Raw genomic sequence first — 115,343 nt, forward strand, 5'->3', positions numbered from 1 at the left:
GCCCGGGCCGTCGTCACCGACACGGCCCGCCGGGTGTCGTCAGGCACATCCGCGACGGTCATCCGCACCACCACATCACCGCCGTCGGGCGGCGGCAGTTCGTCACCGACGGCCTCGGCCCGCGCACGGCCGTCCGGTGCCTGGCCGTTCTCCGACGGCCCGGCGGCGAGCGGCTTCCACACGACGGTGAACAGCCCGTCCCGTACGGAATCGGCGGCGGCGCGAACCGTGTCCCGGCTCACCGGACGCAGCTCCAGCGAATCCACCGACGCGACGAGCGCACCCGTCATGTCCGCCAGCGACACGGCGACACGCTGCGGACCGGTGGCCGTCAGACGCACCCGCAGTGCCGCCGGGCCCGCCGCGTCCACCTCGACACCGCTCCAGACGAACGGCAGCCTCGGCGGGGCCTGCGGGTCGACGACCCCCGGCAGCAAGGGGTGCAGCGCCGCGTCCAGCAGCGCGGGATGAACGACGAACCGGTCGGCGTCGGCCCGGAACCGCTCCTCCAGGGCCACCTCGGCGTAGACCGTGTCCCCGGCCCGCCAGACCCGGCGCAGCCCGGTGAACTCGCCCCCGTACCCGAATCCCGCCTCGGCCAGCCGCTCGTACACGCCGTCGAGATCCGCCTCGACCGCGCCTTCGGGCGGCCAGGGCTCCTGGCTGTCGGCGGTGGACGCCGTCTGCCCGGCGGTTGTCAGCCGTCCGCTCGCGTGAGCCGTCCACGCGCGTCCGGGGACCTCGTCGTCGGGCCGGGCATGGACGTCGATCGCCCGGCCACCGTCCTCGCCGGGTTCACCGACCACCAGCTGGACGCGTACGCCGCCGCTCTCCGGGAGCACCAGCGGGGCGGTGAGCGTCAGTTCCGAGACCCGGCGCAGCCCGACCTCGGCACCGGCGCGCAGAGCCAGCTCCAGCAGACCCGATCCGGGGAACAGCACGGCTCCATGGACCGAGTGACCGGCCAGCCAGGGGTGCGTCTCCAGCGAGATCCGGCCGGTGAAGATCCGGACGTCCCGGCCGGCGACGGTCAGCGCGGCCCCGAGGAGAGGGTGCTCCGCCGGCTCAAGGCCGAGCTCCCTGGCGTCAGCCGGTTCGGCGGCCGGGGCGGTGAGCCAGTAGCGATCGCGGCGGAACGCGTAGGTGGGCAGCGCGACCCGGCTCCCGCCGGGGAACACCGTGTCCGGGTCGAGGGCCGCGCCGCGCAGCCGGAGCAGCGCCAGCGCCGCAGTCACGCCGACGGGCTCGGGCCGTCCGGGCCGCAGCAGGGGCACCATCGCACCGGCCTCACGGGTCAGACACCCTGCGGCCATCGCGGTGAGGACACCGGACCCCAGCTCCAGATGGTCGGTGACGCCCGCCGACTCCGCGTACCGCATCCCGTCGTGGAAGCGCACGGGGCGGCGGATGTGCTCGGTCCAGTAGGCGGGTGAGGTGTGTTCCCCGGCGGCGGGTTCGCCGGTGATGTTGGAGACGACAGGGATACGCGGTTCATGGAAGGTGAGGCGCTCGGCCACGGACCGGAACTCCGCCAGGGTCCCGTCCATGTGCGCGGAGTGGAAGGCATGGCTGACCGTCAGCCGCTTGGCCCGGCGACCCCGGGAACGCCATATCCGTACGACCTCCCCGACGGTCTCCGCGTCGCCGGAGACGACCGTGGCCCGTGGCCCGTTGACGGCGGCGATCGAGACCGGGGCCGGTTCGCCGTAGCCCGCCAGGGTCTGTCGCAGCTCGTCCTCCGAGACCTGGAGGGCGGCCATCGCCCCGTCGTCACGGGCGGCCCGCATGAGGCGGCCCCGCGCGGCGACGAGAGCGCACGCGTCCTGGAGGGAGAACACCCCGGCGGCATGGGCGGCGGCGATCTCCCCGAGGGAGTGGCCGAGCAGTAGATCGGGGGCCGGACCGTGGTGCTCGACCAGTCGGAACAACGCCACTTCGAGGGCGAACAGCGCGGCTTGGGTGAAGTCGGTCCGGTCCAGGAGGAGTGCGGCGGCGGAGTCGGCGGGCGCGAACATCACGTCCCGCAGGGGGTGTTCGAGTTCGTCGTCGAAGGCGGCGCAGACGGTGTCGAGGTGCTTGGCGAACAGTGGTACCCGCTGGTACAGCTCATGGCCCATCCCGGGCCGCTGACTGCCCTGCCCGGGAAAGAGGAACACCGTTCTGCCCCGGGCCGTCGCGCTGTCGTCGCGTACCACCCGCTCGTCGTCCTCACCCCGGGCGAGCGCGTCCAGCCCGGCCAGCAGCCCGTCCCGGTCCGCGCCGACGACAGCGGCCCGTTCCTTGAGCGTGGCGCGGGTGGTCGCCAGCGACCATCCGATGTCCACCAGCGAGGGTTCCGGCTCCTTGACGAGATGGGCGTGCAGCCGGGCGGCCTGGGCGCGGACTCCGGTCCCGTCGTCGGCGGAGAGGAAGAAGGGGAGGGCGGCGACGGGCGCCGGTGCGGTGATCACGGGTCCGGGTGGGGGTTCTTCGATGATGAGGTGGGCGTTGGTGCCGCTGATGCCGAAGGAGGAGACGGCGGCGCGTCGGGGTCGGCCGGTGTCGGGCCATGCTCGCTGCTCGGCGAGCAGTTCCGCTGTGCCGGTGGTCCAGTCGACGTGGGGGGTGGGGGTGGTGATGTGGAGGGTGCGGGGGAGTTGTCCGGCGTGGAGGGCTTGGACCATTTTGATGACGCCGCCGACGCCTGCGGCGGCTTGGGTGTGGCCGATGTTGGATTTGAGGGAGCCGATGTAGAGGGGTTGGCGGTCGGCGCGGTCTTGTCCGTAGGTGGCGAGGAGGGCTTGGGCTTCGATGGGGTCGCCGAGTCGGGTGCCGGTGCCGTGGGCTTCGACGGCGTCGATGTCGGCGGGGGTGAGGTTGGCGTTGTGGAGTGCTTGGCGGATGACGCGTTCCTGGGCGGGGCCGTTGGGGGCGGTGAGGCCGTTGGAGGCGCCGTCCTGGTTGACGGCGCTGCCGCGGATCACGGCGAGCACCCGGTGTCCGTCGCGGCGTGCGTCGGAGAGGCGTGCGAGGAGGACGAGCCCGATGCCCTCCGACCAGCCGGTGCCGTCGGCGTCGGCGGCGAAGGAGCGGCATCGGCCGTCCACCGACAACCCGCGCTGACGTGAGAACTCCACAAAGGTGTCGGGACTGCTCATCACGGTGACGCCGCCCGCGAGGGCGAGGTCGCATTCGCCCTGGCGCAGGGCGTTGGCGGCGAGGTGCATCGCCACCAGCGAAGAGGAGCACGCGGTGTCGAGCGTCACCGCCGGACCCTCCAGCCCGTACGCGTAGGCCAGCCGCCCGGACGCCACGCTGGAGAGGTTCCCCGCCAGCAGAAAGCCCTCGAACTCGGCCGGACGCCTCGGCAGACGAGTCGCGTAGTCGTGGTACATGAGGCCGGTGTAGACGCCGGTGCGGGTGTGTTGGAGGTGGGTGGGGTTGATTCCGGCGTTTTCGAGGGTTTCCCAGGTGGTTTGGAGGAGGAGTCGTTGTTGGGGGTCGGTGGCGGTGGCTTCGCGGGGTGACATGGCGAAGTGGTGGGGGTCGAAGAGGTCGGCGTCGTGGAGGAATCCGCCGTGTCGGGTGTAGGTGGTGGTGGGGTGGTCGGGGTCGGGGTGGTGGAGGGTGTCGAGGTTCCAGTCTCGGTTGGTGGGGAAGGTGGTGATGCCTTCGTTTCCTTGGGTGACGAGGTTCCAGAGGTCGTCGGGTGAGGTGATGCCGCCGGGGTAGTGGCAGCCCATTCCGATGATGACGATCGGGTCGTCGTCGGCCACCACGACAGGGCTCGTGACGTCACGCTTCGCCACCTCACCCGACACCCGCTCCAGCACATGCCGTGCCAGCGCGACCGGCGAGGGATGGTCGAAGACGGTGGTGGGGGAGAGCCTCAGCCCGGTGAGGGCGCTCACCCGGTTGCGGAGTTCGACGCCCGCGAGGGAGTCCACCCCGATCTCGTGGAAGGCCCGGGAGGCATCGATGCCGCCGGCGTCGGGATGCCCGAGCACCGAGGCCGCCAGGGCCCGGATCTCGTCCGCCGCCGCGGCGAGCCGTTCGTGCTCCGGCAGTTGGGCCACCCGCCGCGCCCAGCCGGAGTCCGTCCCGTCCGGCTCCCCGGCCGACCGGGACGCGGTCCGGCGCTCGACCCGGCTCCGGGCCGGTCCGCGGAGCATCGGACCGGCCGTGCCGTCGATGGCCGCCGGATCGAGCAGCGCGGGCACGGTGAGTGCGTGGTCTCCCGCGAGCGAGGCGTCGAACAGCTTTAGGGCGAGTTCGCCGGGCAACGGCTGGAAGCCCGCACGCGTCCACCGGGCGAGGCCCGCGGCGTCGAGCGAACCGCCCATCCCCCGCTCGTCGTCCCAAAGACCCCAGGCGAGCGAGAGCGCGGGCAGCCCGCGCGCCCGGCGGTGTGCGGCGAGGGCGTCGAGAAAGGTGTTGGCGGCGGCGTAGTTGGCCTGCCCGGCTGTGCCGACGAGGCCGGAGACGGAGGAGAAGAGGACGAAGGCGGCGAGGTCCAGGCCTGCCGTCAGTTCGTGCAGATGCCAGGCCGCGTCCGCCTTGGGGCTCATGACCCGGGCCAGTCGTCCGGGGTTCATGGTGGCGATGGTGTGGTCGTCGAGGATGCCAGCGGTGTGGATGACGGCGGTGAGGGGGTGTTGTGCGGGCACGTGTGCGAGTGCGGTGGTGAGTGCGTCGCGGTCGGTGATGTCGCAGGCGGTGAAGGTGACTTCGGCTCCGGCTGCTTCGAGTGCGGTGCGCAGTTCGGTGGCGCCGGGGGCGGTGGCGCCCCGTCGGCTCAGCAAAAGGAGTCGGCGTACGCCGTGAGCGGTGACGAGGTGCTGTGCCAGGGCGCTGGCGAGTGCTCCGGTGCCGCCGGTGATGAGTACGGTGCCCGCCGGGTCGAACGTGGGGGGCGTGGGTTCGCCCAAGGTGGCCCGCGCCAGTTGTGGGGCAAGCAACTCGCCCTCCCGCACTGCCAGTTGCGGCGCGCCCGACGCGATGGCCGTGCCCAGCGGACCGCCGTTCCCCGGTCCGGGCAACTCAGTGATGCCCACGTCCAGGTCCACGAGGGCGAACCGGTCCGGGTGTTCCGTCTGTGCGGCGCGGACCAGTCCCCAGACCGCCGATTCCGCGAGCCCCGGTACGTCCTCGCCGGGCCGGACGGCGACGGCCCCTGTGGTCACGAACACCAGCCGGGACCCCTCGAACCGCTCATCCGCCAAGAACCCCTGGAGCAAGGCCAGCGCCCGGGAGGGCGCGGCCGAGGCCTCGGCGGCCGTCCCCCCGCCGAACCGGACCACCACATCGCCGTGCCCCGGATCGGGCAGCTCGCCGGTGTCCGCGATCCCGGTCCAGCGCGCCGTGTCCGTGCCGGGGCCGTCGATCCGCCGCCACTCCACGCCGAACAGCGCGTCGGCCGCCGTACTGGCCGGGCCGCGCAGGGCGTCCTTGGCCAGCGGCCGCAGGACCAGCGATTCGACCGTGGCCACCGGCAGGCCGCCGCCGTCCAGGAGCGTGAGCCGGTACGCGCCGGGTGCGGCCGGTGAGATCCGGGCGCGCAGTTCGGTGGCACCCGTGGCGTGGACGGTGACGCCGCTCCAGGCGAAGGGCAGCGCGACGGTACCGGTCGCGCCCGGACCTGCGGCGGCCAGTACGAGGGGGTGGAGCACGGCGTCCAACAGCGCGGGGTGGACGGCGTACCCGCCGGAGGCCGCGTCCGGCTCCCCGGGCAGCCGCACTTCCGCGCAGAGATCGTCGCCGCACCGCCACAGGGCGCGCAGGCCCTGGAAAGCGGGGCCGTAGGAATGGCCCAGGGCGTCGAGGCGCGGATAGACGTCGTCGAGTGAGACGGCGACCGCGCCCGGTGGCGGCCATTCCGCGGTCCCGGGCGGCTCGGGGACGGCCGCCGGTGCGCCGCCGAGCAGACCGGAGGCGTGCCGGGTCCAGGTCCGCCGGTCCTCCTCGCCGGTGTCGGGGGCGGCGTGCACGGTGAAGGGCCGGTCGCCCCGGCCGTCCCGCGCGGCCACCACGATCTGGACCCGTACCGCCTGGGAACCGGTCAGCGGGAGCGGGGTCTCCAGGGTGAGTTCCGTGACCTGTCCGGCACCGCTGCGGTCACCCGCGGCCACGGCCAGTTCGAGGAAGGCCGTGGCGGGTACGAGGATCGAACCGGCGATCGTGTGATCGGCCAGCCAGGGGTGACTGTCGAGGGAGAGACGGCTGGTCAGCACGGTCTCGTCGCGGTCCGCGAGTTCCATGGCCGTGGAGATCAGCGGATGCCGCGACGTATCGAGACCGAGACTCCGGGCGTCGCCGCGCGGTTCGGGGAGCAGCCAGTACCGCTGGCGCTGGAAGGCATAGGTCGGCAGGTCGACCCGGCGAGCGCCGGGGAAGAAGGGGGCCATGTCCGTGACGGCGCCCGCCACATGGCAGCGCCCGAGTGCGGTGACGAAGGCCTCGGCCTCCGGGCGGCCCTCCCGCTGGAGCGGGATGACCGTCACTCCGCCGGCCTCGCCCAGCGACCGCTCCGCCAGGGCGGCGAGCGCGGTGTCGGGCCCGACCTCCAGCAGGATGCCGGCACCCCGGGCCTCCAGGGTCCGTACGGCGTCCAGGAAGCGGACGGGCTCGCGGACCTGGCGTACCCAGTAGTCGGGGGACGCCAGGGAGTCGGCGTCGGCCTGCTCGCCGGTGAGGGTGGAGACGAACGCGGTCCGGGGCGGCCGGGGGCTGAGGCTCCCGACCACCGAACGGAACTCGTCCAGCGCCCCGTCCATGTGCGGTGAGTGGAAGGCGTGACTCACGCGCAGCACCCGGGTACGGCGTCCGCGTGCCGCGAGGACCGCTGCGACGGCCGTGGTGTCCTCGGCGTCGCCGGAGATCACCACGGCGTCGGGGGCGTTGACGGCGGCGACCGTGACCGTCCGTTCGAGGCCCGCCAGCGCCGCACGTGTCTCCGCCTCCGTCGCCTCGACGGCGATCATGACGCCACCGGGAGGGGACGCCTGCATCAGCCTGCCCCGGGCGGCGACCAAACGCGCCGCGTCGGCCAGCGACCACACGTCCGCGATATGAGCGGCGGCCAGTTCGCCGACGGAGTGACCGGCGACGAAGTCCGGTGCGAGCTCGTGGTGTTCCAGGAGCCGCGCGAGCGCGACCTCGAAGGCGAAGAGCGCGGGCTGCGCGTACTCGGTCGTATGGATCGCGGCGTCGGCCCCGGCCGTGTCCAGCACCGTGCGCAGCGGACGGTCGAGATGGGGGCCGAGCGCGGCGCACACGGCGTCGAAGGCGGCCGCGTAGACGGGGTACGTCCCGTACAGCTCCTTGCCCATGCCCGGTCGCTGGGAGCCCTGCCCGGTGAAGAGGAACGCGGTGGCGGTGCGGTCGGCGGCGGTGCCGTGGACGAGACGGGGGGAGTCCTCGCCGCGGATCAGGGCGTCCAGCCCGGAGAGCAGGTCGACGGCCTCGACCCCGGTGACGACGGCGCGTTCCTCGAAGGCGGTACGGGTGGTGGCCAGGGAGTGCCCGATGTCGGCCGGGCTCGGTCCCGGGTCACGCAGCAGCCGCTCGCGCAGCCGGACGGCCTGGGCGCGCAGCGCCGCGTCCGTGCGGCCGGAGACCACCCAGGGCACGAGGGCGGGCGCGGTGCTCGCCGCGACGGGGACCGGGGTCTCGGGTGGGGGTTCTTCGATGATGAGGTGGGCGTTGGTGCCGCTGATGCCGAAGGAGGAGACGGCGGCGCGTCGGGGTCGGCCGGTGTGGGGCCATGCTCGCTGCTCGGCGAGTAGTTCCGCTGTGCCGGTGGTCCAGTCGACGTGGGGGGTGGGGGTGGTGATGTGGAGGGTGCGGGGGAGTACTCCGGTGCGCAGGGCTTGGACCATTTTGATGACGCCGCCGACACCTGCGGCTGCCTGCGCGTGGCCGATGTTCGACTTGAGGGAGCCGATGTAGACGGGTTCGCGGTCTGCCCTGTCACTCCCGTAGGTGGCGAGCAGAGCATCTGCTTCGATGGGGTCGCCGAGTCGGGTGCCGGTGCCGTGGGCCTCGACGGCGTCGATGTCGGCGGGTGCGAGACGGGCGTCGGCCAGCGCCTGGCGGATGACCCGTTCCTGGGCGGGGCCGTTGGGGGCGGTGAGTCCGTTGGACGCGCCGTCCTGGTTCACCGCGCTGCCCCGGATCACGGCGAGCACCCGGTGGCCGTCGCGTCGCGCGTCGGAGAGCCGTTGGACGAGGAGGAGGCCCGCCCCTTCCGCCCACGAGGTGCCGTCGGCGTCCGCGGAGAACGACTTGCTGCGGCCGTCGGCGGCGAGCCCGCCCTGCCGGGAGAACTCCAGGAACATACCGGGCGTCGACATGACGGCCGCGCCGCCCGCGAGCGCCATCGTGGACTCCCCGGAACGCAGTGAGCGCACCGCCAGATGCAGCGCCACCAGCGACGACGAACAGGCCGTGTCGACGGTGACGGCGGGGCCGAGCAGACCGAGCTGGTAGGCGAGACGGCCGGACGCGACGCTCGACGTGGTGCCGGTGAGCACATGTCCCTCGGCCCCGCCGTCCGTCTCGTGCATCCGGGGGCCGTAGTCGAGCGCGGTGGCCCCGACGAAGACCGACGTGCGGGTGCCGCTCAGGGCGCGGGGGTCGATGCCCGCCCGTTCCACCGCCTCCCAGGCGGTTTCGAGGAGCAGCCGCTGCTGCGGGTCCATGGCGAGGGCCTCGCGGGGCGAGATACCGAAGAACGCCGCGTCGAACGCCCCCGCGTCGTGCAGGAATCCGCCGCTGCCCACGACGCTGCGTCCGGGCCGGCCGTCACCGGGGACGTGCAGGTCCTCCGCCCAGCCCCGGTCGGCGGGGAAGTCCGAGACGGCGTCCACACCGTCGGCGACCAGTCGCCACAGCTCTTCGGGGGAGACGGCCCCGCCCGGGTAGCGGCAGGCCATGCCGATGACGGCGACCGCGTCGTCGTCACCGGCCGATGTGGCGGTCCTCCGCGCCGAGCCGTCCCCCGCCGGGTACGCCGAGCCGTCCCCCACCGGGTACGGCGCTCCGACCGGCGGCGGGTCGGTGCGCTCCCCGGCGGTCTGTCCGGCGAGCCGCTCGGCGAGATGGGCGATCAACTCGGCGGGCGTGGGACGGTCGTAGAGCAGTCCGGTCGGCAGCCGCAGTCCCGTGGCGTCCGACAGCGCCGAACGCAGCTCCACCGCGGTCAGCGAGTCGAACCCCAGCTCCCCGAAGGTGCGGTGGTGCTCGACGCGCCGCTGGTCGGCGTGGCCGAGGACCGCCGCGATATGGGCGCTCACCAGATCGGTGACCGCCCGAGCGCCCCGGCCGGGAACCGGGTCCGCCTCAAACGGCTCAAGCCCCTGAGATACCTCAGGTACGGCGGCTACCTCCGGCGCGGCGGGTACCTCAAGGGCGCCAGATACCTCAAGCGCCTGAGACACCTCAGGCGTCGCACCCGGCGCTGGAGTCACCCGGCGCGCGGAGTCGAACCAGTGCCGTTCGCGCTGGAAGGCGTAGGTGGGAAGAGGCGTGCGGCGGGCGTCCGTACCGGCGTACGCGGCGGCCCAGTCCACCGCCGCGCCGCGTGTGAACACCGTGGCGAGGGCGGTCGTCAGGGTGAGGGCCTCGGGGCGGTCCGCGCGCAGGGCCGTGACCGGGAGGAGCGCCCCGGGGTCGCGTACCGAGGTGGCGACCATCGGCGAGCACACTCCGTCGGGGCCCAGTTCGAGACAGGTGGTGACACCCGCCTCCTCCAGCGCCCGTACGGCGTCCAGGAAACGCACGGGTCGCCGCACCTGTTCGACCCAGTAGCCGGGGGAGGACATCTCGCCGTCGCGCACCGGCCGGCCGGTGACCGTGGAGACGAGGTCCATGGCCGCCGGGTGGAAGCGCAGGGTTTCCACGGCGGCCCGGAAACCGTCGAGCATCGGCTCCATCAGCGGGGAGTGGAAGGCATGGGAGACCCGCAGCCGCCGCGTCCGTACGCCCGCCGAGGCGAGCCCGGCGGCGACGGTCTCCGTGGCCGCCCGCTCACCGGACAGGACGACGGCCTCGGGGCCGTTGACGGCGGCGACCGCGACCCGGTCCGCGTACTCGACCAGCAGGGGCAGCACCTGTTCCTCGGCCGCCGCCACCGCGATCATGACGCCGCCCGTGGGCAGCGCGCCCATCAACCGGGCCCGCGCCGCGACGAGCGCCGCGGCGTCCGGGAGGGTGAGCACCCCCGCGACATGGGCGGCGGTGATCTCGCCGACGGAGTGTCCGGTGAGCAGTGCGGGCCGGACGCCCCAGGACTCCACCAGGCGGTACAGCGCGACCTCCACCGCGAACAGCGCGGGCTGGGCGAAACGCGTGTCGTCGAGCCCGGCGCCGGAGTCGACGACCTCACCGAGGGAGCGCCCCAGCAGCGGATCGAGGTGCGCGACGACCTGGTCGAAGGTCTCCGCGTACACCGGATACGCCGCGTACAGCTCCCGCCCCATGGCCGTGCGCTGGCTGCCCTGGCCACTGAACACGACAGCGAGCCGCCCGGGCCGGGCGACCCCGCGGACCACCTCGGGCGACGGCGTACCGGAGGCCAGCGCGCCGACTCCGCGCAGCAGCCGGTCCCGGACGGCCGCGCTGTCCTCCCCCGTCTCGGTGAGGACGACCGCGCGATGCTCGAAGGTCTCCCGGCCGGTGGCCAGCGACCAGCCGATGTCCACCGGGTCCGGGCCGTCCGGACCCGTACGCACGGCGTGGCCCAGCCGCTCCGCCTGGGCCCGCAGAGCACCGTCGCCGTGCCCGGACAGCACCCAGGGCAGTACGGGCGGCGGTACGGCGTCCCCGGCACGGGCCGCGGGCGGTGTACCCGCGCCCAGCGCCACATGGCAGTTGGTGCCCCCCATACCGAAGGAGCTGACCCCGGCCGTGAGGAGCCGGTCCGGGCGCGGCCACGGCGTCCTGGCGCGCTGTACGGCCAGGCCGAGTTCACCGAACGGGATGGCGGGGTGGGGCGTCTCGAAGTTGCGGCTGGGCGGCAGCTCCCGGTGGTGGAGGCTGAGCAGTGCCTTCAGCAGCCCGACGAGACCCGAAGCGCCCCCCAGATGACCGACGTTGGTCTTGGCCGAGCCGATCCGCAGCGGCTCGCCGTCCGGCCGTCCGGCGCCGAGTACCGCGCCGAGCGCCGCCGCCTCGACGGGGTCACCGACCGGGGTACCCGTACCGTGCGCCTCGACGTACTGCACATCGCGCGGATCGAGCCCGGCGCGCCGGTACGCCTCGCTGATCACGCTCTCCTGGGCGGTCCGGCTGGGCACGGTCAGCCCCGGGGTGGTGCCGTCGCTGTTGACCGCGCTGCCGTGGACGACACCGTAGACGCGGTCCCCGTCGGCCAGTGCCCGCTCCAGCGGCTTGAGGAGCACGGCGACGCCGCCCTCGCCGGGCACGAAGCCGTTGGCGCGGGCGTCGAACGCGTAGCACTCGCCGTCCGGTGAGAGCCCGCCGAATCGTTCCTCGGTGACGGAGTGCTCGGCCAGGACGCTCACGCTCACCCCGGCGGCGATCGCGGTGTCCGTCTCACCGGACCGCAGGCTCTCGCAGGCGAGATGGAACGCGACGAGGGAGGAGGACTGCGCGGTGTCGACGGTGAGGCTCGGGCCGCGCAGATCGAAGTGGTAGGAGACCCGGTTGGCGATGACACCGCGGTTGAGGCCGGTCATGGTGTGGTGGGTGATGGCGTCGGTGCCGTGCTGGTAGAGCAGACTCGCGTAGTCGTCGCGCGAGGCGCCGACGAACACCGCGGTACCGCTGCCGCGCAGCGTGGCGGGGGCGGTACCGGCGTCCTCGCAGGCCTCCCAGGCGAGTTCGAGGACGAGCCGCTGCTGCGGGTCCATGGCCGCCGCCTCGCGCGGCGATATGCCGAAGAAGCCGGGATCGAACTCGTCGGTGGCGGCGAGCGATCCGCGCCGTCGGCCGTCCGGCCCGTCCGAGACGCCGCTTCCACCGGTGCTCAGCATGTCCCAGAAGGCCCCGGGGTCGCCGGCCCCGGGAAGTCGGCAGGACAGCCCAATGACGGCGATCTTCTTCATGGCCGAGCGATTCCCCTCATGACCACCGGCGGCGGCCGCTAGATATCCGGGAGTGCGGAACCATTTGTACTCCGGCCGACTCGAATACCGGTAAGGGGGCGGTAATCGGAACAGTTCGGAAGTCCATTGATCTTTTCGTTGACGGGAGATGAGCCGTTACGGACGGCGGTCGGATACCTTCGAGCGTGCCCGGCCGTCCGGAGCCCCGTGCCGATGAGAGTGGGAGAATTCTCGCCATGTCCGACCAGCGGCCCTTCCTTCACGCCGAAAGTCCACAGGAGCACGCGAGGCTGTTCCTCGACGCCTTCAACGCGGGCGACCTCGACGCACTCGACCGTATCTACACCAGCGACGCGATCGCCGTGTGGGAGCCCGGCAACCCGCTTTCCGGGCAGGCCCGTGCCGACGCGCTACGGGAATTCCTCGCGTGGAAACCCCGGATGACCGCCGAACTGCGCGAGTCGTTCGTCGCCGGTGACACGGCGCTGCTGATCGTCGACTGGTCCATCGACATCCCCGCCCCCGACGGCGTGGAGCGTATGAACGGCACCGGCGTCGACGTGCTCCGCCGGGGAGCGGACGGCGCATGGCGCTTCGCCGTCGACAACCCCTTCGGCGGGGCGCCGCCGGCCGCCTGAGGAGATCCGCGATCGGCCGCCGCCGGGAGCTGTCGGCCGTTCACGGGGAATCCATCCGGTGCCCACGGCGGGGGAGCGGCGGAGGTTACCGGGCCATGACCGCGGGCTGAACCGTGGCGGGGATTCCGCGGCTATGGTCGGGCCATGGCCTCACACCGGACCTCAGCATTCCCCGAATCCGAACCGGAGACCGAACTCGCCGACCCGATGATGCTCCAATGGCTGGGTTCCCTCGGTTTCGGTGTCGAATATGTGCGCGGCGGGGGAAATACCCTCCACTTCCTCGACGGGGCGGGCGAAGAGATTCCCGTCATCGACTTCGCGGGCGGCTATGGATCACTCATCCTCGGCCACAATCATCCCGATATCGTGCGGGCCGCCCGGGACTTCCTGGACTCCGGCAGCCCCGTCCTGGCGCAGGGCTCGCTCCAGCCTGCCGCGAGCGAGGTCGCGAAGACGCTGAGCGCCATCGCGCAGCGTGAGTTCGGGGCGAGCGAGCCCTACTTCTCCGTGTTCTCCAACAGCGGCGCCGAATCGATCGAGGTGGCGCTCAAGCACGCCGAGTTCGACCGGGTCCTCGCCCTGCGGGCGGTGACCGAGGAGATCGCGCGGCATCTGGACGAGGCCCGTACCGCGGTCCGGGACGGCCTCGCCGAGGTGACGGCCCCGGCGTTCGACGCCCTGGGCGTCGTCGCGCAGGACCGTGCGGCGGGTGCCGCGGGATTCGAGCGGCTGGCCGCCGCCGTCCGCGCGGAGAACGCCCGGCGTACCGCGAGGCCGCCGCTCGTCCTGGCCCTGAAGGGGTCCTTCCACGGCAAACTGGTCGGCAGCGTCCAGCTGACGTACAACGCGGCGTACCGGGAGCCGTTCGCGGCGCTTGCCCCACCAGCCCGGTTCATCGACGTCGACCGGCCCGAGGCCCTGCGCGAGCTCTTCGAACGGGAGCGGGGCACCGTCCTCGACGTCGTGGTCGACGGCGGCGGGATCGCGGTGGTCGAGCGGTCCTTCCCGGTCTTCGGCGCGTTCTTCTGCGAGGTGATCCAGGGCGAGGGCGGTATCCGGGAGATGACGCCCGAGGCCGCCCGGGAGATCGAGCGCGCGTGCTCCGCCGCGGGGTGTCCCGTCGTCGTCGACGAGATCCAGAGCGGTATGGGCCGTACCGGCGCCTTCTTCGCCAGCTCCCGTATCGGTCTGCGGGCGGACTACTACACCCTGGCGAAGAGCCTCGGCGGAGGGATCGCCAAGACGGCGGTGACCCTGATCCGCGGCAGGCGCTACCGCCCGGAGTTCGAGCTGGTGCACACCTCGACCTTCGCGAAGGACACCTTCTCCTCCACCATCGCGCTGCGGGTCCTCGAACTGCTGGAGGCCGACGAAGGGCGGGCTTACCGGCTGGCGCGGGAGTGGGGCGAGCGGCTGACCGCGATGTTCACCGCGCTGCGGGAGGAGTTCCCGGGGGTGGTGAAGGACGTCCGGGGCGCCGGCTTGATGCTCGGACTGGAGTTCCACGACCAGTCCGGGGCGCAAGCGCCGCAGATCCGTGCGGCGGCCCGCGCGGGCGTCTTCGGGTACGCCGTCTCCGGGTATCTGCTCACCGCGCACCGCGTCCGGACCTTCCCCACCGCCAGCGCCGTGCACACCCTGCGCTTCGAACCGTCGGTGCTTCTGACCGAGGCCGAGGTCAGCAGGCTCGGTGAAGCGCTGCGGACGCTCTGCGGGATCCTCCGTGACCAGGACGGGCGGGCGTTCACCGGCGGATGAGGACCCGCCGGGCGCCCGGCGGGTCACATCGCGCCCCACAGCTGCCTCTCGCCGGGGAGGGCGACGGCCAGGTCGCGCCGAAGGGCCGCCGCTACCTCCCGCTGGACGGCGACAGCAGGGGCTCGGGCGCGGCCCGGTCGGCGCTCCGGACGATACGCCGCGGCGCTCCCATGCTCAGCAGGGCGCGGACATAGCGGCGCCGCTCGTCCGGCTTCTCCACAGGGCCACCGCTCACCCGGTCGGGGAACCACCGGGCGGGCCCCTTGCGTTCGCTCAGCGCGGGCAGCAGCAGGAAGTCGGCCAGTTCGTCCACCGCGGCGTCCGAGAGCGCCTCCAGTGTGATCGTCGTGGCATGCCGCTTGCCGCCGCCCCAGCCGGGCCGCCGGTGCAGCAGCTGCGGACGGGCCGACGCGACGACGATGAGCGGCACCCACCACAGATCGGTCAGCCCGTCGATGAACTCCAGCAACTCGTCGTCGGCGCGGTGCAGGTCGTCGATGACGAGGACGAGAGGGTTCCCCAGCTCCGGTTGCTCCAGGAACCTGCGCCATTCGTCGATCTCCACCGCAGTGTCCTTCGGCGGGACCGGGCCCGCGCCGGGATCGACGAACGGGATCAGACACTCCTTGAGCCAGCCCACCTGCCCCTCGGTGTCATGGTCGACCAGCCGGCGGAAGGAACTGAGGAGTTTGTCCGTCGCGAGCTGCCGGGAGTCGCCCGGCAGAATGCCGCAGAGGGCGTTGACCATCGCGCACTCCAAGGCGTGGATCTCGCTCGGGACCGGCTCCGAGGCGGTCGCCGCGGCCGGGTCCGAGGCGGCTTGCGGCACCTGGAAGCGGGCCAGGCACGACCGGTCGGCCACCTCCCGGCCGACCTCCGTGAGGAAGCGCGACTTGCCGGTTCCCGCGTCGCCGAGCACGGTGACGAGATGCGAGGTGGAGCGGTGCCGGGCGAGCTCCACGAGCTGCCGGACGAGCCCCAGCTCGAACTCCCGCTCCACGGTGGGCAGGGACTCCTCCCCGAGCGCGCCGTCGACGATCCACTCACCGGTGGTGTCGTCGAGCCGGTGGCCGACGAGCGCCGTGGTGGCCCGGCGGGTCTCGTCACAGACCCGGATCTCGTCGTCGCCCGCGTGGAAGAGCAGGGCGTGCGCCCGGCCGAGCAGGACCCCGGAGAACGTCAGCGGAGCGCCGTCGGAGAGTCTGCTGCGTACCAGTACCTCGCCGGTGCCCACCGAGGCGCGGACCGACACCCCCGGGGGCAGCGCCCCCGCGCCGGACCGCAGTTCGTCGGCGATGGCCAGCCCGGCCAGCACCGCTCGCTCGGCGGAGCCCTGACGCTCCGCCTTGTTGCCGAACAGCAGCACCGTGACGGAGCCCAGGGTGGCGCTGACCGCGCCGCCGAAGCGCTCGGCGGTGTCCCTGACCCGTGCGGCGATGTCGTCGAGCAGATCGTCCGCCTCGGCCCCGCGGCCGCCGACGGCACCCTCGGTGAACCGGGACTGCACCAGCAAGGTGCTCACCCACTCGCGTGCGCCGGACTCGGCCCCGGGTGCGGGAACGCCGTAGACGGTCCACCGGTCGCTGTCGGCCGGCTGCCGCTGGGACGGCACCGTTTCCTCGCGTGGCGCGGCGGATGCCCGGGGAGCGGCGGCGAGTTCGGCTCCCGTCCGGCCCGGCCGGCAGGCGTCCGCGCCGGGCAGCATCAGTGCGGGGTCGTGGGCCAGGATCGCCTGCTGGAGCGACTGGAGGTCGCGGCCCGGCTCCAGTCCCAGCCTCTCCACCAGTGCCGTGCGCACTCTGCTGTAGACATGGAGCGCGTCCGACTGGCGGCCACCCCGGTAGAGGGCCAGCATCAGCTGCCCGCAGGAGCGCTCCCGAAGTGCCATGCCCTCCACCATGGCCTCCAGTTCGCCGAGCACCGCCAGATGACGCCCGCACGCGAGCTCGGCCTCGAAGTAGTCCTCCATCGCGTCCCATCGCGCGTTCTGCGCGGTGGTCAGCTCGGGCCAGGAGATGCCCGCTTCGACGACATCCGCCAGCAAGGGGCCGCGCCACAGCGACAGCGCGCCGCGCAGTGTCAGCGCGGCCCGCTCGGGCTCACCGGCCGCGAGCCGCGTCCGGCCCGCCTCCACCCGGCTCCGGAATCGGAAGAAGTCGATGTCGTCGGGGTCGACCCGCAGCTTGTACCCGGGGGGCTGGGTGACCAGCGCGGGTGTCCCGTCCGGCGGCCCCGACGTGGTGAGTGCCCGCCGCAGACCCCATACGGCGTTCTGGAGCACCTTCCGGGCGGAGACCGGGGCTTCCCCTACCGGCCACAGGGCATGCAGCAGTTGACTGGTCGCGACGGCCCGATCGGCCTGCAACAGCAGATAGCCGAGGGTCGCCTTCTGTTTGGTCCCTCCGAGTGCCAGCGGGCGACCGTCGTCGAAGGCTTCCATGGGCCCCAAGATCTGAAACTCCACCGTCGCTCCCTAGCGCGTCACGAAATGTGGTGTATTCACTTGATACGAACTGGCCGGATCCAGGAAGTGTGGGTGCGGCGAAAGTGAGAGAAATGTGGAAGGCCGTACGCGTGGGGCGGCGCGGGTCCGAAAGAAGGACGTCCGCGGGCCAGCTTTCCGGCCGTGTATCCATCGAACGAATATTCGGTAATCCTGGAATGGTACGCACCTCAGAGTATGTGCGATCCATACGGAAATCAATTGCCTTTGGATGGCGGATGCCACCGCACGCGCATCGCGTCCGCGCGGCGGGCGAGTGGATTCACAGGAATCACTTCCGTTTCGGTGGATGCCAGGCTCATCACCGCTCGCCATGCGGTCCGTCGCCGTGCCGAACGATTCGGGTTACCACTCGATGAATCCAGCGTGAGCGGGTGCCCAAAGGTGTCTTCCCAGCCCTCGGGAGAATTATCCGCGACGCCCCGGACCTGACCGTATGAATCCCTATTCGATCCCTTCGGATATCCGACGACCGCACCGGGACAGGCGAATCAAGTATTTCCGGCCAGGACTGCCGGAACCGATCCCATTGGCTCGATGAATGGTTACCGCCTCATGACTGCGCTCTGACGCGGAGGGCGCCGGTACTCGGGTAGGGTCCCCGGTAAATCGCCGATGCCAGGCGCTTCTTCCGATCACCGCCACGCCAATACTCTGCAAAAGAGGCATGCCCGTGGAAAAAATAGCCGAGGCTGTGGCAGCGAACACGGCCCCCGCAGGCCATTCCCCACTCTCCGCGATGCCCAGCACCAGAGAAATCATCCTGGCCGTCCTCTCCCTGAGCCGCACGGCCACCGCCACGCCCCCGGAGCGTCCCCGGTCCGTCGGGGCGGCCTCATGACACCGCCGCCCCCCGACCACGCGCGGACCATTCCCGGCGCCTTGCGGACACGCAGCGAGAAACAGCCCGACGGGACCGCCTACGTCTTCCTCCGCGACGGCGAGGAACCCGGCGAACGGCTCACCTGGCGGCAGCTCGACGACGCGGCGCGCTCCCGGGCCACCGTCTTCGAGGAAGCCGGACTGGCCGGCCGCACCGCGATCCTGCTCCATCCGTCCGGACCGGAGTTCATCCGCGCCCTGCTGGGCTGCATGTACGCGGATGTCGCCGGTGCCCCCGTCCAGGTCCCCCGGCGCCGCCAGGACGTCGAGACGCTGCGCCGTATCGCCCATGACGCGGGCACGACCACGGTGCTGACCACCGCCGAGGTCGCCCGGGACCTGCGGGAGCGGTTCGGCGGTCTGCCGGAGCTCGCCGGACTCACCCTGCTCGCCACCGACACCATCGCCTCGGCACCGCGCGACGTGACGGCCCCGAGGGACGACCGCGACCTTCGTCCCGAAGGCATCGCCCTGCTCCAGTACACCTCCGGCTCCACCGGCGACCCAAAAGGCGTGATGGTCACCCACGCCAACTTCCGCTGCAACGCCATGGAGACGGAAGCCCTCTGGCCCCTCGGACAGGACGGCGTCTTCGTCTCCTGGCTGCCGCTCTTCCACGACATGGGCATGCTGTTCGGCGTACTGCTCCCGCTGTGGACCGGAGCACCGTCCTATCTGATGGCGCCCGGCGCTTTCATCCGCCGCCCGGCCCGCTGGCTGGAGGCCGTCTCACGCTTCCGGGCGACCCACTCGGCGGCACCGAGCTTCGCGTACGAGATGTGTGTGCGCGCCGCCCGCGAGGGCCGGACCGCACGGGTGGGCGACCTCTCCAGCTGGCGGGTGGCCGGCAACGGCGCGGAACCCATCCGCTGGAGGACACTCCGCTCCTTCTCCGAGACCTTCGCCCCGTACGGCTTCGCCGCCCGCGCCATGGCCCCCGGGTACGGACTCGCCGAGAACACCCTCAAAGCCACCGGCACACCCCAGGACCGCGAACCCGCCGTGCTGTTCCTGTCCGCCGACGCCCTCGGCCAGAACCGGGTCCGGCCGGTGAGCGGGACCGACGACGACGCGACACCGGTGGTGAGCAGCGGAGTTCCGGTCCTGGACACACAAGTGCGCGCCGTCGACCCGGTCACCCTGGAACCGTGCCCGCCGGACGTGATCGGTGAGATCTGGATCAGCGGACCGTGCGTCGCCGCCGGATACCTCGGCAGGCCGGAACTGAGCGAGGCGACGTTCCGCGCCCGGCTGAGCGGTACCGCCGCCGACGCCCCGTCGTCCGCCGGGGCGCCCGGGACCCATCTGCGTACCGGCGACCTCGGATTCGTACGGGACGGCGAACTGTATGTCACCGGCAGACTCAAGGACATCATCATCCGCCAGGGCCGCAACCACTACCCGCAGGACCTCGAACTCACCGCGGAGTCCGCGGTGTCCGGCCTGCACCCCAACTGCGCCGCCGCCTTCTCCACCGACGACGGCACGGCCGAGCGGCTGGTGGTCGTCGTCGAAGCGGACGGCAAGGTACTCAGGGAGCCGGGGGAGCGGCTGCTGCGCGCGCACGTCCACGACGCGATCCGCGAACACCACCGCCTGGCGGCGGACGACATCCTGATCGTCCGCCGCGGCACGCTGCCCCGCACATCGAGCGGCAAGGTACGGCGACGCGAGTGCGCACAGCGGTACACGGACGGCACCCTGCGCTCCGCCGCCGTCCCCCCGCCCCCCGCGCCCGTACGCTCCGCGGAGGTCTCCCGATGACCGGCCCCGGCCCCGCGAAGCCCCCGCCCCCCGAATCCGGCGACAGCGACGGCGGGACCACCCGGGAGCGGCTCGCCGAACTGGCCCGACGCCGGGCCCTGCTGAGCCGACCGGAGGATTCCCGGGCCGTCGAGCGTCAGCACGCCAAGGGCAAACTGACGGCGCGCGAACGTATCGAGGCCCTGCTCGACCGGGGCTCCTTCGTCGAACTCGACGCCCTCGCCCGGCACCGCAGCCACAACTTCGGCCTCGAACGGGACCGGCCCCTCGGCGACGGGGTGATCACCGGATACGGCACCGTCGACGGCCGCCGGGTCTGTCTCTTCGCCCAGGACTTCACCGTCTTCGGCGGCTCCCTGGGCGAGGTCTTCGGCGAGAAGGTCGTGAAGGTGATGGACTTCGCCCTGCGCACCGGCGCCCCCATCATCGGCATCAACGACTCCGGCGGCGCGCGCATCCAGGAAGGCGTCGTCGCACTCGCTCTCTACTCCGAACTGGGCAAGCGGCATGTGGACGCCTCGGGCGTGGTGCCGCAGATCTCCCTCATGACCGGCCCCTGCGCGGGCGGAGCCGTCTACGCCCCCGCGATGACCGACTTCGTCGTCATGGTCGACGGCATCTCCCATATGTTCGTCACCGGACCGGAGGTGCTGCGCACTGTCACCGGCCAGAGCGTCGACCGCGAGACCCTGGGCGGCGCCCGCGTCCACAACACCGTCTCCGGCGACGCCCACTACCTGGCCGCCGACGAGAAGGATGCCTTCGCCTACGTACGCCAGCTCCTGGGCTATCTGCCGTCGAACAACATGGAGGACCCGCCCGTCCACCACGACCCCGGCTGGACGGACGCGACCAGTGCGGCGGACCTCGCCCTGGACCGGCTGATCCCCGACGACCGCAACCAGCCCTACGACATGCTCAGCCTGGTGCAGACCGTGCTCGACGACGGTGAACTCCTTGAGGTGCAGCCGCTGTTCGCCCGCAACATGATCTGCGGATTCGGTCGGGTCGAGGGCCGCAGCGTGGGAGTCGTGGCCAATCAGCCGGCCGTCATGGCGGGTGCGCTCGACATCGACGCCAGCGAGAAGGCGGCACGGTTCATCAGGACCTGCGACGCGTTCCACGTCCCGCTGCTGACCTTCGTCGATGTACCGGGCTTCATCCCCGCCCTCGAACAGGAGCGGAGCGGGATCATCCGCAGAGGCGCGAAGCTCTTCTACGCCTATGCCGAGGCGACCGTGCCCATGGTCACCGTGGTCACCCGCAAGGCATACGGCGGCGGATACGGGGTGATGGGCTCCAAGCACCAGGGCGTCGATGTGAATCTCGCCTGGCCGACGGCCGAGATCGCGGTCATGGGAGGCGAGAGCGCCGTGGGAGTGCTCCACCGGCGGGCACTGGAGGCCTCCGACGACCCGGACGCCGAGCGCGAGCGGCTGCGCGCCGCGTACGACAAGGCGCTCTGCAATCCGTACATGGCCGCCGAACGCGGCTATGTCGACATGGTCATCATGCCTCATGAGACCCGTCGGCAGACCGCCGCGGCCCTGCGGGCACTGCGGGACAAGCGCGTCACCCGGTCCCCGCGCAAGCACGGGAACATCCCGCTGTGAACCCCGCCCGCCCGCGGCCCGTCCGGATCCTGCGCGGCACGCCCACCGACGAGGAGATCGCCGCCGTACTGGTGGTGCTACGGGTCCTCACCGCCGTGCGGACCCGGCGCGCCGCGGATCTCGGCGGGAGCGAGCCGCACCACGGGTACCGGCGTACGCCCTGGGTACGTCGGCAGCCAGGCTGGCGCGGTCCGGGTGTCTGGCGGCGGAGCGGCTGGCACTGAGCGGCTCCGGGAAGGGCCCCGGCGGGGGAGAGGGGACCGGCGGGCTCGGCCCCGTCACGACCCCTCCGGCACGATCGCGGAGGCCGTGCCGCCCGTCCGGCCCGTGCCCGTCTGTCCTGCCCGTACCGCCTGTCCGGCCCGTGTCGCTTGCCCTTCCGCCCGGACCTTCCCGGGCGGTCGGCCCCGGAGGGGCTGTCAGTCGGCCGGGCGCTCCGCCACGATCAGGACATAGCCCACCTCGGACAGGGTGGCGGCCTGGGAGAAGGAGTCGGCCGAGGCCAGGAACTCGATGTCGGCGCCTTCCTCGACCGCGGCTCCGGCCCGTCCCAGGAACTCAGGGATCTCGATGAAGGAACGGCGGACGTTCTCGCCGATGTCGGTGAACTCGACCACCTCGAAACCGGCCCCCCGCACCGCGGACCAGTGCTCGTCCGGCCCGGCGACCGACGGAGCCTGGAACACCTCGCACATATGGTCGACGATCTCCTTGGCCGCCCCGGTGGGCGGACGGCGCAGCAGGAAGTCGGAGATGACGACCCGTCCGCCCGGACGCAGCGTCCGGCGGATCTCACGGAGCGCTTCCGTCCGGTCCGACATATGAGTGAGCGATTCGATGGCCCAGGCGGCGTCGAAGGACGCGTCGTCGAACGGCAGAGTCATGGCGTCCGCGAACGCGAAGCGGACCCGGTCGCCCAGTCCGGACCTCGCCGCCCGTGCCTGGGCCAGCTCGATCTCCTGATGGCTGATCGACACCCCGACGACATGCGCCCCGGAGGCCGCGGCCAGCCGCAGCGCGGGTCTGCCGGTGCCGCAGCCCACATCGAGCAGCCGCCGCCCCGACCCGGCCGGTACCCGCTCCGCCACCAGATCCGTGAGCCGGTCCGTGGCCTCCAGGAACGAGCTGCTGTCGGAGTCGCCCTCCCAGTAGCCGAAGTGGATGTTCCCGTCGGCCGCCCCGTCCACGAGCTCGGTGTTCCGGTCGTACAGCCCGCCGACGCCCGCCGCCGGGTGCGCGGCCTCCTCGTCTGCGTGTTCGTCGGTGTTCACGTTCATGGGGGCTCCCTGCTGGAGTTGACGAACGGTCGGGGAAGACCTATCAGGCGATACGTAACCGCCCCGCCTTGTTCCCCGCACGACCGGTAACCGCGCGGGAACCCACCGGCACCCCGGGGGTGTCGCGGAGCCCCCGGCGGCGCTCCGGTCCGGCGGCGGTGTGCTTCCGCCGCTTCGGGGGAACCGGGTCCCCGGCGGACTCGGAAGGGCCCGGGGGCCTCGGGCGTCCCGGTCGGCGGAGGTCAGGCGTCGGTGACGGCGAGAGTGAGGACGACGCCGCTCGCGGGCTGCGTTCTCCGCAGCGCCTTGCGCTGGAGGTCGACCAGGTGGAACTGCCATGTGTACTTGCGGGCGAGCAGCTCGCGGACCCCGGACGGGTCGTCGAGGAGTTCGGCGGTCCCCTCGGCGCTGTGGGCGCCCTCGCGGACCCTGCCGCGTGCGTCGCACACCGTGATCACCACCCGGGGGTCACGGCGCAGCCGTTTGACCTTCCAGGAGTCGCTGGGCGTCCAGACGTAGAGCTTCCCGTCCTTCTGCGCGAACCAGACGGGCGTGGCGACCCCCGTCCCGTCCGCCCGGAACGTGGTCAGGCTGATGTGCCGCGCGGTGGTGAACGGATCGGCGCTCATGCTGTCGGGCGCCGATCCGTCGGAGCTTCAGTTCCGTGCACCGGTTCAACTCCTTGGCGTCGGTGGTCGGGGGGCCGTACCCGGTTCCCGATGGGCTTGTGGTCGGTGGGACAGGTACGTGGGCGACCGGAGCGGCCCTTCGGCCGGTGTCATGCCGTTCGGCCCGGCCTTCTGAGCAGTTCGACCAGTACCGAGATGCTCTGGTCCCGATGGCCGTCGGCGATGGCCCGCCGGAGCAGGTCCTGGACGGGAGCGAGCCAGGCGACATCGATGCTCGCCCCCTCCTCCGACGCGCTGTCACGGACGAGCGACTCGATCCCGTCGTGGAAGATGCCCACCGAGGAGGCGGGATCGCCGTACTCGCCGGTGTCGACCTCTTCCGCGAGGGCGGGAAGGATGGCTCCGATCTTCTCCAGCCACGCGGCGGCGTACGGCGCCAGGCTGCCGGCCGGGCGGCCCCGCGCGGTGATGAGGGCGACGCCCTGGAGGAATCCGAGGAGGGTCGGCAACAGGATGCCGCCCAGCGCCGAGTCGTACAGCGCCGCGCTGTCCGGCTCGGCGCCGAGATGAACGGTGTCGCCGCCCAGCGCGCGCAGTGCCGCCGCGTGGTCGCCGAAGATGGCGTCGTCACCGCCGTACAACAAGAGCGTGTCCGGCGCGCCGACGGCCTCCGGCACACTCATGACCGCACCGTCGAGGAACGCCGCCCCGTGCTCCGCCGCCCAGCCGGCCATCTCGCGCGCGCCCTGGGGGGTGCCGCTGTTCAGCGTGACCAGCGTACGGCCGGCCAGCGCCTCGACCGCCGGTCCCAGACACCGACGTGTGACGTCGTACGTGGTCAGACAGGTGACGATCAGTGGACTCGCGCGGACGGCCGCTTCGACGGCCGCCTCGTGCACCGCGCCCTTCTCCATGAGTCGCGCGGCCTTCGCGGGGCTGCGATTCCACACCGTGGTCGGATGTCCGGTCCTGATGAACGCCTCCGCGAGCGCGGCACCCATCGCACCCAGCCCGATGACCGTCACGGGTGCGTGCTTCTCCCCAGCCATGTGCGACTCCAGTCCACCGTCATGCTCTCGGATTGTTTCGGAATCCTCGAATCACGGATATCGGTCAGGTCTGTTACCGGCCCTCGTCGCCCATGGTGCGCCTTCGCCGGGTTTCCAACAAGGGCGCGTATTCGGCTGTGGCCACCTCTCACCCCGGGGAGCGAAAAGCGACCCGTCGACGGAACTCGATTGCCCAAGTACGAGAAATTACCGGCGAATGAGAGCGGGATGAACACCCCTCGCTCCGTTTGCTGTCAGCCCGTCCCCACGTAGACATGTCGTTGTGCGGGTGACTTCCCGGCGCGGGCAGGTACCCGCGGCGTCGGTCGTACGGCCGCGACGCCGAGGTCAACCCTTCCGCGGTCCGATCACCCGACGCATGATCGCGGGCCGGGCCAACGCCAGCGGACTGTCCAGCGCTCCCGCGACGCGAACGAATGCGGCCGCTACCGTCGCGTCATGCTGCGCGGCCGCCACCATACGGCGCAGATACCATGAAGCGACTCCCGAACCGGGTGCCCGGAAGCCCTTCACACCAGGAAGGAAGGAGTCGGAGAGGCTTGAGAACAACCACGGTTCGAGCACCACTCGCGCCGCGTCCCGGAAGAATCCTCGATGGATACCGTCGAGCCCTTCACGCAACCGCTCTTGAAGAACCAGCGCATACGCTGCCGAAGACATGATTCCCGTACCGTAAAGGGGATTCAGGACCGCCAGAGCGTCCCCTGTCACCAACAGCCCCTCGGGGAAACGTGACAGTCGGTCGTAGCGGCGCCGAAAGGTCCTGGGCACCTGGAAGGAATGCACCTCGGGCGACACCCGCGCCGACCGGATGACCTCCCACACATCGGGAGGGGCCAGGGCCTCCGCCTGGGCCATCAACCGGTCGGGGTCCACGCTCGGACGGTGATCGCCGTAGCCGAAGACCGTCATCGTCCACTGCCCCGCCTCCTGGACGGTGAAGTAGAAGCCCCGTGGGCGATCCAGCCTCGGTCCCACCACGATCGCCCGATCGTGGCCCAGTACGTCCGGCGCGCACTCCACCAACCGGCTCGCGTAACCCAGGTTCACCTGGACCCGGTCCTCCCGGGGTGCCTCATATCCCATCTCGCCCAACCAGCCCCGGGCGCGGCCTCCGCGGCCTGTCGCGTCGACCACCAGCTCCGCCGTGAGATCCTCGGCCTCGCCGTCGTCGATACGAGCGATTCTGACCCCCGTCACCCGACCGGGCGGGCCGGAGATCGGGGCCACCGCCTCCCATCCGAACCGCGTCGTCACATTCGTATGAGCGCGTACCCTTGAGCGAATCCCTTCCTCAAGAAACGGCCTGCTCGCCCACACGGTTTCCAGTTCGCTCTTCGACTGGCGGAACTGATGGCCGTAGTAATTGATCCGATGCTGGTCCAGCATCCCCACGCGGAGCCCGCCGCTCGCGATGAACTCCTCGCCGAGCCCCTGAAACAAACGCTCCAGCAGCGGTGCCGCTTTCAACGCGAGAACATGCGGATGCCATCCCTGTGGAACGCCGCGCCGTGGATCCGCGCTCCCGCCGCCATCACGCTCCACCAGCGTCACTCGCTCAAAATGACCCGCCAGCACATGCGCGGCCATCAACCCGCTCATCCCGCCGCCCAGCACCACCGCATTCATCCCCAACACCAACCCCACCCCTTTCAGTTGGTCGGCATGCAAGCCGGTGCCCGCTCGCCTCTTTCCCTCCCCGATATCGGCCATGTCACCCCACCGCTACACCGCTACCACCCGAACGGGCGACCGTGGAACCGATGAAAACCCGTCAAAATATCCGCCCGCTCAAATCCGGTCCTATGTGGGCCGACTTGTGAAGGTCGCGAATCATGAGCAGCCCGAAGGTGAAGGAATCCGGAGTTCGCGCGAAATCCTGCCGGTCGGTGATCGTTATCGGCGTGCCGGGCAGGAGCGATGCGGGGAGCGGGGGTCAGCACCGGCTGGATGCGGGGCGGAGGCCGACACCGGCCGCGGGGCGGGGAGGGTATGTCGGGCCGCCGTCCGGCCCTGCGAGGCCGGGAGGGTGTGGCGGGGTGCTGTCGAACCCTGGGGGCGGGGTGCGCGCGTCGGCCGTCGTCGGAGCGAGGCCGAAGCCGTCACGCGGCCGTGGGTCCGCCCGGCGGCGACGGCCCGGGGGTCACTCGCCTCGCTGGGCGGCCATGACGTGATCGCGGGCGCCTTCGACATGCGCCGTGATCACGTGGCGCAGCGCCGCCGCGTCACGGTCGCGCAGCGCGTCGACCATCCGCTGGTGTTCGTCGTCGATGCGGTCGAGGTCGTGGCCCGAGCGCGCCCAGCGCCGGCTGTACGGCTCGACGAGGTGCAGCAGCTGGTCGACGAAGCGCAGGGTGAGCCGTCGCTCGGAGAGGGCGTAGATACGCCGGTGGAACTCGTAGTTGAGGGAGGCCCGGCCCGCGGCGTCGCCGCCCTGGCGGCGCATCTCGTCGGCGAGGTCCTGGAGTTCGTCGATGTCCCGGTCGCGGCAGCCGCGCACGATCTCGTCGGCCAGGTGCGGCTCCATCTGGAGGCGCAGTTCGAAGAGTTCGGCGATCTCGCCGTGGCTGAGCTCGGCGACGACCATGCCGCGCTGCGGCCGCACTTCGATCAGGCCCTCGGCGGCCAGCGTGTGCATGGCCTCGCGCAGGGGGATGCGGCTCACCTTCAGCTCGGTCGCGAGCTTCTCCTGCACCAGACGGGTGCCCGGGAGCAGTCCGCCGTCGCGGATGGAGGTGCGTAGCCGTTCGGCGATGACGCCGGCGCTGTTGCTCGTGCGGGGGGTCCGTGCTGCTCGGGTCACCTCGACACTCTATCCCGGTCTCTTGTGCACCCACGTAGCGGCTGTATACATTCACCTCTCCAGTCGCAGCGACTGTATACAGCCGCTGCGGATCGTCTGTTCCACGCCACCAGAAAGGGCCACCGGATGTCACGTGACGTCGACGTCGCCGTCATCGGAGGGGGGCTGCTCGGGCTCGCCACAGCCCGGGCGCTGCTGCGGGCCCGCCCGGATCTGTCCGTCACGGTCCTGGAGAAGGAGGCGCACTGGGGCGCCCACCAGTCCGGGCACAACAGCAACGTCATCCACAGCGGCCTGTACTACGCGCCCGGCTCCCTCAAGGCCCGGCTGGCCCGGGCCGGCGGGGAGGAGATGATCCGGTACTGCGAGCAGCACGAGGTGCCCGTCAAGCGCACCGGGAAGCTCGTGGTGGCCACGTCCACGTCCCAGCTCCCGGGACTGGACGCGCTCGCGGAGCGCGGCCGGGCGAACGGTGTCACGGTCCAGCGGCTGAGCCGCGCCGAGTTCGCCGAACGGGAACCGCATGTCGCGGGGGTCGCCGCGCTGTCGGTCGCCGACACCGCCATGACCGACTTCGCCCAGGTGTGCCGGGCGCTGGCGGCCGAGCTGAACGCACTCGGCGCCCAGCTGCGCACCCGGTCGCCGGCCCTCTCCTTCACCGCCACCGCGGACCGGACCGTGATCCACACCCCTGGTGAGGAACTGCGGGCCCGGACCCTCGTGAACTGCGCGGGCCTGCACAGCGACAAGATCGCGACGGCGGCCGGTGACCGCCCGACGGTACGGATCATGCCCTTCCGCGGCGAGTACGCCGAGATCAGGCCCGGCCGCCGAGGGCTGGTCAACAACCCCGTCTACCCCGTGCCCGACCCCGAGCTCCCCTTCCTCGGCGTGCACATCACCCCGATGCTCGACGGCTCCGTCCACGTGGGACCCAACGCCGTCCCCGCGCTGGCCCGTCAGGGCTACCGCTGGCGCGACGTCGACCCCCGTATGGTGGCCGAGCTGCTGCGGGACCCGGCGCTGCGCGGCCTCACCCGGCGCTTCTGGCGGCACGGGGTCACCGAGATCAGCCGCTCGCTGATCTGGCCGCTGTTCGTCCGCGATGTCCGCCGTCTGGTCCCGGAGATCGAGAGCAAGGACATGCGGCGGCACGGAAGCGGCGTCCGCGCGCAAGCCGTCACGGCGGACGGGCGACTGGTCGACGACTTCGTCATCAGCCGCACCCCGCGCGCCGTCCATGTGCTCAACGCGCCGTCACCCGCGGCCACATCGAGCCTGCGTATCGGAAGCCGGATCGCCGCCGACGTCTTCGAACAGCTCGGCCACGAGGATTCCGCCCGCACCGTACGCGAAGAGTCCGCCGCGGCCTGACCGCTCCCCGCAGTCGCAGGCCCCGCCGCCTCTTCCCCTTCCCCTCTCTTCCCCTCTTCTTTCAACGGAGATCGAGGACAGCTCATGGCGAACGCCCCGCACAACCCCGGACCGCCTCCCGCCGTCGCGCGCCGCCGCGTCGCCACCGCCACCATCGTGGGCTCGGCGCTGGAGTGGTACGACTTCTATCTCTACGCCTCCATGGCCGCGCTGGTCTTCGGCAAGATCTTCTTCCCGCAGAGCGATGACGCGGCCGGCACCATGGCCGCTTTCGCGACCTTCGCGGCCGGATTCCTGGCCCGCCCGCTGGGCGGCATCATGTTCGGTCACCTCGCCGACCGCATCGGCCGACGGAACGTACTGATCATCACCTTCGTCCTGATGGGCATCTCCACAGGGCTGATCGGACTGCTGCCGACCTACGAGTCCGTCGGCGTCGCGGCGCCGATCGCCCTGGTGGTCCTGCGTATCTTCCAGGGTCTCGGAGCCGGGGCCGAGTACAGCAGCGCGGCGGTGGTCGCCTATGAGCACGCCGACGAGAACCGGCGCGGCCGGCAGGGCGCCTGGCCGGCCCTGGGACTCAACCTCGGACTGCTGCTGTCGTCGCTGACCGTCACGGTGCTCACCAGCCTGGACGAGGAGATACTCCTGACCTGGGGCTGGCGCGTCCCGTTCGTCGCGAGCTTCGCCCTCGCGGGCGTGGGCCTGTGGGTGCGCAGCCGCGTCCCCGAGTCACCCGACTTCCACCAGAACAAGAAGGAGCAGGAGGGCTCCGCCCAGCAGCTGCCGTTCGTCACCCTGCTGCGCAAGCAGCGACGCGGCCTCCTCGTGGTCCTGGCCGTCTCCTTGGGCTACAACGCCCTCAGCTACATCTTCAAGACCTTCTCCCTGGCCTATCTCTCGGACTTCCAGGACGTCTCGGCGAGCGTCGGGGCGTTCGGAGTCACCCTGGCCAGTGCCACCGCCATCGTCACCGTGCCGCTCTTCGGGTGGGCGAGCGACCGCTTCGGCAGCCGCAAGGTCCTCGCGTGCGGCGGCGTCGCCTCGGCGCTCTTCGCCTTCCCGTTCTTCGTGCTGCTCGACACCCAGAACTCGGTCGTGATCTGGGTGTGCCTGATCATCGCGACGGGCGTGCTGGCACCGGCCATGTTCGCCCCGCAAGGCGCCTTCCTCTCCCGGCAGTTCCCGGCGGACGTCCGGGTCAGCGGGGTCGGCACCGGACGGGAGCTCGGCGCGGCCCTCTCGGGCGGCCTGGCCCCGCTGGCGGCCCTGGCCATCGTCGGCGCCAGCGCGACCAACGCCACCTGGGGCGTCTCCCTCATCCTGATCGTCGGAGCCGTCGTGGTGGTCATCGGCGCCTTCTTCGACCAGGGCACCCGCCCGGCCGCCTCACCCGCCGTGCGACAGGACCCCGACCCGGAGGACCGGACCCCGGACCGGGACGACGTCCCCGTGCGCCAGGCCCACTGACACCCGGGCCCAGGCCGGGGAGCCGTTGAGCGGGCCGACCGCACCAGGCGGGACGGGGCAAGTGCCCCGTCCCGCCTTCCGGTTGAGCCGCCGCTGAACGCGCGGGGTGGCATGGTCGGCCCACCGTTCGAGGTCCGCCGTGCAGGGATTCACCCCGGACAGCCCACTCCACCGCCAAAGCCGTCCGCTGCGCGAGACCCGGAGGCGCGGCAGGAACCGACCGGCGCAGGAACCGACCTGTCTGGTCAGGTCCTGAGAGATTCCTCCGGCTCGTCGAGCTCGGCGAAGAAGTCGTCCGCGATGGTACGGGCGTTCGGCAGGTCGTCGACTGATTCACCGACGATGCGGCCCGCGAGTTCAAGGGCCAGGGCGAACGTGGCTTCCCGCAGTTCGGCTTCCGCGATGATCCGATCGGCTTCCAGCTGTGTCCTCGCCGATGCCACGACCTTTTCGCGCTCCTTCTGTCCTTCCTCGCGCAGGACGGCCAGGAGGGAGGCGCCTTCTTCGGCTGCGGTCTGGCGGAGCCGGGCGGCTTCCTGGCGGGCGGCGGTGAGATCGGCGCGGTACTGGTCGCGGACGCGGCGTGCTTCCTCCTCGATGTCGGCGGCTCGGGCGGTCGTGCCGTCGATCGCCTCGTCACGTTCTTTCAGGACCTTCTCGATACGGGGGAGAAGGACCCGCGTGAAGATCGCGAAGACGGTGAGGAAGCTGATCAGGGCGATGACGAGGTCGGCTAGCTCTGGCGTCAGAGGTCCCATGGCGCCGATGGTATCAACGTAAGATCCATCCACGTCGGCCGCCTCTGTCCCGCTCTCCCTCAACTGCCGTTCCTAAGGCGTTGGTTGGTCTCCGCGAGGCAGACGACAGCTGGTAGCCGACAGGCGAGCGAACAGGTGCTGCTCGCGGCCGGTCGGCCTGTACCGCACGGTTCCGGGCAGCGGCGTCCCGCCCGGGCCGTCCCCCCCCGCTGCCCCGTCGACGCGGTGCTCAGACCATGGCGGCTCGCGCCGTGACCGCGTCGGCCGGGTCCCAGCCGGCTCGCGGCACCGACGCCAGCAGCAGCCGCGTGTAGGGGTGCCGGGGTCCGGCGAGGACATCCGCTGTCGGTCCTTGTTCCACCACCGTGCCGTGCCGCATCACCACGACCTCGTCGGTGATGTGGTGGACGACCGCGAGGTCGTGACTGACGAAGACGAGGGCCACCCCGGTGTCGTCGCGGATCTCGCCCAGAAGCTGGAGGATCTGTGCCTGGATGGAGACGTCCAGGGCGGCCACCGCTTCGTCGAGGACGAGCACCCGCGGTTCGACGGCCAGTGCCCGTGCGATGGCCAGTCGTTGACGCTGGCCGCCCGAGAGGCGGTGCGGTCCGGCGTCCGCTTCCCGGGCGCCGAGCCCCACTTGGTCGAGCAGTCCGTCGGCCGCCTTCGCGTCCCGGCCGTGAAGGCGCAGGGCAGTGGTGACGCACTGCCGTGCGGTGAGCCGGGGGTCCAGCGAGACATAGGGGTCCTGGAAGACCATCTGGATCTGCCGGGCCCGTGCCAGCCGCGCCTTCCGGCCGCGCGGGGTGCGTGGGGCGCGGAGCTGTCCGGAGACGGCGACGGTGCCCGCGTCCGGGCTCACCAGCCCTACCAGCATGCGGGCCACGGTGGTCTTCCCGGACCCGGACTCGCCGACGATCCCGAGTGAGCCGCCCGCCGGGACGCTGAAGGTGATGTCGTCCGCCGCCGTGAGACGGCCTCCGCCGGGCAGTCGGTAGGTCTTGCGCAGTCCGTTCACGCTCAGCAGCGGTGCGGCCGTCGGCGCTTGGGGCGTCATCGGTGACTCCTCTTCTCGGCGCCCTGGCCCACCGGCGCGGACAGGCGGCGGCAGGCCGCCGTGCCCGTGTCGGCCAGCGGCACGGGTTCGGGCCGCCAGGTCGAGCACTCCGGTTCGGCGTCCGGGCAGCGGTCGGCGAACTCGCAGCCGCTGAAGGCGTCCGCCAGCGACGGCGGACGGCCCGGGATCGGACGGATCTCCCTCCCGCTCGCCCCCAGCGTCGGGGAGCAGGCCAGCAGACCCTTCGTGTAGGGGTGGCGGGGCCGGTCGAAGAGGTCCCCGGCGGGCCGCTCCTCGACGATCCGTCCCGCGTACATCACATACACCCGGTCGCAGTACGCGGCGGCCAGCTGGAGATCGTGCGTGATGAACAGGAGCCCCAGGCCACGTTCGGCGCGCAGGGTACGCAGGAGGGCGAGGATCTCGGCCTGGGTGGTGACGTCGAGGGCGCTGGTCGCCTCGTCCGCGAGGAGCAGCTTCGGTCCGGCGGCCAGGGCTCCGGCGATCACGACGCGCTGGAGCATGCCCCCGGACAGTTCGTGCGGGCGTTGACGGGCGCGCCGTCGCGGATCGGGGATGCCGACCGTGCCGAGGAGTTCGACGGCCCGGGTGCGGGCCGCCTTCCCGCCGAGCCCGGTCCCCGAGAGCCGTTCGGCGAGGAAGTCCCCGACGCGGCGGACCGGGTTCAGCGCGGAGCGCGGGTCCTGGTGGACCATGGCGACCGTGCGGGCCCGGTGCAGGCGCAGGGCCTCCCCGGTCAGGGCGAGGACATCCGTGCCGTCGACGCGCACCGCGCCGGAGACCGCCGCCGCGCCGGGGTGGGTGCGCAACGCGGCTTTGGCGGTGGTCGACTTGCCGGAGCCGGATTCCCCGACGAGGCCGACTACCTCGCCGCTCGCCACCTGGAGGGAGACGCGGTTGAGTACGGGGCGGGCGGTGCCGGGGTATTCGAGGGTGAGGTTCTCGATGTCGAGGAGCATGCGGCTACCTCCTGGTGCCGAGTCGGTCGGCGGCCCAGACCCCGACGACGTTGAAGGAGACCACGACCAGGGCGATGGCGACGCCGGGTACCAGGGCGGGCAGGAGCGCGCCCTGGACGACGGCGGCCTGTCCCTCCTGCACCATCAGACCCCAGTCGGAGCTCGGTGGCTGGGCGCCGAAGCCCAGATAGGAGAGCGTGGCCAGGGACATCAGGGCCTCGCCGAACAGCACCACCAGATATCCGGTGATCGACCGGCCGAGGTTGGGGACGAGATAGCGGGCGCAGATCCGGGCGCCGCCCATGCCCTGGACGCGGTAGGCGTCGATGTAGGGCTTGTGGCGTTCGGAGAGTGCCACCGAGCGCGTGTACTTGGCGACGGTCGGCGTGTAGGCGAGGCCCAGCGCGATGACCGAGGTCGTCGTCCCGGTGCCGAAGACCGCGATGATCAGCACGGTGAACAGCAGCCCGGGGAAGGCGTACATCACGTCGGTGAGGCGGGAGACGACGGTGTCCACCCAGCCGCCGCGCCATGCGGCGAGCGTGCCGAGGGTGACGCCGAGGACGGCCGCGATGGCCAGCAGCAGCGCGGGGGCGATCAGGCTGGTGCGGGCTCCGTACAGCACCCTGGAGAGGAGGTCCTGTCCGGAGGAGTCGGTGCCGAGCGGATGTTGCGGGCCGGTTCCCACCAGTGACGCGGAGAGGTCGATGGCATCGGGTGCGTACGGTGCGAGCAGGGGTGCGAGGAGTGCCGCGAGGACGACGAGGACGAGTGTCGTGCCCGCGATCACGACGCCTGTCGGGGGCCGGTTCCTTCCGCTCCTTCGCCCGGCGGGGGCAAGGGTGAGCGCGCTCATGCGGCGGTTCCTTTCACCCGGGGGTCGAGCAGCGGATGGGCCAGGTCGACGAGGGTGGTCACGACCATGTATCCGGTCACCATGACGAGGAGCACGGCCTGCGCGACGGGGAAGTCATGGGTGTTGATCGCGCCGACGAGGAGCGAGCCGATGCCGCTGATCCCGAAGGCGGTCTCCACGACGACCGTGCCGGCCAGCATGCCCGCCATGACCAGACCGCACATGGTGACGATCGGGCCGAGCGCGTTGCGCAGGATGTGCCGGACCACGATGTCCCGTTCGCGGACACCGCTGGCGCGGGCGACCTCGACGTGGTCGGCGGTGCCCGCGTCGACCATCGACTGCCGGGTCACCCGGCTGATCAGGGCGAGCGCGCCGAGCGCCAGGGACAGCGCGGGGAGTGTCAGGTGGTGCACCGTACCGGCGAGTCCCGTGCCGCTGCCGGACACCGGGAACCAGCCGAGCTGGACGCCGAGGACCGCGACCAGGGCGATCGCGGAGACGAACGAGGGGACGGAGGCGGCCAGGGTCGTCCCGCCGACGATCGCCGAGTCGATCCAGGTGCCGCGGCGCACGGCGGCGAGGACACCCGCGCCGACCCCGAGGACGACGAAGAGCACGGTCGCGTACGCGACGAGGGCGAGTGTCGTGGGGAAGCGGGCGGCCAGCAGATCGGCGACCTGGTCGCTGTACTTGAAGGAGCGGCCGAGGTCGAGCTGGAGGCAGTCCCCGAGCCAGCGCCCGTACTGCACGACGAGAGGTTCGTCGAGGTGGTACTGGGCCCGGACCAGCTCCAGCTTCTCCGGGGAGAGTTTGTCGCGGCCCCCGGCCAGGAACACGGCGGGGTCGCCGGGTGCCGCGTACACGGCGGCGAAGATGACGAACGAGGCGGCGACGAGTGTGGCCAGCAGTCCGGCCAGTCGCCGGGAGATCCGGGCGAGCATGCGCGGTCAGCCCTTCTTCGCGCCGAGCTCGGCGGCCCACGGGTAGTAGAGGTAGGCCATGGAGGCGGGCGGCCCGGTCATGTCCTTGTTGAGGACGAGTACGGACGGCACCTGGGCCACCGAGATCCAGACGGCCGCGTCCGTGAACGTCTTCTGGATGTCGACCGTGAGCTTCGCGCGCTCGGCGTCGTCGAGTGTGGCGAGCGCTTTCCTCACCTTGGCGTCGTAGGCGTCGTCCTTGAAGCCGACCCAGTTGTTGGAGGAGTCGGACAGGGCGTTGTCGTAGAAGCCCATGGGGTCGGCCTTGGAGATGTACCAGTCTCCGACGAGTACATCGATGTCGGCGCGTTCCTGGGGGGCGCTGTAGAACTGCTCGAACTGTGCGGCGGGAACCGTCTTGATCTGCCCCTTGAGGCCGATCCGCTGGAGCGCGGCGCGGACGGCGTTGGCGACGACGGAACGGCCCTGGCTGGAGTCCGTGCCGATCACGATCGGTTCGGCGGGGTCGGCTCCCGACTTCTTCACCAGCTCCCTGGCGGTGCTGAGATCCTCGGTGCTCGGGCTGGCGGGGGCGTGGGCGACGGCTTTCTGGGCGGCTTCGAAGACGGGCTTCGCGTAGCCCCAGGCGCCGGAGCCGACCGGGGTGCCCCAGGGCTGGACCATGCCGCCGTAGCCGGACGCGGCGATGCCCTCACGGTCCAGCGCGAGGGAGAGCGCCCGGCGGACTTTGGGGTCCTTGAGCCCGCCGCGCTCGGTCGGGATGAGGACGAGGGAGGCGGTGGAGGGCCCGTAGTGCTGCTCGACGCCCTTCTTGTTCTTCAGCGCGGCCGCGGTGTTGGGCGACTCGGCGTACGCGCCGTCGGCGGCCCCGGTCGTCAGGGCGTTGACGAGGGCGCTGTCGGCGGCCCAACGGAAGGTGACCTGCTTGGTGAGCGGTTTCCTGCCCCAGTAGTCGTCGTAGCGCTCGATGGTGATCGAGTTGCCGGACTTCCAGTCGCTCAGCCGGTACGGGCCGGTGCAGGCGTCGGGCTGTCCCGGTGTCCCGAAGTCCTCGCCCGCCTTCTCGACCTGCTCCTTGTTCCAGACGATGCCCGCGTCACCGGCGAGGGCCTTGAAGAACATGGCGTCCGGCGTCTTGAAGGTGATCGTGATCCGGCGGTCGCCGGTCTTGCGCATCGCGGCGATGTTGGCGAACTCGTCGCCCTGTTCCATGTCGGGGTCGGCGTGCCGCTGAAGGCTCCACAGCACGTCGTCGGCGGTCATCGGGGTGCCGTCGTGGAAGGTGACACCGGCGCGCAGTGTCAGTACGAGGGTCTTGTCGTCGGGGGTCTCGGCCTTCTGTGCGAGGAAGGGTTTCGTCGACATGTCCGGTTGCAGCTGGTAGAGCCGCTCGCAGACATTGGTGAGGACGACGCGGCCCGCGCTGGTGCCCTGGGTGTCCAGATCGAGGGAGTCCGGCTCGTCCTCCAGGAGCCAGTCGGCGCTTGCGAGCGCGCCCTTGGCCGGGGTGGTGACCGGGGTGAGTGCGAGCGTTGCGGCGTCGGCGGTGCCGGAGCCGTCCGTGGTGTCCCGGGTGGCTCCGCTGCATCCGGCGGCGGCGAGGGTCACGGCCGTGACGAGGCCCGCGGCCAGGGCCTTGGTTCTTGAAGAGGCGTGGGTCATCACACTGATGTCCTGTCAGTTCCGGCCGTGCGGGCCGTCGTAGAGGTTCCAGGGGAGGTGCTGGTACTCGCGGTCGCAGGGGGTTCCGGCGGTCACGTGGTAGTCACCGGTGGTCAGATCGGTCAGGGAGGAGACGAGCGTCGTCCAGTGCTCGACGGCGGGCTGCCGGGGGTCGGCGTGGGTGCACAGGGACTCGGGGTGGCCGAGGTGGTCCGACATCGCCTCGCGGATGATCGCGCGTGACTCGTCGGGCCCGGCGGAGTCGCGCAGGGCCTTGAGCCCTTGTTCGGCGCGTGGGACACGGACCAGGGAGTCGGACGACAGGGGGCGGTACCCGGTGGCGGCGAGCGGAGCGGGGATGCCCGCCTGGTAGTGGTTGCCGTGGACGAGCAGGCCGTCCGTCGGGTACATCCAGCCGTGTCCGGCCGGGGTGGTCTCCAGGTCGATGGCGAAGCCCTCGCGGCAGGTGAGGAGCGCGTTGCTGGCGATATGGGCCCGGGTGCGGCAGAGCACGTCGAGTGCGTCGGTGATGTTGCCCTGGTCCAGGACACTGCGGCGTACGACGGTCTGGGGCAGCCCGACCTTGTCGTCGAACCGGCCGCCGAGACCATTGGCGTTGAAGGCGATCCCGGCGGAGTTGGCGCCCTGGCGGCCGATCTGTCCGGCCTCCACCTGCATGATCAGGGTCGGTCTGGGGGGCTGCACGATCCGGATCATGACCACGGTGTCGGCCACACCGGCCCGCCAGTCCCAGTTCTGCCCGGCGTAGACATGGCCGTCGCCGCTGGCCTCGCCGTAGGCGGCGAAGGAGGTGCAGCCCTCGGCGGGTTCCTCCTCGCCCGGCTGCCCGTCGGCCTCCATCCGTGCGAAGGACTTGTCGTAGATGACCTCGCCCCGGGCGTTCAGGGCGAGGACGTCCAGCAGGCCGACGCCCGCGCCGTCCGCGATGCCCTGCATCTCCTCGACGAGGTGGGGCGCGTAGTCACGCACGGGCTCCAGCCAGCGGGCGGCCAGGGTGGTGACCCGGTCCCAGGTCAGCCCGGAGGAGCGGCCGAACGCCTCCTCGTAGTAGCCGAGTGCGGCGTGCAGTTGGGGGCGCACGGCCTCGCCGTACTGGACACCGCGCCGGCGGGGTCCGCCGGAGATCTCGATGACCGGGAGGACCCGGGCGGGTCCGGTGCCGGTGGGACGGGGTGTCATTCTTCTCCTCGCTGCGGAACGCGGAACGACGCCAAAGGACCAGGACGATCCTGTAACGTTGATTTCAAGTTACGTTCCACTTGGAACTCGCTGACCAGGACAGTAACGTCGGCCTCGTGAAAGTCAATGGTTGTAATGAAAATTCCAGAGAACGGGACCGCGGCGACCCGGCTGCGCGCAGTGATCCGGGCCCAATGGGACGATCTGTCCACATCCGAGCGGGCCGTCGCGCAGCACCTGGCCAGCGTCCCCGTCGAGCAACTGCTCTTCGCCAGCGCTCAGGAGCTGGGAGCCGCGAGCTCCACCAGCAACGCCACCGTCGTACGGGCGCTGCAACGCCTCGGGTACGCCGGCCTGCCCGCCCTGAAACGCGAGCTCGCCAACGACTTCACCGCGGCCGTCGCCCCCGAGGAACGCCTCAAGCAGCGCATCGCGCATGTCGGCCAGGACCTGGAGTCCATCTGGACCGATGTCTTCGACGAGGCCCAGGACCGCGTGGACCACGCCAGACGCCTCACCGAACCCGAGGCGTTCAAGCGCGCCGTGGCCGCCCTGACCGAAGCACGCGAAGTGTTCTGCTACGGAGTGGCCGCTTCCGAACCGGGCGCCCGCCACCTCTCGCTCGCGCTCGGCAGGATCGGCCGCCGGTCCCGCTTCGTCTCCGAGACCGGCTTCGCCCTCGCCGACCAGCTGCTGGCCCTGGGGCAGGGCGACATCGTGGTGATCTTCCAGCCGGGCCGCCGGCTCGTGGAGCTCACGGTCATGATGGAACGCGCCCGCGCGGTCGGCGCCAAGGCCGTCCTGGTGACGGATGAGCTGGGCGAGGAGTACGCGGACCACGTCGAGGCCGTCCTCACCGCCCCGCACACCCCGACCGGCATCACGGCGGAGTCCCTGACCGGCCTGATCGTCGCGGACGCGCTGCTGCTCGCGCTGGCCACACTCGACGAGAACCGCGCGGTGGAGACCTCGCACCAGCTCACGGCTCTGCGGGAGCAGTTGCTTCACCCCAAGCGCCGCCCCTGAGCGGAAGTGCCCTCAGGGCCGCCTGCTCGCAGGGGCCCGGAGGGGCGGCGACGGCGTGAGTGCCGGGGCCGAGCTCCGAATCGGCCGACGGCGCTCGGCCGCGGTGCGGAACTCCTCCGCCTCAGGCCGTGCTCGGCAGGGCGTGCGCGAGAAGGGTCTTCGCTGCCTTCCGCGCGTGCCGGCCGTAGTCCGCCTCACCGAGCACCATGGCACGACTGGCGGCCCCGTCCGCGAGGGTGACCAGCTGTTCGGCGACTTCGGCGGGCTCGGAGCAGCCCAGTTCCGTCACCAGTTCGGTGACCAGCCGTACCATCAGCAGTTTCTGTTCGCGGGCGTAGGAGTGGACCGCGCTCTCCGGATCGGGGAACTCCGCCGCGGCGTCGATGAAGGGGCACCCTCGTACCGGTGTCGCGTCCGGCATGGGTTCGAACAGCCCGAGGATCCGCTCCAGCGGGGGGATGTCCTCGCGGGTCAGCACGTGTTCCAGAATGGCTCCCGACGAGGTGAGGTCGTGGAGGTGGGCGATCACCAGGTCGCTCTTGGTCCGGAAGTGCGCGTAGAGCGTGCGCTTGGACACCGGCGCCGCCTCCGCCACCTGCTCCATACCGGTCGGGTTGATCCCGTGGGTCGCGAACAGCCGGGCGGCGGCGGCCAGGATGCGCTCCCGTCCGCCACGCCCCCGCCCTTGGGATGCCGTAGTCGTCGCACTCATGCAGCAAGTGTACGGCCGCGTTTACTTCAGGAGGTGCCGCCTGTTACGGTCATGCGTAGTAAACGGTTGCGTTTACATTGGCTGCTGTCGAGGAGTGTTCCATGAGCCTGTTGGTCCCCACCGAGCTGAGTGACTGTGCGGAGAAGCTGATACGCGGCCGTCACGCGACCCGTGGGTTCCGTCCGGAAGCCGTGCCCGAGGACACGATGCGTGCGATCTTCTCGCTGGCAGGCGCCGCGCCGTCGAACTCCAACGCGCAGCCCTGGCGGGTGGAGGTGGCGAGCGGCGATACTCGTGAGCGCCTGGCCGACGCCTTGCGGACGGCGCACGCCGAGAAGCGGATCTCGGTCGACCTTCCGTATTCCGAGGACATGTACACACCGGTGCTCCAGGCCCGCCGGGCGGCGTTCGGCGCCCAGCTGTACGGAGCGCTGGGGATCGGTGCTCACGATCACGAGGCCAGGGCGGACTACGACGCGCAGAGCCTGGGCTTCTACGGCGCGCCGCACGTCGCGTTCCTGTTCGTCACCGGGGGCGGCGGGGCCCGGCTGGCCGCCGACGCCGGTGCCTATATGCAGACGCTGCTCCTGGCGATGACCGCCTACGGCGTGGCGAGTTGTCCGCAAGGGCTGCTGAGCTTCTACGCCGACACGGTCCGCGCCGCACTCGGGGTCGGCGGAGGGCAACTGCTCGTAGGTGTCTCCTTCGGCTACGCCGACGAAGCGGCGCCGGTCAACCACGTCACGGCCGGGCGGGCCGCGCTCGAAGAAGTCACGACCTTCCATGGATAGCCGGTTGACCCGCGTGTACTCCTCGCGCGGCGGCAGCCCCGGCGGTCCGTCGCAGTCGGCGTAGGACTCGGGCTACTCGTCAACCGGGAGCAAGGACGAGTTCTCAGGCGCTCACTCAGGTCACCAGGTTCCGGCGGATGACGTGTTTGGTGAGTTTGCCCGAAGGGTTGCGGGGGAGCTCCGGAAGCGTGACCGCCTCGCGGGGGAGCTTGTAACGGGCGAGCTTGTCGCCGAGGTAGCCGCGGATCTCCTCCAGGGTGATCGGCTGTCCGTCGGCGGTGACGCAGACGGCGATGACGGTCTCGCCCCATTCGGGGTGGGGTCTGCCGACGACGGCGACATCGGTGAGCCGGGGGTGCCCGCGCAGCGTTTCCTCGACCTCCTGGGAATGCACGTTCTCTCCGCCGACGATGATGAGGTCCTTGAGGCGGTCGACGATGTAGAGATAGCCGTCCTCGTCGACGCGTGCCACATCGCCGGTGCGGAACCAGGGACCGGTGAACACCGCCGCTGTGGCGGGAGCGTTCTGGTGGAATCCGCTCATCCGGGTGTCCGCGCGCAGCCAGATCTCGCCGGTGCCGCCCGCCGGGACGTCGTTCCCGTCGGGTGCGACGACGCGCAGGTCGACCCCCGGCATACCGCCCCGGCCTATCGAGCCCGCTTTGGCCACCTGCTCGTGGGGGTAGAGGGCGGTGCCGACCGGTCCCATCTCGCTCATGCCGTACACCTGGAAGAACCGGTCGCTGCGGTACGCGGTGGCGAGGGCGCGGGCTGTCTCCGCACCGAGCGGCGCTCCGCCGTAGAGCCACTTGTCGACGCTGGACAGATCGGCGTCGGCCAGCGACAGCTTGCCCTGGCGGGCCAGCTGGACCGGTGCCAGATACGCGATCGGCGCCCCGAAGAACGCCGTCGCACGGTGCCGTTCCACAGCGGCCACGAACCCGGCGGGGTCGTACTCGCGCTGGAGCACGGTGGTCGCGCCGAGGAAGATCATGGTCAGCAGCCAGTCGTTGAGCGGGGCCGCGTGCCAGATCGGCATCGACAGGAGGAATCGTTCCTCCGAGGTGAAGCCGACCGTGCTCGTGATGAGCGGGGCGACGAGGGACAGCCCGCGGTGGGTATGCACGCACCCCTTCGGCGAGGCGGTCGTGCCGGAGGTGAAGAGGATCTCGGCCGGGGCCTCGTCGTCCTCCGTCACGGCGTTCGCCAGCGGCGCGGCGGCCGCGGTGAGGGCGTCGAAGTCGGGAAGTCCGTCGACCCCCGACTCGGTGGTCATCCAGACGGTGTCCGGCCGGGCCGCGCGGGCCGTGGCCGCCAGGCCGGCGCAGACGACGCCGAGCCCGGCACCGGAGTGCTCGACGGCGTAACGGGTCTCAGGGACGGTGAACTTGTGGTTGACCGGGACGAGCACACCACCGGCGAACCAGGTACCGAAAGCCGCCACGACGAAACCCGGCGTGTTGAACGTCATCACCGCGACCCGGTCACCGGGTCGAAGACCCGCGTCGATCAGCACGGTGGCGGCCCGCCGGGCCCGGTCGAGCAGGTCGGCGTAGGTGACCGACTCGTCGTCGGTGACGAGGGCGTGCTTGTCCGGTGCGCGCCGGGCCGCGCGTTCCAGCAGGGCGGTCAGATGCATGGCTTCGGTCCTTGCCGTGTGCGGGGCCGGGTCAGGCCCGGGAGACGAGTGAGGCGAGGTCGAGTCCTGGGGCGAGTGCTCCGTACTCCAGGCTCCGGTCGGCGCCGAGCCGGGCGGCGACGAAGGCGTCGGCCACCGCGGCCGGGGCCTCGCGGATCAGCACGGCGCCTTGCAGCGCCAGGGCGAGCGCCTCGACGAGACGGCGGGCCTGTGCCGGGGCACGGTCCGGCTGCGCCATGGTCCTGCCGAGCAGTGTCCTGGTGGTGGCGATGTGCGCGTCGTAGGCGGGATGGACACCCAGGGCCGAGGCCAGCTCGCGGTCGACAGCCTCCACCGACTCCGGTTCGCGCGCCATGGCCCGCAGGACGTCGAGGGCTATGACGTTGCCCGAGCCCTCCCAGATCGCCATGACGGGCTGCTCGCGGTAGCGGCGCGCGAGGGGGAACGCCTCGGTGTAACCGTTGCCGCCCAGGCATTCCAATGCCTCGTAGGCGTGGTGCGGCCCGCGCTTGCACACCCAGTACTTGGCGACGGCCGTCGCCAGCCTGCGGAACGCGACCGACTCCGCGTCCTCCGTGTCGTAGGCCGCGGCGAGCCGGATCGCGGTCCAGGTGGCGGCCTCGGCCTCCAGTTGCAGATCGGCGATCACCGCGGTCATCGCCGGCTGGTCGACGAGGAGCGCGCCGAAGGCGCCGCGGTGCCGGGTGTGCCAGGCGGCCTCGGCCACGGCCTGCCGCATTCCGGCGGTGCTGCCGAGGACGCAGTCCAGCCGGGTCTGGGCAACCATCTCGATGATGGTGCGGACTCCCCGGCCCTCTTCCCCGACCAGCCGGCCGACGGTGCGGTCCAACTCGATCTCGGCCGAGGCGTTCGAACGGTTGCCCAGTTTGTCCTTGAGCCGCTGGATGCGGAACACATTGGCCTGGCCGCCCGGCAGCACCCGGGGCACGAGGAAGCAGCTGAGGCCACCGGAGGTCTGCGCCAGTACGAGGAACGCGTCCGACTGGGGGGCCGAGCAGAACCACTTGTGACCGGTGAGCAGATAGGTGCCGTCGCCGGCGTCGGCCGCCCGGGTCGTGTTGGCCCGGACGTCGGACCCGCCCTGCTTCTCCGTCATCGCCATCCCGAACAGCGCGGAGGCCTTGGCCTCGGGCGCGCGCGGCGCCGGATCGTAGCCGCGTGCGTAGACGCGGGGCAGCCACTGTTCGGCGAGTTCCGGAGCGAGCCGCAGCGAGGGCACCACGGCGTGGGTCATGCTCATCGGGCAGGCATGGCCGGGTTCGACCTGGGCGAAGAGCATGAACGTCGCCGCGCGGGCCACATGGGCGCCCGGGCGAGGATCGGCCCAGCAACTGGTGTGCGCGCCGTGTTCGACCGCCGCGCCGAGGATCCGGTGGTACGCGGGGTGGTACTCGACGGTGTCGACGCGGTTGCCCCACCGGTCGTGGGTGGAGAGGCGCGGCGGCTGCGTGTGCGCCAGTTCGGCGTCGTGCTGGAAGTCCGGCCGTCCGACCAGCGCGCCGACCTCGGTCAGCCCGTCGGCCGCCCACTGGGCGTCGAACCGCTTCACCGCCTCGGTGAGCGCGGGATTGGTCAGGTACTCGTTCAGGCCCTCCCGCGGCGGAGCCTGGTTGACAACCTCATGTGTGGTGCTCACGCCGTCTCCTCAGTGCCGAGTCGTGCCGAGTGCCCGGAAGCAGAACGTACGGATGCCGTCGACGACGGCGTCGTCGGGAAGCGCGGTCCGGGAGGTCTCCGGTGGGCGCAGGCTGCCGATCAGCGACTCGGAGATCGCCCCCATGACGGCCGAGGCGGCGAGAGCCGGTGCCTGGTCGGCGAAGCGGCCCTGGGCGATACCGGTGCGGATGACCTGTTCGCCGAGCTCGGTGTACGAGCGCCGGTAGACCAGCCGCTCGGCCTCCACCGCGGGGGTCACCGGCTCGAAGAGCAGGGACCACGCCATCCGACGGCCCCGCAACGCACGGCCCGCGAACGTCCGGATCAGGACACTCAGCTGGTCCGTCGCGTCGGGCGGGGCATCGGCGACGGCCGTGCGCACGATTCTGAGCTCGTGCGTCGCGGCGCTGCGGAACACCTCCGCCAGCAGTTGCTCACGGTTGTCGAAGTAGGAGTAGACCGAACCGACACTGGCGCCGCACCGCTCGGCGATGACCGCGACGGTCGCGCCACCGAAACCCTGTGTCGCCACCAGCGAACGCGCGGCGCCCAGGAACGCGGCCCGCTTGAGTTCCGCGTTGCGTCGCGTGGTGGCCGTCGAGCGGTACGGCATCTTCCACCCCGTTGTTTTGAATACGGATTCATTTCTTCCCGCTGAAACATTGAAACCCCGTTCAGGTCTTGCTGGCAAGAGCCGCGGCCGACTGAATCGGCTGGTGACCGGGCCGCGGGTGGCTGAGCGGCGTTCCGGGTGGCTGGGCCGCGGTGCGGTGACCACGGGTGACGGGGTCGAGGTTCGGCGCATGGGGGGCCCGGCCCCGTACGGCAAGAACTCCCTCGGCGGGGCCTCCCGCAGCGGCGGACGCGCACGCGACGAACGATGTCGGGTACTCCCGCCAAGACGCTGGGCCTCCGACGCGGAAGCGCCCGGTACCCGGCCGATTTTCGCGACCGGGGCGGAGGCCGCCGATCGCGGAGGCGCCTTTCGTCACCCGAACAGCCCGCCACCCGAACACTTAAAGTGCTGAATCATATCCATAAAGTGATGATCTGGAGGGGAGGGGCGAAGGGGGGTGACCGGAAGGAACAATCCGATGAAGCACACCCACATACGCGGCCCTCTGGCGGCAGCGGTCGTCCTGGCCCTCGGCGCCGCGCTCGCCGGGGCCGCCGTCACCGGGGGAGATCCCTCGGGCGGAACGGGCACGGACGTCTCCGCTCCGGACGGCACCGCACCGCCTGCCTCGGGGACGTTCACCAAGCGGGTGGTGACCACCGGCCTCAACAACCCCTACGAGGTGGTCAGGGTTCCCGACGGAGCCCTCTGGGTCACCGAGAAGAGCGGCAAGAAGGTCACCCGCGCCGACCCGAAGTCCGGTGCCAAGGCCACCTTGCTCAGCCTGCCGGAGGCCGTCCACAGCCAGGGCGGACAGGACGGTGTGCTCGGCCTCGCCGTCGAGGAACGGCCGAGGAGCGGGGAACTGTACGCGTACCTCGCCTACAGCTACGACATCGATCCCACCCCGGCCGTACAGGCCCGCACGAAGATCGAGCGCTACACCTACGACGCCGGGCGGCAGCGGCTGCACAGTCCGAAGACCGTCATCGCCGGTATGCCGTCCGGCAGCGACCACCAGTCGGCGCGGGTGCGCCTGGGCCCGGACGGCAAGCTCTACTACACGATCGGCGACCAAGGCACCAACCAGTTCGCGAACTTCTGCCGGCCCAGCTACCCCCAGCGGCTGCCCACCGCCCACGAGGTCCAGGGCAGGGACTGGATCGCCTACCAGGGCAAGACCCTGCGGCTGAACACCGACGGCTCGGTCCCCGCGGACAACCCCTCCCTCGACGGCGTGCGCAGTCACGTCCACACCTACGGGCACCGCAACGCGCAGGGCCTTGCCTTCGGCCCCGACGGCACGCTCTACCAGAACGACCAGGGCCCGAAGACCGACGACGAGATCAACGTCCTGCGGAAGGGCGCCAACTACGGCTGGCCGAACGTCTCGGGCTACCGCGACGACAAGGCCTACGTCTACGGCAACTGGTCCGCCTCGTGGCCGACACCGTGCGACAAGCTGACCTTCAGCGACTTCAAGATCCCCAAGACGGTGCCGGTCCAGCGGGAGACGGACTTCGACCAGCCCTTCGTACAGCCTGTCCACACCTTCGGCACGGTGGACTCGGGCTTCGAGTTCCAGGACCCCAAGTGCGCCAAGGGCGAGATGTGGGCGGTGTGCTGGCCCACCATCGCGCCCTCCAGCTTCGAGCACTACGGAACGTCCAGGGAATCCGCCGCATCGTCGGGCGGAGGCATTCCCGGCTGGCGGAACTCGCTGCTGATGACCACCCTCAAGGACGGCTCCGTCTACCGCGTCGATCTCGCGGCGGGCGGTCAGGAGGTCAGCAAGGTCACCAAGCTCTTCCAGGAGCGGAACCGCTTCCGTGACTCGGAGTTCAGCGCCGACGGCAGGTCCCTCTACGTCGCGACCGACACCGCGGGCCCCGTCCGCGACGCGCGGGGCGCTCCGGCGGCCGGCCCGCTGGAGAACCCCGGCGCGATCATCGAGTACCGCTGGCGCTCCTGAAGCACGTCATCGACGGCGCGGCCGTCGGGCGGCGCGGGCGGACCGCCATCCACAGGTCGTGGCGACCGCCCGCCCCGGCCTCGGCGTGGGACGAGCCGGGCGAGTGGCTTCGTGGGCAGGCAGAGCCGGTGTGGATCGGCTGCGCCTCGCCGGTGGCGGGCCGGACCGTCCCACGACATTCCCGCCTCACACCTGCGCGTGCCCGTACCGAGCCCTTGCCGAGGTCAGGTCGGGTACGCCGAACCTGGCACGCAGCAGGCCGAACGCGTGGACCTTGTCCGCGCCGAACCTCTCCACCCGTGCGGCGTAGGTGTCGGCGGTGAGGAACGTGGGTGGTGTCGTCTTGCTGTGGAACTTGTCCGCGTACATGACCAGTTGCTCTTCGACGGTCTCGGCCAGGTAGTCGGCCTCGGGTATCGGAAGCTTCTGTTCGCGGATGTCGTGCCGGGTCAGTCCGACTCCCGTGTGACAGGAGCAGAAGCGGCGCAAAGCCTCCGGATAGCCTTCCTCGCGCAGGATCTCGTGACCGAGGACGCCATGGCGGATGTAGTCGCGGTGATCGAGCCGACCCGCGCGGTCGTAGAGCCGGTAGACGCCGATGTCGTGCAGCAGGGCGCCGATACGGACAAGGTCGGTGTCGAGAGGGAGGGCGGTCCGTGCCCCGAGCTGTGCGGCGATGTCGCCGACGATCTCGCAGTGGGTGAGAACGAGGTCCAGCGCCTCACGCGACGGCGCGTACCGCTCGTGCAGCGCGCGCACCTCGTCGACCGTCGGCAGAATCACGCGGGTAGCCTACCGTCCAGCCTTGGCGGGACCGGCGATGCGCCCGGGCCCCGGAGTCGGAGAAGACAGTTTTGCGCTGCTCATCGGCGCGCGCGGTCGAGGTGACCTGGTCCGGACCGGGTCACCTCGTGCGCAGGGTGCGGGAAGCGGGTGCCGGGCAGGGTGGTCCCGCCCGGCACCGGGTGGGTCATCCAGGCAGCCGAGCCCGGTCCGAGGGTGCGTCCGGGCCGGAGTCAGCGGTGCGGTATCCGGACGCCTGTAGGCGGAACATGGCGGCGTACGACGCGTCGAGGTCCATGAGCTCCTGGTGCGTACCGGATTCCGTGATCCTCCCGCTGTCGAAGACATAGATCGTGTCGCAGCCTCGCACCGAGGCGAGGCGGTGCGAGATGAGAACGGTGATCTGCCCGGGGAGCCGGGGTCCTTGGAGGACCGCCTGATAGACGGCGTGTTCGGCGCGCGGGTCCATGCTGGCCGTCGGTTCGTCGAGGAGGAGGACGGACGCCTGCTTGTAGAAGCCGCGGGCCACCGCGATCTTCGCCCACTGTCCTGCGGAGAGCTGCTGTCCGCCGCGGAAGCGTTTGGACAGCAGCGTGGTCCACGCGTCGGGGAGGGCGGCGATGACCTGGTCGGCGCCGGAGGCGGTGGCCGCGCGGTGGGCGGCTTCGGGGTCCGCGTCGGTGATGGAGCCGCGGGAGACGGTGATGTTCGCCAGTGCGGTGAAGGGGAAGTGGGCGGGTTGCTGGAGGACCATGGAGACCCGCCGCTGAAGGGAGACGGGGTCGAGGTGCTGTGCGTCGGCGCCGTTCCAGGAAACGGTTCCGGCGGTCGGGTCGTACAGGCCGGCGATGAGTTTGGAACAGGTGCTCTTGCCGGAGCCGTTGACGCCGACGAACGCGACGGTCTCCCCGGCCTTCAGGGTCAGGGTCACACCGTCGAGCGCGGGGGCGTCCTTGCCCGGGTAGCTGAAGGTGACCTCGTCGAGCCGGATCTCCTTCACCGCCTCGGGGGCAGGCAGGCCGCCGGTGCGGGGCAGACGGGTGCGGCAATGGGATTGCACCGTCAACAGGTCCGAGACCCATAGGGCGTTCTCGAACACAAGATGAGCGAGGTTGACGAACGTGGTCAGTGACGTACGGCCGGTCTGGAGAGCCAGGACGGCCCCGGCACCGACGGCGAGCGGAATCCAGCCGTCCAGCAGCATCAGGCACAGCGCCGCGTAGGTGAGCCCGGCACCCAGGCCGCCGACGGCTCGTCCGGCGAGGTTGATCCGGGCCGCGCTCACACCCAGCCTCGTCTCCTCGGTGGCGATCCGCTCGGCGATCCGCCGGTACTCGGACAGCAGCGCGCCCTGGGAAGCGGTCGAGCGCAACTCGGCCGCGGAATCCTGGTCGAGCAGCAGCCAGGTGAACACCCGCAGCCGGCGTTGCATCGCGTTCCACCGCATATGGGAGTGGAAGCGGTCCCGGGCGGCGCGTACGGCGGCGGCCCCGACCGGCAGGACGGACAGCGGCAGCATCAGGATCAGCAGCGGATGGAGCACGGTGAGGACGCTCGCGGTGCCGATGATGTCCAGGGCCGCGGCGGCGAGCGCGACGACGTTGCCGACGATCTGCCGGGCGTAGTACAAGCCCTTGTCGGAGGCGCGGTGGACCGTGTCGTGCCAGTCGGGGTCCTCGACCGCCTCCAGCCGCACCCGCGCGGCCAGGTCGTAGAACTCGGACTCCAGCGCGACCCGGATCTTCGGTGTGAGCTTCGCCTCGGCGGCGGCGACCCCGGCCTCCAGCAGTGCCCGCAGCGACAGCAGACCGACGACGAGGAGCAGTTGGGGGAGCGCGGCACGAACCCTGTCGGGGGTCGGACCGGTCCCGAACAGTTCACGCAGGACACCGACCGAGGCGACCAGACCGAAGGCGGCCATCGCCGCCGACGCGAGCTGGAGGACGACCACCAGCAAGGTGTTGCGGCGATCGGCCCGCCAGGCCAGCGTCCCGACCTGCCGGAGGATCTGCGGCAGCCGGCCGAGAATCTCCCCGACACTCGCCTTCGCCGAAGCCCCGTCGTGCACTGACCAGTACGGCGTCTTCAGTCCGTCGGTGATGTCGTCGCCGTCGGCGGGCCCGGCCGGCACCCGCGCCGGCGGGAGCTCCAGCCCGGGCGCCGGGCGGGGCGGCGGGACGCGCCGCCCTCCGGTACGGGCGGCCCCGCTCTGCGCCCCGGTCATCCGCGCCTCCCCGCCGTCGGCCGAGGGCGCCGGGCGCGCGGACCCTCTTCGAGGGGTGGAGCCGGGGTGCGGGTCGTCGACGTCATCGGCGGTTCTCCTTGTCTCCGCGCCGCGGGGCGCGCGGCGTTCATCGGCCCGGCGGCCACTCGCGGGGCGGATGGGCGGAACGATCTCGGGTCTCGGTGCTGCGGTATCCGTGACAACGACCGGGCCGCCTTCTCGAACACACGTCTTTCAGTCGTGGCGAGAACCGCATGAAGAAGCGAATTCTGGAGGCTGTAGCAGCCATCGACCCGTGCCGCGCCGGGAGTGTCCCCACAGCGCGCGATGGCCGAATCGCCGGGGGCGATAGCCCTGTGACAGGTGGGTTTTCCCGCCTCCGCCTCCGCCTCCGTCACGGGCCTGGGCGTGGGCGTGGGTGTGGGCGCCGGAGTGGACGGGGACGGGGGCCGCGGGCGCCCGGACGCGGAAGGCGCCCGGCGCGGAGACGGTGCGGGAGCCGTCGGGGGCCGGGCAGGCGGCAGTGACGGTGCAGAGACCGGGTTCGGCGGTAAGCAAGGACCGCCGCCACCTGAGCCGACGCAGGCACTCTCGTACAGGGGGGTTCGCGGAGTCGAGGAGGGCGATGGGCGCTGTCGGGACCGTGCCCGTGGCAGGCGCGAGCCACGGCGAGGAAGAGACGGATGCGTCCGTAAGAAGGTCACACTGGCCCGAGAGCGCCATGTATCGGCGCGGTGCACCGGATCGCGGCCGGAGGCGGCGAGTCGCGGCGCGGCAAGGGCAGGCCGACCGCCCTGCCCGGTGTCACGAGGTCAGGGGGCCGTAGCCGGGCCGCGATGTCACCGGCTTCGATCTCACGGATCCGACCGGCTACCGGTCAGATCTGCTGCACCAGCATCCATATGACGAACGCCAGGAAGACCGCCCCGGTCGCTCGCTGCATGGCGTACCCCTTGCCGGTGGGCTCCGTCGCGTCCGGGTCCTTCACCCACCCCCGCTGGAAATTTCTGTTCAGCTTCCAGAGCAGTTGAGGGCGCAGGACCTGAACCAGTCCCATGACGAGGAAGAGGCACAGGAGCGGGATGAGGACCGGGTTGCTGCTGCCGTCAGAGGCCACAATTATCGACGCTTCGATGTTCATGCGTCTCCGGGTGCCCTGACATCGACTCAGGAAACGGTCGGCGTCCGGCGTGAACGCGCCTGCCAGGCCCGGTTCCGTCGCGGCAGCGGGACCATGCGCGTTGGGACGCATCCGGCGTCGGGTACGGGCACGGGCACGGTGCGGTACGCGTGGCCTGGGACGGATCATAGCGGGTGGGGCGCCGCGCGTCGGATGGGTGGCGGCGCTTGGAAGGCCGCGCGCCGATCAGGCACGGTCGGCGCGGTTCCCTTGGGCTGCTCCGCCGGAGGCCGTTCAGACCGTGGAGCCGGAATCCGGGTGCGCCGCCGTCCACGGGGAGTCGTCCCCCGGCAGTGGTCCCCACACCAGCGCACCCCGGTGAAGGCCCGGAGTGGCTTCGTCCATCAGTGGGCCGGTGCCTTCGGTGAGGGCCTGTGCCAGGGCGTCCAGGAACTCACCGAGGGATACGTATCCGGGGGAGTCGTGCGGTGCGGACGGCGGCTCACCGTCGGCCAGGCCGAAGGCCGCGAGCCGACCGTCGGCGTCGACTGCCAGGCCGCTCCAGGGGGTGAGGGCGTAGTCGGAAACCGCGAAGGGAATCCAGGTGCCCCAGAACTGTTCGGCGCTACCCCCGCTGTCCCTGACCGCTTCTATCCCCTTGAGCGGCAGCAAATGGTGCTGGGCGAGGAAAAGGCCCGGTTCGTACTCGTCCGGGTCGCGGTCCAGGGCTGAGGCGTCGACCGTTCCGTCGCAGGCCGTCAGCAGCCTCACCAGGTCCGCGGGCAGGCGCACTCCCCATTCCTCCTCCGCCGTACGGATGTCGGCCTCGGTCGCGCCTGGTCGCATGACGGTGTGCGAGGCGGGTGCGTGGACCGCCAGCCAGTCCGTGATGGCGTTCCAGGCGGGCAGGACGTCACTCGTCATGTCTTCCCTCATCGTGCTCCTTGGCTGAGGTGAGCAAGAGGTTCGACTCCTTCCTCTCGGTCGCCGTGGGCGCAATGATTATCGAATGAAGCGAATCTCGAAGTCGTGGCGCTGGCCCTTGGCCGGACTGTTGCTCACCTCGGCGGGCGCTCTGGTGGTGCCGGTCGGTGACATGCTCTGGCTCCACCTGGCAGTGACGCTGAGCGCGCTCGTACTGCTCGTACGACTGGCGCATCGCGAGGTTCCGTTCCCGCTGGCCCTGGCCCAATTACGGCTCGGCGGCGACGATCCGGCCCTCCTGCGCGCCCGTGTCCTGTCGGCGGCGCACGGTATGCAACAGGGGCGGATCGGCCTTGTGCTGACCCGGCTGCGGTTGGTCCTGCCGGACCTGACCCGCGTACTGGGGCCGGATCACCCCGACACCCTGGCCGCCCGTTCGTTGAGTTTGCAGGTGCGGGGCGAGACGGGTGACCTGCCCGACCGCCTCTCCGCGATGCGGGAACTGATCGGCGACATGACACCAGTCCTCGATCCCGGACACCCCGATGTTCTCGCCGCCCGCTACTGCCTCGCCGGGTGGCTCAAGAGCGACGGCTTCACCGCCGAGGCCGAAGCGGCGTTCGCGGACGTCATCGCCTTGGGCACCGAGCAGCTGGGACCCGATCACAACATCGTCCTGATCGCCCGCAGTTCCCTCACGATCCTGCGCTACGACCGCACCGGCTCCGACCCAAGTGCGGCCGTCGAAGACATGATCACCATCGTCGCCGCGATGGAACGCACCCTCGGCCCCGCCCATCCGACCGCCGCCGCTACCCGGCACCTTCTCGCACAGTGGCGAAGCACCTAGGCGGACAGCGGGGCGTGACGGACGCGGGCGGCGGAGCGGGTGTTCGCAGCGCTGCTTCGAGGGGGCCTGGTCGGCGGTGGGACCGGGTCCACGCCGACACGACGACGGGTGAGGGCCCGACTTCGAGCAGCCGGTCCCGGATGTGCACCACCAGCACCGGCCCGGGTGACACCAGGTTCGAGGTGACACCGGACCCCTTGAGGTCGCGCGCCAGGGACACCGCGGAATTGTGCCTCGCCGCGAGCGTGGCGGAGTACTGCGGCTGGACCGCCTTGGGCCGCACGGCCAGCCCTCCGCCGATCCGGATGACGCGCCCCCACCCCCGTTGGCACATGCCGGGCACGAACGCCCTGATCATCCGGACCGCCGGGACCGCATTGACCTGGTACGCCGTGGCCCACAGCTCCGGCGTGGCCTCGCCCACGGGACGGGATCGGTGCCCCCGGCGTTGTTGTCCAGGGACCGGCCCCGGCTACCGCCCGGCGTCCAGCGGCGACTTCTCCGGTGGCGCGCTCCCGGATGCCGGACGGCGTATCCGTGCCATGAGCAGTCGGCCGCAGGACCAGCACAGGTCCACGAGCACGATGAAGGTCCAGATCCGGCCGCCGCCGTAGACCAGTCCCTCGAAGCCGGAGTTCCGGCCGCCGCCGCTCATCAGGGTGGTGGTGAACCCCTTGGTGAACAGGTCCTCGATCCAGGACAGTCCGAGGAGCAGCAGTGCCACCTGGGCGGCGGCGAACACGGCCAGCCGGGCCCCCAGCTCCCGGACCTGCCGACGAGGTGTCCTCGGTACGGCCTCCGGAACGGCTCCGGTGCGGCCGCGGGGACCGGCTCCCCGGCGACCACAGGGACCGGCTCCGGCGTGGCCGCGGGGACCGACCTCCCAGCGGCCTCCACCAGATGCTCGGACGGCTGCTCGGGTTCCTCGGGCGACTTCGTACACCCCCGAACTCGCCGGTTTTCTCGTACACCACCCGTGCTCGTCGGCGTTCCCCGCACGGCACAAGAGGTGTGCCGGATCGAGTCAGTGGATGGCACTTCGGTTCAACGGATGAGACTTCGGTCCGCGATGCCGTCGGCGGGATACGGCCCGGTGAGCGGGTGGTCCGCCGTTCGGATGTGGTGGTGCATCGCGGCGGCGTCGGCGTCCAGCCCTCGGTCGGTGTAGATCGCGGCGGCTTCCTGCCAGCAGGCGATGGCCTCGCTCCGGCGTCCGAGGTGGTGCAGCGATGTGGCGAGGACGGCGAGAGGCCAGGCGAGGGTCTCGTCGTGACTCCCGAGGGACGCGCGGCCGAGGGCGATCGCGCGTCGGCAGTGGATGATCGCCGTGTCGTGGTCGCCGATGCCCTGCCAGCCCCTGGCGATGGCCGAGAGCGCGCATGCCTCGCCGTCGGCATCGCCGATCCGACGGCGCAGCAGCGCGCTGCGGGTGCCGTGGTCGACGGCTTGCCGATGGTTGCCGAGATCGGCGTGGAGCTGGGCGATGTTGCCTTCCGCCACCGCTTCCCACCGTCCCGTGTCGAACCCTGGGCTGAGCACACGCACCTCGCCGAAGTGGTGCAGTGCCTCGGTGAACCGGGTCTGCCGACGCAGCAGTTGGCCGAGTTCGGTGCGGGCGGCGATCTGGACGTGGATGTTGCCGACGTCCTGGGCGAGTGCGCAGGCGCGGGCGAGGTCCGGCTCGGCGTCGGCATGCCGCAGGTGCGCCAGCGCTTCCCCGCGAGCGAGCAGCACGTTGGCCTCGTGCTCGGTCCGGCCGGACCGCCGCGCCGCGCGCAGACCCGCGGTGGCGGTGTCGATGCGTTCCTCCCAGCCGCCCATGAGCACGAGGAACCCGAGAGCGTCGACGAGGTGCAGGGCGTACCGGTCCATGGCGCGGTCGACGGCGTGGTGCAGGGCGGCGACCAGGTTGGCCCGTTCGGCGGTGAACCAGGCCCAGGCGTGGTCACGGTCGGCCACGGGATGGGGATGAGCGGGCTCGGCGGGGTGTGTCACCAGGCGTGTGCAGGTGGGGTAGAGGCGCCGGTCGGCGGTGTGAGCGGTGTGGGTGTACCAGGTGAGCACCGCGTCGAGTGCGTGCCGGCGCTCGTCCTCGGTGTCCTGGGGACCGGCCAACTCGTCCGCGTAGGCGCGCAGCAGATCGTGGAAGCGGTAACGGTCGTGCGCGGACGGTTCGATGAGATGCGCGTCGGCCAGAGACTTGAGCAACTGCCTTGTCTCGCGCGGCGGCCGATGTGCGAGGGCCGCAGCGGCGGGCGTCGAGATGTCCGGACCCGGGTGCAGACCGAGGCGCCGGAACAGCTGTGCCTGCGATGCGGTCAGTTGTTCGTAGGACCACTGGAGTACGTTGCGGACCGCCGCGTAGGGGTCCTGGCCCCAGCTCAGCGCGTCCAGTCTGGAGTCCTCTTCGGCGAGCTCGGTGACGATGTCGGCGACGGAGACCTGCTCGTACGCGGCCGCGCGCCCGGCGGCGATCCGCAGCGCCAGCGGCAGCCGCGCGCACAGCCGGATCAGGTCCTCCACCGCGGCCGGCTCTGCTTGGGCCCGCGTCGGGCCGATGATGCCGACGACCAGGCTCAGGGCCTCGGCCGGGGACAGCACGTCGAGGGTGAGCCGGTGCGCGGCTTCGGTGACCACCAGGCCGGTGAGGCTGTCGCGGCTGGTCACCAGCACCATGCACCCGGGTGCCCCCGGCAGCAGTGGCCGGACCTGCTCGGCGCTGTTGGCGTTGTCCAGCACGATCAGCATCCGCCGCCCCGCCGCCAGCGTGCGGAACAGTCCTGATCGGGCGCCGGTCCCGGCGGGCACCGCCGCCGGATGCACGCCGAGCGCGACCAGGAAATCGTCGAGCACCTCGTCGGGGCTCGCGGGCCTGCCGGGACCGTAACCGCGCAGATTGGTGTGCAACGTGCCGTCCGGGAACCGGTCCTGGACGCGGTGGGCCCAGTGCACCGCGAGCGTCGTCTTGCCCACTCCGCCCGAGCCGTCGAGTGCGGAGATCACCACGGCCTGCCCACCGGCAGTCGGTAACAGGGCGTCGAGCGCGTCCAGGTGATCGGCGCGGCCGGTGAAGTCGCGAATCGTCTGCGGCAGTTGCCGGGGCACCGGTGACGCGACGGCGAAGGGCTTCCTCGGGGCAGGCACGGCGCCGAAGGGCCGGGCGCCGTCGTCCCGGCGGGGTCGGGATTCCCCCCGCAGGATCTGCTCGTGCAGCCGCCGCACATCGGCTCCGGGGCCGACTCCGAGTTCTTCGGCGAGACTGGTGCGGAGGCGGTGGAAGACCTGGAGCGCGTCCGCGCGGCGGCCGCAGTGGTCCAGCGTCGTCATCAGCTGCGCGTGCAGCCCTTCGCGCAGGGGATGGTCGTGCACGAGGTCCGCGAGCTCATCGACGACTTCGTGGTGCTCGCCGAGTTCCGTCCTCCATCTGGCACACAACTCCAGCGCGCCAAGCCGCTGCTCGTCCCATCGCGCGGCGGATCTGGTCAGCGCCGCTGTGCCCAGCCCGTCGAGCGCGGGCCCACGCCAGAGGCCCAGTGCCGACCGGATCGCCTGGGTCGCCCGGTCCAGCCTCCCCTCGGCGGCATGGCGGCGGCTGTCGGCCACCCCGGCGGCGAACCGGAGCGAGTCGAGCCGCTCCGCACCGACGCAGATCCGGTAACCGGGTTCCTCGGTGCGGATGAGCCCCTGGCCGGTGTCGCCCAAGCAATCCCGCAGCGCCGAGACCGAGTTCCGCAACTGCTTGACGGCGGTGGCGGGTGGCTCGTCGTCCCAGGTCGTCTCGACGAGCCTGGACAGCGGCACCACCGAGTTCGGTGCCAGCAGCAAAGCGGCCAACAGCCGCTGACGACGCGCCCCCGGCAGCAGCACCCGCCCACAGCCTGTCCAGACCTCAAGCGCGCCGAGCACACGGAAGTCCATCCCCCCGATTTCCCCCCTCACCGAAAGTAATCGGATCAGAGCATAGCGTTCGCGGAGAGGTCCGCTCGACGGTCGATGGGGACGCGGTGAGGACGCCGTGGGGACGGCACGCGGGACGGTGATCGTCGTCAACCCGAACGACCGGGCGACGCCACCGGCGGCGCGCCGACGAACCGTACTCAAGGGGATCAATCATGGAACTCACGGGCAACCTCCTTCGACTCGCCGGTGCGGGAGCGGCGATCGCGCTCAGCGCGACACCGCTGGTCGGCGCCCCATCGGCGCAGGCGGCACCGGTGGTGAACTACCAGGTGGCCAACGGCAACAGCAGGAACGCCTGCCTTCAGGTGGTCAACGCCCACACAGGCACGGGAAACGTCGTCCTCGCCACCTGCAATCGCAGCGCGAAGCAGGTGTGGCGCATCGGCGGCGGGATCTTCAGGAACCCGGCGTCGAACCACTGCCTCGACGGAAACGGCACGGATGTCTACACGAAGCGGTGCAACACCGACGGGTACCAGAAGTGGAAGACCACGTCCGGCAGTCCGAAGTACATCAACCAGGACCGGGGCGGGAAGTACCTGCACGCGGCCGGGCGCGTTGGGGAGCATGTCGTCTACAAGCCCAGCAGCGGGACGTCGTCCCGCTGGGTGATCGGCCGGGTGTGAACCGGCTGATCCCGTGAGTCCGGCGGGCCGCCCCCACCGGCGGCCCGCCGTCCCGAACGCGGTGCACGGATGGCGGACGATCAGCTGTCGGTGTCAAGGACGATCGATTCGGTCATCTTGAGCAGACAGCGGAAGTTGTCGAACCCCGCGGGATATGTCAACGGATACCCGAGCCTGGCGACGTGCCCACGTAGTTCAGGAAGTCTCTCGACGAGGATGCCCCGGCGCCAGGTGTCGAGCTCGCCCTTGTCCGCGAGACAGGTCGACACGCACCCGGCGAGCCACATGTCCAGCTCGGCCGGTTCACCCTTGTCGTTCTTCACATCACCCGCGGTACGCAGGGACGCCCACATCCCCTCGAACCCCAGCGGGCGGTAGCAGCCCGCAGTATCCCTGAGGGCCCGATGGCGCCGCACGGAGGACACCTCGCGGTCGCGGACGCGTCTGGCGTAGGCACGGAAGCTCACCCCTTGATCCTCTGGCAGTGGACGCCTGTCCGGACCGGGGGTCCCGAGCCGGGTGGCGTGGCTCCTCGGGGGCTGGCAGCGCGTGCCGGGGTTGGCCTCGGGTGGTGGCCGTTCCGGTCGCCCACTTCAACGCGGACTGCTCAGACGGTGGGAGTTGGCCAGGGCACGTCGATCTCGATGGCGGCGGTGTAGTCGACGCCGGGGACCGAGAAGCCGTAGAGGCGACGGATCTCTTCGCTGAACCAGTCGAGGTCGGCGAGTTCGGTGATGGTTTCGCTGGTGGCGGTGGACCAGCGCTGGGCGACGGCGCTCTGTACGGCGGGGGCGAGTTCCCAGGTGTCGAGGCGGACGCGGCCCTCGGCGTCGAGGTCGAGGGGGCGGACGCCGGTCAGTTGGTCCCACAGCTCGACCAGTTGATGGATCGGGGCCACCATGGCACTGCCGAGGACACCGCGCAGCAGCCCGACGTACAGAGCGATTCCGGGGATGGCGGTGGAGGACTGGGTGACGGCAGCGGCGTTGACCGAGGTCACGGCCCGGCCGCCCAGGGACTTGCCGAGGAGTTCGTCCAACGTGCGTGCCGTGGCTTCGAGGTGGCCCTTCGCCGTGCCGATGGTGCCCTGCCGGTAGATCGCCGCGGTCAGCGGCGAGCCGATATAGGACAGGGCGGCGGTGGTGAAGCCGTCGGCGAGCAGGGACCGGTCGGCCAGGAAGGTGACCCACCGTTCCCAGTCGGTGCCGCCCATCACCGCCACGGTCTGCTCGATGTCGTCGCCCTCGGCCGGCGCAATGGTGACCTCCTTCACCTCCGGGACGCCGTGCTCGTCGAAGACGAGGGTCTTGGTGGTGTGCGGCGAGCCGACCGGTTTGAGGACCGAGGCATACACATCGCCGGTGTCCGGGTCGGTGCGGCGAGGCGCGGCCACCGAGTAGACGAGGAAGTCGAGCCGTCCCCCGAAACGCTCGGCGAGGAGGCCGGCAACCTGCTCCTTCATCGCGTCGCTGAACGCGTCGCCGTTGAGGAAGACCATGTCCCGCCCGTGCTGTCGGGCGAGCTGGGCGGTGGCGGCGGTGCGGTACCAGCCGGCCGTGCCGGTGCGCCGGGCCGGCGACTTCTCGAAGCACACACCGATGCCGCGGACGCCGGCCCGGGCCAGGCCCGCGATCGTCGCGGCCAGGCCGTACCCGGCGGACGAGCCGATGATCAGGGCCACCGGTCCGTCCCCGCCGCCGGTGACGGGGGCGGGGACGGCCTGCCACATCTCGTCCACCAGCTGTCGGCAGCCGCCGGGATGGGAGTCAAGGAACAGGAAGCCACGGTTCTTGGGCGCGATGACGCGTTCGCTCACGGTGTGGTGCCCCAGTGTTGTCACGGACAAGGAAGCGGCGGCCCCTTCGGCCGTCCCGTCCCGCAAGTCTGCGGCCGCGCGGATGAGATCGGTGATCTTGACCGCCACAACGATGTCCGGCCGCGCTTGGAGGGTCCCTACTGGCTCAAGCGGCGGCCCGGGCCAGTCCGGGCGTGGTGGTACGAGGGATACGGCGCGGCTGGTGCTCGAACGGGGACCGTTCTCGACGCGCCTATAGCCACAGCCGCCAGCGTGCGGTGCGGGTGGGGCCGACCGATCGGCCGTCATCCCGCCCGATTCGTACGGCTGGTCTGGGGCGCTCCTGCGGCTTCGCGCTTCCGGCGGTCCCGGTGGTACCGGCGTGGCCTGTCGCAGGACCGGGAAGTCCGGTGTCCTCCAGGGGACGACGACCATCCCGGCATCCTGCCCCTGGACCGCTGAACAGCCACTTGCCGCATTTTCTGCTCGCCGTCCATCGGTGCTCCGAGCCGCCCGGCCTGCCGGACGAGGCCCGTGCGAGCATCCCGGTATGAAGCATTTCGAGACCGTCACGCCTATCGCCGCGCCCCCTGCCGTCGTCTTCGACCTGTCGCTGGACGTGGATCTGCACACCGCCTCCATGGCCCGATCCGGCGAGCGGATCATCGGTGGTGTCCGCACCGGACGTATGGCGCTCGGTGACCATGTCACCTGGGAGGCCCGGCACTTCGGCATCAAGTGGCGGATGACCTCGCGTATCAGCGCGTACGAGAAGCCAGGAAGCTTCGTGGACGAGCAGGTGACCGGGCCCTTCCGGCGGTGGCACCACACCCACCGCTTCGTGCCGGACGGACGGGGCGGCACGGTGATGCACGACGAGATCCAGTTCGCCGCGCCGTTCGGCTTGTTGGGCGCGGCTGTGGAGACGGTGGTACTCGCCCGGTACATGCGGAATCTCATTCTGGCGCGCAACGTACATGTGAAGCAGCGCGCGGAGGAGTCGGCCCGGACCTCGTAGGGATCACCTGACGCTCGGGACCGATGCCCCGAACGGGATGAACGACGGCCGCGCGGAACGATGGTTCCAGGATCGGAGACGGAACGGGGACGGCCCCGCTGCGCACCGGCAGGCCGACAACGACCGGCCCCCACGCGAGGCTTGTGAAGGAATGATGAACGTGGTGTGGCCAGATTCTCTCCATCATTGGTATGGACACGTTCAACTAACGCCGATAATTTGGGCCTTGGTCTAGACCAGAGTGCGCGTACGTCTCACGGAACCCCACGTTCTTCAGGAGTGCAGCATGCGAAAGAAGATGTACGCGGCCATGCTCGGGATGGCCACCGTCGGAGCTGTCACGCTCTCGTCCGGTGGTGCCAGCAGCCACGGGTACACCGATCAGCCCCTGAGCCGCCAGAAGGCGTGCGGGAACGGCGGCATCGTCAAGGGCTGCGGTTCCATCCAGTACGAGCCGCAGAGCGTCGAGGGCCTCAAGGGCTTCCCGGCCGGCGGCCCGGCCGACGGCAAGCTGTGTTCCGCGGGGATCGGCGGCTACAGCGCCCTCGACCACCCGAAGCAGCCGAACGGCACCGCGTGGCCCGCCACGCAGCTGACCGGCGGCCAGAGCTACAACTTCCGCTGGCAGTTCACGGCCGCGCACGCCACGGCCGACTTCAAGTACTACATCACCAAGAACGGCTGGAACCAGAACGCTCCGCTGACGCGGGCCGCCCTGGAGTCCACCCCGTTCCTGACGGTGCCGTACAACGGTCAGCGCCCGCCGTGGACCCTGTCGCACTCCGGCCAGGTCCCCTCCGGCAAGACCGGGAACCATGTGGTCCTCGCGGTGTGGACGGTCGCCGACACCCCGAACGCCTTCTACGCCTGCTCCGACGTCAAGTTCTGATCTGACCCCGGAGCCGGACATCACTGAGGTCTCCCCGTGACCCCCCACAGGTACGGTCATCGCGCACGCCACCCGTGGCCGCGTGGCATGCGCGAGTACCGGCGCGGGGAGACCTCATGAAGTGCGTGCGCGAAGCCGCCCCTCGCTGGAGCTTCGGTTCAACTGGTGCCGCTCCCGCGTGTGTGAGGACTGCTCGTGTCGCGTCATGGAGATGACCCGCGCGATCCTGTCGTCCCCGCACGGGCGGGGGCCGCCCTCAACGCGTGCTGACCTGCTGGCGCACAACAGCGTGCTGATCTGTCGGCACAGCAGGCGGTAGGCCCAGCCGCGGGTCGAACTCTCGCCTCCCCGCCTCCGGCGACCTATGGCCGGCCGCTCAGGACGTCGGCAGGCATAGGGCGTATGCCGTCACCGTGGCCGTGGACGTACCGGTCGCGTTGAAGCTCGGGAGCAGCTCGACCGTCCACGTCGTGGCCCCCGCGTCGGGGTACTCGCTGGACACCCCGAGGACATCGCTCGGCGTCGCACGCCATCCGCCGCCCGTCAACGTGGTCCCGTCCGGGCATGTGGCGGTCACCCGGAAGGGAAAGGGCGAATTCTGGTCGTGGGTCACAGGAGTGCCGGTGACCACGGTCGTGGGCTTCGGCGCCCCGGCAGGTCCTTGCGGACCGGCGGGGCCTTCACGGCCTTCAGCGCCTGCCGGACCTGCGGGGCCGGGAGGACCGGCGGGACCTGCGGGGCCCGGAGGGCCGGGAGGGCCGGGAGGGCCGGAGATCTGGCAGTTGTGGTTCCCGATGTAGGTGACGCAGCGCTTGCCCTCGTCCCCTGACTGAGCCGCGGCCGCGGGAACGGTGGCAGTGGTGGAGAGCCCGAGAGCGAGCAGGCCGCTCATCACCGTGACGGATGTGCGCATCCAAACCTCCTGTGCGGGTGAGTCCTCACACTCCCTCCCCTCCCGTGGGCCCGCGTTGTCGCCTCGCGGTCGACTTCCCCACGAATGGCGCAGAACTTCACCGGCGAGCCTCCTTGCGCTCCCCGCCGCATCCGCTCGCGGAGGGGCCGGGAGTCCCTGCCGGACGGCGGTGAGCACAGCCATGAGCGCAGCCGCCGCGAACACAGCCGCCGTAGACACAGCCGACGTGAACGCAGCCGGAAGCGTGGGAAGGCCGCGCAGCGTGCGCGCCGCGAGCACATCAGCTCGGAGGCCACGCTCGGGGCCCGGTGCGAGTGACGGCGGCCGCCGTCTAAGCTGACTTAGGTAAGCCTAAGCAGGTTTCTGCGAGGTGGGCCCGCTGTTGTGGTGCCTGCCGGGTGGGCCAGGCGTTCGCGGTGGTGCGACGTCGACCGGGGATGAGGACGGGCGACGGTGTACGGCCGCATGGATCGTCTTCGTCCGGCGCTCCCGCCGGCACGTCCGCCCATGGCTGTCCTCTCCGCTCCTTCGCCCGAAAGTAGATCGTCGATGTCGAGCACCACCCTCCCGTTCCGTCGCGTGCTTCCTGTGTCCGCCGCGCTCGCCGGCGTCCTGCCCCTCAGTGCGTGCGGCTCCGGCTCGGGTGGCGGGCAGGGTGCCGGGGGAGGGGACGGCGCGAAGACCCGTACCGTCACCACGGCCATGGGAGATGTTCAGGTTCCCGCCGAACCGAAGCGGGTCGTCGTGCTCGACACCGCTGAACTGGACTCGGCGGTCACCCTCGGCGTGAAGCCCGTCGGCGCGACCCGCACCGACTCGCCGTCCGGCTTCCCCGCCCATCTGCCCGCCGGCATGGTCAAGGACGTCAAGATCGTCGGTCAGATGCTGGAGCCCAGCATGGAGGCCATCCTCGCGCTGAAGCCCGACCTGATCCTCACCAGCAAGCTGCGCCACGGCGGAAAGTACGCCGAACTGAAGCAGATAGCTCCGACCGTGATGACCGAGGGCACCGGCCCCTCCTGGAAGGAGAACTTCCTCGTGCACGCGAAGGCGCTCGGCAAGGAGGCCGAGGCAGGGAAGACCATCGCGGACTACAGCGCGCGTGCCGCCGAGGTGACCGCCGCGCTCGGCGGCAAGAAGCGGGCCGGCCGGACGAAGGTCAGCATGGTCCGGTTCGTCGAGGGGATGGACGTCTGCCTGTACGGGAAGAAGAACTACATCGGCACCGTCCTCGCCGATGTCGGCCTGGACCGTCCCCCCGTCACGGACCAGGCCAAGGACGGTTTCATCCTCACCGTGAGCCCTGAGAACATCGACCGGGCGGACGCGGACGTGATCTTCCACTCCGTGTACGGGGACCCGAAGAAGGCCAAGGTCCCCGCGGTCACGGGTGGTCCGCTGTGGAAGAACCTCACCGCCGTGAAGAACGACCGGGTCCACGCCGTGAACGACGCGCTGTGGATGCAGGGCATCGGCTACACAGCGGCGGACAAGATCCTCGGCGAACTTCAGGAAGCCCTCACCGCCTAGGACATCGTGTCATTCCGGGTGCGAGCCCGTTTCCGCAGCTGCTCACGGCCGTCGTCCCCCTTGTCGGCCGTGAGCCTGTCATGTCGGCTCGGGCTGCCGCCAGGTGTACCCGGAGAACGCCACGAACAAGATCGCGGTTGGGGCCGCCCGCTCCCGGTACGCAGGGATCGGTACCCAGGGATCGGTACCCGGGCGGGCTCAATCGCGGTGGCGCGGCACCAGCGACAGGCCGATCAGCGGGACGGCAGCCAGGGCGAACCATGACAGCCCCCCGCCCGTGTCGAGCAGCGCGCCGGTCGGGGCGCTGCCGAGCAGTACGACCACCCCGGAGACCGACGACAGCGCGCCGGTGTAGAGGCCGAGGCGCCGGTCGTCGGCCAGGTCGGGCAGCCAGGCCCGGACCCCGGGTATCACCAGCATCTGTCCGACGGTGAGCAGCACCACGAAGACCAGCGACGGCAGTAGCCCGCCGGCCAGTGGAGGGAGGGCTCCGGCCGCCGTGAACGCACCCGTGATGAGCAGCAGGCCCCAGCGGACGGCCGCCGCATGGGACATCGCCCCGGCGACCCGGCCGGACAGCGGCAGTTGTCCGAGCACGACCATGAGGGACGACAGCGCGAGCATCCAACCCAGCGCGACCTGGGATCCGGTGGTCCGTTCCAGCTCCATCGGCAGTGCCAGATAGAGCTGGTTGTAGGCGAGGAGATAGCTGCCGTAGGCGAGGCACAGGGCGAGGAACCGCCGGTTCCGCAGCAGTTCGCCGACGCCCGACCTGGCGGACGTGGACGGAGTGACGGGTTCCGGCGCGGTACGGGGTTCCGGGGCGGGCAGCAGACGGTGGAGCGCGACCAGGATCACCGCGAAGACCACGGCCCCGGCGAGACACGCCGCCCTGAACCCACCCGCGAGCAGCGCTGTGCCCGCGATCGGTCCGATGAGCGCGCCCGCCTGGCCGCCCATGAGGAACAGGCCGAGCGTCCTGGTCCTGGCCACCTTGTCCGTCTGCTCGTGCCGGACCGCTTGCCGGGCGATCTCGGTCTCCAGCGCCGGGGCGTACAGCGCCGCGGCGAAGCCGACGAGGAGAACCGAGCCGATCACCGACCATGTGCTGTGCGCGAAACCGAGCCAGCCGAAGCCGGCGATCCGCAGGGCGCAGCCCGCCAGCATCACCCGCCGTGCGCCGTAGCGGTCGGTGAGCGCCCCGCCGACGACGAAGAGTCCTTGCTGCGAGAACGTCCGGAGGCCGAGCACCAGCCCGACGAGCCATGCGGCCAGGCCGAGCGCGCCCCCGAGATGTTCGGCGAGATAGGGCAGGACCAGGAAGAACCCGAGATTGAAGGCGAAGCCGCTGAGGATGAGCAGACGGGTCACAGAACCGAGCGACCGAAGATCGCGCAGCACCCCCGCGCCGCCGCCGGTCACCGAGGAGAGCCGAGAGGTGGTCTTCATGTGATCGGCTGCCGCCTTCGTGTCTGTGGGAGCGACCACACGTGCGGTGGAGCTGTGGCAGCCGACGGACGAAGACGGACACTCCCACCGAACCCGGCCCCGACGGGATACCAGTATGTACCACCGATATCGGAGCGCTTCCCGGGGCGGCCTCTGTGGTGCCGTCGCCGTGCCTCTGCGGCGCCTCAAGATCATTGACGGACGATGACGGGTGCGGAGTTGGCGGGGTCGGGGGCCCAGCCGGTGATGATCGGCTTGTCGGCGGCGGTGCCGGGAGTTCGAGTTCGGCGGCGGAGGCGGAGGTGCGTCGGTGGTCGGTGCGACTCCGAGGCTCTGGAGTGTGGCCCCCTTGGCAGGTCAATCGCCGTTAAAGTAACGGCCGTTGGCGTGCTGGGCGGGGCGGACCGGGGCGGGCGGAAATGCACAGCGACAGGGTGAAGCAGGCGCAGCCGGAGCGTCGATTCGGGCCGTTCACAGTGCTCGGGGAGTTGGCCAGTGGCGGCATGGGGAGGGTGTATCTGGCGACCACGGCGGGCGGTCGGACGGTCGCGGTGAAGACGTTGCTGGCCGACAACGCGAGCGGTGTCGTCGCCCAGGCGGACCGGCGCCGCTTCGCCCGCGAGGTGGCGCTCGCACAGCGGGTGCAGGGGGTCTACACCGCGAGTGTGGTCGCCGCGGACGCGCACGCGCCGATGCCGTGGATGGCCACCGAGTACATCGCGGCCCCTTCCTTGCGAGACCTGGTGGCCGGTTGCGGAACCCTCCGGCCGCAGGCCTTGTACTGGGTTGCCGCGGGTATCGCGGAGGCGCTGGTGAGTATCCATGCCGCGGGGCTGGTGCACCGTGATGTGAAGCCGTCGAACGTTCTGCTCCCCATCGACGGCCCCCGGGTCATCGACTTCGGGATCTCCCATGCCGTCGACATGACGAGGACGCAGGCCGCGCTGGGCACGGTCGCGTTCGCCGCGCCCGAGCAGGCCCAGGGGCAGGCCAGCACATCCGCCTCGGATGTCTTCTCGCTGGGCGCCACGCTCTTCCATCTCGCGGTCGGCCGGGCCCCGTACCGGGACGGCGGCTCCGGCCCGGCGATGGAACAACTGGTACGGGCGGCGACCGGCGACCTCGATGTGTCCGGGCTGGCGCCCGAACTCCACGCCCTGATCCTGCCGTGTCTCGCGCTCGACCCCGCTCACCGCCCGACGCCTGCCCGGATCCTGGAGGAATGCGCGGGGCAACTGCTGCGTCGGCCGACCGGCCAGGGCGGCAGGCATTGGCTGGACCCGGCCTGGACCAGCGAGATCGAACGGTATGGCGAGCGCCGGTCGCGAGAGGTGGAGGACGCGCGGCGGCGGGTGGACCCGGACGCGCCGACCGGGCCGGTAGGAGCGCCCCGGCGCACCACAGTGCTGCCGTCCCCGCCCCAGCACGAGGACGCGCCGCCCGGCGGACGGGGCCAGCGAGGACGTCTCTGGGCCATCGGTTCGGGGGCGGCGGCGGTCGTCATGGTGGGGGCGCTGCTGCTCTGGCGCCCTTGGCAGGAAACCGCCGGGCCGACCCTGGCGGCGCCGGACGAACCGGTGGGCTTCTACGCCGTGGACAGCAAGGTCAAAGGCGTGTGCTCCACCGATTCCCCGGATCAACCCATGGTCTCTCCCGGTACCGAACCGCCACGGTCCTACACCGCGGACGACCGCAGCGCGTGCGCCACCGTCTCCACGCCCGGCGGCCTGGAGGTGAGGAAGCTGGACGGTGTCCGCACCTTCGAGGACACCGAATCAGGCAGGGACTGGATCGTCGAGATCACGTTCAACAGCAAGGACGCGGAACGGTTCTCCGATCTGACCGGTCAGGTCGCGGGCCGGCCGGAGCCACGCAACCAGATCGCCATCGTCATGGGCGACCGGATGCTCGCCAACCCCGTCATCGCGGAGCGCTTGACGGGCCGCACCATCCCGATCGCGATCCGCCTCACCACAGCACAGGCCAAGATCCTGGCCGAAGCCCTCGGCGCCCGCTGACCCCACGACGACGAGCGTTCAGCACCCGGTTCCCGCCACTGAACCTCCGGCCGACGTGGTCGGGCGTTCGTCGCGCTCGCCGCGCCGCGGGGCGTGATGCCGACTTCCCGGCAGGGCGGCGGCCAACGTTCTCCAGCGCTTCGGCATCCGCGGATGTCTCGCCGCCGAGGATCCCCGTTCTTCATGGTGCCGCGATGTGGAAAGCCCCGAACCCGCCCTCGCCGCCCCGGATCTGCACCTGGTGATGTGCTGTGCGATGTACACCGTTACCTGTACGCGGTGCTGAGCTGCACGGTCACTGGGGAATCGAACCCCCGCGTTGCTCTTCACACGCCAGGAGTGGGCCGGAAAACCGCCGGCCCTCGGGTGTGTGCACGCCTCCGAAGCTGCTACCTGCTCCACATCGTCCCGGCCTGCCGGCCTGTTCAGTCCAGCAGATCGACCTCCCAGTTCGTACGCTGGATCCGCACGTCGACCTCTCGGATCTCCCGGGCGAGCGCATCCGCCTGTCCGCGCAGTTTCGCGACCGGCAGCGCGGAAAGCATCATCAGCTCGGACCGGAGCTGTCGGCCGTGTCCCCGCTCGCCCTTGCCCGCCGCCGCGTCCGCCGCCGAGGTGATCACGGAGTGCCGCAACCGCAGGACATCCCGGCGGGCGAGGGCGTCGGTGAGCGTGCCGTCAGCCCCCATCACTACCGTCGCATTCGTCCGGTTGATCCGCCTGATCAACGTTTCCAGAGCGTCCAACACCTCACCGGCCTCAGCCAACAGCCGAGCCGCGTCCTCGGCGGGTGTCTCCCCTTCCTGGTAACGCGCACTGCTGACGACGCGCGCCCGCAGCTGTTCCACGCGGCGCGTCGCCTCCGCACGTTCTGCCAGTGCCTCGGCAAGCTTCACCGTCTTCCCCTCCCTCCATGAGCTCGCACGAGTATAAGAGCGCGAACCAGCCCATACGCATCCGATTTTTTGCTCCGCCAGAGCCCTGACCAGCCGCTGGAGCGAGAACGGGCAGCCGACGAGACAATGCGTTCGCCACAATGCGGTCGCCGAAGGCGAGCCGGTACGGCAGCATCCGGGCAGGTCCGATGACGAGGAGCGCGGTGATCACCCAGGGCGTGAGGACCACGGCACCATGCGAAGCCTGCGGCGGCATCCTGATACGCGACACCGGCCAGTTCCTCGACCAAGGAACGCTGTGGTGGGGCACGGAGGAAACCTGCCGGAACTGCCCCGCCGCCTGGTGCGAGCAGGACAGCGGCGGCGCGACTCCCGAGGAGATCCGCCAGGCACTCCTGACGGAACACGGCCCCGCCCGACTCCGGCTGACAGCACCCGAAGCGAACCGAGTGACCGTCCTGCGCGTGCTGCGAGAAGTGCACGAGCTGTCTCCGGCACAAGCGCGTTCGAAAGCGCAGGAGTTGAGAACTTCCGGGTTGGTGGGCACTCTCGTCGAGATGGAACTCATAGCCGCCCGGCTTCGGGCCCGCTCCGTAGCGGTGACCGTCGAGACGTCACCCAGCTGACCGGTACGACGGACGGCATACCGGACGAGACACCCATCGTCCCGGGAACAGTCTCCCGTTCCGCGGCGTCGAGGAACCGGCCGCCGGTGGTGGACGACGTCACCCACCGCAGGTAGTGCCGCCCGATGTCCGTGTATCCGTATGTCCCTCTTGGCCTGTGCGGTGGGTCAGGGCAGGATCTCGACGTACCCGTCGGTTCCGTGCACACGGATACGCTGCCCGTCGCGGATCAGCCGGGTGGCCCGCTCCACGCCCACGACGGCGGGCAGGCCGTACTCCCGGGCGATCACCGCGCCGTGGGTCATCAAGCCGCCCACCTCCGTCACCAGTCCCGCGATCCCGACGAACAGCGGGGTCCAGCCGGGGTCCGTGCACGCCGTGACCAGGATGTCGCCCGCCGCGAGATCGGCCTTCGCCAGGTCGAGGACGACGCGGGCCCTTCCCTCGACGGTCCCGGCGGAGACCGGTACGCCGATCAGGGCACCGGCCGGCACGTCGTCGCGCCGGTAGACCCCGGCGACGGCCTCGCCGTCCGAGGTGAGCACCCGGGGCGGTGTGAGCGCGTGGTACGACCGGAACGCGTCCTTGCGTTCTTGGATGAGCCGGTCATCCACCTGGTTGGAGCGCACGACGTCATGGAACTCCTGGAACGTGAGGTGGAAGACGTCCTCCTTCTCAGCAAGCACACCGGCCCGCACCAGGCGCTCGGCCTCCGCCAGCAGGGCCTGCTTGTAGACGAAGTAGCGGCTGACGATGCCGTACTTCGGGTACTCCCGGTACCCGATGAAGGTCCGGACCCGGTCGATCATCCGCTTGGCCTCGTCGGCCTTCCGTTCCCCGTCCGGCAGGGCCCGCAAGCGCGACAGCAGATCCTGTTCCTTCTGCTGGGCCTCGCGCCGCCCGTGTTCGAACCGCCGCTCGGCGGCACCCGGCTCGAAGTTCCTGACATTGTCCAGGATGGCGGGCACGAGCGTGGAGGGGCGCTCGCGCCAGCGCGGCCTCGTGATGTCGATCTCGCCGATGCAGCGCATGCCGTACCGGTCCAGGTAGTTCTCGATCGCGTCGCGCGCCTCGGCCCCGCCCGGGAGCTTCGCCAGCTCGTCCAGGAAGCCCTCGTCCTCGACGCCCTCCAGCAACGCCACCACCTCCGGATGCGGGCGGATCACGTCCGCGACATCGAGCAGCGCCAGCCCCATCTCCGACGTGACGTTGTCGGGGGCGGACAGCGTCAGGGCGTCGGCCGCGTTCTTCTCACCCAGCCATTCCAGCAGCTTGTCGTTGAGCCACCGCGTGGCATCCATCCCCGCCATGATCGCCTGAAAGTTCAGCGGATCACCGAGGATCCGCTTGTGCTCCTCGAAGGCCTCCAGCAGGAAGTCGAACAGCGCCGGTCCGCTCTTGGTCCGGATGTCGCGCCCCAGTGCGGCGATGGACGCCTGGCTGCGCTCGATCAGCCCGGCGACGATGGCCGGATCGGTCTCGACAGGGACGGACGCGTCGGCAGGCGGCCTGCCGGGATCCGCGTGCGGGAGCGACGGGACGAAGCCGTCGCGGTCCAGGACGGTCTCCAGCGCGTCCCTGATCAGCAGATCGTCCTTCCCCAGCGCGTCCAGGAGTCCGGCGCGGCTCGCTGGTGACGCCAGGCGCCGGGTGACGTCGACGAACAGCCTTCCACCGGCCGTGTGCATCGGCACCAGGGCCGTCAGCTGCCACATGGAGAGCCCCAGGGGCTTCATGGGATCGGTCATCATCTGCCCGTGACCGACGGAGACGTAGACGTGATTCTCCTGGTCGCCGGTCTCGGGGGCAGGGAAAAGCGTCGTGATCGGCCGACTCTGAACCATCTGGAAGTCATCGTCCAGCAGACACCATTCGATGTCCTGCGGGCGGCCGAAGTGCGCCTCGATCCGCCGCCCGAGCTCCACGAGCCGTACGACCTGCGCATCCGTCAGCGTCGGCTCTCCCTGGCGCCGCGGGTCGATCGCCACTTCCTCCGTACCACCGGTCGGCCTGGCGTGAACAGCGCGCTGTTTGGCGGCGACCGCTTTGGCGACGATCTCGCCGTCGCGCACCTTGAACACGTCAGGGTTCACCAGGCCGGAGACCAGGGCCTCACCGAGGCCGAAGCCGGCGTCCACGGTGGCGACCTTCCGGTTGCCCGTGAGGGGGTCCGCCGTGAACAGGATGCCCGCCGCATGCGGGAGGACCATCCGCTGCACCACCACGGCCATGCGGACCGTACGGTGGTCGATGCCGTTCCGCCGGCGGTAGGTCACGGCCCGCTCGGTGAACAGCGAGGCCCAGCACCGGCTGATGTGCTGAAGGACCGCCGCGGGCCCCACGACGTTCAGATACGTGTCCTGCTGCCCGGCGAGGGACGCTGTCGGCAGGTCCTCCGCCGTCGCGCTGGACCGGACGGCGTAGCCGGACTCCTCGCCGAGCCGTGCGAGCGCCCGGGTGATCGCCGCCGCGAGATCGTCCGGGAGGGCGATCCCCTCGATGGTCCGGCGGATCCGCGCGCTGAGCGTACGGATCGCCTCCCGGTCATCCGGGTCCAGGCGCGACAGCCGATCGAGTTGACCATCGATGGACGGCGCTTCCGCCATGATCCGCCGAAAGGCGTCCGTCGTCACGCAGAAGCCACCCGGCACGCGGATGCCTTCGATCCTGGACAGCCCACCCAGGTGCGCGCCCTTGCCTCCGACGACCGCGACCTGCGTCTCGTCGACCTCTTGAAGATCCAACACGTACTGCTCGATCATCGCGGTACCTCCGGAACAGTCGTGTCCTGTCGCATTGCGCCGGCCGGTCGAATGACCGGCGCCGCCAGCTCTGCCGAACCTCTTGTCGCGCACGTCCTCATCCCTTGGTTGTCTTCCCTCCGACGGTTCGGCCGGTCCCTCCGCCCGGCCGAGTGGCACGCACACCCCGCACCGAGCGCCGATGACCGCGCTGCCGGTTCCAGCGTTGGCCCGACGCCCCGCGTCCCCGTACGTCGACAGCGGCACAGGCACTTCGTCCCGCCGTTCCCGCAGGTCGTGGCCTCGGCTGAGGATTCTGCGCCATGACGGGGGCCTTGCCGCAAGCCCCCCGGTGCGCTATACCTTGAGCACGGCAAGGAGAGACCTCCTTGCCGTTGCGTTTTGCCTCCGCGGTGATCCATCAGTCGTTCAGGCCGCGATCGTGGCGCGACGCCCTGCCCGGCGAACACCCTTCTCAGTGCGGATACGGGCCCGCTCGCGTCGTTCGGCCGCGAGTGCGCTCCCGCCCGGCGGCCGGACGCCTTGTGGGGGCGTCGGCCTGGCCCTCGGGATAGTTCCACGCCCCAACTCGGCGCACCGATAGGGTCGTTGACCATGACTCGAACGCCCACGCCTTTGTCGGACGAACTGTTCGACTACCTGTGCGCCAACGGGAGCCCGCCCGACGCTGTGCAATCCCGGCTGATCGCCGAGACCGCCGCTCTCGGACACGAGGCCCGACTCCAGATCTCGCCCGACGAAGGCGCCTTCCTGACCCTTTTGGCCAAGCTGACCGGAGCCCGCACCGCCCTGGAGATCGGAACCTTCACCGGCTACTCCGCCTTGGCCATCGCCCGCGGACTCGGTGAGGACGGCCGTCTGACCTGTCTGGACATCAGCGAGGAGTGGACCCGGATCGCCCGCCGCCACTGGCGGGCCGCCGGAGTCCAGGACCGCATCGAACTCCGTCTCGGCCCGGCCTTGGACACCCTCAAGTCCCTGCCCGACGAGCCGGCCTACGACCTGGTCTTCATCGACGCCGACTACGAGAACTACACCGCGTACTGGGAACAGGTGGTGCCCCGCGTCCGGCCCGGCGGAGTGATCCTGGTCGACAACGTCCTCTATCACGGTCGCGTCATCGACCCCGACGACACCGCCGGGACCACCCAGGCGGTCCGGCAGCTCAACGAACGCGTCCGCACCGACGACCGCGTCGAAGCCACCATGATCCATATCGCCGACGGACTCACCCTCGCCCGCAAGAAGTAGCCGTCCCCCGACCCCGTAGCCGGGCCACCCGGTCATTCCCGCTCGGCGGTGTCCGGTTGCGGCCTTCCCGGGCATCGCCAGGGCTTGGCGCCGGTCTGCCCTCCGGTGCCCCTCGATCTCGAACCCGCACGACACCGCAGCCTCAACAGCGCGGTAGGCGGAATCTTCGCCCTCCAAGAGGGAGAGGATGCCGAGGAGGAGAGATCCCCGTACCTCCGACCGAAAGGCACTCCATGGCGGACGAGTTGCTCATCCGTAAGATCGGCCACGGTTTCGACCATCTCGACCGGGACGGTGACGGCCGCCTCACGGAACACGACCACGTTCTGATGGGGCGGTCGGTCGCCGCCTCCCTCGGACACGCGGGGGGTTCACCAGCCGAGCAGCAAGTGGTCGCCGCCTACCTGGCGATCTGGCGCGACCTGCATCTGCCTCATCTGCCGCCGGGGGCGGACGCGGTGACCCGGGCGGAGTTCATCGTGTCCACCCGGTCGCTGGCGGACGATCCCGCGGCGGCCCGTGCGACGCTCGGCGCCCTCGCGGAGGCGTTCCTGGCGGTCGCCGACACCGACGGCGACGGGAGGGTGGACGGGGAGGAGTTCTTCGCTTTCCAGCACGGCCACTTCCCCACCCTGACGCGGGAGGCCGCCGCCGAGGCGTTTCGTCACCTCGACCGGGATGGTGACGGGACCCTCTCCCGGGAGGAGTTCATAGGCGGCCTCATCGAATTCTGGACGAGCCGTGACCCCGAGGCCCCCGGCACCTGGTGGACCGGAACAACCCGCTTCCCGGATAGCTGAGCCTCCAACCGGGCCCGTTCGACCCCGGCAGCGGGATCGCACGGGCCCGGCCGGTCCTTCGGCTCGTACGGCCCTGGGTGCGGGACCAGGCCCGTACCGGAGCACGGGCCTGGCTTGGCACGCCGCGCGATCGAACAGCGCCTGCATGACGGGGCGTTGGAATACCCGCGTGGCTTCGATACCTCTGGGGGAGCCGGCACCAGCGGCGTGCGTGCCGTCACGCACGCCGCCGACGCGTTCGGGGGGCCTGGGCACCTTGACGTGGCGTCGTGCGGCCGATAGTCAAGGCGGGCGGCTTTGGTATAGACCAGGCTGCCGTACCGGCCCGCTCGAATCGCGCTCGTTCCCTGCCTGGGAGGCAGCAATGCGAAGACCACCGGCGTCGCTGATCGCCATCGTTCTCGGGTTCCTCACCCTGCTGCTCGCCCCACCCGCCACCGCGAGCAGTCCGCTCGCCCAGGTGACCGCGGAGTTCCGCAAGACCTCGTCCTGGGAGAGCGGTTACCAGGGCGGCTACACCATCAAGAACGGCAGCCGCACCCGACTGGACGGCTGGAGCGTCGCGTTCACCCTTCCGGCGAACACCACGGTCAGTACCCAGTGGGACGCCCGTCTCACCCGTGACGGGTCCCGTCATGTCTTCGGCGACGCGGGCTACAACGGCACATTGGCACCCGGCGCTTCCGTTACGTTCGGCTGGGTGGCCAACGGCCACGGAGTCCCCGCGCACTGCGTCCTCAACAACGGCGGACCCTGCGACGACGGCTCCGACACCACACCGCCCTCGGTGCCGACGGGCGTCACCGTCACCTCGGTCGAGGAAACCGCGCTCCAGATCGGCTGGACGGCGTCCACCGACGACCGGAGCACGCCCCTGACCTACGAGATATCCCTCGACGGGGCAGCCCCCGTCACCGTCGTCGGTGCCACGTCCTACCGGGTCACCGGTCTCAGCCCCGCCACCGGCTACCTGCTCCGCGTCCGCGCGAAGGACGCCGCAGGCAACACCTCCGCGTACAGCCCCGCGGTCACGGGCCGGACGGGCGATCCCCGTCCCCGTCCCCGGACCATGCCCACCGCGCCCTACGTCGACATGGGCGCCTGGCCCACCCCGAGTCTGCCCACCCTGGCCTCGGAGAGCGGGCTCAAGAACTTCAGTCTCGGCTTCATCACCGCCACCACCTGCAAGGCGATGTGGTTCAACCACTTCGATCCGCGCACCGGCTGGGCCGGTGCGGACATCGCCGCGCTGCGGGCGGCCGGGGGCGAGGTGAAGGTGTCCTTCGGCGGAGCGGGCGGCAGGGAGCTGGCCCAGACCTGCGACTCGGTGGACGCGCTGTTCGCCGAGTACGACGCCGTGGTCACCCAGTACGACCTCAAGTACGTCGACTTCGACATCGAGGGCTCCGCCACCGCCGACCCGGTATCCATCGCCCGCCGATCGGCCGCGCTCGCCCGGCTGCAACAGGCCCACCCCGGCCTGCGGATCTCGCTCACCCTGCCGGTCACCCCCAGCGGGCTGACGGCCACCGGACTCTCCGTGGTGGCCTCCGCCCGGGACGCGGGCGTCGAGCTGGACATCGTCAACATCATGACGATGGACTACTTCATGGTCATCGACTACGGAGACGCCGCCCTGAGTGCCGCCGAGGCCACCGTCGCCCAGCTGAGGTCGCTCTACCCGGCCGGTGACGACGCCCGGCTCTGGGGCATGCTCGGTGTCACCCCCATGCTCGGGGAGAACGACGACCACCAGATCTACGACCAGGCCGACACCCGTCAGCTCGTCGCCTTCGCGCGCAGCCGCGGACTCGGCATGATCTCCTACTGGGACGTCACCCGCGACCGCAACGCCTGCACCGGGGGTCATCTCTCCCTGTGCACCAACATCCCCCAGTCGCCCTACGAGTTCTCCCGTATCGCTGCCGCCTACACCGGCTGACCGGCTCCTCGTCCGCGCCCGCCCGCCCACCTCGCGAGGGGCGGGCGGGCGCGGACAAAGGGTGCCATCCCGTGCACCCGGTTCCCGCACGCACTCCAGCACGCTCATCAACTTTGACTAGAGTGGTCAACTTTGACTACTCTGCCGCCATGGCTGAGAAGACGATTCCCCTCCTGCCCTGCCGGTCGGAGCTGATCGAGCCGCTGCTCGACTTCTACACCGCGCTGGGGTTCGGGACGACGTTCCACCAGAAGAGCCCCTACGCGTACGTGGTGGTCGAACGGGGCGCCGTGGAGCTCCAGTTCCTCGGCATGAAGGAGTACGACCCCGCCGCCTCGTACTCCGGTTGCTACATCCTCACCGACGACGTGGAGGGCCTGTACGAGGCGTTTCGCAGCGGCCTCAAGAGCGCGTACGGAAGGATTCCCGCCCGCGGGCTGCCGCGCATCGGGCCGCTGAAGGACATGTCCTACGGGGTGCGGCAGTTCCTGATGACCGACCCCACGGGCAACTCCATCCGGATCGGCCAGCCGATCAGCGACGACGGCAGTCACCGCCCCCTGCCCGCGGAGACCTTCGCCCGCGCGCTGCATCTGGCCGATCTCTTCGTGGACTCCAAGGAGGACCTGCCCGGAGCGGTGCGGATCGTCGACCGGGCACTCGCGCAGACCGGCAAGCGGCCCACACCCGCGCAGTCGCTGCGGCTGCTGGTTCTCCGCGGCGATCTCGCGCAACGGCTCGGCGACGACGGAACGGCCCGCTCCATGCTGGACCGGGCCGCCTCGGTGGCGGCCGCGGACCTCGCCGACCCCGCCGCCCTCGCGGAGCTGACCGAGGAGGAGCGGGGGGCGGTGCGCGACGCCGTGGCCAGGCTCGCGGAGCTGCGTGGCTGAGGGGGAGTGCGGCCGTACCCGCCCCTGCGGCCGTACCCGTACCCGGCCCCGTCATCGGGCCGCCCGCGCGGTCTGCGACCGGGCGCTGTGCCCGAGTTCATGGCCGAGCCCGAAGTAGTGACGGAAGTTGTACACGAGCGGGCTCCAGCGCGCGGGGTCGATGTGATGGGTGGCGGGGACGGTGATGTCCGGTGCCGCGTGGACCCGCAGCACACGGGTCTCGACGATCAGGAACTCCTTGCCGCTGTCGGGGCGCACGTCCGCCGCGACCGTCTCGAACTGGAGCGGGCACTGGGCGACGCGCGGCGGCGCGATGAGTTCGGACGGCACCGCGGTGAGACCGGACGCGGCGAACTTGGCGGGCTCGTGCACGACCGGACCGCGGGGATCGCCCGGCCGCGGTCCACGGCCGGTGAGCCCGCCCAGCCGCTCGACCTGCCGCCACAGCTCCGGGCCGGGCAGGCTCAGGACCAGTTCCCGTCGGCCCGCGAGCAGATTGTGAGCGGTCTGCCCGTCCGGTCCCAGTCCCAGCACGATCACCTGGCCCAGGGCCCAGGCCGAGGAGATGGGTGCGAGGTTCGGCGAGCCGTCCTCGTTCTCGGTCGTGACAAGCACGACGGGGGTGCCGAAGTAGAGGATGCTCGGGTTGATCGTCTTCGTTTCCATGGCCAGGACCGTAGGCGGTGCACGGTTCGGTACCCGCCGAACCGACAGCGGCGGAAGATGGACGGATGGACACACGTGAGACCGGACAGGGGGTGGCCGCCGTGGCCGCTCTCCTCGCCGACCCGACCCGAGCGGTGTTCTGTCTGGCTCTGCTCGACGGACGGGCCTGGACCGCCGGTGAGCTGGCGCGTCACGCGGGCGTCGCGGCATCGACGGCCACCGGGCACCTCAATCTGCTCGTGACCGCCGGGCTGCTGGCCGAGCACCGCCAGGGCCGCCACCGCTACGTCGGACTGGCCGGTCCGAAGGCCGCGGAGCTCGTCGAATCCCTCGCGGCCCTCGCACCGGGGGACCGGGAGCCGCACCGCTCGCTGAACACGGCCCGGCGTTCCCGTATCCTCGCCCGGGGCCGTACCTGTTACGACCACCTGGCGGGCATGCTCGGTGTGGCCGTCACCGACGCCCTCACCGAGCGCGGTTTCCTCGACGACCGTCATGGGCTAGCCCTCACGTCCCGGGGCCGTGACTGGCTCACCGGCCTCGGGATCGCCCTCGCCCCCACCCGCCGCCCCGCCGTCCGCACCTGTCTGGACTTCACCGAACGCCGCCCCCACCTCGCGGGTGCTGTCGGCGCCGCCCTGTGCCGCCACGCGTTCGACACCGGATGGATCACCCGCGTCGGCACCACGCGCGCCGTGGCCCTCACCGAACAGGGTCATGACGAACTCCGCCGTCACCTCGGTCTGGACTTGACCGCGGCCTGAGAACGGCTCCCGCCTGCGCGACCTCCGGCCCCACGGCGGGCTCTTCGACCGGTCGCTGCCCGGGCCCGCTCCGGACGCCCCTGCCTCCCCGGGCGTCTGCCCGGACCTGCCTCGACTCCGGCGTGGGTCGGCCGAACCCGGGCCGGGCCCGCCGTCACGACAGTCGTCCGTCCCTCCTGTCCGAAGCCCTCCTGTCCGAAGCCTTCGTGCGAATCCTCCCGTCCGACTCACCGACAAATTAATTTGTCTTGACAGTATTAAAGTTCGGTGTGAAAGTGGGGACATGTTCGAAGTAGCGGTGATCGAGGATGCGGCAGCGGCCGAGGCGTCGCTCGACCCCATGCGGGCCGGACTGCTGGCCGCGCTGGCGGCCGGGCCCGCATCGGCGTCGATGCTGGCGGCCCGGGTCGGGCTGGCCCGGCAGAAGGTCAACTACCACCTCAAGGCGCTTGAGCGGCACGGCCTGATCGAGCTGGTCGAGGAGCGGCGCAAGGGCAATGTCACCGAGCGCGTCATGCGGGCCACCGCCGAGTCCTTCGTGATCTCCCCAGTGGTCGCGGAAGGGGTGCGGCCCGACCCCGCGCGCTTCACCGACCAGCTGTCCGCACGCTGGCTGCTCGCCGTCGCCGCCCAGCTCGTGGGCGACGTCGGGGCGCTGATCACCGGCGCGACCAAGGCCCGCAAGCGCCTGGCGACATTCGCGATGGACGGACGGGTGCGCTTCGCCTCGGCGGCCGACCGTGCCGCGTTCGCCGAGGAACTGGCCGGTGCGGTCACCGCCCTGGTCGCCAAGTACCACACCGAGAGCGCCGAGGCCGGACGTGACCACCGTGTGGTGGTCGCCCTCCACCCGAGTGTCGCTCCGCCGGTGGACGGCACCAGCGCCGAGGATTCCTGACACGGCGCCCACAGTGGCAGCCGCCCCGACCGCCACGCCGTACGCGCGGCGAACAGCCCCGCGCACCCGGCCCGATCCGGAACCTGATCCGGTCCGCGACCCGAACCGGTTCGGTCCGGAAGCGGAACCCGGACCGGTCAGGAACCGGAACCGGTCCGGCGAGAGCTTGCCCCGTCCCCCAGGGACGGACATCACCAGCACGACCGGCCGCGGAGAACCTCCACGGCCGCGACGACCACCGAAGGAGCGCACGATGGGAACGATCAAGGTTCATGAGTTCATCACCCTCGACGGAGTGATCGGCGCGCCGACCTGGACGATGGAGTACGGGTTCACCCCCGAGATGGGCGAGTCCATCGGCGGCTTCGTGGAGTCGTGCGACGCGATCCTCCTCGGCCGCACCACCTACGAGGAGTTCGCCCCCGCCTGGGCCACCCGTTCCGTGGAGGACGACCCCGGCGCCCCGTTCATGAACGAGACCCCCAAGTACGTCGTCTCCTCCACCCTGGAACACGCCGACTGGAAGAACTCGACCGTCCTCGGCGGGTACGACGCCGACGCCATCCGCCGGTTGAAGGACAGCATCGACGGAGGGATCTACGTCAGCGGCAGCGGCACCCTGGTCCGCGCGCTGCTCGCCGACGGCCTGGTCGACGAACTCCACCTGATCGTCTACCCCGTCACGCTCGGCACCGGCCCCCGGCTCTTCCCCGAGGGCGCACCGAAGTCGTCACTGAAACTCGCCGGGAGCCGCGCCTTCGGCAACGGAGTGCTGCACCTGACCTACAACCCCGCCACACGCTGACCGCCACCGCGCCGCACCGCCCGGAACCGCGCACCGCCCGGGAGTGCCTGGGCGTGGCCTCCGCCACCCGCGCGGCACGCGACCACGCTCCCGACGAAGAACGAGAGATCCCCCGATGCCGCACCCCTTCGAGCTGCGCAAAGAGATCACCCTGGACGCGACATCCGAAGAGGTCTGGGACGCGATCGCGACCGGCCCGGGAATCGACTCCTGGTTCATGGGCCGCAACGAGGTGACGCCGGGCGAGGGCGGCCGAAACGGTATGGACCTGGGCGGTCATGTCCAGGAGTCCACCGTCACCGCGTGGCAGCCGCCCCTGCGCTTCGCGCACCGCTCGGCCGAGGCCGACGACGGTTCGTTCATGGCCATGGAGTTCCTGGTCGAGGGCCGTGACCAGGGCAGCACCGTACTGCGGCTCGTGCAGAGCGGTGTGCTGGGTGACGACTGGGAGACGGAGTACGAGGCCATGGCCGTCGGATGGGACATGTACCTCCACACCCTGGCCGCCTACCTCACCCACTTCCCCGGCCGGACCGCGGCACCCGTGGGCGCCTTCCGCCCGGGAGCCGCCGCACCCGAACGGGCCTGGGCGGTCCTCAAGGAGGCGCTCGGCCTGCCCGACCGCCTCACCGAGGGCGACGCGGTCCGGCTGGCCGTCCCGGGCGGCGCGCCGGTCGAGGGCGTCGTCGACTACCTGGCCGCACCGGCCTTCCTGGGCGTACGCACCGCCGACGGGCTCTACCGCTTCATCCACTCCGGACCGGACCGCGGCAACGTGATCGTGCTGGGCCACCACGTCTTCGACGCCGGCGCGGCCGACGTGCGGATCGAGCGGTCCTGGAAGGACTGGCTCGCCGGACTGGCCTTCTAGGACCGGTCCGCGACGGCTGCCTCAGGACCACGTGCTGTCGGTGTGCGGGGCCGGGCGGACCCTGGGCGGATCGGGTGATCCGGGGCAAGGGGCGCGCGCCTTCACGTACACGCCGGACACCGGTACCTCGCTCGGGGTCGCCCGCCCCGGGGCGCTCCCGAACCATGTGCGGGAGGCTCCGCGATGCCTCCGTGGGTCACCCGTGCCGCCCCAATCAGCTTGTTGGAGTGCGGTGGTGCGCCCGCGGACCACGCGCCCTTGCCCGGCACCCCCGCGCGCCGGGGCGCAAGCCTTCTCATCCCTTCCGGCCTGCCGGAATGCTGATGCCGCTGGACACGGAACCCCCTACTTCAGGAGGCAGACATGGCAGTCGCACGCTACTTGGTCGTCGCCGTCGCCGCGGCAGGACTTCTCGCGACCGGTCCGGGGATGGCATCGGCCGCTCCGTCGGCGGTGGCCGTGAGCCGGTTCGACGACGGCAGCTTCGAGTACCCCACCGCGCCGGCGAACTCGTTCACGACCGTCACCGCCGGGCAGTCGATCGGGCCGTGGAAGGTGAGCGCCGGCGGGGTGGACCTGATCGGCGCCGGGTTCTGGCAGGCCGCCGAGGGCGACCAGTCCGTCGACCTCAACGCCACCCAGCCGGGCGCGGTCGCACAGACCTTCACCACCGTGGTGGGACGTACGTACACGGTCACCTACGCGCTGGCGGCGAACCCGGAGGGCGGTGCCGCGGTGAAGACCGGCAAGGTCCTGGTCGACGGGCAGAACTTCCAGGACTTCTCCTTCGACTCCACCGGGAAGACGCGCGCCGCCATGGGCTATGTGCAACGGCAGGTCACGTTCGTGGCCAACGCGCCGACGACGACCCTCGGGTTCGCCAGCACCCTTCCCGGTGCGTACGGACCCGTCATCGACGATGTCCGCGTCACCGCGTCCTCTCCCTGCTCCTGCAACCCCTGACGGCCGGTCGTCCTGACCTGGCCTGACGTGACCTGATCCGACCCATGCCCGCCCCGGACGCACGCCGACGGTGTACGACCCGGGGCGGGACAGCGGGACAGCGGGACAGCGGGACAGCGAGGCGGCGGGACAGCGGGCGGGGCGCATTCCACGCCGCCGCACCCGCTCGCCGAAGCTCGCGCACCAGGCCGCTAACCTTCCCGGATGGCTGACGTCCCCCTCACGGTCAACCCCCTGTTCGACGGCACCGGCCTCGTCCTCGCGAAGGACCCGGACGAGGCCGGGACGTACCGCTTCCCCCGCCACGACCAGGCGCCGGACGGCACCTGGCGCTCGCTGACCCTGGCCGAGGCACGCCACGCACGTATCCGGCCGGTAGGCACCGCCGAGAAGGTCCTGAGGGACTGGACGACACGCGGTCCGGTGCGACGGCCGGTTCCCTGGGTCGACCCGGCGGTCGATGAACCGGTGCGGGTCCGGGCCGGTGCGGTGGTGATCCGCGACGAGCACATCCTGCTCATCGGCTTCGAGGAGGACGGACAGCCGTTCTACGAGATACCCGGCGGCGGGGTCGAGGACGGTGAACCCTTGCACCGCGCGGTGGTCCGCGAACTGCGGGAGGAGTCCGGCCTGAGCGGGGACGTGGTCCGGGAAGTGGCCCGGGTCTGGAAGGACCGACGCCGCGAGCACTACTTCCTCCTGGAAGCCGAAGGAGAGCTCGGCGCCCGCGAAACACTCGACAACCACGGCGGCGCCCCCGTGTGGATCCCGGTCCGCCAACTGCCCGTCACCCCCGTCTGGCCGCGGCGGCTCGCCTGGCGGATCACCCACTGGCACACGACGGGCTGGCCGTCCCACCCGGCCGAACTCGCCGACAGCATCCACGACCTGCGAGCCGGGTGCACCTGGTGAGCCGCGCCTTCGGCCGCCGTTGCGCGAGCGGCTGACGCTGAGCCACCGCGTCCGCCCACGTGCCCGTTCAACCCGCCCCCGGCGGACCCCGTCCACCCAACCGGCACCGGCACCGGCACCGGCACCGGCACCGGCACGGCGAGTGGCCCGTGCGCTCATGCCCCCATCGGTCCTGCGGTGGGTCGGTCCATCGACCTGGCGATCCGGCGACCCGGCGATGTCAGTGGTCGTCCCTAAGCTGCTTGGCGTGGTCCGTTCCCGGGAGCGAGTGGGGGTCGTGGTGCGCAGGCCGGTCGAGGGCAATGTTGAGGTTCACTACAGTCAGATCTATGTCGAGAGCGATCCGGACGGCGTTTTCCCGGAACTCGCGGAAGCGCTCGGCGGACAGCGCAACGGGTTGTGCGGGGCGGCGACCCCCGGTCTGCTGTGGCTGATCACCGGCCTGCACACCGGCAGTGTCATCTTCACCGTGGAGGTGCACGACCAGGCCCCGCCGCTGGACGACGGGTGGGAGGAGATCGTGGAGGTCTCCTTCCGGCCCGCCTCCACCAGCACCGCACTCGTGGAGTGGGGAGGCGGGGGTTCGTGGGACCTGGGCCTGGACGAGATCGACCACCGGGTCCGGTACTGCGCCGCAGGCATGGACGAGGGGAAGCAGCACGACACCCGGTTCCCCGAGGAGGCCGAACTGGACCGCTATCTGTTGCAGTTCTGGCCGGCACCGCCCGGTCCGGACCGCGTCCTGAAGCAGACCTCGGAGGTCGCCGCCTACTGGCACGACTACGCCCAGGAGCAGCCGCCCCCGCCGACCCCGGCCGAACGTGCCGAAGCCGCGCGCCTCGCCCGGCTCGCGGAAGCAGAAGCAGAGAGGCGGCAAAGGTTCGCCTACGAACTGTGGCAATGGGGAGGGAAGTTGCCGAGCCCGGCGCTCAGCGCCGTCGGCGGCAATGTGCGCGGTCTGCTCCGCTTCGACCCGGCCCTTGTCCACGCTCTCGACGCCGCGGGCTCCGCAACCCAGCGTCAGGTGGCAGTGCTGGCGGCGCGCCGCGCGTGCGAAGCGGCCGGACTGACCGCGCTGGACCCGGTCGCCGCCGCACTCACGGACCTCGCCGAAGGGCGTCCACTGCCGCCGCCCTTCAACGACCCGGACCGTGCGTGGCGGGCCCTGGAGTCCGACCCGCGCTTCCCCGACAGGACCGTGGCCGAGGCCGTCCCGCCCGAGCGGCCTCCCTTCGAGCCACCCGCCCGGGACGGCGTGGACGCCCCGGTTCCACAGCCCTCGCCGGTGGTGCATCTCGTGGGCCCCGCGGCGATGGTGGCGCATTCGGACTACCCGTCGCCCACCGGAGCGACGGTGTACGCGCTGACCACGGTCGGCCGGCCCGTCCGGCCGCCCCACATGTCCCAGCCGCACATGGCCGTCCCCGCCCTGTTCGGTGCCGCCGGGTCCGACCCGCTCCGGGCCGCCCTCGATTCGGTGTTCGCGGCCGTGGTCACCTACGGCGAGGACTATCCGGCACTTCTGCGGGAGATCCGGTCCGCCTGCCAGGAGTATCCGCAGGCGTAGACATCCCGCCGCTGCCCGGCCGTCGGCGTGGACCTGTGCGGACCGGCGGACCCGGTCCGACCCGTGTCCGCCCCTGGGATGACCCCCGGCGGGCCGGCCGGGCGTCACCCCAGGGAGCCCCGGCTCGTTGCACCGGTATGGCCTACTCCGTACCGGGCGCCCGGCCGCAGACGGCCATGCTCGTGCCCGACCGGCACGCGACATCCGGCGTTGGCCCCGCGGCCATGGGCGACGCGTATGTTCCCTGGTCGTGCGATCCCGCCCCGTCGACCGGTGGTCCGGGCCGGTCACCAGCCCCCTGGAGTGATTCATGGAACGTCGCACCTTCCTCCGCACGGCGGTCATCGGTACCTCGACAGCGGCGTTCGGCGGCTCCCTGTGGCGCGGTGCGGCGCTCGCCGATCCCGCGCGGCCCGGCCCGGGCCCGTACGGCACGCTGCGGCCGGCCGACGCCAACGGCATCGCCCTGCCGGGCGGGTTCACCAGCCGGGTCGTCGCCCGTTCCGGCCAGAAGGTCGGCTCCACCCCGTACACCTGGCACGACGCGCCCGACGGCGGCGCGTGCTACGCCGACGGCACGGGATGGATCTATGTCTCCAACGCGGAGGTCACCCCGGGCGGAGCCGGTGCGGTGCGGTTCGCCCCGACGGGGGCGATCACCGGCGCGTACCGCATCCTGTCGGACACCCGGCAGAACTGCGCGGGCGGGAGGACGCCGTGGAACACCTGGCTGTCCTGCGAGGAGGTGAGCCGGGGCTACGTCCATGAAGCGGACCCCTGGGGAACGGCCCCGGCCGCACGGCGCGACGCGATGGGCCGGTTCAAGCACGAGGCCGCCGCGGCCGACCCCGTGCGCGAGGCGGTCTATCTGACCGAGGACGAGTCGAACGGCTGCCTCTACCGTTTCCTCCCCACCACCTGGGGCGACCTGTCCTCCGGCAGGCTCCAGGTGCTCACCGCCGGAGCCGCCGTCTCCGGCAGCTTCGGCTGGGCGGACGTCCCGGACCCCGGCGGCTCACCGACCGTGACCCGCGACCAGGTGCCGGGTGCGAAGAGGTTCGACGGAGGCGAGGGCTGCCACTACGCCGACGACAAGGTCTGGTTCACCACCAAGGGCGACAACCGGGTCTGGCAGCTGAACCTCACGAGCGACACCTACGAACTGACCTACGACGACTCGCTGGTCAGCGGGGGCGCTCCACTGACCGGGGTCGACAACGTCACCGGCTCCTCGTCCGGTGACCTGTTCGTCGCCGAGGACGGCGGCACCATGGACATCTGTGTGATCACACCGGCCGGGACGGTCGCGCCCTTCCTGCGGATCGACGGCCAGTCGTCGTCGGAGATCACCGGACCGGCCTTCTCACCGGACGGCTCACGGCTGTACTTCTCCAGCCAGCGCGGCACGAGCGGTTCGTCGTCCGGCGGCATCACCTACGAGGTGACCGGCCCCTTCCGCACCTGATCGCACCTTCGCCGCCCGGACCGTGCCCCACCCGTGCTGGTGCAGTCCGGCGGACGGCTTCCGCGCCGACTCCACTGCCGCGCCCGGCTGTTCACCGGGCCCGGGCCCGGCCCCCGCTCCGGTGCGCGGGCGCGCCGAGACGGACCGGGACTCCCGGTGAGTACAGGACGCTGACCGGCTCCGCGTGCCGCGGCGGCAGCCCCGCCGCCGCGACGAGTCCGTCCTGGCATTCCAGGAGTTCCGCCCGGTACAGCGGCCAGCGCGGGTGGTCGTTGGGCAGATAGGCGACGCCGCGAGGGAAGGCGTTGTGCATGCCCCACCGGGCGGTGAGGAAGTGTTCGAGTTCTGTCGGCTCGCCGACGCGTCCGCCCTTGCGTATGACGACCCGGCTGCTGACGCCGCGCGGCGCGGGCCAGCGCCGGGATGTGGTGTAGGCGACGGTGTCACCTTCGGCGCGAACGGACATACGGGACCACATGTACGGCAGCCGGAACCCGGCCCGCCCCATGACCACCGGTACGAGCCGGGCGGCGTCCATCGAGCGGAACGCCACGCCGCGCCTCCCCTCGGCGTCGACCGAGTACAGGCGTACGTTCGTTTCCGGGAAGGCGCCGAAGTACGGGACACCCGGCAGCCGGAACCAGCCGACCCGGTGCATCCGGAAGGCCACGAGGCCGACGTACGTGGTCCCCTGGAACGTGTCGGGCACGGTTCCGGCCGGCAGCAGTCCCGCCACGCGGTCCGGGTCCACGGCCCAGTGGACGAAGGCGAGGTCCAGCCACCACTGGGTGAGCAGTGGCCGTGCGATCGCCGTGGTGGCGTCCGGGCTGACGGGCTCCGGGCGGTGTTCTGTGCTCGACATGACGCCAGCATCGCAGCGTGGCCCACGCCGGCCGGGCGGGGGCCTACCGCAGCGGGATGCCGTGTCCGGGGCCGCGCTCATGCTCGGGCCTGGGGCCCGAGTAGCGCCGGTCGGACTCGGCGATGACCGTGTCGTTGATGCTGGCCTCGCGGCGGGTCATGAGTCCGCGCTCGTCGAACTCCCACAACTCATTGCCGTAGCTGCGGTACCACTGGTCCTCGGTGTCGTGCCATTCGTACTGGAACCGGACGGCGATCCGGTTCCCGCCGAACGACCACAGGCTCTTGCGCAGTACGTAGTCGAGTTCGCGTTCCCACTTGGCGGTGAGGAAGGTGATGATCTGCTCGCGGCCCGTGAGGAAGACGTCCCGGTTCCGCCAGACGGAATCCTCGGAGTAGGCGAGGGCGACCTTGTGCGGATCGCGGGTGTTCCACGCGTCCTCGGCGGCCTGGACCTTGGCGATGGCGCTGTCGGCGTCGAACGGCGGCAGCGGTGGACGGGCCTCGGACATGCTGATGATCCTTCCGGGAGTCGGGAGTCGGGAGTCGGGAGTCGGGAGTCGGGAGTCGGGTCAGGGGACGGCTCGCGCGCGGTGCCGACGTACGGCGTCACGGTTGGCGCAACGCCGGCCACAGTAACGCTGCCGTCCGGGGACCAGGGCGCGCCCCTCTACCGGGAGCTCGGATTCACCGATCACCCGGACCCCGCGCTGTACTGGCGCCCGTGACCGCCCCGTTCCCGTACGCGCTCCAAGGCGTAACGGTGCGGACCGCGGATGGTGTCCGGATGGCCGTAGCGGCGAGAGGGGGCGCTTCTCCCGGTGCGGGACGGTGGGCTGTTCGTGCGGGGGCGCGTTCATCATGCGATATGCTTCATGTGTGTTCGCGGCCGTGACAAGCGGTGGCGGGGCATGCGTTGGTGGTCCAAGGAAAGACACCCCACTTCCCGTGGGGGGATGTAGGTGCAAGGCCTGCCCAGCGCTCGATCAAGACCCGGTCTCCTTCAGGGAGACCGGGTCTTTTGATGTGTGCCGAATAGGGAGTGGGCTACCGGCGGTCGGTGCCGAACGGGCCGTGCCGAATACCTCGCGTCCCCACCGGTCTTCCTTCGCCGCCGCGAAAGGGCCGACGAAGCGCGGTGTCGCTTTCTGCACGGACATCGCGGATGTCGGCACAGCTCTGCGCGGTGAGAATGGGCTCACCGGTGATTCCGGCGAGCTGTACGTCAGGTCCCCCGCAGTCATCACGCAGGTCACGTATCCCGTGGGGCGAGCGAGCGAGCGAGCGAGCGGGTGCGGCGCCGGGGCCGCGGGGTGAATCCAGTGATCCCGATGTCCTCGCCACCGTCCTCGTGGAGAAGCTCGGGGCCGCTCCTGGGAGTCACGACGCCGCTGTGACGAGTGCTTCTTTTGAGCCGAAGTCGCCGTGTGTCAGGGGCTCTTCAGGGCCCGCGCTCCCGGTGATGCCGCACGCCGTGGTGCCGTCGCGGCTGTACCGTGCGGTATGCGGGGTGCCATAGCCCGCAGAAGCGTTGCGGGTGCCCGCCGTATCGCTTCATGGGCAAACGAAGGGCATTTTCTTCCTGCGCCGACCCGCCCGGCCTGTTCCTCCGCCCTGCCTCCGTATGCCTCATACCGCACGTCCTGCGGGTACGGCTTTCAGCTGTCCAAAATTCATCGCACGATGAAATCAACCGTTGACCTGCCCGTGAGTCGACCACAATTATTCATTTGCGGCAGGGAATCGCAAGCTCCCCCCGGCTGCGTACAGCCGGACAACGGCGTCCGGCTCCTTCTCGCCCGCCCCGCCGGCCTCTCGCCGGGCCAATGGAGTGTGCGACGAAGGCGGTTGACGGTACGGCCACCGTCAAGGGAGCCCTGCTCCGGGGCGACGCCGCGGTTCAGTCGGCACCTGCCCGCCGCCGGGCCCGGCGCAGGCGGTGACCTTCCGCGGCGGCCCCGAACGGACTTCGCGCCAGCAGAGCCCATCGGAAAGGCATCATTCGTGCGCATACTGTTCACCACCCTCGGCAGCCCCTCGCACGGGCGCGCCCAACTGCCGCTCGCCAGGGCGCTCGCCGCCGCGGGCCATGAGGTGCTCGCGGCCACCACCCCGCCCATCGGCTCGGTCTTCGAGCACGACGACGTCCGGGTGACGACCCCCATCGACGACGTGATGCCGGGCGCCGATGTGATGCCCGAGCTGGTGGAGATCGCCGGGCGGACGGATCTGGACGAGAAGGAACGGAACGATCTGACCTTGCAGGTCATGTCCCGGTCGGTGGCCAGCGGCATGGCACGTGAACTCCTCGGCTCCCTGCTCCCCGTGGCACAGGACTTCCAGCCGGACCTGATCCTCCGCGACGGCATGGACCTCGCCAGTGTGCTGATGGGTGAGAAGCTCGGCATCCCCCAGCTGCCCACCCCGTCAGGGACCAGCAACTCCCTCGACCCGGCCGACCTGCTTCCGCATCTGAACGTCCTGCGGGAGGAACTCGGGCTGCCCACCCATGAGGACCCCCTGTCCGTCGTCCCGCGCGGCCGCATCGACTACGTGCCGCCGGAGCTCTCCTTCTCCAAGTATCTGCCGGCGTCGTGGTCGTACCGGCAGACGGTGAACGTGGACCGGGGTTCCGTGCTGCCGCGATGGGTCGCGGAACTGCCCACGGACCGCCCCCTGGTGTTCGCCGCCCTGGGCACCGCGCTCCCCATGTTCCAGGAGAGGCAGGGCAGCGAGGAGATGCCCGAGATGCCCTTCCGGATGCCGGACCCGAACGACTCGCTGCGGACGATCATCGAGGCGGTGTCACGTCTCGACGACTGCACCGCCATCGTCGCGACCATGGGCATCCCGGTGGACACCGACGGCCTGCCGTCGCATGTGCACGTCGCCGAGCGGCTGCCGCAGCCGCTGCTGCTGGAGGCCGTGGACCTCTTCCTGACCCATGGAGGGTTCAACAGCATCCGGGAGGCGCTGCGCACGGCCACACCCGTGGCGGTGCTGCCCCAGTTCGGGGACCAGCACAAGAACGCGCAGCGTATCCAGGAACTCGGCCTCGGCCGGAAGGTCACCGAATCCACACCGGACGCCATCACCGGTACCTGCCGCGAGGTGCTGGCGGACAGCGCCATCGCCGCGCGGGCCCGTCGGGCCCGTATGTCGATGCTGGCACTGCCGGAGATCGAGAGCGCTGTCGCCGACCTGGAGAAGCTCGTCGGGTGACGCGTCCGTTCCGCGGCTGCCCGGACCCCGTACCGGGCGGCCGGGCGGCCGCGGAACCCCCTGTTCAACCCCCTGTTCAGCAACCCGGGTTCAGCAACCCGGGTTCACCAGTCCCATTTCAGTGGTCCGACAGCACGGTGCAAGCACGTGCGGCAGAGAAGGTTGCCAAGGATGTCCCCACCCTCCATGATCCCTGACGCCGTGAACCGTGCCGTGCACCTCGGCCGCCCGTACCGGCTGCCCGACCCGACGGGCGTGAACCGCGCCGCCCGCCGTGGCCGTCCACGCCGACTGCCGGTTACGACGGTGCTCTCGGTTCCGACGGTGTGCGCGGTTCCGACGGTGTGCTCGGCACCGTTGAAGGGCTGGTGCGGCGCACAGCCGTCCGGCGCCATACGTCCGGGCACCACCGCATGAGCCGGGGAGACGGCCCGGCCGCCCCGGACGCGACCCCACGCGATGCGAAGAGCGGCCCGCAGGGCGAGCAGGCCGCTCCGGCCCGGCTGACGCACCGGCAGATCGTCACCGTTCTCTCCGGCCTCATGCTCGGCATGTTCCTCGCCGCGCTCGACCAGATGGTCGTCTCGTCGGCGCTGCGCACCATCGCCGACGACCTCCACGGGCTGACCGCCCAGGCCTGGGTGACCACCGCCTACCTCGTGGCGGGCACCATCGCCACCCCGCTGTACGGGAAGCTCTCCGACATCCACGGCCGGCGGCCCGTCTATCTGTGGGCGATCGTCCTGTTCGCCGTCGGGTCGCTGCTGTGCGGATTCGCCACGTCCATCCACCAGCTCGCGGCCTTCCGGGCGGTGCAGGGAATCGGCGGCGGCGGACTGATGTCGCTCGCGATGACGATCATCGCCGACATCACCTCGCCGCGTGAACGCGGCCGCTACCAGGGCTACATCACGGCGGTCTTCGCCGGTTCCAGCGTCGCCGGGCCGTTGGTCGGGGGAGTGTTCGCGGAACGCTCCACGCTTCTCGGGCTCGACGGCTGGCGCTGGATCTTCCTGATCAACGTGCCGCTGGCGGCCCTGGCCGTCGTCGTGATCCTGCGCGTCCTTCGCATACCGCACAAGCCGGTGCGGCACCGGCTGGACCGCGGCGGGGCGGTGGCGCTGGCGGTCGGTATCGTCCCGCTGCTCCTCGTCGCCGAGCAGGGACGCGGCTGGGGCTGGGGCTCCCCCCGGGCGCTGACCCTGTGCGCGGTCGGCCTGGCAGGTCTGCTCGTCTTCGTCCTGGTCGAGCGGCGGATGGGGGACGCCGCCCTGCTGCCGCTGCGGCTGTTCCGCATCAAGGCGTTCCGCCTGGGGGCGGCCCTGCACTTCGTCGTCGGTATCCCGATGTTCGGCGCGATGGCGCTGCTTCCCCTGTACCTGCAACTCGCCCAGCGCATGACTCCCGTGAACGCGGGTCTCGCCTCCCTGCCCATCGTGGTGGCGAACGTGGTGGCGACCATCGCGGTCGGCCGGATGATGTCCCGGACGGGGAAGTTCAAGGTGCACCTGGTGGCGGGCATCGGCTCGCTCACCGCGGGCATGGCGGTGTTCGCGACGCTGAGGGAGGACAGCCCGCTCTGGTACGTCTCCATCGGCATGCTGTTCGTGGGAGCGGGACTCGGCGCGGCGATGCAGACGATCACCACGCTGGCCCAGTCCGACGTCCCCCCGGGGGACATGGGCGCGGCGACCGCGTCGGTCAACTTCTTCCGCTCGAACGGCGGCACGGTGGGCACCGCCATGTTCTTCTCGATCCTCTTCTCGCTGGCCGGCCCGCGTATCGGCGAAGGGCTGGCCGAGGCCCGTGAGGAACCGTCGTTCCGCCAACTGGAGGCCGAGCCCGCGAACGCCGGTGCGCTGGAAGGGGTCCTGCGGCCCGACGGCGGTCTCAACCTGGAGGACTCGGCCTTTCTTCGGACTGTCGACACCCAGGTCGCACAGCCCTTCCTCGACGGCTATGTCAGCGCGATGCAGGCGGTCTTCCTCACCGGGGCCGTCGTGGCGCTGCTCGCCTTCGTGATCGCCGCGTGGCGGGTGCCGGACACCACACTGTCCTCGGAGTGATGACGCCTTGTCTCCGGGAGCACGGGAGCACGAAAGCCGGGGGACAGGGACCCGGGAGCGCGGGACCCGGGAATTCCCGGGCATGTCGTCGGCGGGAGGGGGTAGCCGCAGGGATGAGAAGAGTGCACCACGGATCGACGATAGGAGTCAGATCGTGCACGCCTCCAAGAGCATGTCCGATATCAGCGCACCTTCCCATGTCCAGGGTCTCGCGGTTCTCAGCCTGGCCCTCGGAATCCTCGGATTCTTCTTCTTCAGCCTGATTCTGGGGCCGCTCGCCATCCTGACGGGATACCTGGCCATGCGAGGCACGGAGCCTCAGCACACGGCCATGGCGAAGGCCGGGATCGCGGTCGGTACCGCCGTCCTGGTCCTCCACGCGATCCTGCTCACGGCACAGTCCTGAACAGTTCTCACGGTTCTCCTCTGACGGAGCGGCCCGGCGTGGTTCGCGGCGTTCCGTCGGACCCTTTCGCCGGTGCGACCGGCAGCCGGTGCGATCCGGTGAGGTGATCCCGTGACGTGATCCATGTCCGTCCCGTGTCAGCTGTCGCTCCGGGCGGCGAGGCCGGTGGACCCGATCAGTCCGGCGAGCCCGGCGAGTCCGGTGGCCGCGATGCGGCCGCCGTCGCCATGAGCCGGGCCGGGGCCGGTGTCTCCAGGGCATGTCCACGTCGGATGGGGGTACCCGGGCTGGGACACCCAGGGGAGGGAACTCGGATGACGACGACGGACGGGTCCGGTACAGCCACGACGGACCATGAAAGTTCTTGCTGCGGGAGACATCCCGCAGCCGGGAGCCAGGGATCCGAGGAGAGCCCGCGGGAGCGGGTGAACCGGCGGTGGAACGAGATACTCCAGGAGACCCGCGTCGCGCAGACCGGCGTCCAGATCCTGTTCGGATTCCTGCTGAGTGTGGCCTTCACCCAGACCTTCCGTGAGCTGGAGGAGCCCAGCAAGGTGCTGTACGTGGTGACGGTGGCGCTCGGAGCGTCCGCCACCGCGGCCCTGATCGCACCCGTGTCGATCCACCGGTTCCTCTCCGGCCAGAGCATGAAGGACGAGGTCGTCAGCTACGCCGCCCGCCTGGTGATGTGCGGGCTGGTGCTGCTGGCCCTGACCATCGGATGCACCCTGCTCCTCATCCTCCACGTCGTGCTGTCCGGGACGGTGGCCACAATCATCGCCGCGGTGGTGATGATCTGGTTCGTCCTGTGCTGGTACGTACTGCCCTTCCGGCTGAGTCGCCAGGGACCCCGCTCCACCACCGGCGCGGCTTCCAGCACCGACTGACATCCCGTCGGCGCCGGACTGCCCGACGTGTACGTCAGGCGTCCGACCGGACCGCGTCGGCAGGGCCCCATGAGGGGGTTTCCCCCACCTCCGAGTGGTGGCCCGCCGGATGGGCAACGGCGTTTCGTACGGCCATCGTTGGGCGTCCGGGCCTCCGTTCGTCCGGCGATGACGGTTCGTCCATGTGAGGGCGGAGCCGCCGTCCGCCACGTGGTGAGGGCGGAGCCGCCGTCCGCCAGGTGCCGCGGAAGGCCGACCGAAGGATCACGAGGGGGAACAGTGGAACGTCCGGTGGAGCGCGGTCTTCCGCGCCGAACGCTGCTGGCCGGTGCCGGGACTGCTGGTGTCGGGACGGTGTGGGGAGCCGAGGGGAGCGCCGTCGCCGCCGGGCGGACCCGGCCGGTGGGCCAAGGGGCGGTGGACGCCGAAGCGGCACGTCTGGAGCGGGGGCTGATCGCGCTGCGGTGGGACCTCCACCGGCATCCCGAGGCGCCGGGGCAGGAGCGGCGTACCGCCGGTGTGGTGGCCCGCGAGCTGCGGGCGGCCGGGCTCGACGTGACCACCGGGGTCGGCGGCCACGGTGTCGTCGGCGTCCTGCGGGGGGCGCGTCCGGGCCGGACCGTCGCGTACCGGGCGGACATGGACGCGGTACCGGCCAGGGACATCATCGGTGGCGGCCCGTCGGTGGCCCATCTCTGCGGGCACGACGTCCACACCGTCATCGCACTGGGTGTCGCACGGGTCCTGTCGCGGTTGCGGCGACGGCTGGACGGAACGGCGGTGTTCCTCTTCCAGCCCGCCGAGGAGACCCTGTCCGGAGCCCGTGCGCTGATCGACGCGGGCGTGCTGGAGCGCACCGGTACGGAGGAGATCCACGCGCTGCACTGCGGGCCGTTCCCCGTCGGCCGGTTCGCCGTGACCCCGGGATTCGGGATGCCGGGCCAGGACAAGGCGGAGGTGACCGTCCCCGGGCCGGACGCGCCCGGTACGGCGCGACGACTGGCCGAACAGATCGGCGGGCTCGCGACGGTGCCCTTGCCGCGCACTCCCGCGGACCTTGAGCGACTGGTCGCCGACGCCCGCACGCCCGACGGGCCGCTGGCCCGGTTCGTGACCGTACAGGCCCGCGCACAGGAGGCCGGGGTGAGCGTGTCCTACCGCTGTTGGCCCGAGGACCGGTACCTGGACGTCCGAGAAGACATCCGCCGACTGGCCGCGTCGTTCCCCGGGGCCCGGGTGAGCTTCCCCGCCGGGCCGTTCCCGGCGATGGTCTGCCCGGAGCGCGACGGCCGCGCGCTCGCCCGGTATCTGCGCCGCACCGGTGGCCGGGACGCCGTCATCCGGCTCCATGCCGCCTTCCCACCCTTCAGCGGCGAGGACTTCGCCCTCTACCTGGACCGACTCCCCGGTACGTTCACCTTCCTCGGCGTCCGCGCGCCTGGCGCCCCCATCACCACGAGTTACCCGCACTTTCCCGACTTCGCCCCGGACGAGCGTGCCATCGGCATCGGCGTACGGGCCATGGCGGGCTGGATCGCGGAGCGGACTTCGCGGGCGAAGTGAGTTCCTTCACCCTTGACCTGAACCGTAGTCGAGGTCCTACGGTCGCTGTGGCGGAACTGGCCCCGGTCGACCTCCGGAGCCCGAAGCCTGGTGCGGTCTGGTGCCCAGGGCGCATGGCGAAGCGAATCGGCTGGAACGGAAGGCGGAGTGGTGGAGTACTCGCACGAGGACGGGGAACTGGTGGGCCAGCCGGTCGGATACTGGACCTGGGCGGCGAACAAGACGCTCATGGCGTACGTCAGGGGGCGGCTCGCGGCGATCGGGATCACCCAACCGCAGTGGTGGGTGCTGCACCAGGCCCTGCACAGCGAGCACGGGGTGACCCGGGACGAGTTGACCGGCGCGCTCCAGGCCAACCTCGACGTCGGGGCTGGTCTGGCCCCCGACATCGATCTCCTGGTGGAGCGGACGTTGCTCGTCCCGGACGCGGAGGGACGGCTGCGGATCACCGACGAGGGCAGGGCACTGCACCGGCGCGCCGCCGAGACCCAGCGGACCAGTCGCGAGCATGTGCACGCGGACATCCCGGACGAGGAGTACCTGATCACCCTCAAGGTTCTCCAGCGCATGATTCACAACGCGGGCGGAGACGTGACCCAGCGCTGACGGCCGGCGGCGGCACCCGGCGGGCGGACGGCACCCGGCACACGGGCCCAAGGGGCCGCGTCGGCAGGGGTGTTCCCGTCGGCCGTGCGGGTGCGCCGGCCGCGGCCCGGATCACAGCAGACGGGCCAGAGGCAGTGCGGCGATGTCGGCGGCGGGCCGGGACAGATACAGGTCGGCGTGGTAGTAGCCGTCCTCCTCCTTGTCCGCCGTGGGCAGCCCGGTCGCGGCCAGGGCGTCGAACGCCGCCTGCCGTTCCGCGTCGTCGGCGAAGCGGCGCTGCCGGAAGGTACGGCCGGTCAGCTTCTCCGTCACCAGGCCCGAACCGGCGAGCAACTCGGCGATCGGCTCGTAGGGCACCGTCCGCAGCACGAACGCCGCGACCCAGGGCGGGGCCGCCACACAGTCGAGGAGCCGGGCGAACGTCCGGGTACGGACGTAGCCGATGCCGCCGGTCACGGTGATGAGGTCCGTGTCCGCCAGTGCGTCGCGCAAGGCGGGGCTCGGCCCGGTGACTTCGAGGTTCTCCGCGAAGGCGTCTTCGAGCAAGCCCGCTTCACGGGCGTATCCTGCGGCGTGGGCCGCCGCGTCGATTCCCGTCACCGAAACGGCTTCCGGGGTACGGCGCGCCGTGAAGAAGGCCCGGTCCTCGGCCGCGAGCTGCCGGGCCGACAGGGCGGCGATGCGGGGTGTGGCGTACCGGGTGTACAGCTCGGCCAGGGTCACCCGGTGGTTCAGGAGCGCCGCGTTGATCCCGTAGGAACAGCACAGGTCCACCACGGCAGGTGGCGTCCGGTCGGGGCGCAGCCGGCGCAGTGCCTCGGTCAGTGCCCGGAAGGCGGCCTGGCCGTGGTGGGGTATCTGGTACCCCAGCGGGCGCAGTGTCGCGAAGTACGGGCGGGGGTCGGGGCAGTCGTAGATGTCGCCGAAGTTCGCTTTGCCCCAGTCGGCACTCGTGGTGGTGCTGCTCGGTTCGGCAGTCATGGAAGGCCCTTCTGACGTGCGTCGCCATGCAAAGGACTCGACAAACCGTAGAGAGTTACGGCCGAAGGCGGTGCGGTGGTGCGCCACGGCTTCCGGTCCCGCCTCCTCGGCACGGGCGGCACGCGACGGCATCCGGGAGGAGCAGACCGGGCGGGGGCTCCATACATCCAGTGTCGCCAGCCCGACCGGGCCCGTGCCAGCGACTAACAGGCCAACACACCGGTCCCGAACGGCTCCGTTGCGGATGTCACGCTCCTCGTGGCGGCGGACGCCCGGCCGGTGCGCGGGCCACGCGGCGCCGCGGTTGACCCTGACGCAGGGGCAACCGCGCAGCATGGTCGGCATGACGACAAGAACTGCCGCGACCGAGGTCACGGGACCGCGTGAACCGTACGACGAGCACGAGTTGGCCCCCGGAGCCGGCCAGGGGCCTTGCCCACCGGCGAGCACCTCGACGCGGACCGGTGACGACGGGGACAACCGGACCGGTGACGACGGGGGCCACCGGATCGGCGGAGGCGACGGGACGATGCGGCACTTCACGGTCCACCACGACGGCGTGACGATCCCGGTGTCCCGCGGCGGCCGGGGACGACCGCTGGTCCTGTGCCCCGGACTGAACTCGACCCAGGCGGACCTGAGCGAGCTCGCCGAACTCCTTCGACGCGACTACGACGTGGTCACCTTCGACCTCCGGGGCCACGGCCTCGCATCGGGAGCCGACCGGTACTCCTTCGACGCGTTCCTGAGCGATCTCGTCGCCGTACTCGATGAGCTGGAACGTCACGACCCGGCTGCGGCGCCCGTGCTCGTGGGGTACTCGCTGGGCGCGGATCTGGCTGTGCGCCATGCCGCCGAGCGGCCCGGTGCCGTCGCCGGGCTCGTCCTCATCGACGGGGCGAACCCGTTGCCCGAACCGTTCATCACGGACATCGACCTGGTGGAGTTCCGCGCCATGGCGCGGGATCAGGCGCGAAGCGCCGAGCGGGCCAAGGGCACCGCGCGTCAGGTCCTGCTCACCGCGCGGGACATCTTCGCCCTGGGACAGGAGATCGACGAGGTGCGGTCCAAAATCCTCGACCGGTACCGGGAGATCGACCGCCCCATCAACATGATCATGTCCACCGCCATCGCCGGTGACAGCACCGAAGGCCGTGCGCCGCGGCACAACCAGCTCTGGCGCGGCGGCGTCGAGCGGCTCGTCCGCGAGCAGCCGCACATCGCCACGTCCTGGCTCGACACCGGCCACCAGCTGGTCTTCACACACGCTCCTCGGATCGCGGAGATCATCCGCCGCGCGCACCACCCGTCGGCCGCGCCCGCTTCCTGAGCGGTCATAGGAGACTGGTCCGATGCTGACCATCGGCGAGCTGGCGTCGTACGCCGGGGTGACCGTGCGCGCGGTGAGGCACTATCACGCCAAGGGGCTGCTGCCGGAGCCGGAGCGGGACCACTCCGGCTATCGGCGGTACGGCGCCGACGCGGTGGTCGAGCTGATCAGAATCCGGACCCTCGCCCAGGCAGGGGTTCCACTGTCACGCGTCTCGGAGCTGCTCCAGGCCGACGGGAAGGAGTTCGCCGCGGCGGTCGCGGACATCGACAAGCGGCTGCGCGCGGAGATCCGGGAGCGTCGGCGGCACCGCGAACAGATCGCCCTCCTCGCCTTCGGGGACGGCCTGGCGCTGCCTCCGGAGGTGGTCGGGTTCCTCGACCGGCTGCGGGCGCTCGGGGTCGACGAGCGGATCGTCCAGGTCGAACGCGACGGCTGGATTCCGCTGGCCGCGCACTCACCCGAGCGGGTCGCCGAGTGGACGGCACGCAAGCGGAAGCAGCTCGCCCACCCGCAGCTCATCGACTTCTACCTCACCCTGGGCCAGGCTCTTGACCGGACCGACGACGATCCACGGCTGGCCGAACTGGCCGACGAGCTCGCCGTCTACCTCGACCGGCTCGCCGACGAACAGGGCGAGGACCACGTGGACGACGCCGAGATCGGGCCACCGTTCGTCACCCTGATGGACAACTTGGCGTTCGACGCCGCGCCGCCGGCGCGTCGGCTGATCGAGCTGCTGGAACGGCGCGGCTGGACCGGCTGGACCAAGGTCGAGCGCCTGGACCCCGCACGGAGCGCGGCCGGAGACCGGCAGCAGGGCACGCGGAAGCGGCGCCCCCGGCACGAACGCTGAGAACAGCCCTCGACAGCCCCCAACGCCAACGCCAACGCCGGCTTCGGCCCTGGCCCCAGCTTCAGCTCTGGCCCCAGCCCCAGCCCCGGGCCCGGCTCCAGCCCCAGCTCCGGCCTCGGCCCGGTCGAGTGCCGGGCCGCAGTGGTCAGCGCAGCCGGGCTCCCGGCCCGCTGAACGGGGAACCCGGCTCGGGATCTTGCGGTGACCGTGGGTGGCGTCGCCCCTGAGGTGGCTGCGCGGTCCGGCGTCCTGGCCCCGGTCCGGCCGCGCCGGGCAGAGGACCGGCGAGGTGGCCGCAGCGGACGGCGGCGCGGGGGAGTGGGCTTCCTGCCGCCGGGCACTGGGCGGCGGCAGCCGCATTGCGTAGGGTCGAGGTCGTGACCGGAACCGGGCCGACCGCCGTGCGGCAGAATTTCCTCAACTCTGTTCGGCCGGGCGAGGTCAGGAGGGGAACGGTGTCCGGCTTCGAAGGCCGGGAAGCCATCGTGGACCTTGAAGGGGCAACGGCCCCGCCTGGAGTGGTGGTGGGCCGCATCATCCGGCACGAGCTGTCATGGCGTCGCGCGGACGATCCGGCGGAACTGGTCGACATCGGACAAGTGGTCGAGGCCGAGGTGATAGGGGTCGACCGGGGCAGGGAATGTGTCCTGCTCTCGGCCAGGGCCTGTGAGGACCAGGCACTGCGGGCCTTCCTCGTCGGTATCCGGCGCGGCGACATCATGACCGGGACGGTGGCGGGCGTCCACAACTTCGGCGTCTTCGTCAACCTCGATGGCGAACCTGCGGAGAACCGCACCGGCTACGACGGCACGGGATTCATCCGGGGCCCCGAACTGTCCTGGTCGCACATCGATCATCCGTCGGACGCCGTCGAGGTGGGGCAACGGGTCACCGTGAAGGTGCTCGACGCGGACACGCGCCAGGGGCAAGTGGCCGTGTCGTTGAAGGCACCGCAGGAAGATCCCCTTCTCGGGTTCGCCGACCAGGTCGGCAAGGTCCTCCCCGGCCGCATTGTGAAGCTCGTCCCTTTCGGTGCCTTCGTGCGCGTCGCTGAGGGAATCGAGGGCCTTCTTCATCTGACCGACCTCACCGACGAGCCGGTCGGCTCACCTGAGGAGGTCGTCGCGGTGGGGGACCCGGTCACGGTGAAGATCGTCTACGTCGACCCTCAGCACCGCCAGGTCGGGCTGGAGCTTGCGCGCGCGACATAGAACGTCTGCCGGGCCCACCCGCCGCAGCGTCACGGAAAGCGAGTCACGGCCGTTCCGCCTTCCGGGCGACGAACGCGGCGACGCTCCTCGTGGCACCCTCGGCGGGTCCCTCCACCAGGCGCGAGGTCACGACGAGCCCGGCCTCGTCCGGGAGCCCGGCGACCCGATCCGGTGGCAGCAGAGCTGGAGGTCGGCTCCGAGTGCTCCCCGTCCGGCGGTTGCGCGGGGGTATACGCGCTGGGCCGTGTGCGGTGCGCGCCGCCGCGTCGCACACCGGACAACCACTACGCCGATCACCGACCGCCGGTATGCCGAACAACCCGTAGGAGTGAATAGGCGGGAAGTCCTATGTGCGCCGGGAGGGAGCCCGGCAGTCTGCTGTCCGACGCTCAGGGCGGTCCCGGGGGAGGGGCATGTTCGGGCGCCGGGTCCCGGGGGCCGGTGCCACCGCGGACCGTTCGCGCGGCGACGACGGGAGGGGGCACACATGCGGATCGAAGAGGACACCGGAGTCCCGGCCTGGGCACCGGCCGGGGGCGCGGCACCCCGTCCGGCGGGCAAGCGGCACAGGAGCGTGCCGCGTCATGTCGCGTGCGTGATGGACGGCAACGGCCGGTGGGCTGCGCAGCGGTCCCTGCCACGTACGTCGGGCCACCGCGCGGCGGAGACGACGGTGATCGACGTCATCGAGGCGGCCCGGTCGGCCGGTGTGGAGTGGCTGAGCCTCTACGCGTTCTCCACGGAGAACTGGCGGCGCCCGGGCAGCGAGGTCGACTTCCTGATGCACCTGGTGCGCCGGGTGGTGCGCAAACACGCGCCGCTGCTCCACGCCCGGGGCATCCGCTGCCGCATCCTCGGCGGGTCGGATGCGCGGATACCGGCCCCGTTGGCGCGGGACTTCGACGACCTGATGACGCTGACCGGGGCCAACCGGGGCATGACGCTGACCGTGGCGTTCGACCACGGGGGGCGCGGGGACATCGTCGAGGCGGCCCGGTCGCTCATCCGCAGCGGTGTGGCGGCCGACGCCGTGTCCGAACAGAGCTTCGCCGCCCATCTGCCCTTCCCCGACACACCCGACGTGGATCTCGTCATCCGCACCTCGGGGGAGCAGCGCATCTCCAACTTCATGCTGTGGCAGGTCGCCTACGCCGAATGGGTCTTCCCGCCGGTGCTCTGGCCCGACTTCCGCGCGGCGCACTTCGTGGAGTGCGTGCACACCTACCAGCAGCGCGACCGCCGGTTCGGCGGCGTCGCACCGGACGTGAACGGAGCCCCCCGATCGTGACCAGCAGCGTGCCCAGCGCCTCCGGCCCCCATCCCGACAGCGGCGAGCCGGAGGCCACCGCCGGCCACGGGCCCGGGCAGCTGCTCCCGCCCGCCGACGCCGATCCCGCGTTCGACCCGGGAGCGCGGTTCCGTCAGTTCTTCAACGACCCCCGCTGGGCACTGGCCATGCTCCGCGCCACCGTGCTGGAGGCCGCGCATCCGCAGATCGGTGCTGCCCTGATCGACAGCTCCACCTTCGTCGCGCACCCCTGGCGGCGGCTCCGGAACACCCTCCTGAGCATGCAGCGCATGTTCGGCGCCGACGACGAGGTGCGGCAGCGGGAGGCGGCACGCCTGAACCGGATGCACGCGCGGTTGAGCGGCACCGACGCGCGCGATCAGCCGTACGACGCGATGGACCCCCAGGTCCGGGCCTGGGTGGTGGCGACGATGTACGAGAGCGCCGTCACCATGTACCGGCTCAGCGGTCAGCCCCTCGACCAGAGCACCATGGAGGGCTTGTACGCCGAGTTCCAGGCGTTCCTCGCGGTCCTCGGGGACCAGGCCGGTCATCTGCCACCCACGCTCCAGGAGTTCTGGCCGTACTACGACCGCGTGGTCGAGGAGGAGCTGGAGAACACCGAGGCGCTGCGCATCATCCTCTACAAGCTGTTCGACCATCTCCCCGCGCCGGCGGTGCTGGAGGGGCTGCCCACCGTCTGGGCGGCCGGCCGGGCACTCGCCGGACCGGTCCTCGGCGCGGTCACCGTGGCGTCACTCCCGGAGTCCTTCCGCCGTCGCGCGGGTCTGCCCGAACTCCCCGGCGCCCGCACACTGACCCAGAGCGCCTATCTGGCCATCGGCCTGGCACGCTTCCTGCCCGACGACTGGATCCAGGCGGAAGCGGTGGCCGGCCTGCTGACCCTGTCCCCCGACAGCGACGACCCCCGCGCCAGGACGGTCACGGCGGTACGCGACGGGATCAAGCGGGCCGGAGCCCTGATCAGGCTGATCACCCCACTTCCCGCGGAGCCGCCGTCCACGGGGTCCACGGACAGCGCCGGGTCGCGGCGCGGCGCCGAGGAGTTCTTCCACGCGGTGCTGGACCAGACCGGTGACGGCTATCTGACCTGGCCCGACCTCGCGGCCATGGCCCGCGAGCTCTCCGGCCGCCTCGACCTGGACGAACCCGAGGAGACCCGGCTCTACAACGCCTACGCCGACTGGTGGAAGGAACTCCAGACGGCCCTCGACAGCGACGGCGACGGCCGCGTCAGCGCCGAGGAGTACGCCGCCGCCGTACCCACGCTCGCCGGGCCCGCCCTGATCAGGGTCGCGGACGTCCTCTTCGACGCCACCGACACCGACGGCGACCAGTCCATCGACGCGGACGAGTACCGGGCACTGTTCCGCACCGGCTTCGTCCGCGACCTGGCCGACACCGGCGGCACCTGCTCCCGGAGCGCCTTCGTGAAGGACTTCCTGTCCTTCATGTCGGGTCGCGAGCGCTCCAAGGCCTACGATCCGCTGCTCGCGCAGGCATGAGGCCACGGGCCGGTCCGGCCAGGGGACGGCCAGGGGACGCCGGCCGGGCGGACCGTGTCGCGGCACGGCTGTACGGGGGAGCTTCCCGGCGCAGGAGGCTGACCCGCGGCGACTTCGGGCCGGGGCCCTCGGTGGCGGGACCGGCCCGCGATACGGATCGTGACCATGATCAAAGCACAGGCGTCCGCGGGTCTCCGTGGACGAAGAACCGCAGGTCTGGTGGTGGCGATGGTGGTCGGCGCGCTGGGAGCGGTACTCCCGGCCGCCCCACCGGCCACCGCCACGGGCCACGCACCGGCCACCGCCACGGGCCACGCACCGGCCACCGCCTCGGGCCTCCCGTCGGCCGTCAGCCCGGGTCTGCCGTCGGCCGTCACCCCGGGCCTCCCCGAGACCGCCGCCGCCCCGCTCAGGTCCGCATCGCTCAAGGCTGCCCCGCTCAAGGCCGCCGCCCCGCGTGCCGGGACCCCGTTGGTGGCGGAGACGTTCACGGGCGCGACAGCCGACGCCGGCTTCGTCGCCGTGGGCTCGGCGTGCCTCACCGGGGCGCCGGCCGCCCCGGCGCCGGGGCCGGGCGGGCACCCGCTCGGCGGCTGCCCGGCGGCGCGGACCGGACCGGTCCCCCCGGCCGACGGCGCGCCCCACGGGTACCTCCAGCTCACCGACGCGTCCAACGACCAGTCGGGTGCCGTCCTCTACGACCAGGCGCTGCCCGCCGCCGAAGGACTCGACGTCACCTTCGACCAGTGGCAGTACGGCAGCACCACTCCGGCGACCCCGGCCGACGGCATCTCGTTCTTCCTGGTGGACGGCGACACCTCGCTCACCCATCCGGGGGCGTTCGGCGGCAGCCTCGGCTACGCGCAGAAGCTCCCCGACGACAACCCCGTCAACCCCTTCGTCCCCGGGGTCGACCGGGGGTATCTCGGTGTCGGCCTGGATGTCCTCGGCAACTACTTCGGCGACTGGGAGCAGCGCGGCAACGGCTGCGCCCAGCGCTCACCGGCGGGCACCGCGTTCCGGATTCCCGCACCCGGCGCCAACATGGTGACCGTCCGGGGTCCGGGTGACGGTATCGAGGGGTACTGCTTCCTGACCGCCACCACGAGCAACTTCACGACGAACGGGCCCTGGCCGTCCACCCTGCCCGGTTCGCTCCAGGGGCCGCTGACGGATCTGCCGCCCGGTGCCACCCCGGCAGAGGCCGAGACCGCGCTGGAGCCGTCGCGCCGCCGGGTGAACGTCCATCTGACCCCGGCGCCGAACCCGGTGCTGACGGTGGCGGTGGACTTCAACGACGGGGCGGGCTTCCAGCAGGTCATCTCCACCCCCGCGCCCGAACCGGTCCCCGACACCTACAAGTTCGGCTTCGCCGCGTCGACCGGGCTCTTCACCGACGTGCACCTCATCCGCAATGTCGCCATCGCCACCGAACGGCCGCTGCCCGCGCTGGACCTGGTGAAGCAGGTCCGTGAGCCGCTGCCAGGTCTGCTGGAGGAGGGCAGCGAGGTCCCGTACGACTTCGTGGTCACCAACTCCGGTGGCGCGCCGATCACCCAACTGGTGGTGAACGACCCGAAGGTCGGTCCGGTGAGCTGTCCGGTCACCACGCTCGGTGTGGGCGAGACCGTCACCTGTACGGCGACGTATGTGGTCACCGCCCAGGATGTGGCGCAGGGGTCGATCACCAACACCGCTGTCGCGAGCGGCACTTCGGGTGGTACCCCGGTCAGCTCGCCGCCGTCCGACGAGACCGTGCCGATCGCGCGCGCCCCGGGCATCTCGCTGGAGAAGCGGGTCACGACCCCCGGCCCGTACACCGTGGGCACCCAGGTCGGGTACGGGTACACGGTCCGCAACACGGGGGGCCTCCCGCTGACCGGTGTCACGGTGACGGACGACCGGGTCACCGGCATCACCTGTGACGCGACCACCCTGCAACCGGAGGGCGAGAGCGGCGACAGCACCGAATGCCGGGGCACGTACACCGTCACCCAGGCGGACGCCGAAGCCGGTTCCGTCACCAACACCGCGAACGCCACGGGTACCGCGGCGGGCCGGACCGTCACCTCACCCCCGGCCCAGGCGACCCTGCCGATCGCCGGCGGGCCCGCGATCTCCGTCACCAAGCGGGTGACCAGCCCCGGCCCCCACCGGGTCGGTGACACCGTCGAGTACGCGTACACCGTCACCAACAGCGGCACCCGGACCCTGACCGGGGTACGGGTGACGGACGACCACATCACGTCCGTCGTCTGCGCGGCGACGACCCTGGCGCCGGGCGCCGTGACGACCTGCACCGGCGCGTACGTCCTCACCGAGGCGGACGGCCGCGAGGGCGAGGTCACCAACCGCGCCCAGGCCGCCGGGGAGGACCCGGCCGGGAACACCGTGGTGAGCGGCCCTGTCACGGCGACCGTCACGATCCCCCCGGTCAAGGGCACCATCAAGGTCCACAAGACCGACGCGAAGAACGGCCGGGCGCTGCCAGGAGCCGTCTTCGAGGTCTGGGAGGAGACGAACGGGGTGACCGGCCTCCAGACCAGGGCCGCAGGCACCGTCCCCGCGGACACCCGGATCGGTGGCGGCTGCGCCACGGACCGCGCGGGTGTGTGCGTCTTCGGTGATCTGCCCGCGGGCGCGTACTACCTGCGGGAGACCGACGTTCCCGAGGGCTATGTGCTGCCCGCCAGGCCCGTCACCGGTCCCTACGAGATCACCGCCCTGAACGCGGACACCCCGATCGGCGTCCGGATCGCCAACCAGCGGGGTGAGAACCCCAAGGGCAAGGCGGTGCGGTCCTGATCCGACACCATTTCCCGTGCCGGGCTTCCACACGGAGCCCGGCACGGCTGTGCCGGTCCGGGACCGCACGGCCGAAGCGCACCGCACCGCTCCCGGCCGTGACGGGTGTGCTCCTGGGGCGCCCAGGGGCCGTTGTGCCGTCTGAGTCTGTCCGGACTACGTCTGGCGTACCGCGACGAGTGCTCTACGTCGTACAGCGGTACGAGGCCCGTCGAGCGTGTGAAAGCGCTCCTAAAAGGGACCAACTCCGTTGGTTTCGGAGCGAAATGACGCTGAGTCATATGTCACCGGGTCAGGAAGCGCACAGCTTCTTGCGTATGTCGACGAGTCTGATTAGGTTAGCCTTACTTTACCGAGCGAGGGGGGATGCATGTTTGCCCGGGACGGGGGAAGTACGGGCTCGGTCGCGCTGGTCACCGGGGCGGCCAGAGGGATAGGGGCCGCCGTGGTCGACGGACTGGTCCGTGAGGGCGCGACCGTCGCCGCGGTCGACATCGACGCGGACGGTCTGAAGGATCTCGCGGAACGCTCCGGCGGAAGGGTCGTCCCCTTCACCGCCGATGTGGCCGACCCGGCCGACGTCGCCGACGTCGTCGACCGGACCGAACACGACATCGGGCCGATCGTCACCGGGGTGTCCGTCGCGGGCATCCTGCGGCCCGCACCGCTGTGCGAGACCACCGACGAGGACTGGGCGGACACCTTCTCCGTGAACACCACGGGCGCGTTCCTCGTCCTGCGTGAACTGGCCCGCCGGATGGTCCCACGAGGGCGCGGTTCCCTGGTGACCGTCGGCTCCAACGCCTCGGGCGTACCACGTACGGGCATGGGCGCCTACGCGGCCTCCAAAGCGGCGACCACCATGCTCACCCGCTGCCTCGGACTGGAGGTCGCCCGCCACGGCATCCGCTGCAACGTGGTCTCACCCGGCTCGACCGACACCCCGATGCAGCGACTGCTGTGGACGGACGAGGACGACCTCGACCGGGTGATAGCGGGCACCCCCGAACAGTTCCGGGTGGGCATACCGCTCGGGCGCATCGCCGAGCCGGCCGACATCGCCGACGCCGTGCTGTTCCTGGTCTCCGACCGGGCCCGGCACATCACCATGCAGAACCTGTTCGTCGACGGCGGCGCGACCCTGCGCGCCTGAGGAAGGAATCGCTGACGTGTCCATATCCGCGCTGGTGCGCCCGAGGCCTGTGCACCGGGCGGCCGACCTCCTGGCTGCCTATCTGCCCGGCTCCTTATACTTCTCCTCCCCCCGGGGGACCCTGCTCGCCGACGGCGTCCACGCCCGGGTGCGGGCCGGTGGCGGGGCGCAGGCCCTCGCCGCGGCCGAGGCGCTCGACGCGGCCGCCACGGCGGGAGTGCCCGAGCCCGTCGTCGCCGGGGCCGTCGGCTTCAACCCGGCGGCGGAGACCGGCCTGGTGGTGCCCTCCGTGGTGCGGCGCGCGGACGCCCCCGCCGGGGTACGGGCCCCCGAAGCGGAGTCCGGCACCTCATGGACGATCACCCCGCGCCCCGAGTCCGCGCGCTACGCCGAAAGCGTCCGCCGCGCCCTGGAACTCATCGGCCGCGGCGACCTGCGCAAGGTCGTACTGGCCCGCGGTCTGGAACTGACCGCGGACGCCCCGGTGTGGGTGCCCGCGCTGCTGGCCCGGCTGGTGCGCGCCGACCCCGCCGCGTACGCCTTCGCCGTGGACGTCACCGCGCCCGGTGACCCCGCCCCGCGCACCCTCGTCGGAGCCAGCCCCGAACTGCTCGTGTCCCGTCGCGGCGCGACCGTGGTCGCCAACCCGCTGGCGGGCTCGGCCCCCCGGTCGGGCGACGACGCGCTGGACCGCGAGCGGGTCGCGCGGCTGCGTGAATCGGCCAAGGACCTCGGCGAACACGCCCACACCGCGGCCCAGGTGGCCGAGGTGCTCGGCAGGTTCTGCGCCGACCTGGACGTGCCCTCGGGGCCCGAGGTGATCGGCACCCCGACCATGTGGCATCTGTCCACCCGGATCACCGGACGGCTGGCGGACCCCACCGACCCCGCCTGTTCGGCGCTGGGACTGGCCGAGGCGCTGCACCCCACCCCCGCGGTGTGCGGTGTGCCCGCGCCCGGCGCCCTCGCCGCCATCACGGACCTGGAACCGCAGGCCCGCGGCTACTACGCGGGGATGGTCGGCTGGACCGGCCTCGACGGCGACGGCGAGTGGGCGGTGACGATACGCAGCGCCGAGGTGTGCGACCGGACCGTGCGGCTGTTCGCCGGGGCCGGGATCGTCGCGGGCTCGGACCCCGCCGCCGAACTGGCCGAGACCGGGGCGAAGTTCCGCACGCTGCTGCGTGCCCTCGGCGTGGAGGACATGGCATGACCGTGGACCATGTGCCCTGGCCGCCGGACACCGCCGCGCGCTACCGGGCGTCGGGCCACTGGCGCGGACAGACCTTCGGGGCGCTCCTCACCTCGCTGGCCGCCGCGTACCCGGACCGGACCGCCGTCGTCGGCGGGGACACCCGCTGGAGCTTCGCCGAGCTGGACGAGCGGGCCCACCGGATCGCGGCGGGACTGGTCGGCGCCGGGTTCGCGCCCGGTGAACGGATCGTGCTGCAACTGCCCAACATCCCCGAGTTCCTGCCGGTGGTGTTCGGGATGTGGCGCGCCGGGGTGCTGCCGGTGTTCGCGCTGCCCGCGCACCGGCGCAGCGAGCTGCGGCACTTCGCCGCGCACAGCGAGGCCGCCGCCGTCATCACCGTCGGCGAGCACGAGCGGCACGACCACGCCGCGACCGCCCGCGCCGTCGCGTCCGAGGTGGACTCCCTGCGGCGGGTACTGGTGGTCGGCTCGGACGAGTTCGCCGGCCTGGCCGCGACCGCGCCGCGCGAACTGCCCGACCCCGACCCGCAGGGGGTGGCGTTCCTCCAGCTGTCCGGCGGGAGCACCGGGCTGGCGAAGCTGATCCCGCGCACCCACGACGACTACCTCTACAGCGTCCGGGAGAGCGCCCGGATCTGCGGGCTGCGCCCGGACAGCGTGTACCTGGCCGCACTGCCCGTGTCGCACAACTTCCCGCTCAGCTCACCGGGGGTGCTGGGCGCGCTCCACGCGGGCGCGGCCACGGTCATGGCGCCCCGGCCGGACGCGGACACCGCGTTCCGGCTGATCCAGGACGAACGGGTCACGATCACCGGGGTGGTGCCGCCGCTGGCCGCCGCGTGGGTGCAGGCCGCGGCCCGCACCGACCGTGATCTGTCCTCCCTGGAGGTCCTGCTGGTCGGCGGCGCCAAATGCGGGCGCGAACTCGCCGAGCGGATCGGCCCCGCGCTGGGCTGCCGTCTTCAGCAGGTGTTCGGGATGGCCGAGGGCCTGGTCTGCTACACCCGCCTCGACGACCCCGAGGAGACCGTGCTCACCACCCAGGGCCGCCCCATCTCCTCCGACGACGAGATCCGCGTCGTCGACCCGGACACCGGCGCCGAGGTGGCACCGGGCGGCACCGGCGCCCTGCTCACCCGGGGTCCCTACACGATCCGCGGCTACTACCGCGCCGTCGAGCACAACGCCACCGCGTTCACCGCGGACGGCTTCTACCGCACCGGTGACCTGGTGCGCCGTACGCCCTCGGGGCAGCTGGAGGTCGTCGGCCGGGTCAAGGAGCAGATCAACCGGGGCGGCGAGAAGATCGCCGCCGAAGAGGTCGAGAACCATCTGATGGCGCACCCAGCCGTGCTCGACGCCGCCGTCGTCGCGGTGCCCGACACCTACCTCGGTGAGCGGACCTGTGCCTATGTCGTGCCCGCCGAGGGCGCGTCGCCCACCGGCCGCGAGCTGCGCGCCTTCGTGCGGGAGCGCGGGATCGCGGCGTTCAAGGTGCCGGACCTGGTCCAGGTCGTCGGGGAGTTCCCGGTGACCGGCGTCGGCAAGACCAGCAAGCGCGAGCTGAGAGCGGCACTGGCCGCGCTCGCGAAGAAGGAGTGATGAGTGTGTCCCTGCCCCAGATCCGGCCCTATCAGCTGCCCGTGGCCGCGGAACTGCCCAGGGGACGGGTGCGGTGGACGCCCGATCCGGCCCGCGCCGCCCTGCTGGTCCACGACATGCAGCGCTACTTCCTCGCGCCGTACGCCGGGGCCCCGGTGCCCGAGGCCACCGCGAACATCGCACGGCTGGCGGACGCGGCCCGTGAGCGGGGGATCCCGGTGTTCTACACCGCGCAGCCCGGCAGGCAGGCCGCCGAGGACCGCGGACTGCTCACCGAGTTCTGGGGCGACGGCATCGGCGCGGTGATCGACTCCGACCCCCGGGCCGCGGACATCGTCCCCGAGCTCGCCCCGGCCGAGTCCGACACCGTCCTCGCCAAATGGCGTTACAGCGCCTTCCAGCGCAGCTCGTTCGCCGAACTGCTGGGGGCGCTGGGCCGCGACCAGCTGCTGATCACGGGTGTGTACGCGCACATCGGCTGCCAGGCCACCGCCGTCGAGGCGTTCATGCGTGACGTCCAGCCCTTCCTGGTGGCCGACGCCGTCGCCGACTTCTCCCGCGAACGCCACGACCAGGCCTGCGAGTACGTCGCCCAGCGCTGCGGTGTGGTGACCACGACGGCCGACGCCCTGGCCGCGCTGTCGGCGGCCCCGGTCCCCGCGGGAGCCGCACGATGAGCGTGAGCCTGACGCCCGAGCGGGTCCGCGCCGATGTCGCGGAGGTGCTGGGCTGCGACCCCGCCGCGATCGGCCCCGAGGACGACCTGGTCGACTCCGGCCTGGACTCGATGCGGATGATGACCCTCGTCGAGCGCTGGCGCGCGGCGGGAGCGGTCACGCTGGAGTTCCCCGACCTGGCCGAGCGGCCCGAACTGGCCCACTGGACGGCGATCCTGACGGGCGGCACCGCATGACCCGGACCGACCACCGGCACCGGCACCTGGAACGGATCGCGGAGGTCCTGGAGGGCCGGGAAGCCGAGAAGGTGGGCTATCCGATCCGGGTCCGGCAGACCGAGGTCGTGCGTACCGCCAGGGTCGGCGCGGGTCTGCTGCGGGTGACCCTGGGCGGCGCGGGCGCCGAGGGCTTCGAGGCCCACGCGCCCGACGAACACGTGAAGCTCATCTTCCCCGGCCCGGACGGCTCGCTCAGGCTGCCCGAACAGGACGGGGCGATGCTGCGCTGGCCGCGGCCCGCACCCGTCTCACGCGAGTACACCGTGCGCCGCTACGACCCGGTCGCGCGCGAGATCGACATCGACATCGCGCCGCACGAGGGCGGCCTCGCGTCCGACTGGGCGCGCGCGGTGCGGCCGGGCGCGGTCGTGCATGTCGCCGGGCCGCCCGGCGGACTGATCGTGCCGCACGCCTACGACCGCTATCTGTTCGCGGGCGACATCACGGCGCTGCCCGCGATCGCGCGCTGGCTGGAGGAACTGCCCCGCGACGCCCGCGGCTGGGCGTTCGTCGAGGTCACCGGCGCGGCCGAGGAGATCGCGCTGTCCGGACCCGACGGGGTCGAGGTGCGCTGGCTGCACCGGGGCGGGCGGCCCGTGGGCACCGGCGACGCGCTCGCGCGGGCCGTGACCGCGGTGACCGTGCCCGACGGCGAACGGCTCTACGTATGGGTCGCGGGGGAGGCGGGGCAGATCAAACCGCTGCGCCGCTGGGTCCGTGACGATCTGCGGCTGGAGAAGGCCGACCACGACATCACCGGCTACTGGAAGCGCGGCGTCGCGGACTTCGACGACGACCACTGAGCCCCGGCGGCCCCGGCCGCGCGGACCGCGACGACCCAGGGGGCCGGGACACCCACGTCCCGCCCCCGTCCGTCCCGCCCGACAGTCCGTCAGGAAGCCGTCGGGCAGGACGAGTTCTCTCTCATATCAAGGAGTTTGCGCATGTTCATGAACAGATCAACGGGTCTGGCCGGTGCCCTGGCCCTCTCCCTGGCCCTGACCGGCTGCGGAGCGTCGGACGACGGGAAGGACTCGGACGCCAAGGACGGCAAGGGCAAGACCCGGGTGTTCACCGCCGACAACGGCAAGATCACCATCCCCGTCGACCCCCAGCGCGTGGTCGCCACCGGGTACGCCGTGCCCGTCCTGGTCGAGGCCGGCGCCCCGCTCGTCGGGATCTCGTCGTGGAAGCGCGGCGAACCGATGATGGGCGAGAAGGAGCTGGCCGCCTACAAGAAGCTCCCCAAGGTCGCGGGCGAGCTGGCGGCCGAGACCAACTACGAGGCCATCGCCGAGGCCGACCCGGACCTGATCGTCATCGGCGTGCCCGCCCCCGTCCTCGGCGACATCGACGTGAAGCGGCTGGAGTCCATCGCCCCGGTCGTCGCGATCGGCCCGACCATCCCGTCCGCGTGGCGCGACCTGTCCCTCAAGCAGTCCGACGCGGCCGGCGCGCTGGAGAAGTTCAACTCCGTGAAGACCGCGTACGAGGCCAAGGCCACCGGACTCGCCGAGAAGTACAAGGACGTACTGCCCGGACTCAAGCTGGGTCACGTCGGCGCCTACGGCGAGGTCGCCAAGGGCACCTTCCAGCGCGAGTTCAACGGCTCCTGGGGCACCAACATCGCGGAGGACCTCGGCGCGAAGTACTACGGCAAGGTCAAGGAGCCCGGACCCGGCTCGCGCGCCGTCAGCGAGTACCCGTCCATCGAGGAACTCCCCGCCGCGTTCCGCGAGGCCGACGTCATCACCTACTCGGTCCAGGCCGACGGCAGCGTGCCCGAGCCGGTGAAGTACGCCATGGACTCCAAGCTGTGGAAGAACCTGCCCGCGGTCAAGGCCGGGAAGACCATCCCGCTCGGCTACACCGAGGCCGCGACCTACGGACAGGCCACCCAGACCCTGGACGTGCTCGACAAGGCGTTCGCGCCGCTGCTGGACCGGTGACCGCCGCAGACCACGCGCCCCGGACGGTGGGAACCCGGCGGGCCGTGCCGCAGGCCGGCATCCTCGTCGGCGGACTGGTGCTGCTGGCGGCGGTCGCCGTGCTCAGCATCGGCGTCGGCGCCCGCCCGGTCCCGCCCGCCGAGGTCGTCCGGGCCCTGGTCGACTTCCAGGGCACCGACGACCACATCACCGTCCGCGATGTCCGGGCCCCCCGCGCGCTGCTGGCCGTCGCGGTGGGCGCCGCGCTGGCGGTGGCGGGCGCCCTGATCCAGACGCTCGCCCGCAACCCGCTGGCCGAGCCCGGCATCCTCGGGGTCACCGCGGGCGCCGGGTTCGCCATCACCGTCGGCTCGGCCCTCGGCCTGGCCGCCGGACAGGCGGGCGAGCTGGGCTTCGCGATCATCGGCTCGGTGCTCGCGGCACTGCTCGTCGCCGCGGTCGGACGTCGCTCACCGCTGCGCCTGGTACTCACCGGCGTCGCGCTGACCGCCGTCCTGAGCGGTGTCGCCCTCGGTATGCGGCTGATGCTCCCGGACGTCTTCGACGCCTACCGCTTCTGGTCCGTCGGCTCGCTGGCGGCCCGCGAACAGGCGCCGCTGACACTGCCGCTGGCCGCGATCGCGGTGTGCCTGTCCGGCGCGCTGCTGCTGAGCCGGTCGCTCAACGCCCTGAGCCTGGGGGAGAGCGTCGCCCACACCCTGGGCGCCGGGGTGAACCGGGTACGGGCCGTCGCGCTGGTACTGATCACCGTGCTCAGCGGGGCGGCCACGGCGGTGGCCGGCCCGATCCTGTTCGTCGGACTGATCGTGCCGCACCTGGTCCGCCGGCCCGCGGCGGGCTCGGTGCCGTGGCTGATGCTCTACACGATGGTCCTCGGGCCGATCCTGCTGCTGATCGCCGACATGGGATCACGGGTGCTGCTGCCCACCGGCGAGGTGCCGGTGGCCATCGTCACCGCCTTCCTGGGCGGCCCCATGCTGATCTGGGCCGTCCGCCGCTACGGCGCGGGATCGCTGTGAGCGCCCTCGGAGTGCGGGCCGAACCCCGCACCCTCGTCCTCGTCGCGGTAATGGTCTCCGCGCTGCTGGGACTCGGCCTGCTCGGGCTGTGCTACGGCGCGTCCTGGTCGTCGCCGGGCGAGGTGCTCGCCGCCCTGACCGGCACGGAACGCTCCGTGGTGATCCTGGAATGGCGGCTGCCACGGGTCCTCGCCGGACTCGTCTTCGGCGCCGCGCTCGGTGTCGCCGGGGCCATCTTCCAGAACCTCACCCGCAACCCGATGGGCAGCCCCGACGTCATCGGCCTCGACGCGGGCGCCTACACCGGCGCCCTGGTCGCCATCACCGTACTGTCGGGCGCCTCCGCGCAACTGGCCGTCGGCTCCGTGCTCGGCGGGCTCGTCGTCGCGGCCCTGATCTACGTCCTCTCGTTCGACCGGGGATTCTCCGGGCTGCGACTGGTGGTGATCGGTATCGCCGTCAACGCGATGGTCACCGCGATCAACTCCTGGATCGTGCTGCGCGCCGAACTGGAGGTCGCGATCGCCGCGGTCGGCTGGAGCGCGGGCTCGCTCAACGGCGTCGGCTGGCCCGACCTGTGGATACCGTTCTCCGTCATCGCCGTCCTGCTGATCCTCATGGCCGCCCGCGCGCACGCCATGCACCAGGCATCGCTCGGCGACGCGATCGCGGTCACCACCGGCGTCGGACTCGACCGGCTGCGCCTGCTGATGGTCCTCGTCGGCGTCGGCTGCACCGCCACGGTCACCGCGGTGGCCGGACCGATCGCCTTCATCGCCCTCGCCGCCCCGCAGATCGGCCGCAGGCTCGCGGGCGCCGCCGGGGTACCGCTGCTCCCCGCCGCGCTCACCGGCGCGGTCCTGCTCCAAGGCGCCGATCTGCTCGCCCAGATGCTGCTGGCGCCCGTCGCGCTGCCCGTCGGCGTGGTGAGCACCGCGATCGGCGGCTGCTACCTGATATGGCTGCTGACCAAGGAAGTGAGGCGAGCGTGACCGCACGCCTGACCGCGCGGGACATCACCCTGCGCTACGGAGACCGGGTGGTGTCCACACGGCTGAGCCTCGACGTCCCCGACGGCGCGTTCACCGCCATCGTGGGCCCCAACGCCTGTGGAAAATCCACCCTGCTGCGCGCCTTCGTCCGGCTGCTGCGCCCCGACACCGGGCAGGTACGGCTCGACGGCCGGGAGGTCGGCGCCTACGCGCCCAAGGCACTGGCCAAGCAACTCGGCTTCCTGCCGCAGGACCCGCTGGCCCCCGAGGACATCTTGGTCCGGCAACTCGTCGGCCGGGGACGCTTCCCCCACCAGTCGCTGCTGGCCCTGTGGTCACCGCACGACGAGGAGGCCGTCACCGGGGCGATGGACGCCGCGGGCGTCACCGACCTCGCCGACCGGCCCGTGCAGGAACTGTCCGGCGGACAGCGGCAACGCGTGTGGATCGCCATGGTCCTCGCCCAGGAGACGCCCTGTCTGCTGCTCGACGAACCGACGTCGTTCCTGGACATCACCCACCAGTACCAACTGCTCGGCCTGCTCGCCCGGCTGCGCGACCAGGGCCGCACGGTGATCGCCGTCCTGCACGACATCAACCAGGCATGCCGGTTCGCCGACCACCTGGTCGCCATGAAGGACGGCCGGGTGGTCGCCGAGGGTGTCCCCGCCGACATCGTGGACGCCGTGCTGATCAAGGACGTGTTCGACCTGCCGAGCGTCATCGTCCCCGACCCGGTGACCGATACGCCGATGGTCGTCCCCACACTTCAAGGAGAGTAAGTTGAGCACCGCACGCGTGCCCTCGGACGGACTGCTCGCCCTGACCAGCGCCCAGTTGGGCATCTGGAACGCGCAGCGCCTCGAACCCGACTCGCCGTACTACCTGGTCGGCGACGTGGTGGAGATATCCGGCGACCGGCCGGTCGACACCGACGCGCTGGCCGAGGCGGTCCGGGCCACCACCGAGGAGGCCGAGAGCCTGCGGCTGCGGGTCCACGACACCCCCCAGGGGCCGCGCCAGAGCGTCGACGGCCGGCCGGTCGAGCGGCCCGGGGTGGCCGACGTCAGCGGCGAGGCCGACCCCGTCGCCGCGGCCCACGCGCTCGTCGCCGCCGAGCGGGCACGGGCGGGCGAGGAATGCCGGGGCATGGTCGACCGGCCGCTGTACGCGCGTACCGTCATCCGGCTGTCCGACCGGGAGGTCTGGTACACCCAGCTCGGCCACCATCTGGTCTTCGACGGCTACACCGCCGCGATGCTCGCCCGCCGCACCGCCGCCCACTACACCGCCCTGGTCAACGGCACCGAACCGCCCCCGTCGTCCTTCGGCAGGTTCGCCGACCTCGTCGCCGCCGACCGCGCCTACCGGGACAGCGACCGCGGCGCCGAGGACCGCGCCTACTGGGTCGAGCGGTTCACCCCGCTGCCCGACCTCGGCGACACGGACACCGCCGCCGGTCCGCCCGAGCACACCGTCACGGCCCGCGCCGTCGTCCCGCCCGGGGAGACGGCCCGGCTGCGCGCGTTCGCCGACCGGGAGGGCGTCACCTGGGGCGAGGCGCTGATCGCCGTCTACGCCGCCTTCCTGCACCGCGTACTGGGCGGCACCGACGTGGTGTTCGCGCTGCCGCTGATGTGCCGGGCGGGCTCGGCCGAGCTGCGCACCCCGTCCATGGCCGTCAACGTACTGCCGTTACGCGTGAGCGTCCGCGGCGGCGACGGACTCGGGGAACTGAGCCGGCGGGTCGCCTCCGCCATGCGCGGGATGCGCGAGCACCAGCGCTACCGGGGCGAGGACCTGCCCCGGGACCTCGGCGCGCCCGGCGCGGGCGCGCTGCTGCACGGACGCGGGATCAACCTCAAGGCGTTCGACCTGGCGATCGACTTCGCCGGGTCGACCGGGGTGATGCGCAATGTCGCGGGCGGCCCGCCGGAGGACATGGGGCTGAGCGTCCTGCCGACCCGCGACGGCGGACTGCTGCTCGGCTTCGAGGCCGACGCCCGCGGCAGCGACCAGGCCGCCGTCGACGGCAAACTGTCCGGCCTGCGCACCCTGCTCACCGCACTGGTCGACGGCCTGCCCGTAGGACGGATCGCCCTGGCCGAGGACGTGGACCGGCTCCTGACGGACTGGTCCCCGCCCGCCCTGCCCGGCACCCCGGTCGACGCGCCGACCGCGTTCGACGCCATGGCCGCCGCGCGTCCGGAGCACACCGCCCTGGTGTGCGGCGACGAACGGCTGTCCGCCGCGCTGCTGGCGGACCGGGTGCACCGGCTCGCCCGCGCGCTGCGCGCCCGCGGCATCGGACCCGACGACATCGTGGCGCTGGCGCTGCCACGCTCCGCCGACTCGGTGGTCGCCCTGCTGGCGGTGATGGACGCGGGCGCCGCGTTCCAGCCCCTGGACGCCGCCCATCCGCCCGAGCGGCTGCGCGAACTGATCGCCGACACCCGCCCCGCGCTCGTCCTCGTCGGTGGCACCGGACCCGGGTCCGGTGCCACCGACGGGATCGACGGACCGCCCTGGGCCACCCTGACCGACGGCGCGATCGACGGACTGCCCTGGGCCACCCTGGCCGACGAGGCCGCCGCGCTGTCCGGCGCGCCGCTCACCGCCGACGAACTCGCCGCGCCACGCCACCCCGAGCACCTCGCCTATGTGATCCACACCTCCGGGTCCACCGGGCGGCCCAAGGGCGTGCTCGGCCGGGTCGGCGGCCTCGCCGCCCTGCTGCACCACCAGCGCTCCACGGCCGTCGCACGGGCCGAACGGTCCGCGGGCAGGCCGCTGCGCGCCGCCCACACCTACTCGTTCGCCTTCGACTCCGCCCTCGAACACCTCGTATGGCTGCTCTGCGGCCACGAACTGCACGTCTACGACGCCGGGACCGCCCGCGACGCCGACGCCCTGCTCGCCGCGTTCACCCGCGACGGCATCGACATCGTGGAC

At 71.3% G+C, this 115,343-nt stretch carries 88 protein-coding genes (2 of these 88 only partly in view); 52 read left to right on the forward strand and 36 right to left on the reverse strand.

Annotated features, from left to right (window positions below; translation table 11 throughout):
- Nucleotides 1-12,044 carry the 5' portion of an SDR family NAD(P)-dependent oxidoreductase gene (locus OG711_RS36840; protein ID WP_329563176.1) on the reverse strand. 6,295 nt of this gene lie to the left of the window's left edge, so the window shows 12,044 of its 18,339 coding nt (coding positions 1-12,044); it begins with the start codon at nucleotides 12,042-12,044; the stop codon falls past the left edge of the window.
- A 236-nt stretch (nucleotides 12,045-12,280) separates the two neighbouring features.
- Between OG711_RS36840 and OG711_RS36845 the strand changes: the two genes are divergently transcribed.
- The gene (locus OG711_RS36845) at nucleotides 12,281-12,682 is read left to right on the forward strand and encodes a YybH family protein (protein WP_073788348.1); all 402 of its coding nucleotides are present in this window, start codon (nucleotides 12,281-12,283) and stop codon (nucleotides 12,680-12,682) included.
- Between the two features lie 144 nt (nucleotides 12,683-12,826).
- Nucleotides 12,827-14,443: an aspartate aminotransferase family protein gene (locus OG711_RS36850; protein WP_329563178.1), complete on the forward strand. Its 1,617-nt coding sequence runs from the start codon at nucleotides 12,827-12,829 to the stop codon at nucleotides 14,441-14,443.
- Between the two features lie 91 nt (nucleotides 14,444-14,534).
- Here OG711_RS36850 and OG711_RS36855 read toward each other — a convergent pair whose 3' ends face one another.
- Complete coding sequence (locus tag OG711_RS36855; protein ID WP_329563180.1) at nucleotides 14,535-16,907, reverse strand: BTAD domain-containing putative transcriptional regulator; 2,373 nt, start codon at nucleotides 16,905-16,907, stop codon at nucleotides 14,535-14,537.
- Between the two features lie 876 nt (nucleotides 16,908-17,783).
- Here OG711_RS36855 and OG711_RS36860 point away from each other — a divergent pair.
- From OG711_RS36860 to OG711_RS36870, 3 genes are read left to right on the forward strand one after another with little or no spacing between them, the layout of a single operon-like run.
- Complete coding sequence (locus OG711_RS36860; RefSeq protein ID WP_329563182.1) at nucleotides 17,784-19,592, forward strand: fatty acyl-AMP ligase; 1,809 nt, start codon at nucleotides 17,784-17,786, stop codon at nucleotides 19,590-19,592.
- Nucleotides 19,589-21,205, forward strand: coding sequence for an acyl-CoA carboxylase subunit beta (locus OG711_RS36865; protein WP_073788341.1), 1,617 nt, complete (start codon nucleotides 19,589-19,591; stop codon nucleotides 21,203-21,205). Before OG711_RS36860 ends, OG711_RS36865 begins: the two co-directional genes overlap by 4 nt.
- Nucleotides 21,202-21,429: an acyl-CoA carboxylase subunit epsilon gene (locus tag OG711_RS36870; protein ID WP_329563185.1), complete on the forward strand. Its 228-nt coding sequence runs from the start codon at nucleotides 21,202-21,204 to the stop codon at nucleotides 21,427-21,429. The genes OG711_RS36865 and OG711_RS36870 overlap by 4 nt, the downstream gene beginning before the upstream one ends.
- Before the next feature lie 195 nt (nucleotides 21,430-21,624).
- On the opposite strand, the gene OG711_RS36875 is transcribed toward OG711_RS36870, so the two are convergent.
- The 5 genes from OG711_RS36875 to OG711_RS36895 form a co-directional block, all read right to left on the reverse strand.
- Nucleotides 21,625-22,482, reverse strand: coding sequence for a methyltransferase domain-containing protein (locus OG711_RS36875; RefSeq protein ID WP_329563187.1), 858 nt, complete (start codon nucleotides 22,480-22,482; stop codon nucleotides 21,625-21,627).
- Nucleotides 22,483-22,724: 242 nt separating this feature from the next.
- The gene (locus OG711_RS36880; RefSeq protein WP_329563189.1) at nucleotides 22,725-23,111 is read right to left on the reverse strand and encodes a PPOX class F420-dependent oxidoreductase; all 387 of its coding nucleotides are present in this window, start codon (nucleotides 23,109-23,111) and stop codon (nucleotides 22,725-22,727) included.
- Between the two features lie 149 nt (nucleotides 23,112-23,260).
- A complete protein-coding gene (locus tag OG711_RS36885; protein ID WP_329563191.1) occupies nucleotides 23,261-24,160 on the reverse strand; it encodes an NAD(P)-dependent oxidoreductase in 900 nt (299 codons plus the stop codon).
- Between the two features lie 348 nt (nucleotides 24,161-24,508).
- Nucleotides 24,509-25,894 (reverse strand): FAD-dependent oxidoreductase, encoded by a 1,386-nt coding sequence (locus OG711_RS36890; protein ID WP_329563193.1) that lies wholly within the window; start codon nucleotides 25,892-25,894, stop codon nucleotides 24,509-24,511.
- Nucleotides 25,895-26,324: 430 nt separating this feature from the next.
- Nucleotides 26,325-26,984 carry a GntR family transcriptional regulator gene (locus OG711_RS36895; protein ID WP_099279358.1) on the reverse strand — a complete coding sequence of 220 codons (660 nt, stop codon included), beginning with the start codon at nucleotides 26,982-26,984 and terminating at the stop codon, nucleotides 26,325-26,327.
- 126 nt (nucleotides 26,985-27,110) lie between these two features.
- On the opposite strand from OG711_RS36895, the gene lhgO reads away from it, so the two are divergent.
- Nucleotides 27,111-28,358 (forward strand): L-2-hydroxyglutarate oxidase, encoded by a 1,248-nt coding sequence (gene lhgO / locus OG711_RS36900; RefSeq protein WP_329563196.1) that lies wholly within the window; start codon nucleotides 27,111-27,113, stop codon nucleotides 28,356-28,358.
- Nucleotides 28,359-28,442: 84 nt separating this feature from the next.
- Nucleotides 28,443-29,828: an MFS transporter gene (locus OG711_RS36905; protein WP_329563198.1), complete on the forward strand. Its 1,386-nt coding sequence runs from the start codon at nucleotides 28,443-28,445 to the stop codon at nucleotides 29,826-29,828.
- 245 nt (nucleotides 29,829-30,073) lie between these two features.
- On the opposite strand, the gene OG711_RS36910 is transcribed toward OG711_RS36905, so the two are convergent.
- From OG711_RS36910 to OG711_RS36940, 7 genes are all read right to left on the reverse strand, one after another.
- Nucleotides 30,074-30,586: a F0F1 ATP synthase subunit B family protein gene (locus OG711_RS36910; protein WP_329563200.1), complete on the reverse strand. Its 513-nt coding sequence runs from the start codon at nucleotides 30,584-30,586 to the stop codon at nucleotides 30,074-30,076.
- 229 nt (nucleotides 30,587-30,815) lie between these two features.
- Complete coding sequence (locus OG711_RS36915) at nucleotides 30,816-31,643, reverse strand: ABC transporter ATP-binding protein (protein ID WP_266511213.1); 828 nt, start codon at nucleotides 31,641-31,643, stop codon at nucleotides 30,816-30,818.
- On the reverse strand, nucleotides 31,640-32,623 hold the full coding sequence (locus tag OG711_RS36920) for an ABC transporter ATP-binding protein (RefSeq protein WP_329563202.1): 984 nt from the start codon (nucleotides 32,621-32,623) through the stop codon (nucleotides 31,640-31,642). The genes OG711_RS36915 and OG711_RS36920 overlap by 4 nt, the downstream gene beginning before the upstream one ends.
- A gap of 4 nt (nucleotides 32,624-32,627) precedes the next feature.
- Nucleotides 32,628-33,479, reverse strand: a complete 852-nt coding sequence (locus tag OG711_RS36925; RefSeq protein ID WP_329563204.1) for an ABC transporter permease — start codon at nucleotides 33,477-33,479, stop codon at nucleotides 32,628-32,630.
- Nucleotides 33,476-34,423 (reverse strand): ABC transporter permease, encoded by a 948-nt coding sequence (locus tag OG711_RS36930; protein ID WP_329563206.1) that lies wholly within the window; start codon nucleotides 34,421-34,423, stop codon nucleotides 33,476-33,478. The genes OG711_RS36925 and OG711_RS36930 overlap by 4 nt, the downstream gene beginning before the upstream one ends.
- A gap of 6 nt (nucleotides 34,424-34,429) precedes the next feature.
- Nucleotides 34,430-36,085 carry an ABC transporter substrate-binding protein gene (locus OG711_RS36935; RefSeq protein ID WP_329563208.1) on the reverse strand — a complete coding sequence of 552 codons (1,656 nt, stop codon included), beginning with the start codon at nucleotides 36,083-36,085 and terminating at the stop codon, nucleotides 34,430-34,432.
- Nucleotides 36,086-36,100: 15 nt separating this feature from the next.
- Nucleotides 36,101-37,285, reverse strand: a complete 1,185-nt coding sequence (locus OG711_RS36940; RefSeq protein WP_073788285.1) for a C45 family autoproteolytic acyltransferase/hydolase — start codon at nucleotides 37,283-37,285, stop codon at nucleotides 36,101-36,103.
- 135 nt (nucleotides 37,286-37,420) lie between these two features.
- Here OG711_RS36940 and OG711_RS36945 point away from each other — a divergent pair, with 135 nt between their 5' ends.
- Nucleotides 37,421-38,311, forward strand: coding sequence for a MurR/RpiR family transcriptional regulator (locus OG711_RS36945; protein WP_266511195.1), 891 nt, complete (start codon nucleotides 37,421-37,423; stop codon nucleotides 38,309-38,311).
- 121 nt (nucleotides 38,312-38,432) lie between these two features.
- Here OG711_RS36945 and OG711_RS36950 read toward each other — a convergent pair whose 3' ends face one another.
- Entirely contained in the window at nucleotides 38,433-39,023 is a 591-nt protein-coding gene (locus OG711_RS36950; protein WP_329563211.1) for a TetR/AcrR family transcriptional regulator, read from the reverse strand.
- A 101-nt stretch (nucleotides 39,024-39,124) separates the two neighbouring features.
- Here OG711_RS36950 and OG711_RS36955 point away from each other — a divergent pair, with 101 nt between their 5' ends.
- Nucleotides 39,125-39,814 (forward strand): nitroreductase, encoded by a 690-nt coding sequence (locus OG711_RS36955; protein WP_329563213.1) that lies wholly within the window; start codon nucleotides 39,125-39,127, stop codon nucleotides 39,812-39,814.
- 115 nt (nucleotides 39,815-39,929) lie between these two features.
- On the opposite strand, the gene OG711_RS36960 is transcribed toward OG711_RS36955, so the two are convergent.
- From OG711_RS36960 to OG711_RS36970, 3 genes are read right to left on the reverse strand one after another with little or no spacing between them, the layout of a single operon-like run.
- Complete coding sequence (locus OG711_RS36960; RefSeq protein ID WP_329563215.1) at nucleotides 39,930-41,453, reverse strand: class I adenylate-forming enzyme family protein; 1,524 nt, start codon at nucleotides 41,451-41,453, stop codon at nucleotides 39,930-39,932.
- A gap of 31 nt (nucleotides 41,454-41,484) precedes the next feature.
- On the reverse strand, nucleotides 41,485-43,110 hold the full coding sequence (locus OG711_RS36965; RefSeq protein WP_073788272.1) for an acyl-CoA dehydrogenase family protein: 1,626 nt from the start codon (nucleotides 43,108-43,110) through the stop codon (nucleotides 41,485-41,487).
- 9 nt (nucleotides 43,111-43,119) lie between these two features.
- On the reverse strand, nucleotides 43,120-43,743 hold the full coding sequence (locus OG711_RS36970; protein ID WP_329563217.1) for a TetR/AcrR family transcriptional regulator: 624 nt from the start codon (nucleotides 43,741-43,743) through the stop codon (nucleotides 43,120-43,122).
- A 481-nt stretch (nucleotides 43,744-44,224) separates the two neighbouring features.
- Between OG711_RS36970 and OG711_RS36975 the strand changes: the two genes are divergently transcribed.
- A complete protein-coding gene (locus tag OG711_RS36975; RefSeq protein WP_329563219.1) occupies nucleotides 44,225-45,718 on the forward strand; it encodes a glucose/sorbosone family PQQ-dependent dehydrogenase in 1,494 nt (497 codons plus the stop codon).
- Nucleotides 45,719-45,904: 186 nt separating this feature from the next.
- Here OG711_RS36975 and OG711_RS36980 read toward each other — a convergent pair whose 3' ends face one another.
- The 4 genes from OG711_RS36980 to OG711_RS36995 all read right to left on the reverse strand — a co-directional run bounded on the left by OG711_RS36980 (nucleotide 45,905) and on the right by OG711_RS36995 (nucleotide 50,769).
- Nucleotides 45,905-46,501 carry an HD domain-containing protein gene (locus tag OG711_RS36980; RefSeq protein ID WP_329563221.1) on the reverse strand — a complete coding sequence of 199 codons (597 nt, stop codon included), beginning with the start codon at nucleotides 46,499-46,501 and terminating at the stop codon, nucleotides 45,905-45,907.
- Nucleotides 46,502-46,688: 187 nt separating this feature from the next.
- The gene (locus OG711_RS36985; protein ID WP_329563223.1) at nucleotides 46,689-48,725 is read right to left on the reverse strand and encodes an ABC transporter ATP-binding protein; all 2,037 of its coding nucleotides are present in this window, start codon (nucleotides 48,723-48,725) and stop codon (nucleotides 46,689-46,691) included.
- A gap of 877 nt (nucleotides 48,726-49,602) precedes the next feature.
- Nucleotides 49,603-49,866 carry a DUF6199 family natural product biosynthesis protein gene (locus OG711_RS36990; RefSeq protein ID WP_073788262.1) on the reverse strand — a complete coding sequence of 88 codons (264 nt, stop codon included), beginning with the start codon at nucleotides 49,864-49,866 and terminating at the stop codon, nucleotides 49,603-49,605.
- A 273-nt stretch (nucleotides 49,867-50,139) separates the two neighbouring features.
- Nucleotides 50,140-50,769 carry an SMI1/KNR4 family protein gene (locus OG711_RS36995; RefSeq protein WP_329563225.1) on the reverse strand — a complete coding sequence of 210 codons (630 nt, stop codon included), beginning with the start codon at nucleotides 50,767-50,769 and terminating at the stop codon, nucleotides 50,140-50,142.
- A gap of 85 nt (nucleotides 50,770-50,854) precedes the next feature.
- Between OG711_RS36995 and OG711_RS37000 the strand changes: the two genes are divergently transcribed.
- A complete protein-coding gene (locus OG711_RS37000; RefSeq protein WP_329563227.1) occupies nucleotides 50,855-51,619 on the forward strand; it encodes a tetratricopeptide repeat protein in 765 nt (254 codons plus the stop codon).
- Here the strand turns inward: OG711_RS37000 and OG711_RS37005 are convergent.
- The 3 genes from OG711_RS37005 to OG711_RS37015 all read right to left on the reverse strand — a co-directional run bounded on the left by OG711_RS37005 (nucleotide 51,582) and on the right by OG711_RS37015 (nucleotide 55,537).
- Entirely contained in the window at nucleotides 51,582-52,043 is a 462-nt protein-coding gene (locus tag OG711_RS37005) for an SDR family oxidoreductase (protein WP_329563229.1), read from the reverse strand. The two genes, OG711_RS37000 and OG711_RS37005, sit on opposite strands and share 38 nt — an antisense overlap.
- Nucleotides 52,044-52,091: 48 nt before the next feature.
- Nucleotides 52,092-52,361 (reverse strand): hypothetical protein, encoded by a 270-nt coding sequence (locus tag OG711_RS37010; protein ID WP_329563231.1) that lies wholly within the window; start codon nucleotides 52,359-52,361, stop codon nucleotides 52,092-52,094.
- A 302-nt stretch (nucleotides 52,362-52,663) separates the two neighbouring features.
- Nucleotides 52,664-55,537, reverse strand: a complete 2,874-nt coding sequence (locus OG711_RS37015) for an AfsR/SARP family transcriptional regulator (RefSeq protein WP_329563233.1) — start codon at nucleotides 55,535-55,537, stop codon at nucleotides 52,664-52,666.
- Nucleotides 55,538-55,731: 194 nt separating this feature from the next.
- On the opposite strand from OG711_RS37015, the gene OG711_RS37020 reads away from it, so the two are divergent.
- Nucleotides 55,732-56,205, forward strand: coding sequence for an RICIN domain-containing protein (locus OG711_RS37020; protein WP_329563235.1), 474 nt, complete (start codon nucleotides 55,732-55,734; stop codon nucleotides 56,203-56,205).
- A gap of 80 nt (nucleotides 56,206-56,285) precedes the next feature.
- On the opposite strand, the gene OG711_RS37025 is transcribed toward OG711_RS37020, so the two are convergent.
- Both OG711_RS37025 and fabV read right to left on the reverse strand, forming a co-directional pair.
- Nucleotides 56,286-56,672 (reverse strand): hypothetical protein, encoded by a 387-nt coding sequence (locus tag OG711_RS37025; protein ID WP_329563237.1) that lies wholly within the window; start codon nucleotides 56,670-56,672, stop codon nucleotides 56,286-56,288.
- A gap of 140 nt (nucleotides 56,673-56,812) precedes the next feature.
- On the reverse strand, nucleotides 56,813-58,021 hold the full coding sequence (gene fabV / locus OG711_RS37030) for an enoyl-[acyl-carrier-protein] reductase FabV (protein WP_329564239.1): 1,209 nt from the start codon (nucleotides 58,019-58,021) through the stop codon (nucleotides 56,813-56,815).
- 529 nt (nucleotides 58,022-58,550) lie between these two features.
- Between fabV and OG711_RS37035 the strand changes: the two genes are divergently transcribed.
- On the forward strand, nucleotides 58,551-59,018 hold the full coding sequence (locus OG711_RS37035; RefSeq protein WP_329563239.1) for an SRPBCC family protein: 468 nt from the start codon (nucleotides 58,551-58,553) through the stop codon (nucleotides 59,016-59,018).
- 286 nt (nucleotides 59,019-59,304) lie between these two features.
- Nucleotides 59,305-59,907, forward strand: a complete 603-nt coding sequence (locus OG711_RS37040; protein WP_266511146.1) for a lytic polysaccharide monooxygenase auxiliary activity family 9 protein — start codon at nucleotides 59,305-59,307, stop codon at nucleotides 59,905-59,907.
- Between the two features lie 376 nt (nucleotides 59,908-60,283).
- Here OG711_RS37040 and OG711_RS37045 read toward each other — a convergent pair whose 3' ends face one another.
- Nucleotides 60,284-60,820 carry a hypothetical protein gene (locus OG711_RS37045; RefSeq protein ID WP_329563241.1) on the reverse strand — a complete coding sequence of 179 codons (537 nt, stop codon included), beginning with the start codon at nucleotides 60,818-60,820 and terminating at the stop codon, nucleotides 60,284-60,286.
- A gap of 549 nt (nucleotides 60,821-61,369) precedes the next feature.
- Between OG711_RS37045 and OG711_RS37050 the strand changes: the two genes are divergently transcribed.
- Nucleotides 61,370-62,350, forward strand: coding sequence for an ABC transporter substrate-binding protein (locus tag OG711_RS37050; RefSeq protein ID WP_329563243.1), 981 nt, complete (start codon nucleotides 61,370-61,372; stop codon nucleotides 62,348-62,350).
- A gap of 198 nt (nucleotides 62,351-62,548) precedes the next feature.
- On the opposite strand, the gene OG711_RS37055 is transcribed toward OG711_RS37050, so the two are convergent.
- A complete protein-coding gene (locus OG711_RS37055; RefSeq protein ID WP_329563245.1) occupies nucleotides 62,549-63,799 on the reverse strand; it encodes an MDR family MFS transporter in 1,251 nt (416 codons plus the stop codon).
- A gap of 419 nt (nucleotides 63,800-64,218) precedes the next feature.
- Between OG711_RS37055 and OG711_RS37060 the strand changes: the two genes are divergently transcribed.
- Nucleotides 64,219-65,817: a serine/threonine-protein kinase gene (locus OG711_RS37060; RefSeq protein WP_329563246.1), complete on the forward strand. Its 1,599-nt coding sequence runs from the start codon at nucleotides 64,219-64,221 to the stop codon at nucleotides 65,815-65,817.
- 425 nt (nucleotides 65,818-66,242) lie between these two features.
- On the opposite strand, the gene OG711_RS37065 is transcribed toward OG711_RS37060, so the two are convergent.
- On the reverse strand, nucleotides 66,243-66,713 hold the full coding sequence (locus OG711_RS37065; protein WP_329563248.1) for a DIP1984 family protein: 471 nt from the start codon (nucleotides 66,711-66,713) through the stop codon (nucleotides 66,243-66,245).
- A 203-nt stretch (nucleotides 66,714-66,916) separates the two neighbouring features.
- Between OG711_RS37065 and OG711_RS37070 the strand changes: the two genes are divergently transcribed.
- Nucleotides 66,917-67,339, forward strand: a complete 423-nt coding sequence (locus OG711_RS37070) for a hypothetical protein (RefSeq protein WP_329563250.1) — start codon at nucleotides 66,917-66,919, stop codon at nucleotides 67,337-67,339.
- 167 nt (nucleotides 67,340-67,506) lie between these two features.
- Here the strand turns inward: OG711_RS37070 and rph are convergent, their stop codons facing one another.
- Nucleotides 67,507-70,101: a rifamycin-inactivating phosphotransferase gene (gene rph, locus OG711_RS37075; RefSeq protein ID WP_329563252.1), complete on the reverse strand. Its 2,595-nt coding sequence runs from the start codon at nucleotides 70,099-70,101 to the stop codon at nucleotides 67,507-67,509.
- Between the two features lie 594 nt (nucleotides 70,102-70,695).
- On the opposite strand from rph, the gene OG711_RS37080 reads away from it, so the two are divergent.
- From OG711_RS37080 to OG711_RS37095, 4 genes are all read left to right on the forward strand, one after another.
- A complete protein-coding gene (locus OG711_RS37080) occupies nucleotides 70,696-71,352 on the forward strand; it encodes an O-methyltransferase (protein WP_329563254.1) in 657 nt (218 codons plus the stop codon).
- Between the two features lie 233 nt (nucleotides 71,353-71,585).
- Nucleotides 71,586-72,152, forward strand: coding sequence for an EF-hand domain-containing protein (locus tag OG711_RS37085; RefSeq protein ID WP_329563255.1), 567 nt, complete (start codon nucleotides 71,586-71,588; stop codon nucleotides 72,150-72,152).
- 364 nt (nucleotides 72,153-72,516) lie between these two features.
- Nucleotides 72,517-74,094, forward strand: a complete 1,578-nt coding sequence (locus OG711_RS37090; RefSeq protein ID WP_329563257.1) for a cellulose binding domain-containing protein — start codon at nucleotides 72,517-72,519, stop codon at nucleotides 74,092-74,094.
- A 149-nt stretch (nucleotides 74,095-74,243) separates the two neighbouring features.
- Nucleotides 74,244-74,987, forward strand: coding sequence for a bleomycin resistance protein (locus tag OG711_RS37095; protein ID WP_329563260.1), 744 nt, complete (start codon nucleotides 74,244-74,246; stop codon nucleotides 74,985-74,987).
- Nucleotides 74,988-75,038: 51 nt separating this feature from the next.
- Here the strand turns inward: OG711_RS37095 and OG711_RS37100 are convergent, their stop codons facing one another.
- Entirely contained in the window at nucleotides 75,039-75,653 is a 615-nt protein-coding gene (locus tag OG711_RS37100) for a flavin reductase family protein (RefSeq protein WP_266511116.1), read from the reverse strand.
- A 65-nt stretch (nucleotides 75,654-75,718) separates the two neighbouring features.
- Between OG711_RS37100 and OG711_RS37105 the strand changes: the two genes are divergently transcribed.
- From OG711_RS37105 to OG711_RS37140, 8 genes are all read left to right on the forward strand, one after another.
- Complete coding sequence (locus OG711_RS37105; protein ID WP_329563262.1) at nucleotides 75,719-76,417, forward strand: ArsR/SmtB family transcription factor; 699 nt, start codon at nucleotides 75,719-75,721, stop codon at nucleotides 76,415-76,417.
- Between the two features lie 283 nt (nucleotides 76,418-76,700).
- The gene (locus tag OG711_RS37110; RefSeq protein WP_266511110.1) at nucleotides 76,701-77,315 is read left to right on the forward strand and encodes a winged helix-turn-helix domain-containing protein; all 615 of its coding nucleotides are present in this window, start codon (nucleotides 76,701-76,703) and stop codon (nucleotides 77,313-77,315) included.
- Nucleotides 77,316-77,568: 253 nt separating this feature from the next.
- Nucleotides 77,569-78,120 carry a dihydrofolate reductase family protein gene (locus tag OG711_RS37115; protein WP_329563263.1) on the forward strand — a complete coding sequence of 184 codons (552 nt, stop codon included), beginning with the start codon at nucleotides 77,569-77,571 and terminating at the stop codon, nucleotides 78,118-78,120.
- Between the two features lie 115 nt (nucleotides 78,121-78,235).
- On the forward strand, nucleotides 78,236-78,991 hold the full coding sequence (locus OG711_RS37120) for an SRPBCC family protein (RefSeq protein WP_329563265.1): 756 nt from the start codon (nucleotides 78,236-78,238) through the stop codon (nucleotides 78,989-78,991).
- A gap of 363 nt (nucleotides 78,992-79,354) precedes the next feature.
- On the forward strand, nucleotides 79,355-79,954 hold the full coding sequence (locus tag OG711_RS37125) for a choice-of-anchor C family protein (RefSeq protein WP_073788204.1): 600 nt from the start codon (nucleotides 79,355-79,357) through the stop codon (nucleotides 79,952-79,954).
- A 204-nt stretch (nucleotides 79,955-80,158) separates the two neighbouring features.
- Nucleotides 80,159-80,866: an NUDIX domain-containing protein gene (locus OG711_RS37130; protein ID WP_329563268.1), complete on the forward strand. Its 708-nt coding sequence runs from the start codon at nucleotides 80,159-80,161 to the stop codon at nucleotides 80,864-80,866.
- A 247-nt stretch (nucleotides 80,867-81,113) separates the two neighbouring features.
- Nucleotides 81,114-82,433: a hypothetical protein gene (locus OG711_RS37135; RefSeq protein ID WP_266511096.1), complete on the forward strand. Its 1,320-nt coding sequence runs from the start codon at nucleotides 81,114-81,116 to the stop codon at nucleotides 82,431-82,433.
- Between the two features lie 310 nt (nucleotides 82,434-82,743).
- Complete coding sequence (locus OG711_RS37140; protein ID WP_266511093.1) at nucleotides 82,744-83,898, forward strand: alkaline phosphatase PhoX; 1,155 nt, start codon at nucleotides 82,744-82,746, stop codon at nucleotides 83,896-83,898.
- A 91-nt stretch (nucleotides 83,899-83,989) separates the two neighbouring features.
- Here the strand turns inward: OG711_RS37140 and OG711_RS37145 are convergent, their stop codons facing one another.
- Nucleotides 83,990-84,760 carry a YqjF family protein gene (locus tag OG711_RS37145; protein WP_329563271.1) on the reverse strand — a complete coding sequence of 257 codons (771 nt, stop codon included), beginning with the start codon at nucleotides 84,758-84,760 and terminating at the stop codon, nucleotides 83,990-83,992.
- 43 nt (nucleotides 84,761-84,803) lie between these two features.
- A complete protein-coding gene (locus OG711_RS37150) occupies nucleotides 84,804-85,271 on the reverse strand; it encodes a nuclear transport factor 2 family protein (protein WP_073788195.1) in 468 nt (155 codons plus the stop codon).
- A 1,492-nt stretch (nucleotides 85,272-86,763) separates the two neighbouring features.
- Between OG711_RS37150 and OG711_RS37155 the strand changes: the two genes are divergently transcribed.
- The 3 genes from OG711_RS37155 to OG711_RS37165 all read left to right on the forward strand — a co-directional run bounded on the left by OG711_RS37155 (nucleotide 86,764) and on the right by OG711_RS37165 (nucleotide 90,453).
- Nucleotides 86,764-87,981, forward strand: a complete 1,218-nt coding sequence (locus OG711_RS37155) for a glycosyltransferase (protein ID WP_266511087.1) — start codon at nucleotides 86,764-86,766, stop codon at nucleotides 87,979-87,981.
- Between the two features lie 413 nt (nucleotides 87,982-88,394).
- Nucleotides 88,395-90,047, forward strand: a complete 1,653-nt coding sequence (locus OG711_RS37160; RefSeq protein ID WP_329563274.1) for an MDR family MFS transporter — start codon at nucleotides 88,395-88,397, stop codon at nucleotides 90,045-90,047.
- A gap of 154 nt (nucleotides 90,048-90,201) precedes the next feature.
- Nucleotides 90,202-90,453: a DUF4190 domain-containing protein gene (locus OG711_RS37165; protein WP_245876787.1), complete on the forward strand. Its 252-nt coding sequence runs from the start codon at nucleotides 90,202-90,204 to the stop codon at nucleotides 90,451-90,453.
- A 137-nt stretch (nucleotides 90,454-90,590) separates the two neighbouring features.
- Here the strand turns inward: OG711_RS37165 and OG711_RS37170 are convergent, their stop codons facing one another.
- Entirely contained in the window at nucleotides 90,591-90,749 is a 159-nt protein-coding gene (locus OG711_RS37170; protein WP_329563277.1) for a hypothetical protein, read from the reverse strand.
- 18 nt (nucleotides 90,750-90,767) lie between these two features.
- Here OG711_RS37170 and OG711_RS37175 point away from each other — a divergent pair, with 18 nt between their 5' ends.
- The 3 genes from OG711_RS37175 to OG711_RS37185 all read left to right on the forward strand — a co-directional run bounded on the left by OG711_RS37175 (nucleotide 90,768) and on the right by OG711_RS37185 (nucleotide 93,509).
- A complete protein-coding gene (locus OG711_RS37175; RefSeq protein WP_073788189.1) occupies nucleotides 90,768-91,340 on the forward strand; it encodes a DUF6328 family protein in 573 nt (190 codons plus the stop codon).
- A 291-nt stretch (nucleotides 91,341-91,631) separates the two neighbouring features.
- Nucleotides 91,632-92,903: a M20 metallopeptidase family protein gene (locus OG711_RS37180; RefSeq protein ID WP_329563279.1), complete on the forward strand. Its 1,272-nt coding sequence runs from the start codon at nucleotides 91,632-91,634 to the stop codon at nucleotides 92,901-92,903.
- Nucleotides 92,904-93,053: 150 nt separating this feature from the next.
- Nucleotides 93,054-93,509: a MarR family winged helix-turn-helix transcriptional regulator gene (locus OG711_RS37185; protein ID WP_329563281.1), complete on the forward strand. Its 456-nt coding sequence runs from the start codon at nucleotides 93,054-93,056 to the stop codon at nucleotides 93,507-93,509.
- 111 nt (nucleotides 93,510-93,620) lie between these two features.
- Here OG711_RS37185 and OG711_RS37190 read toward each other — a convergent pair whose 3' ends face one another.
- Entirely contained in the window at nucleotides 93,621-94,490 is an 870-nt protein-coding gene (locus OG711_RS37190) for a hypothetical protein (RefSeq protein ID WP_329563283.1), read from the reverse strand.
- A gap of 343 nt (nucleotides 94,491-94,833) precedes the next feature.
- On the opposite strand from OG711_RS37190, the gene OG711_RS37195 reads away from it, so the two are divergent.
- The 17 genes from OG711_RS37195 to OG711_RS37275 form a co-directional block, all read left to right on the forward strand.
- Nucleotides 94,834-95,820 carry an alpha/beta fold hydrolase gene (locus tag OG711_RS37195; RefSeq protein WP_329563285.1) on the forward strand — a complete coding sequence of 329 codons (987 nt, stop codon included), beginning with the start codon at nucleotides 94,834-94,836 and terminating at the stop codon, nucleotides 95,818-95,820.
- Nucleotides 95,821-95,842: 22 nt separating this feature from the next.
- Nucleotides 95,843-96,676 carry a MerR family transcriptional regulator gene (locus tag OG711_RS37200; RefSeq protein ID WP_329563287.1) on the forward strand — a complete coding sequence of 278 codons (834 nt, stop codon included), beginning with the start codon at nucleotides 95,843-95,845 and terminating at the stop codon, nucleotides 96,674-96,676.
- Between the two features lie 377 nt (nucleotides 96,677-97,053).
- Nucleotides 97,054-97,887, forward strand: a complete 834-nt coding sequence (locus OG711_RS37205) for a S1 RNA-binding domain-containing protein (RefSeq protein ID WP_107499242.1) — start codon at nucleotides 97,054-97,056, stop codon at nucleotides 97,885-97,887.
- Nucleotides 97,888-98,485: 598 nt separating this feature from the next.
- A complete protein-coding gene (gene uppS, locus OG711_RS37210) occupies nucleotides 98,486-99,175 on the forward strand; it encodes a polyprenyl diphosphate synthase (protein ID WP_245876810.1) in 690 nt (229 codons plus the stop codon).
- 80 nt (nucleotides 99,176-99,255) lie between these two features.
- Nucleotides 99,256-100,701, forward strand: coding sequence for an oxygenase MpaB family protein (locus OG711_RS37215; RefSeq protein ID WP_329564241.1), 1,446 nt, complete (start codon nucleotides 99,256-99,258; stop codon nucleotides 100,699-100,701).
- A 165-nt stretch (nucleotides 100,702-100,866) separates the two neighbouring features.
- Nucleotides 100,867-103,506: a DUF7507 domain-containing protein gene (locus OG711_RS37220; protein ID WP_329563291.1), complete on the forward strand. Its 2,640-nt coding sequence runs from the start codon at nucleotides 100,867-100,869 to the stop codon at nucleotides 103,504-103,506.
- A 370-nt stretch (nucleotides 103,507-103,876) separates the two neighbouring features.
- Nucleotides 103,877-104,659, forward strand: coding sequence for a 2,3-dihydro-2,3-dihydroxybenzoate dehydrogenase (locus OG711_RS37225; protein WP_329563293.1), 783 nt, complete (start codon nucleotides 103,877-103,879; stop codon nucleotides 104,657-104,659).
- A 16-nt stretch (nucleotides 104,660-104,675) separates the two neighbouring features.
- Nucleotides 104,676-105,872 (forward strand): isochorismate synthase, encoded by a 1,197-nt coding sequence (locus OG711_RS37230; RefSeq protein ID WP_073788175.1) that lies wholly within the window; start codon nucleotides 104,676-104,678, stop codon nucleotides 105,870-105,872.
- Complete coding sequence (locus OG711_RS37235; RefSeq protein ID WP_266511055.1) at nucleotides 105,869-107,476, forward strand: (2,3-dihydroxybenzoyl)adenylate synthase; 1,608 nt, start codon at nucleotides 105,869-105,871, stop codon at nucleotides 107,474-107,476. Before OG711_RS37230 ends, OG711_RS37235 begins: the two co-directional genes overlap by 4 nt.
- Nucleotides 107,477-107,481: 5 nt before the next feature.
- Nucleotides 107,482-108,153, forward strand: a complete 672-nt coding sequence (locus OG711_RS37240; RefSeq protein ID WP_323181524.1) for an isochorismatase family protein — start codon at nucleotides 107,482-107,484, stop codon at nucleotides 108,151-108,153.
- Complete coding sequence (locus OG711_RS37245) at nucleotides 108,150-108,389, forward strand: phosphopantetheine-binding protein (protein ID WP_073788170.1); 240 nt, start codon at nucleotides 108,150-108,152, stop codon at nucleotides 108,387-108,389. The genes OG711_RS37240 and OG711_RS37245 overlap by 4 nt, the downstream gene beginning before the upstream one ends.
- Nucleotides 108,386-109,234 (forward strand): siderophore-interacting protein, encoded by an 849-nt coding sequence (locus OG711_RS37250; RefSeq protein WP_329563297.1) that lies wholly within the window; start codon nucleotides 108,386-108,388, stop codon nucleotides 109,232-109,234. Before OG711_RS37245 ends, OG711_RS37250 begins: the two co-directional genes overlap by 4 nt.
- Before the next feature lie 141 nt (nucleotides 109,235-109,375).
- Nucleotides 109,376-110,380 (forward strand): ABC transporter substrate-binding protein, encoded by a 1,005-nt coding sequence (locus OG711_RS37255; protein WP_266511045.1) that lies wholly within the window; start codon nucleotides 109,376-109,378, stop codon nucleotides 110,378-110,380.
- The gene (locus tag OG711_RS37260) at nucleotides 110,377-111,399 is read left to right on the forward strand and encodes a FecCD family ABC transporter permease (RefSeq protein ID WP_073788163.1); all 1,023 of its coding nucleotides are present in this window, start codon (nucleotides 110,377-110,379) and stop codon (nucleotides 111,397-111,399) included. The genes OG711_RS37255 and OG711_RS37260 overlap by 4 nt, the downstream gene beginning before the upstream one ends.
- Nucleotides 111,400-111,449: 50 nt before the next feature.
- A complete protein-coding gene (locus OG711_RS37265) occupies nucleotides 111,450-112,391 on the forward strand; it encodes a FecCD family ABC transporter permease (RefSeq protein WP_073789128.1) in 942 nt (313 codons plus the stop codon).
- Nucleotides 112,388-113,173, forward strand: coding sequence for an ABC transporter ATP-binding protein (locus OG711_RS37270; protein WP_073788160.1), 786 nt, complete (start codon nucleotides 112,388-112,390; stop codon nucleotides 113,171-113,173). Before OG711_RS37265 ends, OG711_RS37270 begins: the two co-directional genes overlap by 4 nt.
- A 1-nt stretch (nucleotide 113,174) precedes the next feature.
- On the forward strand, nucleotides 113,175-115,343 hold the 5' portion of the coding sequence (locus OG711_RS37275) for a non-ribosomal peptide synthetase (RefSeq protein WP_329563300.1). 7,884 nt of this gene lie beyond the right edge of the window; only the first 2,169 of its 10,053 coding nucleotides appear in the window; its start codon is at nucleotides 113,175-113,177; its stop codon lies off the right edge, out of view.

It is taken from the genome of Streptomyces uncialis, assembly GCF_036250755.1.
Classification (GTDB): domain Bacteria; phylum Actinomycetota; class Actinomycetes; order Streptomycetales; family Streptomycetaceae; genus Streptomyces; species Streptomyces uncialis.

Bases quoted from the DNA above. Each gene is read 5' to 3' on its own strand.
- OG711_RS36845 (WP_073788348.1), top strand. From the start codon at position 12,281: ATGTCCGACCAGCGGCCCTTCCTTCACGCCGAAAGTCCACAGGAGCAC.
- OG711_RS36850 (WP_329563178.1), top strand. From the start codon at position 12,827: ATGGCCTCACACCGGACCTCAGCATTCCCCGAATCCGAACCGGAGACC.
- OG711_RS36860 (WP_329563182.1), top strand. From the start codon at position 17,784: ATGACACCGCCGCCCCCCGACCACGCGCGGACCATTCCCGGCGCCTTG.
- OG711_RS36865 (WP_073788341.1), top strand. From the start codon at position 19,589: ATGACCGGCCCCGGCCCCGCGAAGCCCCCGCCCCCCGAATCCGGCGAC.
- OG711_RS36875 (WP_329563187.1), bottom strand. From the start codon at position 22,482: ATGAACGTGAACACCGACGAACACGCAGACGAGGAGGCCGCGCACCCG.
- OG711_RS36880 (WP_329563189.1), bottom strand. From the start codon at position 23,111: ATGAGCGCCGATCCGTTCACCACCGCGCGGCACATCAGCCTGACCACG.
- OG711_RS36885 (WP_329563191.1), bottom strand. From the start codon at position 24,160: ATGGCTGGGGAGAAGCACGCACCCGTGACGGTCATCGGGCTGGGTGCG.
- OG711_RS36890 (WP_329563193.1), bottom strand. From the start codon at position 25,894: ATGGCCGATATCGGGGAGGGAAAGAGGCGAGCGGGCACCGGCTTGCAT.
- lhgO (WP_329563196.1), top strand. From the start codon at position 27,111: ATGTCACGTGACGTCGACGTCGCCGTCATCGGAGGGGGGCTGCTCGGG.
- OG711_RS36905 (WP_329563198.1), top strand. From the start codon at position 28,443: ATGGCGAACGCCCCGCACAACCCCGGACCGCCTCCCGCCGTCGCGCGC.
- OG711_RS36910 (WP_329563200.1), bottom strand. From the start codon at position 30,586: ATGGGACCTCTGACGCCAGAGCTAGCCGACCTCGTCATCGCCCTGATC.
- OG711_RS36915 (WP_266511213.1), bottom strand. From the start codon at position 31,643: ATGACGCCCCAAGCGCCGACGGCCGCACCGCTGCTGAGCGTGAACGGA.
- OG711_RS36920 (WP_329563202.1), bottom strand. From the start codon at position 32,623: ATGCTCCTCGACATCGAGAACCTCACCCTCGAATACCCCGGCACCGCC.
- OG711_RS36925 (WP_329563204.1), bottom strand. From the start codon at position 33,479: ATGAGCGCGCTCACCCTTGCCCCCGCCGGGCGAAGGAGCGGAAGGAAC.
- OG711_RS36930 (WP_329563206.1), bottom strand. From the start codon at position 34,423: ATGCTCGCCCGGATCTCCCGGCGACTGGCCGGACTGCTGGCCACACTC.
- OG711_RS36935 (WP_329563208.1), bottom strand. From the start codon at position 36,085: ATGACCCACGCCTCTTCAAGAACCAAGGCCCTGGCCGCGGGCCTCGTC.
- OG711_RS36940 (WP_073788285.1), bottom strand. From the start codon at position 37,285: ATGACACCCCGTCCCACCGGCACCGGACCCGCCCGGGTCCTCCCGGTC.
- OG711_RS36945 (WP_266511195.1), top strand. From the start codon at position 37,421: ATGAAAATTCCAGAGAACGGGACCGCGGCGACCCGGCTGCGCGCAGTG.
- OG711_RS36950 (WP_329563211.1), bottom strand. From the start codon at position 39,023: ATGAGTGCGACGACTACGGCATCCCAAGGGCGGGGGCGTGGCGGACGG.
- OG711_RS36955 (WP_329563213.1), top strand. From the start codon at position 39,125: ATGAGCCTGTTGGTCCCCACCGAGCTGAGTGACTGTGCGGAGAAGCTG.
- OG711_RS36960 (WP_329563215.1), bottom strand. From the start codon at position 41,453: ATGCATCTGACCGCCCTGCTGGAACGCGCGGCCCGGCGCGCACCGGAC.
- OG711_RS36970 (WP_329563217.1), bottom strand. From the start codon at position 43,743: ATGCCGTACCGCTCGACGGCCACCACGCGACGCAACGCGGAACTCAAG.
- OG711_RS36975 (WP_329563219.1), top strand. From the start codon at position 44,225: ATGAAGCACACCCACATACGCGGCCCTCTGGCGGCAGCGGTCGTCCTG.
- OG711_RS36985 (WP_329563223.1), bottom strand. From the start codon at position 48,725: ATGACCGGGGCGCAGAGCGGGGCCGCCCGTACCGGAGGGCGGCGCGTC.
- OG711_RS36990 (WP_073788262.1), bottom strand. From the start codon at position 49,866: ATGAACATCGAAGCGTCGATAATTGTGGCCTCTGACGGCAGCAGCAAC.
- OG711_RS36995 (WP_329563225.1), bottom strand. From the start codon at position 50,769: ATGACGAGTGACGTCCTGCCCGCCTGGAACGCCATCACGGACTGGCTG.
- OG711_RS37000 (WP_329563227.1), top strand. From the start codon at position 50,855: ATGAAGCGAATCTCGAAGTCGTGGCGCTGGCCCTTGGCCGGACTGTTG.
- OG711_RS37015 (WP_329563233.1), bottom strand. From the start codon at position 55,537: ATGGACTTCCGTGTGCTCGGCGCGCTTGAGGTCTGGACAGGCTGTGGG.
- OG711_RS37020 (WP_329563235.1), top strand. From the start codon at position 55,732: ATGGAACTCACGGGCAACCTCCTTCGACTCGCCGGTGCGGGAGCGGCG.
- OG711_RS37035 (WP_329563239.1), top strand. From the start codon at position 58,551: ATGAAGCATTTCGAGACCGTCACGCCTATCGCCGCGCCCCCTGCCGTC.
- OG711_RS37040 (WP_266511146.1), top strand. From the start codon at position 59,305: ATGCGAAAGAAGATGTACGCGGCCATGCTCGGGATGGCCACCGTCGGA.
- OG711_RS37045 (WP_329563241.1), bottom strand. From the start codon at position 60,820: ATGCGCACATCCGTCACGGTGATGAGCGGCCTGCTCGCTCTCGGGCTC.
- OG711_RS37050 (WP_329563243.1), top strand. From the start codon at position 61,370: ATGTCGAGCACCACCCTCCCGTTCCGTCGCGTGCTTCCTGTGTCCGCC.
- OG711_RS37055 (WP_329563245.1), bottom strand. From the start codon at position 63,799: ATGAAGACCACCTCTCGGCTCTCCTCGGTGACCGGCGGCGGCGCGGGG.
- OG711_RS37060 (WP_329563246.1), top strand. From the start codon at position 64,219: ATGCACAGCGACAGGGTGAAGCAGGCGCAGCCGGAGCGTCGATTCGGG.
- rph (WP_329563252.1), bottom strand. From the start codon at position 70,101: ATGATCGAGCAGTACGTGTTGGATCTTCAAGAGGTCGACGAGACGCAG.
- OG711_RS37080 (WP_329563254.1), top strand. From the start codon at position 70,696: ATGACTCGAACGCCCACGCCTTTGTCGGACGAACTGTTCGACTACCTG.
- OG711_RS37085 (WP_329563255.1), top strand. From the start codon at position 71,586: ATGGCGGACGAGTTGCTCATCCGTAAGATCGGCCACGGTTTCGACCAT.
- OG711_RS37090 (WP_329563257.1), top strand. From the start codon at position 72,517: ATGCGAAGACCACCGGCGTCGCTGATCGCCATCGTTCTCGGGTTCCTC.
- OG711_RS37095 (WP_329563260.1), top strand. From the start codon at position 74,244: ATGGCTGAGAAGACGATTCCCCTCCTGCCCTGCCGGTCGGAGCTGATC.
- OG711_RS37100 (WP_266511116.1), bottom strand. From the start codon at position 75,653: ATGGAAACGAAGACGATCAACCCGAGCATCCTCTACTTCGGCACCCCC.
- OG711_RS37105 (WP_329563262.1), top strand. From the start codon at position 75,719: ATGGACACACGTGAGACCGGACAGGGGGTGGCCGCCGTGGCCGCTCTC.
- OG711_RS37110 (WP_266511110.1), top strand. From the start codon at position 76,701: ATGTTCGAAGTAGCGGTGATCGAGGATGCGGCAGCGGCCGAGGCGTCG.
- OG711_RS37115 (WP_329563263.1), top strand. From the start codon at position 77,569: ATGGGAACGATCAAGGTTCATGAGTTCATCACCCTCGACGGAGTGATC.
- OG711_RS37120 (WP_329563265.1), top strand. From the start codon at position 78,236: ATGCCGCACCCCTTCGAGCTGCGCAAAGAGATCACCCTGGACGCGACA.
- OG711_RS37125 (WP_073788204.1), top strand. From the start codon at position 79,355: ATGGCAGTCGCACGCTACTTGGTCGTCGCCGTCGCCGCGGCAGGACTT.
- OG711_RS37130 (WP_329563268.1), top strand. From the start codon at position 80,159: ATGGCTGACGTCCCCCTCACGGTCAACCCCCTGTTCGACGGCACCGGC.
- OG711_RS37140 (WP_266511093.1), top strand. From the start codon at position 82,744: ATGGAACGTCGCACCTTCCTCCGCACGGCGGTCATCGGTACCTCGACA.
- OG711_RS37145 (WP_329563271.1), bottom strand. From the start codon at position 84,760: ATGTCGAGCACAGAACACCGCCCGGAGCCCGTCAGCCCGGACGCCACC.
- OG711_RS37150 (WP_073788195.1), bottom strand. From the start codon at position 85,271: ATGTCCGAGGCCCGTCCACCGCTGCCGCCGTTCGACGCCGACAGCGCC.
- OG711_RS37160 (WP_329563274.1), top strand. From the start codon at position 88,395: ATGAGCCGGGGAGACGGCCCGGCCGCCCCGGACGCGACCCCACGCGAT.
- OG711_RS37175 (WP_073788189.1), top strand. From the start codon at position 90,768: ATGACGACGACGGACGGGTCCGGTACAGCCACGACGGACCATGAAAGT.
- OG711_RS37190 (WP_329563283.1), bottom strand. From the start codon at position 94,490: ATGACTGCCGAACCGAGCAGCACCACCACGAGTGCCGACTGGGGCAAA.
- OG711_RS37195 (WP_329563285.1), top strand. From the start codon at position 94,834: ATGACGACAAGAACTGCCGCGACCGAGGTCACGGGACCGCGTGAACCG.
- OG711_RS37200 (WP_329563287.1), top strand. From the start codon at position 95,843: ATGCTGACCATCGGCGAGCTGGCGTCGTACGCCGGGGTGACCGTGCGC.
- uppS (WP_245876810.1), top strand. From the start codon at position 98,486: ATGGACGGCAACGGCCGGTGGGCTGCGCAGCGGTCCCTGCCACGTACG.
- OG711_RS37220 (WP_329563291.1), top strand. From the start codon at position 100,867: ATGATCAAAGCACAGGCGTCCGCGGGTCTCCGTGGACGAAGAACCGCA.
- OG711_RS37225 (WP_329563293.1), top strand. From the start codon at position 103,877: ATGTTTGCCCGGGACGGGGGAAGTACGGGCTCGGTCGCGCTGGTCACC.
- OG711_RS37235 (WP_266511055.1), top strand. From the start codon at position 105,869: ATGACCGTGGACCATGTGCCCTGGCCGCCGGACACCGCCGCGCGCTAC.
- OG711_RS37245 (WP_073788170.1), top strand. From the start codon at position 108,150: ATGAGCGTGAGCCTGACGCCCGAGCGGGTCCGCGCCGATGTCGCGGAG.
- OG711_RS37250 (WP_329563297.1), top strand. From the start codon at position 108,386: ATGACCCGGACCGACCACCGGCACCGGCACCTGGAACGGATCGCGGAG.
- OG711_RS37255 (WP_266511045.1), top strand. From the start codon at position 109,376: ATGTTCATGAACAGATCAACGGGTCTGGCCGGTGCCCTGGCCCTCTCC.
- OG711_RS37265 (WP_073789128.1), top strand. From the start codon at position 111,450: ATGGTCTCCGCGCTGCTGGGACTCGGCCTGCTCGGGCTGTGCTACGGC.